This is a genomic window from Pseudomonas sp. S2_E01, from assembly GCF_054668365.1.
In genome coordinates this window covers 1260864-1374529 of sequence record NZ_CP162762.1, presented here as the reverse complement: position 1 = coordinate 1374529, position 113666 = coordinate 1260864, and the positions used below count along the sequence as shown (strand labels likewise).

The 113666-nt window shown below is 60.6% G+C and carries 102 protein-coding genes, 4 tRNA genes and 6 pseudogenes (2 of these 112 cut by a window edge); 54 read left to right on the top strand and 58 right to left on the bottom strand.

All coding sequences use genetic code 11. The features are described 5' to 3' along the window. The 7 genes and pseudogenes from AB4O36_RS06250 to AB4O36_RS06220 all read left to right on the top strand — a co-directional run. Positions 1 to 118 carry the 3' end of an amino acid ABC transporter permease gene (locus AB4O36_RS06250; RefSeq protein ID WP_460122532.1) on the top strand. It extends 548 nt beyond the left edge of the window, so 118 of the gene's 666 nt are visible here — the last part of the coding sequence; its start codon lies off the left edge, out of view; the stop codon is at positions 116 to 118. 10 nt (positions 119 to 128) lie between these two features. Further along, positions 129 to 779, top strand: a complete 651-nt coding sequence (locus AB4O36_RS06245; RefSeq protein WP_460122530.1) for an amino acid ABC transporter permease — start codon at positions 129 to 131, stop codon at positions 777 to 779. Next, the gene (locus tag AB4O36_RS06240) at positions 772 to 1494 is read left to right on the top strand and encodes an amino acid ABC transporter ATP-binding protein (protein WP_460122528.1); all 723 of its coding nucleotides are present in this window, start codon (positions 772 to 774) and stop codon (positions 1492 to 1494) included. The genes AB4O36_RS06245 and AB4O36_RS06240 overlap by 8 nt, the downstream gene beginning before the upstream one ends. A gap of 154 nt (positions 1495 to 1648) precedes the next feature. After that, positions 1649 to 2677, top strand: a complete 1029-nt coding sequence (locus tag AB4O36_RS06235) for a trans-3-hydroxy-L-proline dehydratase (protein ID WP_460122526.1) — start codon at positions 1649 to 1651, stop codon at positions 2675 to 2677. 127 nt (positions 2678 to 2804) lie between these two features. Continuing rightward, complete coding sequence (locus AB4O36_RS06230) at positions 2805 to 3722, top strand: dihydrodipicolinate synthase family protein (protein WP_460122524.1); 918 nt, start codon at positions 2805 to 2807, stop codon at positions 3720 to 3722. Between the two features lie 73 nt (positions 3723 to 3795). Then, on the top strand, positions 3796 to 5184 hold the full coding sequence (abaF, locus tag AB4O36_RS06225) for a fosfomycin efflux MFS transporter AbaF (RefSeq protein ID WP_460141258.1): 1389 nt from the start codon (positions 3796 to 3798) through the stop codon (positions 5182 to 5184). 69 nt (positions 5185 to 5253) lie between these two features. Beyond that, positions 5254 to 6833: pseudogene (locus tag AB4O36_RS06220) on the top strand (aldehyde dehydrogenase (NADP(+))). Between the two features lie 36 nt (positions 6834 to 6869). Here AB4O36_RS06220 and AB4O36_RS06215 read toward each other — a convergent pair. Together AB4O36_RS06215 and AB4O36_RS06210 are read right to left on the bottom strand one after the other, a co-directional pair. Then, positions 6870 to 7877 (bottom strand): Ldh family oxidoreductase, encoded by a 1008-nt coding sequence (locus AB4O36_RS06215; RefSeq protein ID WP_460126615.1) that lies wholly within the window; start codon positions 7875 to 7877, stop codon positions 6870 to 6872. Between the two features lie 273 nt (positions 7878 to 8150). Continuing rightward, entirely contained in the window at positions 8151 to 8471 is a 321-nt protein-coding gene (locus AB4O36_RS06210) for a DUF6124 family protein (protein ID WP_460122520.1), read from the bottom strand. A gap of 971 nt (positions 8472 to 9442) precedes the next feature. Between AB4O36_RS06210 and AB4O36_RS06205 the strand changes: the two genes are divergently transcribed. The 5 genes and pseudogenes from AB4O36_RS06205 to AB4O36_RS06185 all read left to right on the top strand — a co-directional run bounded on the left by AB4O36_RS06205 (position 9443) and on the right by AB4O36_RS06185 (position 16836). Beyond that, entirely contained in the window at positions 9443 to 10570 is a 1128-nt protein-coding gene (locus tag AB4O36_RS06205; RefSeq protein WP_460141257.1) for a carbon-nitrogen hydrolase family protein, read from the top strand. A 3-nt stretch (positions 10571 to 10573) separates the two neighbouring features. Then, complete coding sequence (locus AB4O36_RS06200; RefSeq protein ID WP_460122516.1) at positions 10574 to 11614, top strand: AraC family transcriptional regulator; 1041 nt, start codon at positions 10574 to 10576, stop codon at positions 11612 to 11614. A 597-nt stretch (positions 11615 to 12211) separates the two neighbouring features. Then, positions 12212 to 14668, top strand: a pseudogene (locus AB4O36_RS06195) (type VI secretion system Vgr family protein); the annotation flags it as partial. Between the two features lie 444 nt (positions 14669 to 15112). Continuing rightward, a complete protein-coding gene (locus AB4O36_RS06190; protein ID WP_460126613.1) occupies positions 15113 to 16201 on the top strand; it encodes a T6SS phospholipase effector Tle1-like catalytic domain-containing protein in 1089 nt (362 codons plus the stop codon). Next, complete coding sequence (locus AB4O36_RS06185) at positions 16198 to 16836, top strand: DUF2931 family protein (RefSeq protein ID WP_460122514.1); 639 nt, start codon at positions 16198 to 16200, stop codon at positions 16834 to 16836. The genes AB4O36_RS06190 and AB4O36_RS06185 overlap by 4 nt, the downstream gene beginning before the upstream one ends. Before the next feature lie 120 nt (positions 16837 to 16956). Here the strand turns inward: AB4O36_RS06185 and AB4O36_RS06180 are convergent, their stop codons facing one another. The 11 genes from AB4O36_RS06180 to AB4O36_RS06130 all read right to left on the bottom strand — a co-directional run bounded on the left by AB4O36_RS06180 (position 16957) and on the right by AB4O36_RS06130 (position 27368). Beyond that, positions 16957 to 17763 carry a DUF2242 domain-containing protein gene (locus AB4O36_RS06180; protein ID WP_460141256.1) on the bottom strand — a complete coding sequence of 269 codons (807 nt, stop codon included), beginning with the start codon at positions 17761 to 17763 and terminating at the stop codon, positions 16957 to 16959. 230 nt (positions 17764 to 17993) lie between these two features. Further along, positions 17994 to 19865 carry a SurA N-terminal domain-containing protein gene (locus AB4O36_RS06175; RefSeq protein ID WP_460141255.1) on the bottom strand — a complete coding sequence of 624 codons (1872 nt, stop codon included), beginning with the start codon at positions 19863 to 19865 and terminating at the stop codon, positions 17994 to 17996. Positions 19866 to 20100: 235 nt separating this feature from the next. Then, the gene (locus AB4O36_RS06170) at positions 20101 to 20373 is read right to left on the bottom strand and encodes an HU family DNA-binding protein (RefSeq protein WP_460122508.1); all 273 of its coding nucleotides are present in this window, start codon (positions 20371 to 20373) and stop codon (positions 20101 to 20103) included. 149 nt (positions 20374 to 20522) lie between these two features. Further along, complete coding sequence (gene lon / locus AB4O36_RS06165; protein WP_460122507.1) at positions 20523 to 22919, bottom strand: endopeptidase La; 2397 nt, start codon at positions 22917 to 22919, stop codon at positions 20523 to 20525. A gap of 161 nt (positions 22920 to 23080) precedes the next feature. Then, on the bottom strand, positions 23081 to 24364 hold the full coding sequence (gene clpX / locus AB4O36_RS06160) for an ATP-dependent Clp protease ATP-binding subunit ClpX (protein WP_460122505.1): 1284 nt from the start codon (positions 24362 to 24364) through the stop codon (positions 23081 to 23083). A 113-nt stretch (positions 24365 to 24477) separates the two neighbouring features. Continuing rightward, positions 24478 to 25113: an ATP-dependent Clp endopeptidase proteolytic subunit ClpP gene (gene clpP, locus AB4O36_RS06155; protein WP_460122503.1), complete on the bottom strand. Its 636-nt coding sequence runs from the start codon at positions 25111 to 25113 to the stop codon at positions 24478 to 24480. Between the two features lie 92 nt (positions 25114 to 25205). Beyond that, positions 25206 to 26516 carry a trigger factor gene (gene tig, locus AB4O36_RS06150; protein ID WP_460122501.1) on the bottom strand — a complete coding sequence of 437 codons (1311 nt, stop codon included), beginning with the start codon at positions 26514 to 26516 and terminating at the stop codon, positions 25206 to 25208. A 374-nt stretch (positions 26517 to 26890) separates the two neighbouring features. Beyond that, a tRNA-His gene (locus AB4O36_RS06145) sits at positions 26891 to 26966 on the bottom strand. 76 nt (positions 26967 to 27042) lie between these two features. Continuing rightward, positions 27043 to 27127: transfer RNA gene (locus AB4O36_RS06140), tRNA-Leu, on the bottom strand. A 56-nt stretch (positions 27128 to 27183) separates the two neighbouring features. After that, positions 27184 to 27259: transfer RNA gene (locus AB4O36_RS06135), tRNA-His, on the bottom strand. Positions 27260 to 27291: 32 nt separating this feature from the next. Further along, positions 27292 to 27368 (bottom strand) — tRNA-Arg (locus AB4O36_RS06130). A 275-nt stretch (positions 27369 to 27643) separates the two neighbouring features. On the opposite strand from AB4O36_RS06130, the gene folD reads away from it, so the two are divergent. Further along, entirely contained in the window at positions 27644 to 28498 is an 855-nt protein-coding gene (gene folD / locus AB4O36_RS06125) for a bifunctional methylenetetrahydrofolate dehydrogenase/methenyltetrahydrofolate cyclohydrolase FolD (RefSeq protein WP_460122499.1), read from the top strand. Between the two features lie 237 nt (positions 28499 to 28735). Then, the gene (pbpG, locus tag AB4O36_RS06120; protein ID WP_460122497.1) at positions 28736 to 29674 is read left to right on the top strand and encodes a D-alanyl-D-alanine endopeptidase; all 939 of its coding nucleotides are present in this window, start codon (positions 28736 to 28738) and stop codon (positions 29672 to 29674) included. 135 nt (positions 29675 to 29809) lie between these two features. Here the strand turns inward: pbpG and AB4O36_RS06115 are convergent, their stop codons facing one another. The 3 genes from AB4O36_RS06115 to AB4O36_RS06105 all read right to left on the bottom strand — a co-directional run bounded on the left by AB4O36_RS06115 (position 29810) and on the right by AB4O36_RS06105 (position 30996). Continuing rightward, the gene (locus tag AB4O36_RS06115; protein WP_460141254.1) at positions 29810 to 30007 is read right to left on the bottom strand and encodes a hypothetical protein; all 198 of its coding nucleotides are present in this window, start codon (positions 30005 to 30007) and stop codon (positions 29810 to 29812) included. An 18-nt stretch (positions 30008 to 30025) separates the two neighbouring features. Continuing rightward, on the bottom strand, positions 30026 to 30232 hold the full coding sequence (locus tag AB4O36_RS06110) for a DUF6021 family protein (protein ID WP_460122493.1): 207 nt from the start codon (positions 30230 to 30232) through the stop codon (positions 30026 to 30028). Positions 30233 to 30327: 95 nt separating this feature from the next. Next, positions 30328 to 30996, bottom strand: a complete 669-nt coding sequence (locus tag AB4O36_RS06105) for a peptidase C39 family protein (protein ID WP_460126611.1) — start codon at positions 30994 to 30996, stop codon at positions 30328 to 30330. 204 nt (positions 30997 to 31200) lie between these two features. Between AB4O36_RS06105 and AB4O36_RS06100 the strand changes: the two genes are divergently transcribed. Beyond that, positions 31201 to 31365 (top strand): hypothetical protein, encoded by a 165-nt coding sequence (locus tag AB4O36_RS06100; protein ID WP_460122491.1) that lies wholly within the window; start codon positions 31201 to 31203, stop codon positions 31363 to 31365. Between the two features lie 77 nt (positions 31366 to 31442). Here AB4O36_RS06100 and AB4O36_RS06095 read toward each other — a convergent pair whose 3' ends face one another. Further along, positions 31443 to 32192: a TerC family protein gene (locus AB4O36_RS06095; protein WP_460122489.1), complete on the bottom strand. Its 750-nt coding sequence runs from the start codon at positions 32190 to 32192 to the stop codon at positions 31443 to 31445. A gap of 28 nt (positions 32193 to 32220) precedes the next feature. Then, positions 32221 to 32460, bottom strand: a complete 240-nt coding sequence (locus tag AB4O36_RS06090) for a hypothetical protein (RefSeq protein ID WP_460141253.1) — start codon at positions 32458 to 32460, stop codon at positions 32221 to 32223. A 135-nt stretch (positions 32461 to 32595) separates the two neighbouring features. Between AB4O36_RS06090 and nhaR the strand changes: the two genes are divergently transcribed. Further along, positions 32596 to 33495, top strand: a complete 900-nt coding sequence (gene nhaR / locus AB4O36_RS06085) for a transcriptional activator NhaR (protein ID WP_460141252.1) — start codon at positions 32596 to 32598, stop codon at positions 33493 to 33495. 4 nt (positions 33496 to 33499) lie between these two features. Here the strand turns inward: nhaR and AB4O36_RS06080 are convergent, their stop codons facing one another. Beyond that, on the bottom strand, positions 33500 to 34654 hold the full coding sequence (locus AB4O36_RS06080; RefSeq protein ID WP_460122483.1) for an MFS transporter: 1155 nt from the start codon (positions 34652 to 34654) through the stop codon (positions 33500 to 33502). Positions 34655 to 34929: 275 nt separating this feature from the next. Here AB4O36_RS06080 and sstT point away from each other — a divergent pair, with 275 nt between their 5' ends. Continuing rightward, positions 34930 to 36150 carry a serine/threonine transporter SstT gene (gene sstT, locus AB4O36_RS06075; RefSeq protein ID WP_460122481.1) on the top strand — a complete coding sequence of 407 codons (1221 nt, stop codon included), beginning with the start codon at positions 34930 to 34932 and terminating at the stop codon, positions 36148 to 36150. Positions 36151 to 36328: 178 nt separating this feature from the next. Here sstT and AB4O36_RS06070 read toward each other — a convergent pair whose 3' ends face one another. Beyond that, positions 36329 to 36838, bottom strand: coding sequence for a DUF1993 domain-containing protein (locus AB4O36_RS06070; protein ID WP_460122479.1), 510 nt, complete (start codon positions 36836 to 36838; stop codon positions 36329 to 36331). 205 nt (positions 36839 to 37043) lie between these two features. Here AB4O36_RS06070 and AB4O36_RS06065 point away from each other — a divergent pair, with 205 nt between their 5' ends. Beyond that, positions 37044 to 37691 carry a YceH family protein gene (locus AB4O36_RS06065; protein WP_460142117.1) on the top strand — a complete coding sequence of 216 codons (648 nt, stop codon included), beginning with the start codon at positions 37044 to 37046 and terminating at the stop codon, positions 37689 to 37691. Between the two features lie 119 nt (positions 37692 to 37810). On the opposite strand, the gene AB4O36_RS06060 is transcribed toward AB4O36_RS06065, so the two are convergent. Beyond that, positions 37811 to 38629 carry a shikimate 5-dehydrogenase gene (locus tag AB4O36_RS06060; RefSeq protein WP_460122475.1) on the bottom strand — a complete coding sequence of 273 codons (819 nt, stop codon included), beginning with the start codon at positions 38627 to 38629 and terminating at the stop codon, positions 37811 to 37813. Positions 38630 to 38819: 190 nt separating this feature from the next. Between AB4O36_RS06060 and AB4O36_RS06055 the strand changes: the two genes are divergently transcribed. The 3 genes from AB4O36_RS06055 (at position 38820) to AB4O36_RS06045 (ending at position 39916) form a co-directional block, all read left to right on the top strand. Beyond that, on the top strand, positions 38820 to 39191 hold the full coding sequence (locus AB4O36_RS06055) for a hypothetical protein (RefSeq protein WP_460122473.1): 372 nt from the start codon (positions 38820 to 38822) through the stop codon (positions 39189 to 39191). 235 nt (positions 39192 to 39426) lie between these two features. Beyond that, a complete protein-coding gene (locus AB4O36_RS06050) occupies positions 39427 to 39621 on the top strand; it encodes a hypothetical protein (RefSeq protein WP_460122471.1) in 195 nt (64 codons plus the stop codon). 112 nt (positions 39622 to 39733) lie between these two features. Beyond that, positions 39734 to 39916: a hypothetical protein gene (locus tag AB4O36_RS06045; RefSeq protein ID WP_460122469.1), complete on the top strand. Its 183-nt coding sequence runs from the start codon at positions 39734 to 39736 to the stop codon at positions 39914 to 39916. On the opposite strand, the gene AB4O36_RS06040 is transcribed toward AB4O36_RS06045, so the two are convergent. Continuing rightward, positions 39913 to 40974, bottom strand: a complete 1062-nt coding sequence (locus tag AB4O36_RS06040) for an AI-2E family transporter (RefSeq protein ID WP_460122467.1) — start codon at positions 40972 to 40974, stop codon at positions 39913 to 39915. The genes AB4O36_RS06045 and AB4O36_RS06040 overlap by 4 nt on opposite strands. Positions 40975 to 41136: 162 nt before the next feature. Between AB4O36_RS06040 and trhP the strand changes: the two genes are divergently transcribed. Next, positions 41137 to 42462: a prephenate-dependent tRNA uridine(34) hydroxylase TrhP gene (gene trhP / locus AB4O36_RS06035; protein ID WP_460141251.1), complete on the top strand. Its 1326-nt coding sequence runs from the start codon at positions 41137 to 41139 to the stop codon at positions 42460 to 42462. Between the two features lie 10 nt (positions 42463 to 42472). On the opposite strand, the gene AB4O36_RS06030 is transcribed toward trhP, so the two are convergent. Then, complete coding sequence (locus AB4O36_RS06030; RefSeq protein WP_460122463.1) at positions 42473 to 43336, bottom strand: LysR family transcriptional regulator; 864 nt, start codon at positions 43334 to 43336, stop codon at positions 42473 to 42475. 96 nt (positions 43337 to 43432) lie between these two features. Here AB4O36_RS06030 and AB4O36_RS06025 point away from each other — a divergent pair, with 96 nt between their 5' ends. Next, the gene (locus tag AB4O36_RS06025) at positions 43433 to 44347 is read left to right on the top strand and encodes a DMT family transporter (RefSeq protein ID WP_460141250.1); all 915 of its coding nucleotides are present in this window, start codon (positions 43433 to 43435) and stop codon (positions 44345 to 44347) included. 182 nt (positions 44348 to 44529) lie between these two features. Further along, positions 44530 to 46491 carry a methyl-accepting chemotaxis protein gene (locus AB4O36_RS06020; RefSeq protein WP_460141249.1) on the top strand — a complete coding sequence of 654 codons (1962 nt, stop codon included), beginning with the start codon at positions 44530 to 44532 and terminating at the stop codon, positions 46489 to 46491. Between the two features lie 13 nt (positions 46492 to 46504). Here AB4O36_RS06020 and AB4O36_RS06015 read toward each other — a convergent pair whose 3' ends face one another. After that, positions 46505 to 47221, bottom strand: a complete 717-nt coding sequence (locus AB4O36_RS06015; protein ID WP_460141248.1) for a FadR/GntR family transcriptional regulator — start codon at positions 47219 to 47221, stop codon at positions 46505 to 46507. Between AB4O36_RS06015 and AB4O36_RS06010 the strand changes: the two genes are divergently transcribed. From AB4O36_RS06010 to gudD, 3 genes are read left to right on the top strand one after another with little or no spacing between them, the layout of a single operon-like run. Beyond that, complete coding sequence (locus AB4O36_RS06010) at positions 47220 to 47504, top strand: hypothetical protein (RefSeq protein ID WP_460141247.1); 285 nt, start codon at positions 47220 to 47222, stop codon at positions 47502 to 47504. The genes AB4O36_RS06015 and AB4O36_RS06010 overlap by 2 nt on opposite strands. A gap of 17 nt (positions 47505 to 47521) precedes the next feature. Then, on the top strand, positions 47522 to 48847 hold the full coding sequence (locus tag AB4O36_RS06005) for an MFS transporter (protein ID WP_460142116.1): 1326 nt from the start codon (positions 47522 to 47524) through the stop codon (positions 48845 to 48847). Between the two features lie 25 nt (positions 48848 to 48872). Beyond that, complete coding sequence (gudD, locus tag AB4O36_RS06000; protein WP_460141246.1) at positions 48873 to 50216, top strand: glucarate dehydratase; 1344 nt, start codon at positions 48873 to 48875, stop codon at positions 50214 to 50216. 57 nt (positions 50217 to 50273) lie between these two features. Here gudD and AB4O36_RS05995 read toward each other — a convergent pair whose 3' ends face one another. Then, positions 50274 to 51149 (bottom strand): LysR family transcriptional regulator, encoded by an 876-nt coding sequence (locus AB4O36_RS05995; RefSeq protein ID WP_460141245.1) that lies wholly within the window; start codon positions 51147 to 51149, stop codon positions 50274 to 50276. 160 nt (positions 51150 to 51309) lie between these two features. Between AB4O36_RS05995 and ampC the strand changes: the two genes are divergently transcribed. After that, positions 51310 to 52476, top strand: a complete 1167-nt coding sequence (ampC, locus tag AB4O36_RS05990; protein WP_460141244.1) for a class C beta-lactamase — start codon at positions 51310 to 51312, stop codon at positions 52474 to 52476. 93 nt (positions 52477 to 52569) lie between these two features. Here ampC and AB4O36_RS05985 read toward each other — a convergent pair whose 3' ends face one another. Continuing rightward, on the bottom strand, positions 52570 to 53133 hold the full coding sequence (locus tag AB4O36_RS05985; RefSeq protein ID WP_460122451.1) for a DUF4174 domain-containing protein: 564 nt from the start codon (positions 53131 to 53133) through the stop codon (positions 52570 to 52572). Between the two features lie 305 nt (positions 53134 to 53438). On the opposite strand from AB4O36_RS05985, the gene AB4O36_RS05980 reads away from it, so the two are divergent. From AB4O36_RS05980 to AB4O36_RS05960, 5 genes are all read left to right on the top strand, one after another. Further along, positions 53439 to 55046, top strand: coding sequence for an ABC-F family ATP-binding cassette domain-containing protein (locus tag AB4O36_RS05980; protein WP_460141243.1), 1608 nt, complete (start codon positions 53439 to 53441; stop codon positions 55044 to 55046). Between the two features lie 1291 nt (positions 55047 to 56337). Then, positions 56338 to 57087 carry a creatininase family protein gene (locus AB4O36_RS05975; RefSeq protein WP_460141242.1) on the top strand — a complete coding sequence of 250 codons (750 nt, stop codon included), beginning with the start codon at positions 56338 to 56340 and terminating at the stop codon, positions 57085 to 57087. 167 nt (positions 57088 to 57254) lie between these two features. Beyond that, positions 57255 to 57653, top strand: a complete 399-nt coding sequence (locus tag AB4O36_RS05970; protein ID WP_460122445.1) for a sigma factor — start codon at positions 57255 to 57257, stop codon at positions 57651 to 57653. A gap of 42 nt (positions 57654 to 57695) precedes the next feature. Further along, entirely contained in the window at positions 57696 to 58112 is a 417-nt protein-coding gene (locus AB4O36_RS05965; protein ID WP_460122443.1) for an organic hydroperoxide resistance protein, read from the top strand. A 130-nt stretch (positions 58113 to 58242) separates the two neighbouring features. Beyond that, positions 58243 to 61134, top strand: coding sequence for an ATP-binding protein (locus tag AB4O36_RS05960; protein ID WP_460141241.1), 2892 nt, complete (start codon positions 58243 to 58245; stop codon positions 61132 to 61134). 13 nt (positions 61135 to 61147) lie between these two features. On the opposite strand, the gene AB4O36_RS05955 is transcribed toward AB4O36_RS05960, so the two are convergent. From AB4O36_RS05955 to AB4O36_RS05945, 3 genes are read right to left on the bottom strand one after another with little or no spacing between them, the layout of a single operon-like run. After that, positions 61148 to 61798, bottom strand: coding sequence for a response regulator transcription factor (locus AB4O36_RS05955; RefSeq protein WP_460122439.1), 651 nt, complete (start codon positions 61796 to 61798; stop codon positions 61148 to 61150). Between the two features lie 29 nt (positions 61799 to 61827). Further along, a complete protein-coding gene (locus AB4O36_RS05950) occupies positions 61828 to 62199 on the bottom strand; it encodes a response regulator (RefSeq protein WP_460126606.1) in 372 nt (123 codons plus the stop codon). Then, positions 62199 to 65036: a PAS domain-containing protein gene (locus AB4O36_RS05945; RefSeq protein WP_460141240.1), complete on the bottom strand. Its 2838-nt coding sequence runs from the start codon at positions 65034 to 65036 to the stop codon at positions 62199 to 62201. The genes AB4O36_RS05950 and AB4O36_RS05945 overlap by 1 nt, the downstream gene beginning before the upstream one ends. Before the next feature lie 222 nt (positions 65037 to 65258). On the opposite strand from AB4O36_RS05945, the gene AB4O36_RS05940 reads away from it, so the two are divergent. Both AB4O36_RS05940 and AB4O36_RS05935 read left to right on the top strand, forming a co-directional pair. After that, positions 65259 to 65684, top strand: a complete 426-nt coding sequence (locus tag AB4O36_RS05940; protein ID WP_460141239.1) for an organic hydroperoxide resistance protein — start codon at positions 65259 to 65261, stop codon at positions 65682 to 65684. A gap of 75 nt (positions 65685 to 65759) precedes the next feature. Beyond that, on the top strand, positions 65760 to 67193 hold the full coding sequence (locus AB4O36_RS05935) for a catalase (RefSeq protein ID WP_460141238.1): 1434 nt from the start codon (positions 65760 to 65762) through the stop codon (positions 67191 to 67193). Positions 67194 to 67309: 116 nt separating this feature from the next. On the opposite strand, the gene AB4O36_RS05930 is transcribed toward AB4O36_RS05935, so the two are convergent. Continuing rightward, entirely contained in the window at positions 67310 to 68125 is an 816-nt protein-coding gene (locus AB4O36_RS05930; protein ID WP_460141237.1) for an AraC family transcriptional regulator, read from the bottom strand. 142 nt (positions 68126 to 68267) lie between these two features. On the opposite strand from AB4O36_RS05930, the gene AB4O36_RS05925 reads away from it, so the two are divergent. Further along, positions 68268 to 69482 (top strand): MFS transporter, encoded by a 1215-nt coding sequence (locus tag AB4O36_RS05925; protein ID WP_460141236.1) that lies wholly within the window; start codon positions 68268 to 68270, stop codon positions 69480 to 69482. A gap of 49 nt (positions 69483 to 69531) precedes the next feature. On the opposite strand, the gene AB4O36_RS05920 is transcribed toward AB4O36_RS05925, so the two are convergent. Genes AB4O36_RS05920 through AB4O36_RS05900 form a run of 5 tightly spaced genes read right to left on the bottom strand, consistent with a single transcriptional unit; the run spans position 69532 to position 74108 of the window. Then, positions 69532 to 70284 carry a 3-oxoacyl-ACP reductase family protein gene (locus AB4O36_RS05920; RefSeq protein WP_460141235.1) on the bottom strand — a complete coding sequence of 251 codons (753 nt, stop codon included), beginning with the start codon at positions 70282 to 70284 and terminating at the stop codon, positions 69532 to 69534. 30 nt (positions 70285 to 70314) lie between these two features. After that, positions 70315 to 71094, bottom strand: coding sequence for an alpha/beta fold hydrolase (locus AB4O36_RS05915; RefSeq protein WP_460141234.1), 780 nt, complete (start codon positions 71092 to 71094; stop codon positions 70315 to 70317). A gap of 18 nt (positions 71095 to 71112) precedes the next feature. Beyond that, positions 71113 to 71616 (bottom strand): cytochrome P460 family protein, encoded by a 504-nt coding sequence (locus AB4O36_RS05910; RefSeq protein WP_460122425.1) that lies wholly within the window; start codon positions 71614 to 71616, stop codon positions 71113 to 71115. A gap of 22 nt (positions 71617 to 71638) precedes the next feature. Beyond that, positions 71639 to 72709, bottom strand: a complete 1071-nt coding sequence (locus AB4O36_RS05905; RefSeq protein ID WP_460122423.1) for an alpha/beta fold hydrolase — start codon at positions 72707 to 72709, stop codon at positions 71639 to 71641. A gap of 49 nt (positions 72710 to 72758) precedes the next feature. Beyond that, the gene (locus AB4O36_RS05900; RefSeq protein ID WP_460141233.1) at positions 72759 to 74108 is read right to left on the bottom strand and encodes an epoxide hydrolase family protein; all 1350 of its coding nucleotides are present in this window, start codon (positions 74106 to 74108) and stop codon (positions 72759 to 72761) included. Positions 74109 to 74417: 309 nt separating this feature from the next. On the opposite strand from AB4O36_RS05900, the gene AB4O36_RS05895 reads away from it, so the two are divergent. Next, complete coding sequence (locus AB4O36_RS05895) at positions 74418 to 75632, top strand: MFS transporter (RefSeq protein WP_460141232.1); 1215 nt, start codon at positions 74418 to 74420, stop codon at positions 75630 to 75632. Here the strand turns inward: AB4O36_RS05895 and AB4O36_RS05890 are convergent. Together AB4O36_RS05890 and AB4O36_RS05885 are read right to left on the bottom strand one after the other, a co-directional pair. Further along, on the bottom strand, positions 75629 to 76414 hold the full coding sequence (locus tag AB4O36_RS05890; protein ID WP_460122417.1) for a sulfite exporter TauE/SafE family protein: 786 nt from the start codon (positions 76412 to 76414) through the stop codon (positions 75629 to 75631). The genes AB4O36_RS05895 and AB4O36_RS05890 overlap by 4 nt on opposite strands. A 132-nt stretch (positions 76415 to 76546) precedes the next feature. Then, positions 76547 to 77296 carry a hypothetical protein gene (locus AB4O36_RS05885; protein ID WP_460141231.1) on the bottom strand — a complete coding sequence of 250 codons (750 nt, stop codon included), beginning with the start codon at positions 77294 to 77296 and terminating at the stop codon, positions 76547 to 76549. Between the two features lie 238 nt (positions 77297 to 77534). Between AB4O36_RS05885 and AB4O36_RS05880 the strand changes: the two genes are divergently transcribed. From AB4O36_RS05880 to AB4O36_RS05870, 3 genes are all read left to right on the top strand, one after another. After that, on the top strand, positions 77535 to 78683 hold the full coding sequence (locus AB4O36_RS05880) for an aldose epimerase family protein (protein WP_460141230.1): 1149 nt from the start codon (positions 77535 to 77537) through the stop codon (positions 78681 to 78683). A gap of 102 nt (positions 78684 to 78785) precedes the next feature. After that, positions 78786 to 79607: an aldo/keto reductase gene (locus AB4O36_RS05875; RefSeq protein WP_460122411.1), complete on the top strand. Its 822-nt coding sequence runs from the start codon at positions 78786 to 78788 to the stop codon at positions 79605 to 79607. Between the two features lie 29 nt (positions 79608 to 79636). Next, positions 79637 to 80107 (top strand): DUF1810 domain-containing protein, encoded by a 471-nt coding sequence (locus AB4O36_RS05870; RefSeq protein WP_460141229.1) that lies wholly within the window; start codon positions 79637 to 79639, stop codon positions 80105 to 80107. Here AB4O36_RS05870 and AB4O36_RS05865 read toward each other — a convergent pair. Continuing rightward, positions 80072 to 82432: a DNA polymerase II gene (locus AB4O36_RS05865; RefSeq protein ID WP_460141228.1), complete on the bottom strand. Its 2361-nt coding sequence runs from the start codon at positions 82430 to 82432 to the stop codon at positions 80072 to 80074. The genes AB4O36_RS05870 and AB4O36_RS05865 overlap by 36 nt on opposite strands. A gap of 152 nt (positions 82433 to 82584) precedes the next feature. On the opposite strand from AB4O36_RS05865, the gene AB4O36_RS05860 reads away from it, so the two are divergent. Continuing rightward, the gene (locus AB4O36_RS05860; protein WP_460141227.1) at positions 82585 to 83025 is read left to right on the top strand and encodes a CBS domain-containing protein; all 441 of its coding nucleotides are present in this window, start codon (positions 82585 to 82587) and stop codon (positions 83023 to 83025) included. Positions 83026 to 83154: 129 nt separating this feature from the next. Here the strand turns inward: AB4O36_RS05860 and AB4O36_RS05855 are convergent, their stop codons facing one another. Next, a complete protein-coding gene (locus AB4O36_RS05855) occupies positions 83155 to 83775 on the bottom strand; it encodes a glutathione S-transferase (RefSeq protein WP_460122403.1) in 621 nt (206 codons plus the stop codon). A gap of 156 nt (positions 83776 to 83931) precedes the next feature. On the opposite strand from AB4O36_RS05855, the gene AB4O36_RS05850 reads away from it, so the two are divergent. The 3 genes from AB4O36_RS05850 to AB4O36_RS05840 all read left to right on the top strand — a co-directional run bounded on the left by AB4O36_RS05850 (position 83932) and on the right by AB4O36_RS05840 (position 85860). Next, complete coding sequence (locus tag AB4O36_RS05850; RefSeq protein WP_460122401.1) at positions 83932 to 84453, top strand: DUF3455 domain-containing protein; 522 nt, start codon at positions 83932 to 83934, stop codon at positions 84451 to 84453. 169 nt (positions 84454 to 84622) lie between these two features. Next, positions 84623 to 85150 (top strand): sigma-70 family RNA polymerase sigma factor, encoded by a 528-nt coding sequence (locus AB4O36_RS05845; protein WP_460126602.1) that lies wholly within the window; start codon positions 84623 to 84625, stop codon positions 85148 to 85150. Beyond that, positions 85147 to 85860: an anti-sigma factor gene (locus tag AB4O36_RS05840; protein ID WP_460122399.1), complete on the top strand. Its 714-nt coding sequence runs from the start codon at positions 85147 to 85149 to the stop codon at positions 85858 to 85860. Before AB4O36_RS05845 ends, AB4O36_RS05840 begins: the two co-directional genes overlap by 4 nt. A 23-nt stretch (positions 85861 to 85883) precedes the next feature. Here the strand turns inward: AB4O36_RS05840 and AB4O36_RS05835 are convergent, their stop codons facing one another. Beyond that, a complete protein-coding gene (locus AB4O36_RS05835; RefSeq protein WP_460122397.1) occupies positions 85884 to 86978 on the bottom strand; it encodes a DUF1615 domain-containing protein in 1095 nt (364 codons plus the stop codon). Between the two features lie 155 nt (positions 86979 to 87133). Between AB4O36_RS05835 and AB4O36_RS05830 the strand changes: the two genes are divergently transcribed. Further along, positions 87134 to 88669: an FAD-dependent monooxygenase gene (locus AB4O36_RS05830; protein WP_460141226.1), complete on the top strand. Its 1536-nt coding sequence runs from the start codon at positions 87134 to 87136 to the stop codon at positions 88667 to 88669. Positions 88670 to 88713: 44 nt separating this feature from the next. Here the strand turns inward: AB4O36_RS05830 and hemB are convergent, their stop codons facing one another. After that, entirely contained in the window at positions 88714 to 89688 is a 975-nt protein-coding gene (hemB, locus tag AB4O36_RS05825) for a porphobilinogen synthase (RefSeq protein WP_460141225.1), read from the bottom strand. Positions 89689 to 89872: 184 nt separating this feature from the next. Then, a complete protein-coding gene (locus AB4O36_RS05820; protein ID WP_460141224.1) occupies positions 89873 to 90580 on the bottom strand; it encodes a glutathione S-transferase family protein in 708 nt (235 codons plus the stop codon). A gap of 359 nt (positions 90581 to 90939) precedes the next feature. On the opposite strand from AB4O36_RS05820, the gene AB4O36_RS05815 reads away from it, so the two are divergent. Further along, a complete protein-coding gene (locus AB4O36_RS05815; RefSeq protein WP_460141223.1) occupies positions 90940 to 91614 on the top strand; it encodes a histidine phosphatase family protein in 675 nt (224 codons plus the stop codon). A gap of 62 nt (positions 91615 to 91676) precedes the next feature. Here the strand turns inward: AB4O36_RS05815 and AB4O36_RS05810 are convergent, their stop codons facing one another. From AB4O36_RS05810 to AB4O36_RS05800, 3 genes are all read right to left on the bottom strand, one after another. Beyond that, entirely contained in the window at positions 91677 to 92633 is a 957-nt protein-coding gene (locus tag AB4O36_RS05810; protein ID WP_460141222.1) for a quinone oxidoreductase family protein, read from the bottom strand. Positions 92634 to 92664: 31 nt separating this feature from the next. After that, the gene (locus AB4O36_RS05805; protein WP_460122387.1) at positions 92665 to 92838 is read right to left on the bottom strand and encodes a DUF1427 family protein; all 174 of its coding nucleotides are present in this window, start codon (positions 92836 to 92838) and stop codon (positions 92665 to 92667) included. A 206-nt stretch (positions 92839 to 93044) separates the two neighbouring features. Further along, entirely contained in the window at positions 93045 to 93830 is a 786-nt protein-coding gene (locus AB4O36_RS05800) for an AraC family transcriptional regulator (protein ID WP_460141221.1), read from the bottom strand. Positions 93831 to 93977: 147 nt separating this feature from the next. On the opposite strand from AB4O36_RS05800, the gene AB4O36_RS05795 reads away from it, so the two are divergent. Beyond that, entirely contained in the window at positions 93978 to 94205 is a 228-nt protein-coding gene (locus AB4O36_RS05795) for a DUF6555 family protein (RefSeq protein ID WP_460122383.1), read from the top strand. Positions 94206 to 94230: 25 nt separating this feature from the next. Continuing rightward, positions 94231 to 94509, top strand: coding sequence for a hypothetical protein (locus AB4O36_RS05790; RefSeq protein ID WP_460141220.1), 279 nt, complete (start codon positions 94231 to 94233; stop codon positions 94507 to 94509). A 24-nt stretch (positions 94510 to 94533) separates the two neighbouring features. Here the strand turns inward: AB4O36_RS05790 and AB4O36_RS05785 are convergent, their stop codons facing one another. From AB4O36_RS05785 to AB4O36_RS05775, 3 genes are all read right to left on the bottom strand, one after another. After that, positions 94534 to 94701, bottom strand: coding sequence for a metallothionein (locus AB4O36_RS05785; protein ID WP_460122379.1), 168 nt, complete (start codon positions 94699 to 94701; stop codon positions 94534 to 94536). Positions 94702 to 94785: 84 nt separating this feature from the next. Further along, a complete protein-coding gene (locus AB4O36_RS05780) occupies positions 94786 to 95238 on the bottom strand; it encodes a DMT family transporter (RefSeq protein WP_460122377.1) in 453 nt (150 codons plus the stop codon). 2 nt (positions 95239 to 95240) lie between these two features. After that, the gene (locus AB4O36_RS05775; RefSeq protein WP_460122375.1) at positions 95241 to 95729 is read right to left on the bottom strand and encodes a DMT family transporter; all 489 of its coding nucleotides are present in this window, start codon (positions 95727 to 95729) and stop codon (positions 95241 to 95243) included. A 224-nt stretch (positions 95730 to 95953) separates the two neighbouring features. Here AB4O36_RS05775 and AB4O36_RS05770 point away from each other — a divergent pair, with 224 nt between their 5' ends. Beyond that, a complete protein-coding gene (locus AB4O36_RS05770; RefSeq protein WP_460141219.1) occupies positions 95954 to 96889 on the top strand; it encodes a LysR family transcriptional regulator in 936 nt (311 codons plus the stop codon). Positions 96890 to 96933: 44 nt separating this feature from the next. Here the strand turns inward: AB4O36_RS05770 and AB4O36_RS05765 are convergent. The 3 genes and pseudogenes from AB4O36_RS05765 to AB4O36_RS05755 all read right to left on the bottom strand — a co-directional run. Then, a pseudogene (locus AB4O36_RS05765) lies at positions 96934 to 97524 on the bottom strand (methyl-accepting chemotaxis protein); the annotation flags it as partial. A 315-nt stretch (positions 97525 to 97839) separates the two neighbouring features. Beyond that, positions 97840 to 98610, bottom strand: a pseudogene (locus AB4O36_RS05760) (cache domain-containing protein); the annotation flags it as partial. A 215-nt stretch (positions 98611 to 98825) separates the two neighbouring features. Then, positions 98826 to 100142, bottom strand: a complete 1317-nt coding sequence (locus AB4O36_RS05755) for a Na+/H+ antiporter family protein (protein WP_460142115.1) — start codon at positions 100140 to 100142, stop codon at positions 98826 to 98828. Between AB4O36_RS05755 and AB4O36_RS05750 the strand changes: the two are divergent. Together AB4O36_RS05750 and AB4O36_RS05745 are read left to right on the top strand one after the other, a co-directional pair. Next, positions 100024 to 101685 (top strand): annotated as a pseudogene (locus AB4O36_RS05750) (methyl-accepting chemotaxis protein); the annotation flags it as partial. The gene AB4O36_RS05755 and the pseudogene AB4O36_RS05750 sit on opposite strands and share 119 nt — an antisense overlap. Before the next feature lie 102 nt (positions 101686 to 101787). Next, on the top strand, positions 101788 to 102543 hold the full coding sequence (locus AB4O36_RS05745; protein WP_460142114.1) for a methyl-accepting chemotaxis protein: 756 nt from the start codon (positions 101788 to 101790) through the stop codon (positions 102541 to 102543). A 129-nt stretch (positions 102544 to 102672) separates the two neighbouring features. On the opposite strand, the gene AB4O36_RS05740 is transcribed toward AB4O36_RS05745, so the two are convergent. From AB4O36_RS05740 to AB4O36_RS05725, 4 genes are read right to left on the bottom strand one after another with little or no spacing between them, the layout of a single operon-like run. Then, entirely contained in the window at positions 102673 to 103986 is a 1314-nt protein-coding gene (locus AB4O36_RS05740) for a sensor histidine kinase (RefSeq protein ID WP_460141218.1), read from the bottom strand. Further along, on the bottom strand, positions 103983 to 104651 hold the full coding sequence (locus AB4O36_RS05735) for a response regulator transcription factor (RefSeq protein WP_460122367.1): 669 nt from the start codon (positions 104649 to 104651) through the stop codon (positions 103983 to 103985). Before AB4O36_RS05735 ends, AB4O36_RS05740 begins: the two co-directional genes overlap by 4 nt. Positions 104652 to 104654: 3 nt before the next feature. Continuing rightward, positions 104655 to 104960, bottom strand: coding sequence for a PepSY domain-containing protein (locus AB4O36_RS05730; RefSeq protein ID WP_460122365.1), 306 nt, complete (start codon positions 104958 to 104960; stop codon positions 104655 to 104657). Next, entirely contained in the window at positions 104960 to 105268 is a 309-nt protein-coding gene (locus AB4O36_RS05725) for a PepSY domain-containing protein (RefSeq protein WP_460141217.1), read from the bottom strand. The genes AB4O36_RS05730 and AB4O36_RS05725 overlap by 1 nt, the downstream gene beginning before the upstream one ends. Positions 105269 to 105443: 175 nt before the next feature. Here AB4O36_RS05725 and AB4O36_RS05720 point away from each other — a divergent pair, with 175 nt between their 5' ends. Beyond that, positions 105444 to 106523 carry a patatin-like phospholipase family protein gene (locus tag AB4O36_RS05720; RefSeq protein ID WP_460141216.1) on the top strand — a complete coding sequence of 360 codons (1080 nt, stop codon included), beginning with the start codon at positions 105444 to 105446 and terminating at the stop codon, positions 106521 to 106523. 74 nt (positions 106524 to 106597) lie between these two features. Beyond that, positions 106598 to 106954 carry a 6-carboxytetrahydropterin synthase QueD gene (queD, locus tag AB4O36_RS05715; RefSeq protein WP_017339724.1) on the top strand — a complete coding sequence of 119 codons (357 nt, stop codon included), beginning with the start codon at positions 106598 to 106600 and terminating at the stop codon, positions 106952 to 106954. 200 nt (positions 106955 to 107154) lie between these two features. On the opposite strand, the gene AB4O36_RS05710 is transcribed toward queD, so the two are convergent. Further along, the gene (locus tag AB4O36_RS05710) at positions 107155 to 109695 is read right to left on the bottom strand and encodes an RHS repeat-associated core domain-containing protein (RefSeq protein ID WP_460141215.1); all 2541 of its coding nucleotides are present in this window, start codon (positions 109693 to 109695) and stop codon (positions 107155 to 107157) included. A 200-nt stretch (positions 109696 to 109895) separates the two neighbouring features. Here AB4O36_RS05710 and AB4O36_RS05705 point away from each other — a divergent pair. After that, positions 109896 to 110013: pseudogene (locus AB4O36_RS05705) on the top strand (6-carboxytetrahydropterin synthase); the annotation flags it as partial. 191 nt (positions 110014 to 110204) lie between these two features. Here AB4O36_RS05705 and AB4O36_RS05700 read toward each other — a convergent pair. Then, positions 110205 to 112823 (bottom strand): RHS repeat-associated core domain-containing protein, encoded by a 2619-nt coding sequence (locus AB4O36_RS05700; RefSeq protein WP_460141214.1) that lies wholly within the window; start codon positions 112821 to 112823, stop codon positions 110205 to 110207. Positions 112824 to 113048: 225 nt separating this feature from the next. Next, a protein-coding gene (locus AB4O36_RS05695) for an RHS repeat-associated core domain-containing protein (protein ID WP_460141213.1) crosses the window boundary here: on the bottom strand, positions 113049 to 113666 show its 3' end. It continues 2013 nt past the right edge of the window; 618 of the gene's 2631 nt are visible here — the last part of the coding sequence; the start codon falls outside the window, past its right edge; the stop codon is at positions 113049 to 113051.

Genomic DNA, 113666 nt, shown 5'->3' with positions numbered 1-113666 from the left:
CGTCAAGACGTTCCGCACCTTCGAATATTTCGCCATCGCGGCGGTGCTGTATTACCTGATCGCGAAGGCGATTGTCGCGACAGCCCGGCTGATGGCCTGGCGGTTGTTCCGTTACTGAGGACGTGACCATGCTATCAACCAGTTTTACCTGGAACGATCTGTTGTTCCTGCTCGACGGCGCCTGGGTCACGCTGCAACTGACCTGCTGGGCGATTTTGCTGGGCACGTTCGCAGGGCTTATTTTCGGTTTGCTGCGCGCCCTGCTGCCACGGGCCACCCTGCCTCTGGCCTGGGTGCTGGACGTGTTTCGCAGCGTGCCGTTGTTGATCCAGTTCGTGCTGTTCAACTCGCTCAAGAGCATCGCCGGCCTGAACATCAGCGCCTTCTCCGTGGGCTGCATCGTACTGGGTGTCTACGCGGCCGCGTACTTCACCGAGATCGTGCGCGGTGGCGTGCTGGCGGTGCCGCTGACCTTGCGCCGGGCCAGCCGTTCGCTGGGCATGAGTTTCTTCCAGGACCTGCGCTTTGTCGTGCTGCCGATTGCCACGCGGGTCGCCTTCCCTGGCTGGCTCAACCTGGTGCTGGGCGTGATGAAAGACACCGCGCTGGTGATGTGGATCGGCATCGTCGAATTGCTGCGCGCCTCCCAAACCATCGTGACCCGCATCCAGGAACCGCTGCTGGTGCTGTGCATCGCGGGCCTCATTTACTACGTCATGAGCCTGGTGGTCGCACGCCTCGGCGCTCGTCTGGAAACAAGGTGGCAAGAAAATGATTGAGATCGAAAACGTACACAAATCCTTTGGCGACCTCGACGTGGTCAAGGGGGTCAGCCTGACCGTCAACAAGGGCGAAGTGGTTTCGATCATCGGCGGCTCGGGCTCGGGCAAATCGACCCTGCTGATGTGCATCAACGGCCTGGAACCGATCCAGAAAGGCAGCATCCGCGTCGACGGCATCGAGGTTCACGACCGTGCCACCGACCTCAATCGACTGCGGCAGAAGATCGGTATCGTGTTCCAGCAGTGGAATGCCTTCCCGCACCTGACCGTCCTGGAAAACGTGATGCTGGCGCCGCGCAAGGTGCTGGGCAAGAGCAAGGCCGAAGCCGAGGCGCTGGCCGTACAGCAACTGACCCACGTGGGCCTGGGCGACAAGCTCAAGGTGTTCCCCGGCAAGCTGTCGGGCGGCCAGCAACAGCGCATGGCCATCGCCCGCGCCCTGGCCATGTCGCCGGACTACATGCTGTTCGACGAAGCCACCTCGGCCCTCGACCCGCAACTGGTGGGCGAAGTGCTGGACACCATGCGCATGCTCGCCGAGGACGGCATGACCATGGTGCTGGTGACGCACGAGATCCGCTTCGCCCGCGACGTGTCCGACCGCGTGGCGTTCTTCCGCAATGGCCTGGTGCATGAGATCGGCTCGCCGGACCAGGTGATCGGCAATCCGGTGCATGCCGAGACGGCGGCGTTTCTCAAGTCGGTGAAATAGCTGATGGCCCTATCGCGAGCAGGCTCGCTCCCACAGGGTTTTTCTGTGAATTAGAGATCCAAATCTCACCAGGGATCTTCTGTACAACAGAGGTCCCCTGTGGGAGCGGGCTTGCCCGCGATAGGGCCCGAAAGAACAACACAAGGAGCAACCCATGCGCTCATCAAAAGTCATCCACGTAGTCAGCTGCCACGCCGAAGGCGAAGTCGGCGACGTGATCGTCGGCGGCGTCGCCCCGCCACCCGGTGCGACGGTGTGGGAGCAATCCCGCTGGATCGCCCGGGATGAAACCCTGCGCAACTTCGTGCTCAACGAACCCCGTGGCGGCGTGTTTCGTCACGTCAACCTGCTGGTGCCAGCCAAGGATCCACGGGCGCAGATGGCCTGGATCATCATGGAACCGGCCGACACGCCGCCCATGTCCGGTTCCAATTCCCTGTGTGTGGCCACCGTGCTCCTCGACACCGGCATCCTGCCGATGACCGAACCGCAAACCCGGCTGGTGCTCGAAGCCCCCGGCGGCCTGATTGAAGCCGTGGCCGACTGCCGTGACGGCAAGGTCGAGCGTGTTGAGGTGAAGAATGTGCCGTCCTTCGCCGACCGCCTCGACGCGTGGATCGAAGTCGAAGGGCTGGGTTCGCTCAAGGTCGACACCGCCTATGGCGGCGACAGTTTCGTGATCGCCGATGCCCAGGGCCTGGGCTTTGCCATCCGCCCCGATGAGGCCGCCGACCTGGTGGCGGTCGGGCTGAAAATCACCCGCGCTGCCAATGAGCAACTGGGCTTCACTCATCCGTTGAACCCGGAGTGGTCGCACATTTCCTTCTGCCAGATTGCCGCCCCCGTCGTCATGGAAAACGGCATCGCCACCGGCGCCAATGCGGTGGTGATCCAACCGGGCAAGATCGACCGCTCGCCCACCGGCACCGGCTGCTCCGCACGCATGGCGGTATTGCAGGCCAAGGGCCTGATGCAGGTGGGCGAGCGCTTCATCGGTCGCTCGATCATCGGCTCCGAGTTCCACTGCCGCATCGACTCACTGACTGAAGTGGCCGGCCGCCCTGCTATCTACCCGTGTATTTCCGGGCGGGCCTGGGTCACGGGCACCCACCAACTGCTGCTCGATCCGAGCGATCCATGGCCACAAGGCTATCGACTGTCGGACACCTGGCCGGGCGCCTGACCGCGAGCGCGCTCGACACCCGGACCAACGGCGAAGAAAAAGCCTGCAAAAACAGAAATAGCACTAGCCGAGCATTGTCATTTTAAATATCGTATACGAAATACAATAAACAACCCCGGAGGCAACAATGAGCAAGCGCATTAACTGGAGTGGTGTTTTCCCCGCAGTGACCACCCAATTCAACGATGACTTCACCATCAACCTGGAAAAGACCCACGAAGTGATTTCCAACGTCATTCGTGACGGCGTGTCGGGCCTGGTGGTGTGTGGTTCGGTGGGCGAGAACACCTCGCTGACCGCCGAAGAAAAAATCGCCGTGACCGAAGTCGCGGTCGACGCCTCCCGTGGCCGTGTACCGGTCATCTGTGGCGTGGCCGAGTTCACCAGCGTGCAAGCGGCGAAAGTGGCCAACTCGGTGCGCAAGGTCGGCGTCGATGGCGTGATGCTGATGCCGGCGCTGGTCTACGGTTCCAAGCCGTTCGAGACCGCCGAGCACTACCGCTACGTGGCGAAAAACGCCGACGTGCCGTTGATGGTCTACAACAACCCGCCGATCTACAAAAACGACGTGACCCCGGACATCCTGATTTCCCTGGCCGACTGCGACAACGTGGTGTGCTTCAAGGATTCCTCGGGCGACACCCGCCGTTTCATCGACGTGCGCAATGAAGTGGGCGACCGTTTTGTGTTGTTCGCCGGCCTCGACGACGTGGTCCTGGAAAGCATTGCCGTGGGCGCCGAGGGCTGGGTCTCGGGCATGTCCAACGTATTCCCGAAAGAAGGCGAAACCATCTTCCGCCTGGCCAAGGCCGGTCGTTTTGCCGAAGCCATGCCGATCTACGAATGGCTGATGCCGATCCTGCACCTGGACGCCCGTGCCGACCTGGTCCAGTGCATCAAGCTGTGCGAAGCCATCGCCGGTCGCGGCAGCGCGCTGACCCGTCCACCGCGCCTGGCCCTGCCGGAAGCCGATCGTGTGTTCGTCGAGCAGATCATGGCCAAGGCCCTGGCCAACCGTCCGCACCTGCCCGACGTCGGCCTCTGAGTGATTGCCGGGCGGGTCCTCGCGGACCCGGCCCGGTTGCCTGTTTTTTTGCGCCACTACAGGAAACGCGAGCATGTCCAACACTCAACACGCAACCACACCGGCCGGCCTCAAGCGCGTCGTGGCCGCCGCCATGGCCGGCACCGTCGCCGAATGGTATGAATTCTTTCTGTATGGCACTGCCTCGGCGCTGGTCTTCGGCCAGTTGTTCTTCCGCCAGACCGGCAACGCCATCGACGGCATCATCGCCGCCTTCGCCCTCTATGCCGTCGGCTTTCTCGCCCGCCCATTGGGCGGCCTTGTGTTCGGTCACTATGGTGACAAATTCGGGCGCAAGCGCCTGCTGCAACTGAGCCTGGTGGTCGTCGGTATCACCACCTTCCTGATGGGTTGCCTGCCCGGCTTCAACGAAATCGGCTACGCCGCACCCGTGCTGCTGGTGCTGCTGCGCCTGATCCAGGGTTTCGCCTTCGGCGGCGAATGGGGCGGCGCAATCCTGCTGGTGTCCGAACACTGTCCGGACAATCGCCGGGGCTTCTGGGCCAGTTGGCCGCAGGCGGGTGTGCCGGCGGGCAACCTGCTGGCGACCGTTGCCTTGCTGGCGTTGTCGTCGAGTCTCTCGGAGGAACAATTCCTTGCCTGGGGCTGGCGTGTGGCGTTCTGGCTGTCGGCCGTGGTCGTGCTGATCGGCTACTGGATTCGCACCAGCGTCGATGACGCACCGATTTTCAAGGAGGCCCAGGCCAAACAGACACAGACCAAACAACAGCAACTGGGGGTGGTGGAAGTGCTGCACCATCACTGGCGCTCGGTGTTGGTCGGCATCGGCGCGCGATTCGCCGAGAACATTCTTTACTACACCGTCGTGACGTTCTCGATCACCTACCTGAAACTGGTGGTGCACAAGGACACCACGCAAATCCTGCTCCTGATGTTCGGCGCGCACCTGCTGCACTTCTTCCTGATTCCGCTGATGGGTTACCTGTCCGATCTGGTCGGGCGCAAACCGGTGTACCTGACCGGCGCGGTGCTCACGGCGTTCTGGGGTTTCGTCGGTTTCCCGATGATGGACACCGGCAACAACTGGCTGATCATGGCCGCCATCACCCTCGGCCTGGCCATCGAATCGATGACCTATGCGCCCTACTCGGCCTTGATGGCGGAGATGTTCCCGACCCACGTGCGCTACACCGCGTTGTCGCTGTGTTACCAGGTGGCGCCGATCTTCGCCGGCTCACTGGCCCCGCTGATCGCCATCACCCTGCTCAACAAGTACCAGAGTTCGACACCCATCGCGCTCTATCTGGTGGCCGCAGCGCTGATCTCCATCGTTGCCGTTGGCCTGACCCGGGAAACCCGTGGCAAGTCGCTGCACCTGGTCGACAGCGAGGCCGCCGCCCGTGTCGCCGCCACCGTGAAGGTCGAAGCGGCGGGCACCCGCCGCAGCGACTCGCTGGCCTGACGTGACGCCCCTGCCGGAGGCGCCTTCGCGTCTCCGGCAGGACACGCCACATTTCCAACAGGAGTTTTCATGTCCGAGATCATCGGCCACAACTACATCGGTGGCGCGCGCAGCGCTACCGGCACCATCACCGTGCACAGCCACGATGCCGTCACGGGTGAAGCGCTGCCCTTTACCTTCACTCAGGCGACTGCGGCAGAAGTCGATGCTGCAGCCCAAGCCGCCGCAACCGCTTACCCGACCTTTCGTGGCCTTTCGGCCAGCCGCCGTGCCGAATTCCTCGAAGCCATCGCCACGCAACTCGAAGCGTTGGACGACGACTTCGTCACGCTGGTGACCCGCGAGACCGCACTGCCCACCGCCCGCATCCAGGGCGAGCGCCTGCGCACCAGCAACCAGATGCGCCTGTTCGCTCAGGTACTGCGCCGTGGTGATTTTTACGCGGCGCGTATCGACCGCGCACTGCCCGAGCGCCAGCCGCTGCCACGTGTGGACCTGCGCCAATATCGGATCGGCGTCGGCCCGGTGGCGGTGTTCGGCGCCAGCAACTTCCCACTGGCCTTCTCCACCGCCGGCGGCGATACCGCTGCCGCACTGGCTGCCGGTTGCCCGGTGGTGTTCAAGGCCCACAGCGGGCACATGGCGACCGCCGAGCGGGTGGCGGACGCCATCCTCCGCGCCGCCGAGCAGACCGGCATGCCCAAGGGCGTGTTCAACATGATCTACGGCGCCGGCGTTGGTGAAGCACTGGTCAAGCATCCGGCGATCCAGGCGGTGGGTTTCACCGGGTCGCTCAAGGGGGGCGCGCATTGTGCGACATGGCCGCCGCACGAGCGCAACCCATCCCGGTGTTCGCGGAGATGAGCAGCATCAATCCGGTGGTGATCCTGCCCGACGCGTTGCAGGCAAGGGGCGAGAAAATTGCCAACGAACTGGCCGCCTCGGTGGTGCAAGGCTGTGGTCAGTTCTGTACCAACCCGGGCCTGGTGATCGGTATCCGTTCCCCGGCCTTCAGTGCATTTACCGCCTCGCTGACCCGGCTGATGGCTGGGCAGCCCGCGCAAACCATGCTCAACCACGGGACGCTGAACAGCTACGCCAAGGGCGTACAGGCCTTGCTCGCACAACCGGGCATCGAACATCTGGCCGGACGTGAACAACAAGGCAAGCAGGCACAACCACAACTGTTCAAGGCAGACGTCAGCCTGTTGCTCGAAGGCAACCCGTTGTTGCAGGAAGAAGTGTTCGGCTCGACGACGGTGCTGGTGGAGGTCGCTGACGATGCCCAGTTGCATCAGGCATTACGCAGCCTTAACGGGCAACTCACGGCCACCTTGATTGCCGAGGCCGGCGACCTGCAACAGCACGCCGCGTTGCTGCCGCTGCTGGAGCAAAAGGTCGGTCGGGTGCTGTTCAATGGCTACCCCACCGGCGTCGAAGTCTGCGACGCCATGGTGCATGGCGGGCCCTACCCGGCCACTTCCGATGCCCGTGGCACGTCAGTGGGCAGCCTGGCCATCGAACGTTTCCTGCGCCCGGTTTGCTACCAGAACTGCCCCGACGCGCTGCTGCCCGAGCCACTGAAAAACGCCAACCCGCTGGGCATCGCACGACTGGTGGACGGTGCAAGCACGCGCGACGCGCTGTAAAAAAAGCGCCACCGATGGTTCGGTGGCGCTTTGCCGTTATCCCAGCAGTGCCTTCAGATCGCTGTACAACCCCTCTGGAATCTGCACGCCCTCCTCCAGGCTGCGCGCCCGCGCTTCATAGCGTCGCTGCGACGGCAAGCGGGCGCCCTGCCCCTGAATGCTCTCGAACAGCACCTCGGCACGCGCCAGGTGCTGCTCGCTGGTGCCGCCGAGGAAACGTTGCGGATCGAAGGCGATGATCAGTTCACCATGGTAAGGCGACGACTTGCTGCCCGCGTCATAGACCAGGGACTCGGCGCTGGTGAGGTCACCAATCAGGGGACCTGCGATCAGCTCGACCATCGCCGCCAGCGCCGAGCCCTTATGCCCACCGAAAGTCAGCATCGCGCCGGCATCGAGCACCACGTTGGCATCGGTGCTCGGCTGGCCGTGCCCATCCACACCCCAGCCTTCAGGAATGGCCTTGCCCGCGCGGCGATGCAACTCGATGTCACCGCGAGCAATCGCACTGGTGGCGAAGTCGAACACAAAGGGATCCTTGCCCGGACGCGGCCAGCCGAATGCAATGGGGTTGGTGCCAAACACCGGTTGATGCCCACCCGCTGGCGCGACCCAGGCATGGCTGGGATTACAGGCCAGCGCCACGAGGCCGGCGGCGGTCAGTTGCTCGATCTCGACCCACAACGCCGAGAAGTGCACACAATGGTTGATCGCCAGAGCGGCAATGCCGTTGGCCCGGGTCTTCTCCATCAACGATGCAAGCCCTGCCTGAAACGCCAGTTGCGAAAAACCACCGGCGGCATCGACCCGCACAATCGAAGGCGCCTGATCGATCACCTGCGGCTCGGCATCGGCCGACACCTTTCCGGCCCTGAGCGAATTCACACAACCCAACACCCGGTACAAGCCATGGGAAGCGCAGCCATCACGCTCACCGGCAATCACCGTGGCGGTCACAGCCTGGGCGTGGGCCAGGTTGAAACCGTTATGCAACAAGATCGATTCGGCCAGCTCGCGAGCCTCGGCCAGGGTCAGTCGGATCATAATCCACTCCTTGAACAGACCGACCAGCCTGGCGCAGATGCACCGCAAAGGCTTGATCGGTTTAGCCAGGGGGAATGACGAATTCGGCACATCCGACATCCATGGCGATTGAACCACCGCATTCGCGAGCAAGCCCGCTCCCACAAAGGCCGCGGATGACCCTGTAGGAGCGAGCATGCTCGCGATGGTGGTCGGAACACCGCGGGGTGTCAGGCTGCCAGCGTTATCGTTGACGACCATCGCGAGCAAGCTCGCTCCTACAGGGGGATATGTTTAGCCTGCAGGGACGAGGTTATCCAGCGCCCGATTCACCGCCAGGTCCGCCAGCATGATGATCTGTTGGATGCCCAACAACATGCTGCGCTGCGGCCCGTCCACGAATACCGCGAGATCACCGGCCAGGATGCTCGCCGAGGCCAGGGATTCGCAAGCACTGGCCAGCAGGGTTTCGGTGTCGATGTCCGGGGCAATCTGGAACAGGGTGCTGGGGGTGTGGGGGGATGCGGATTTCAGCAGCGCTGGGTCGAAACCGAGGTCGTCTACAGGATCTGTGTGCGGGGATGATTCGGGGGGATTTGGGGTTGGTTTTGGCATGGAAGTCTCCTATGAATTTTCTTCGCCACCATGACCTATCGCTAAACAAGTAAGGGTGGCAGCTATGCGCGGGTTAGCGATCCGGGACATAGGAATCCCGGGTAGACCCGAAGGTCTCCCACGCACAGCCGCCATAACACGCCATCGCAGACACAAAAGTCTGTGAGTGTTAGGAGCGGTGTGATGCCTATGTGGAGTCGGATCGCTAAACCCGATCGCTGAATTGGCAGCGATACGCAGACATTAGGGACCGGAGCCAAGCCACACAAGCCGGCGGATTCTGGCGGAGTTGTAGGCAAAGGCGCAAGACAAGGCAAATTCGGAACGTTCTGACAGAACCGCCCCCTGTAGGAGCGAGCTTGCTCGCGATGGTGGTCGGAACACCGCGGGGTGTCAGGCTGCCAGCGTTATCGTTGACGACCATCGCGACGGTTCGACGCCTCGACATGCTCGCTCCTACAGGGACAGCGCCAGCCAAACCAAACCAAACCACGAGGTCGAGCGTTAGCTCGCCTCGCAGGCTTTTGATCCACCCGCCCCTTCGGCAGGCTGAGTGGAGGCATTCATCCGGGGAGTGGGCGCGTAGCGCCGTGCGGCGCAGCCGCACACATCGAGAGGAGGTGCAGCGAAGCAAACCGGAGGCGATGTCCCCGGAGGGATGCCGGAGCGAAGGAACCACGAGCCTCAGCGAGAGGCCGTACGCTGGGGCCAGCGTTTTTTTGCTTACTTTTTTTTGGCGCTTGTAAAAAAAGTGAGTCGCCGTAAGGGCGAAACCATAGGCGGCCGTTACCGCAGGAATGGATATGTACGCCGTAAGGCCGCCATCGCGAGCAAGCTCGCTCCTACAGAAAGACAACAAAAAAACCAAAAAAACACCGCCTTCATTTCCCCCTGCCCGTTGTTTTGCCGTAGCCTCGAACTCACACGGGTTCCAGACCCCAAACCTGCACAAGGCTGTCGACTGTTTTTCCATGCGCAAACTTCTGTACCTGACCTTCTCCACGGCGTTGATCGCCGCCCTGACCACCTACGCCATGTGGGCCGCCGATCGACCGGCGGGGCATTACCTGTCGGACCTGCGGATCAACCTCGCCGTCGACCAGGGCACGCCAGCCGATCGCGGCAACCTGTTGGGCATCCAGCCCGAGCTGTTCCCCACCGACTATCAAAGCCCCGACCGCCTGCGCCGCAAGCTGGCCGCCTATCTTCAAAATGCCCAGAACCAGGGCCTGGTCAACGAAAAGACCATCGTCGTACTGCCCGAGCACATCGGCACCTGGCTGATGATCAGCGGTGAAAAGGACGAGCTGTACCAAGCCAATACCATCAGGGAAGCCATGAACTGGCTGGCGGTAAGCAACCCCGTGCACTTCCTGCGCGCCCTGATAAGCGCCACCGGCGACAATCGCCTGGACGATGCGCACCTGCGCATGAAAGCCAAAGAGATGGCCAGGGACTACCAGACGCTGTTCGGTGGCCTGGCGAAAGAGTTTCGGGTGACGCTGGTCGCCGGCTCCATCGTGCTGCCCGAACCGAGCATCATCGACGGCATCCTGAAGGTCGGCCACGGTGCGCTGTACAACAGCAGCGTCGTGTTCGGTCGCGACGGCCTGCCGATTGGCCAGCCGCAGCGCCAGATGCACCCGGTCTTCAACCGGCAGGATGTATTACAGGCCAACGGCGGTGAGTCGCTCACCGTCGTCGACACCCCGGCCGGACGCCTCGGCGTGCTGATCGGCCGTGATAGCTGGTATCCGGACAACTATCGCCTGCTCGACGATCAGGGCGCGCAACTGGTGGCCGTCCCGGCATTCGTCAACGGTCGCAATACGTGGGACCAGCCTTGGCAAGGCTACAAGGGACAGACGCCCACGGTCGTCAGCCTCAAGGTCGGTGAAATCAGTGAAGGCCAAGCCTGGCAACACCTGACGCTGACAGCGCAACCACCCGCCAGCCAAGCCATCGCCGGCATCAGCGTTTTCCTGCGTGGCCAGTTCTGGGATCAGGGCAGCGCCGGACAAAGTTTCCTCACCCGTGACGGGCAGCATTTCGTCAGCGATCCGGTGCGTGGCGCCCGCTTGCTGAACCTGTGGTTGTAACCGATGAAACCCTCGCCGATGCGCCTGGGCGATCTGTCGGTGGGCTTTGTTCACAGCCTGGCCGATGCGGTACGCAGCCATGGCATTGACCCGCAGCCCTTGCTCGAACAATACGGCCTCGACTCGGCCCGACTGGGTGAGGCCTGCGGTCGCTTGTCGATCCCACGCTATATGCGCCTGGGACACAGCGCGATTCAACTGACAGACAACCCCGCGCTGGGTTTGCGCATGGGCCAGCTCAGCCGCCTGAACCAGGTCGGCCTGGCCGGGGTTACCGCCGCGCAGGCGCCGACAGTGCGGGAAGCGGCGCGCTGCCTGACGCGCTTCGAAGCCCTGTACGGCTCCAACTATCGTGGCCAGTCGAGCTTTCATGAAGACGCCCAGGGCGCCTGGCTGCGGTTTTACTCCATCAGCCCGTACAACGCCTACAACCGCTTCGTGGTGGATTCGATCATCGCTGGCTGGCTGCAGCAATTGTCCAGCGTCAGCGCAACCTCACTGCGTGCCGAGCGCATCGACATCGAGTTCGAGGCACCGGCCTATCGTGAAGCCTATGGGGAAATGGGCGACTGCCCGATTCAGTTCGCAGCCGAGCACAACCAACTTCGCCTGAGCCTGGCCAGCCTCGCCCTGCGCAACCCGGTGCATTGCCCGAGCACGTGGCGGCACCTGCTGCAACTGTGCGAGCGTGAACTGGAACAACTGACACGCACCCGCAGCCTGCGTGAACGCATCATTGCGTTGCTGGGACCGTTGCTCAATGGTGGCCGGGAACCCGACCTGGAAGAAGTGGCGGCACGCCTGAAACTGCCGACCTGGACCTTGCGCCGCCGCTTGGCCGAGGAAGGTACGCAATTTCGCGCAATCCTCAACGACACCCGTCGCGACCTGGCCATGACTTACATACGCGATACCGAACTGGCGTTCGGTGAAATTGCCTACCTGCTGGGCTTTGCCTCAGCCGAGGCCTTTCAACGCGCATTCAAACGCTGGAGCGGTCAGACACCCGGCGAATTTCGCCGCAGCCGCAGAGGGACAGTTTGAAGCTGCGAGCCTCAGGCTTACAGCTCGGTAGCGTCTTCCGCAGGCTCAACGGGGTCGAGTTCAAAGGCCTGGAACTCGAGCAACTCTTCCTGATATTCGTCCATGGTGCTTCCTCTTCTTAAGTGGTCTGGATAACTGACCTGCCACTTGAGCCTAAAGTGCCAACGTGAAAGAAAAATGACGCACCCACGACAGCTCGTCGCTACTGAATAAAACGTAGCAGCGGGTCAGGAATTTATCAGGGGATTTTATTGCCTCTTTGCGCACGCTCCCCTGTAGGAGCGAGTTTGCTCCGGGCGGCGTTCCGACGATGGTCGTCAACGATGACGTTGGGCAACTGACACCCCGCGGTGTCTGAGCGTCCATCGCAAGCATTCGAGCATCGACCGGCTGCGCCTACAAAAAGCTTGTTTTCCGGGACTCACAGCAGCTTGGAAACATCCTACAGATCCCGCGCCATAACATTTGGACGCATCCTACGCGCCCATCAGAACCGTCCTATTTCCACAATTTTCAGCTTCTAGAACACTGACCCGCATCCAACGCGGGTGGATAAAAACCTCCCCGCCACTCCATCCAGGCCAGGGAGGCTTGACCATGAGTTCACTGCCGATTTTCTTCGACCACAGCCGCCACAAACTCTGGGTGCGCGACCTTGAACCCACCCTCGACGTGCTGGCCTTCCACGGCGAAGAACGCCTGAGCCAACCCTTTTGCTACCACATCGAATTCACCAGCACCGAGCAGGACCTGGCCGCCCAGCAACTGCTCGGCCAGGACGCCGGCTTCAGCCTGCACGCCATACCGGTGGCGGTGATGCCCTGGGAAACGCTGACCATCGAACCGCTGCGCACCCTGCAAGGAGTGATCACCGGTTTCCAGCGCCTGTCCGCCTCCAAGGACGAAGCGCGCTACGAAATCACCCTGCAACCGCGCCTGCAACTGCTCGGCCTCGGCCGGCAATACCGCATCTACCAGCAGCAGTCGGTTCCGGAAATCGTCGAGAGCATCCTGCGCAGCCGACACGACATGCGTGGCCATGAGTTCTTGTTTCGCCTCAAACGCGAATACCCCCGGCGCGAGCAGGTCATGCAATACGGCGAGAGCGACCTGGCATTCATCAACCGCCTGCTGGCGGAGGTCGGCATCTGGTACCGCTTTGTCAGCAACGAGCGTCTGCGCTTCGATGTGGTGGAGTTCTGCGATAACCAGTGCGGTTACCAGTTCGACGTGCAGTTGCCGCACCGCCCGCCAGCGGGCTTGGGCAGCGACGAGGTCGGCGTGTGGGCCCTGCAAAACCGCCACCGGGTGGTGGAACAACACGTCAACGTGCGCACCTATCAGCACCGCGACGCCAAGGCCCGGCTCGATGCCGAGGTCGATCATACCCGTGGCGCGCCGGGCACTTACGGCGAGGCCTACCACTACGCCGAACCCTATCGGGCGCTGGGCGATCCTTACGAGCGCCACGAAAAACAGCTCGGTGAAAGCGGCTACTTCTTCGCCCGCCTGCGCCACGAGCGATACCTCAACGACCAGACGCACCTGAGTGGCACCAGCAACAGCCCGACCCTGGCGCCAGGCCAGGTGCTGGCCATCAGCGACGGCGCCCCACTAGCCTTCAACCCGAGCTGCGCGGTCATCGCCGTCAGCATCCGCGCCAGCCGCGATGGCGCGTTCATCTGCCAGTTCCAGGCCATGCCCTACAGCGAAGAGCTGTGTTTCCGCCCGCCGTTGTTACCCAAACCGCAGATCGCCGGCACCGTGCCCGCCCGCGTCACCAGCGGCCTGGCCCACGACCGCTACGCCGAAATCGACAAGGAAGGCCGCTACAAGGTCAACTTCCTGTTCGACCGCGACACCTGGCCACTCGGCCGCGAAAGCGCCTGGCTACGGCTGGCCCGGCCCTACGCCGGCGACACCCACGGCCTGCACCTGCCGCTGATCTGTGGCACCGAAGTGGCCATCGCCTTCGAACAGGGCGACCCCGACCGCCCCTACATCGCCCACGCCCTGCACGACAGCGAACACCCCGACCACGTCACCCTCAACGCCCGCAACTACAAGCGCAACGTGCTGCGCACCCCGGCCAACAACAAACTGCGTATGGACGACTCGCGGGGCCAGGAGCACGTCAAGCTAAGCACCGAGTATGGCGGCAAGAGCCAGCTGAACCTGGGGCATCTGGTGGACGCGCAGCAGAAAAAGCGCGGCGAAGGGTTTGAGCTGCGCACGGATGATTGGGGCAGTGTTCGGGCGGGTAAGGGGGTGTTTATCAGTGCTGATGCGCAGGGCAAGGCCCAAGGCCCGGTCCTCGACATGAGCGCTGCGGTGAACCGCCTGCAACAGGCCGGTAAACAACTGCAAAAACTCTCCACCGACGCCCAGGCCGCCCACGCTGAACCTGCGGATGTGGCGGCGCAATTGCACCTGCTGCGCCAGGACCTGGAACAACTGAAATCCTCGGTGCTGCTGCTCAGCGCTCCCCAGGGCATCGCCCTCACCAGCGGCCAGCACCTGCAACTGGCCGCGCAGGACAACCTGATGCTCAACGCCGGCGGCGAAGCGGACGTCAGCGTGGTCAAGCGCCTGTTCATCGGCGTGGGCCAGGGCTTGAGTCTGTTCGTGCGCAAGTTGGGCATCAAGCTGATCGCCAACCAGGGCGCGGTGAGCATTCAGGCGCAGAACGACAAGTTGCAACTGCTGGCCCGGCATGGTTTGGACATCACCAGTACCGAAGATGAAGTGCGCATTACGGCCAAAAAGAAAATCATCCTGAATGCCGGTGGCAGTTACCTGACCCTGGAAAAGTGTGGGATCGAGTCCGGCACCGCGGGGGACTACAAGGTCAAGTCGGCCTATTACGGATACACCCAAACCAAGGCCACCCAGCCGATGCGCCAATCCTGGTTGCCGGCAAAGATCGACCCGCCGCTGGAGTTCGACGAGCAGTTCCGGATATTCACCGCCGATGACCAGCCCTGGGCTAACACGCGGTACAAGATCACCGCCGCCTCCGGCCAGACCTGGAAAGGCACCACCGACAGTCAGGGGTTTACCGAGCGCGTCTACACACAGACGCCGCAAGCGCTGTCGTTGAGTTATGACCTGGAGGAAGAGGAAGAAGAGGAAGAGCAGGAGGGGATCACGCTGCGGATCGGGCTGTTCTTTGATGGGACCGGGAATAACCTGGGTAACTCAGCGCATACCGCAGATTGCCGTCTTGAGAATGTCGGGCATAGCCAGCGGGAGATCGAGAGCATCCTCAAGCAGTGCATTGAAAGCGGATTTGGCGATTTTGACGGTGAAGCGTTTGGCAGTGCCCCGGATAACAGTTATGGGAATGCGCCGAGTAATGTGGCGCATCTGCATGGTTTGTATCCGGACCATGCCAGTGATGCCTTGCTAGAGGGAAGTGAGATTGGTTATGTGAAGGTCTATTTGGATGGGATCGGCACCACCAGTGAAAAAGCTGATTCGGTCTACATTGGGCAAGGCATGGGGCTTGGGGAGACCGGGGTAGTGGCGCGGGTCATGCAGGCGCCGACTCTCATTGAAAGGCAGTTGGAGCGCCTTCACAAAGCTAATCCCGAGACATGCATTCGACGTGTCGAGTTCGACATCTTGGGCTTCAGCCGCGGCGCAGCCGCTGCTCGACATTGCGCCAACGAGCTGCTCAAGCCTGGGTTTGGGGTATTCAAGGAATTGCTAAAGCCAGGTCACTTCGGCTTGTTGAAGAGTTTCGATCCGGGCATGGATGTCTGCATCAACTTCATCGGCCTATTCGACACTGTCGCCGCCATCTTCGACCTCCCCGAGCTTCTCGATGGTGACTTGGGTGTGCACAACGACAACAACCCCGGTGTGAACCTGTACCTGCCGCCCAACTGTGCGCGCAAGGTTATTCAGCTACAGGCGCGGGACGAGCGCCGCCAAAACTTTGCGCTGAACAGCGTGCTGGAAGATCACCAGCAAATCATTCTGCCCGGGGTGCACTCGGACATTGGCGGCGGCTACTTGCCCAAGGCTCGCGAGCGGGTGTGGCTGACCAAACCACGGCGTTTCACCGTACCGGCCAATCGCCCAGTGGACGCACAGCTTGCGTGGGCAGAAGCGCGCTTCAAGAAGGTTCAGTTGGAGGGCACCGGTGTCGCGGTTGACGGCCAACTCAACATCAAGGCCTGGCCGATCGCCCAGGCACCTCGGGGGCCACAGGAACCGCAAAACGAAGACTATTTCCTGATCATCGAACTGGACCGGCCGGTGCGTGGTGAGCTTTCGTTGATTCCATTGCGGGTGATGCGTGAGTTGGCGGTGCGGTATGGGGTTCCGTTCAAAACCGTAGAGGGTCGAACGGACCTGAAACTACCTGAAGAGTTGAAGCCGATCGCCGAGCGCATTCTGGATCAGGTGCTGGGTGAACTTGAGGTCAGCCTTCATCGCGACCAGGAAAGTTTGCTGCGTCGTCGCTACATCCACCAGTCTGCGCATTGGGTGCCCAGTGGACCTTTTCTCGTAAGCAAACCGACAGAAAACGGGCAGCGCAACGTTTACCCCAACCTGCCGCAGAAGGGGTATCCACAATGATGCGTCTCGTCTTGCTCATGGGACTGTTGGTCAGTTTGAGTGCATGTGCCAGTGGGCCAAAAGTGCCCCCTCGCCCCCAGTTGCCTTACGACAGTTGGTACGTCGCTTTGGCTGCTCCACGTTTTATGGAAGTGTGGGTCGAAGGCGTGGATGTACTCGATCAGCGCCGGCTGGCGTTCTACCGCGTGACTGGTGGCGTGGCCAGCTACACCCGCCAGCCAGAAGGCTGGCACAAGGGTGGAGGTGGGGGTATGCCAATGAACAATGTCGACTTGCCAGTGGAGCTTTTCCTGCGCTGGCAATCACTGGTGGAACCGCAGACCTACAAGATCGGCATCAAGATCCCGCAGAGGGTGCGCGATGAGATGGTCCGACCGGAGCGGGTATTTTGCCAAGGCTCAAGAAAATGGAAGCATGATTATCGCGACACCATCACCCTCGGCATGGCCCCCGGCGGCATCGTCAAGGTCTGGTTCGGTGGGCCTTGCCTGGATTTTAGGGAAGTCGGTCGCTTTCAGGCCGAGATCGAGCCGCTGGGACCTTACCGAGGTGGTAGCGAAGGTCAGTACGTCACCATCGAACCCGAAAACAAAGCTTACGTCGAAAAACACGGGATTCCTTATGGGAGTTGGTAACGAGTGATCGGTGCTTAGCGAGTTGTCGTTGATCCCGTTGCGCGCGCGGTCATGACGCGCATCAAGACCAGAGGCATCCGGGGGCGCAGGGCTGGCAGCGGTCCCCGGAACGCAGGTGACTTACAGCGCCGGAATCGGCTCGCTCGGCGGTGGCAGGTCCGACGCTGGCGGTGGCGTGATGGTCTCGGTCTGCGGTGCCGGTTCGGCACTTGGCGTCGGGGCCACAGGGGCAGGCTCAGGCGGCGCAGCCACCGGTTGCGAGGCGGCAGGCTCGGGGGTGGGGGTCGGCTCGGCAGCAGGCGCAGGTTGCGGCGTTGCCGGCGCGGCTGGCGGCACCGGGGCCTCAGGCACGCCCAGGTCGGTTTTTGGTTTCTCTTCGATGTGCGCCGCTTTCTTCGCTTCCGGCGGCAGGAACAGCTCGACCAGGGCAAAGAAACGTTCGTAGAACTTGGCCGATGAGACCGTCTCACTGGCCACCTTGACCATGGAGTCATCCGAGGAGCCAATCGGCATCGATACGGAGCCCAGCACGCCCACGCCGACACTGGCGGAGTTGCTGCTCTTCTTCAGCGCATAACTGTCCTGAAGCGCGTTGGCGAACACGGTCGCATGATGCCCTTCGCTGCCGTCATCGGCGCAAACCACACTGAAGCTGATCTCCATGTGCGTCTCGCCGGTCTGCTGGAAGCTCTTGTGACCGGAAATCAGTTTTGGATCGCTGCTGGTGATGATGTAACCCTGGCTGAGCAACGCACGACGGGCGGCTTCACAGCTTTGTTTGTCGGTCACCGGGTAATTGCGCGAAAAGGTTCCGGAGTCGTCAAAGTTCTCATGCTCATAGATCGCGGCTTTCTTCGACGAGCAACCGGCTGCGGCGGCCAGCACCAACGCCAGCCCGACAACCCGTGCGGGAGATGATTTAAACATTGAGCATCCTGATGAAAACGGTTCGGCGCGTATTGTGCAACATAACGTTGCTTAGCGTGGCATCGATTAGTGTCTTGAAACATTTACAAGTGTACTGACTGCGATTTACCGGAAAAAGTCGTTCGACGAATATTTCAGGTGACGGACAGCATCAGTGAATTTTCGAGCGCCCATAAAAAACCCCGACCTTTCGGTCGGGGTTTTCATACCGCGCGAAACTCAACCAGGCGTCAGTAGCGCTGGATGTCCGCTTCAGCTTCCAGTTGCTTGCGATACGCCGCGAAGTCCTGCTGACCGATGCGCGAAGCAAGGAAGCGACGGTATTGCGTCTTCTCTTCCTCGCTAGGCGCGGCGGCTTCATTGACACCGTTCAGACGCACGATCACCAGGCTGCCATCCGCCAGGGTCACGCTGGTGAACGTCGGCTTGTCCTTGCTGGCCGGTTTCGGCATGCGGAACAACGCTTGCAACACCGTCGGGTCAACCCCTTCCTGAGCCCGAGTGGCTGCGGCCGTCACTTTCCAGCTCTGGCCGTCGATAGCCTTGTCCAGTGGCGCCTTGCCGTCGCGCAGATCGGCGATCAGCTTTTCAGCCTTGGTCTTGGCGGCAGCGCTGGCGTGCTCTTTGGTCAACTGGCTGCGGATCGCAGCAGACACGCTTTCCAGAGGCAATTGCGACGGTTTCAGGTGTTCCTTGGCGCGCAACACGATCACGGTTTCCGGATCGAGTTCGATGGCGGTGCTGTTGGCACCCTCATCCAGCACTTCAGGACTGAAAGCAGCCGTCAACACGGCACGGTTGGCGGCAATACCTTCGCCCCCTTCCCGGCCAAATGGCTTGGAGGTGTGTACGGTCAGTTTCAGGTCCTGCGCCGGCTGGGCGAGGTCTGAGGACTCGAACGACGAATCTTCCAGCTGCTTGGTCGCCTCGACGAAACGCTGTTCGACCTGTTGGGTTTTCAGCTCACGGGTCAGCTTGTCTTTCAGGCTGGCGAAGGTCGGTACTTCCGGTGCTTCGACACCCAGCAGCTTGATCAGGTGAAAACCGAAGTCGGTGCGCACCGGCGCGGACACCTGGTCCTTGGCCAGCGCATACAGCGCGGTTTCGAACGCTGGATCGTAAACGCCCGGGCCGGCAAAGCCGAGGTCGCCGCCGTTGTTGGCCGAGCCTGGGTCCTGGGAAAATTCCTTGGCCAGGGCTTCGAACTTCTCGCCTTTGGCCAGGCGTGCCTGGATGTCTTCGATCTTGGCCTTGGCTTGCGCCTCGGTCATTTTGTCGTTCACTTCGATCAGAATGTGCGCAGCCCGACGTTGCTCGGACAGGTTGGCAATTTCTTTCTGATACGCCGCTTGCAGGTCTTCGTCCTTGACGGCGACCTGATCGAAGAAGGACGACTTCTTCAATTCGATGTAATCGATGACCACCTGATCCGGGGTCATGAATTCCTTGGCGTGCTCGTCGTAGTAAGCCTTGACCTCATCATCGGTCAGCTTCACGGCAGCCGGATCAGCCTTGACGTCCAGGGAAGCGAAGTCGCGGGTCTGCTTTTCCAGGCGGGCGAAAGCCAACACCTGGGCGTCGGTAACAAAACCGCTGCCTGCCAGGCCTGCACGCAGCTGGCCGATCAGCATTTCCTGGGCCAGCATCTGGCGGAACTGCATGCGGCTGTAGCCGAGTTGACGGATGACCTGGTCGAAACGCTCAGGGCTGAACTTGCCGTCCACCTGGAATTCAGGTGTCTGCAGAATCACTTGGTCCAACGCGCCTTCGGAGAAAGCGAACTTGGATTTTTCTGCGCCTTGCAGCAGCAACTTGCGATCGATCAGGCCTTTGAGGGCCGATTCGCGCAGCATTTTTTCGTCGAGCAAGGACGCATCGAAATCCTTGCCCAGCTGTTGCATGAGCTGACGGCGTTGCATATCGACCGCCTGGCTCAGCTCGTTCTGGCTGATTTCGTCGCCGTTGACCTTGGCCGCATCATTCTTGTGCGTCGTAGCCTGAAAAATCGCGTCGAAACCGGTCAGGGCCATCAGTACAACGATGACCCCGATAATGGTCTTGGCAATCCAGCCTTGTGAATTGTCCCTGATATTTTGCAGCATGCGTCCCCCAGAAACGGTTGAACTTCAAAAATTTAGGCAACCGTGGAGTGTGGGTAGAATCCGGATAGAAGAAAGGCGCATCCGAGGATGCGCCTTCTCGTAACTGGCGGAGCGGACCAAGAATTCGAATTTGCGACCCTTGGTGTCTCGGACCGGCAATTTGCCGGTTGGCCTACCGCCCCGCTACCAGATCAGGCATGACCCCGACCCGGACAGGTAAAAACCTGAATCAAACTTAGTTGACAGCTTCTTTCAGCGCTTTACCGGCTTTGAAACCTGGCTTTTTAGCGGCTGCGATTTGCAGTTGCTTGCCGGTCTGTGGGTTACGACCCACGCGAGCTGGACGATCAGTCACGGAGAAAGTACCGAAGCCAACCAGAACAACGGAGTCGCCAGCCTTGAGAGCGCCAGTGACGGATTCGATTACAGCGTCCAGCGCACGGCCAGCAGCAGCTTTCGGGATATCAGCGGATGCAGCGATAGCATCAATCAGTTCCGACTTGTTCACTCTAAAGTCCCCTTATATCTATTTGAGTATGATTCTAAGTTTTTTGGTGAAAGCAAAAACGAGTGCTGAATGGCCTACAGACACTATAAGAGCCGCTTTATAACAAGGGCTCTAAAAAGCTGTCAACAAGCCCCCCAGGCAAATGCGTATTAATGCGTGCTAATTCTTTCCTTAGAGTCAGACTCGCGTTTTTCGTCCTTCGCGACTATCTCCGGAGCTACATCGGGCAAGGGCTCCGGCGCGTATTGCAGCGCAATTTGCAGGACCTCGTCAATCCATTTAACCGGTTTAATCTGCAGATCCTGCTTGATATTGTCCGGAATTTCCTTGAGATCACGCACATTCTCTTCAGGAATGATCACGGTCTTGATACCACCACGGTGAGCCGCAAGCAGCTTTTCTTTCAGACCGCCAATCGCCAATACCTGACCCCGCAAAGTAATTTCGCCGGTCATTGCGACATCTGCGCGCACCGGAATGCCGGTCAACGCCGAGACAAGGGCCGTGCACATGCCCACACCGGCGCTTGGGCCGTCCTTCGGGGTTGCCCCTTCCGGCATGTGGATATGCGTGTCGCGCTTCTCGTGGAAGTCCAGGGGGATCCCCAGGCTCTTCGCACGGCTGCGGACAACGGTCTGGGCTGCAGTGATCGATTCGACCATCACGTCACCCAACGAACCAGTCTTGATCAGTTGGCCTTTGCCTGGAACGACGGCGGCCTCGATGGTCAGCAATTCGCCGCCCACCTGGGTCCATGCCAGCCCGGTCACCTGACCGATCTGGTCCTGGGATTCAGCCAGGCCATAGCGGAATTTGCGCACGCCCAGGAAGTCTTCGAGCATCGACGCGGCCACCTTCACCGAGAAGCGTTTTTCCAGTGCATGCTCTTTGACCGCCTTGCGGCAGACCTTGGCAATCTGGCGCTCCAGTCCACGTACACCGGCTTCGCGGGTGTAGTAGCGAATGATGTCACGGATCGCCTCTTCCTCGAATTCCAGCTCGCCTTTTTTCAGGCCGTTAGCCGCGATCTGCTTGGGCGAAAGGTATTTGACGGCAATGTTGATTTTCTCGTCTTCGGTGTAGCCCGGCAGACGAATGACTTCCATCCGGTCGAGCAGCGCCGGTGGAATGTTCATGGAGTTGGAGGTGCACAGGAACATCACATCCGACAGGTCGTAGTCGACTTCCAGATAGTGATCGTTGAAGTTGTGGTTCTGCTCGGGGTCGAGCACTTCCAGCAACGCCGACGCCGGATCGCCGCGCATGTCGCTGCCCATTTTGTCGATTTCATCGAGCAGAAACAGCGGGTTGCGCACACCCACTTTTGTCATCTTTTGAATCAATCTTCCTGGCATCGAACCGATGTACGTGCGGCGATGACCACGGATTTCAGCCTCATCACGCACACCACCCAAGGCCATGCGCACAAACTTGCGGTTGGTAGCGTGTGCAATCGACTCGGCCAGGGACGTTTTACCCACCCCAGGAGGACCGACCAGGCACAACACCGGACCACGAATCTTCTTCACGCGTTTCTGCACGGCGAGGTATTCAAGGATGCGTTCCTTGACCTCTTCCAGGCCGTAGTGATCGGCGTCGAGGATGTCCTCTGCACGCGCCAGGTCAAGGCGCACCTTGCTCTGGGCCTTCCACGGCACCTGCACCAGCCAGTCGATGTACGAACGCACCACGGTGGCTTCTGCGGACATCGGGGACATCTGCTTGAGCTTGTTCAGCTCACCCTGGGCCTTGGCCAGCGCGTCTTTGGGCAGGCCAGCCGCATCGATGCGCTTTTTCAGGTCTTCGATTTCATTGTGACCTTCGTCACTGTCGCCCAGCTCTTTCTGAATGGCCTTCATCTGCTCATTCAGGTAGTACTCGCGCTGGCTGCGCTCCATTTGTTTCTTGACGCGACCACGAATGCGTTTTTCGACTTGCAGCAGGTCGATCTCGGCATCCAGCAGCGCCAGGACGTGCTCGACCCGCGCCGACAAATCGATGATCTCGAGGATTTCCTGCTTCTGCTCGATCTTCAGGGCCATGTGGGCGGCCATGGTGTCGACCAGGCGACCGGGCTCATCGATGCTGTTGAGCGACGACAGGACTTCAGCCGGGACTTTCTTGCCCAACTGCACATACTGCTCGAATTGAGACAGCAAGCTGCGCACGAACACTTCCGACTCACGCTCAGGTGCGTCGACTTCTTCGATCAACGAGACTTCGGCGCGGCAGTGGCCGTCAACTTCGCTGAAGCGCTCCACGGTGCCACGCTGCTCACCCTCAACCAGAACCTTGACGGTGCCATCTGGCAGCTTCAGCAGTTGCAGGACGGTGGCAATGGTACCTACGCGATAAAGTGCATCTTCACCCGGATCGTCGTCAGCAGGGTTTCTCTGGGCCAGCAGAAGGATCTGCTTGTCACCCGTCATCGCCGCTTCAAGGGCTTCAATTGACTTCTCGCGCCCCACGAACAGCGGGATAACCATGTGCGGATAAACCACGACATCACGCAATGGCAAGAGAGGCAATTCGATGGTCGTCTTCATGATTTCGCCTCGACGGCGGCCACAAGGCCGTAAACAGATGGAATTGAGCTTGAAACCAAGATGGGGGCTGCCTGCAAAAAAAACAAGCGCAAAGAGATGGTTAAAACGCGGAAAAAGCAAAGGGGCCCGAAGGCCCCTTCCCTGTTCCAGCTGCGAGACGCTTAAGCGTCTGGCGCGGCCTTGGCAGTCGGCTCACTGTTTTCGTAGATATACAGTGGCTTGGACTTGCCTTCTATGACGCTTTCATCGATCACCACTTTACTCACCTCGGACTGCGAGGGGATTTCATACATGGTGTCGAGCAATACACCTTCAAGAATCGATCGCAGGCCACGGGCACCGGTCTTGCGTTCCAGGGCGCGCTTGGCAACCGATTTCAGTGCGTCGGCCCGGAATTCCAGGTCCACGCCTTCCATCTCGAACAGCTTGGCGTACTGCTTGGTCAGAGCGTTTTTCGGCTCGGTGAGGATCTGCATCAATGCAGCCTCGTCAAGCTCGTCCAGCGTGGCGAGAACCGGCAGACGACCAACGAATTCCGGGATCAGACCGAACTTGACCAGATCGTCAGGCTCGACTTCACGCAGGGCTTCGCCCACCTTCTTGCCTTCTTCCTTGCTGCGAACTTCTGCGTTAAAGCCAATGCCACCTTTGGTGGAACGGTTTTGGATGACTTTCTCGAGGCCCGAGAATGCACCACCGCAGATGAACAGGATGTTACGGGTGTCGACCTGAAGGAATTCCTGCTGCGGATGCTTGCGACCACCCTGGGGCGGAACGGAAGCGACCGTACCTTCGATCAACTTGAGCAGGGCCTGCTGCACGCCTTCACCGGAAACGTCCCGGGTGATCGACGGGTTGTCGGACTTGCGCGAGATCTTGTCGATCTCGTCGATGTAGACAATGCCCATCTGGGCCTTTTCCACGTCGTAGTCGCACTTCTGCAGCAGCTTCTGAATGATGTTCTCGACATCCTCACCCACGTAACCCGCCTCGGTGAGGGTGGTTGCATCGGCGATGGTGAACGGAACGTTCAGCAAGCGGGCCAGTGTTTCGGCAAGCAGGGTTTTACCCGAGCCTGTCGGGCCGATCAGCAAGATGTTGCTCTTGCCGAGTTCGACGTCGTCATTCTTTTTGTCACGCTGATTGAGGCGCTTGTAGTGGTTGTATACCGCTACGGCCAGAATCTTCTTCGCGCGTTCCTGACCAATGACATATTGATCAAGAATGCCGCTGATTTCTTTAGGCGAAGGCAATTTATGCGCGCTGCTTTCGGCCTGTGCTTCCTGCACCTCCTCACGGATGATGTCATTGCACAGGTCGACGCACTCGTCGCAGATAAAGACCGAGGGGCCGGCAATCAACTTGCGTACTTCATGCTGGCTTTTGCCACAGAAGGAGCAATAGAGCAGCTTGCCGTTGTCCTCGCCGTTGCGGGTGTCAGTCATTCGTTCGATCCAAATCCGATAGGCTTGCAACACAAGATGAAGGCTATTGCGGGCTTTTTCAAGCCCGCCGATGATCGAACACGCCGACCACGCCCTGTTTTGTGCCGCTTATTTTACGCTGGGCGTTGGGTGATCACTTCATCGATCAGACCGTATTCACGCGCTGCTTCTGCACTCATGAAGTTGTCGCGGTTGGTGTCGCGCTCGATTTCTTCGAGGGTACGCCCGCTGTGCTGAGCCATCAGCTTGTTCAAACGCTCGCGAATGAACAGGATTTCCTTGGCATGGATCTCGATGTCCGAGGCCTGACCCTGGAAACCGCCCAGTGGCTGGTGAATCATCACGCGCGAGTTCGGCAGGCAGTAACGCTTGCCTGGAGCACCTGCGGTCAGCAGGAATGCGCCCATGCTGCACGCCTGGCCGATGCAGGTGGTGGAGACGTTGGGTTTGATGAATTGCATGGTGTCGTAGATCGACATGCCCGCTGTCACCGAACCGCCCGGCGAGTTGATATACAGATGGATGTCCTTGTCCGGGTTTTCCGCTTCAAGGAACAGCAATTGCGCACAGATCAGGTTGGCCATGTAGTCCTCTACAGGACCTACCAGAAAGATCACGCGCTCCTTGAGAAGACGCGAATAAATATCATAGGCGCGCTCGCCACGAGCAGATTGCTCGACAACCATCGGGACCAGGCCGCCTGCGGCCTGGACATCAGAGTTCTGCTGAATATAAGAATTACGGAACATGCTCTGCAGTCACTCCCAAAATAGTTATGTCTTGAAAACGCATAAGCCAGCACGAATGCTGGCTTATGGTGTACGTCTTAACGCAGGAACAATCAGTCGGCTTGTGGAGCTTCTACCGGCTTGACTGCTTCTTCGTAAGAGACCGATTTATCGGTCACGCTAGCTTTCTGCAGAACAGTATCCACAACTTGCTCTTCCAGCACAACAGAACGGACTTCGTTCAGTTGCTGGTCGTTCTTGTAGTACCAGGACACCACTTGCTCAGGCTCCTGATAGGCCGAAGCCATTTCCTGAATCATGTCGCGAACGCGTGCTTCGTCAGGCTTGAGCTCGTACTGCTTGACCACTTCGGCCACGATCAGACCCAGGACAACGCGACGCTTGGCTTGCTCTTCGAACAGCTCGGCCGGCAGTTGGTCAGGCTTGATGTTGCCACCGAACTGCTGGACAGCCTGCACGCGCAGACGGTCAACTTCGTTGGACAGCAGGGCCTTTGGCACTTCGATCGGGTTGGTGGCCAGCAGACCATCCATGACCTGGTTCTTGACCTTCGACTTGATGGCCTGACGCAGTTCACGCTCCATGTTCTTGCGAACTTCGGCACGGAAGCCTTCCAGACCCGTTTCCTTGATGCCGAATTGAGCGAAGAACTCTTCGTTCAGCTCTGGCAGGGTTGGCGCGGAAACGGTGTTCACGGTAACGGTGAACTCGGCAGTCTTGCCGGCCAGGTCGAGGTTCTGGTAGTCCTCAGGGAAGGTCAGGTTCAGGACGCGCTCTTCGCCGGCTTTAGCGCCAACCAGACCGTCTTCGAAACCCGGGATCATGCGGCCGGAACCCAGCACCAGCTGAGTACCCTTGGCGGAACCGCCAGCGAACACTTCACCGTCGACCTTGCCAACGAAATCGATGTTGAGCTGGTCATCGTTCTGGGCGGCGCGATCGGCCACTTCGAAACGGGTGTTCTGCTTGCGCAGCACGTCCAGCATCTTGTCCAGGTCGGCGTCAGCCACGTCAGCGCTCAGGCGCTCGACGGCGATACCTTCGAAACCGGCAACGGTAAACTCAGGGAACACTTCGAATACGGCAACGTATTCCAGGTCCTTGCCTGCTTCCAGGGATTTTGGCTCGATCGACGGCGAACCAGCCGGGTTCAGCTTCTGCTCAACCACGGCTTCGTAGAAGGAAGCCTGGATCACGTCACCCACAGCTTCCTGACGCGCATCAGCACCGAAACGGCGCTTGATTTCGCTCATTGGCACTTTGCCTGGACGGAAGCCGGCAATCTTGGCCTTTTGGGCAGTCTGCTGCAGACGCTTGTTGACCTGAGTCTCGATGCGCTCAGCCGGCACGGTGATGCTCATGCGGCGCTCAAGAGCAGAAGTATTTTCAACAGAAACTTGCATGGATATTCCTCGTTGCACAGACGTTAGCCGGCCGTTACCGACCCAAGAATCAAGGGCATGCATTCTAGAGGGTCAAACTCAAGAAGTCACCCTACTGAAAAGGGGTAAAAAAACGGCAGGCATTTTAGAGGAGCGAAGGCACCCATGCGCCCCGCTCCGACAGCCAATACAGTCGATCACGCCAAGGCTCTGCATCAACCCTTCTATATATAGAAGAGCTCGCGACCCTACACCCCGGCGGCCGCTGCGCAAACAGCAGCGGCGAGCAGTGCGGCATCATCGGGTAACATTTATACGACGAAACGCCCTGCGCTTTTCAGACCGCCAAAACTAAAAAAGGCGCCAGACTGTTAGATCTGGCGCCTCTCGAAATATGGGGTGGACGATGGGGATCGAACCCACGACAACGGGAGTCACAATCCCGTGCTCTACCAACTGAGCTACGCCCACCATATTGCAGCGCAAAAAAACCAAACGGCCTCTTTGCTTGACTCCAGCCCGGCCTGCGACCGGAATGAAGCTTGTTTGGTGCGGATGAAGAGACTCGAACTCTTACGCCTCGCGGCGCTGGAACCTAAATCCAGTGTGTCTACCAATTCCACCACATCCGCGGATGAAGCTGTTAAAGCAAAGGCGCCAGACTGTTAATCTGGCGCCTTTCGAAATATGGGGTGGACGATGGGGATCGAACCCACGACAACGGGAGTCACAATCCCGTGCTCTACCAACTGAGCTACGCCCACCATATCGCGCTACTTGTGCCAATGCTGCCTAATGGCGCACCCGGCAGGACTCGAACCTGCGACCATCCGCTTAGAAGGCGGATGCTCTATCCAGCTGAGCTACGGGCGCCTTATTAATCTGTACTCTTGGAGGACTACAAACTAAGTGCTTTTCAGTCTCGCAAAACCGTAATTTCGCTCGACCTTCTTAACCAGTGCTAGGCTGTGCCCGACAAGTGCGACGAATAGTATAGAGCGCCCCCAAGGTCGTCAAATCCTTTTTATAAAAAATTCATTTAATTAAAGGGCTTAGGGGAATTTGCAGACCAAGCGCCTTTGCCCTCACCGCATGACATGCGAGAATGCATTCTCTTTTTTCCCCCTCTCGATGGTTAATCACGCGCAATGACTGCACAACTAATCGACGGCAAATCGATCGCCGCCAGCCTGCGCCAGCAGATCGCCCAACGCGTCAGCGAGCGCCGCCAGCAAGGCCTGCGCACTCCTGGCCTCGCGGTGATCCTGGTCGGCAGCGATCCAGCCTCTCAGGTTTATGTCTCGCACAAGCGTAAAGACTGTGAAGAGGTCGGCTTCATCTCCCAAGCCTACGACCTGCCTGCGCAAACCACTCAGCAAGCGCTGACCGATCTGATCGATCGCCTCAACGAAGACCCGGCAATCGACGGCGTCCTGCTGCAGTTGCCGCTGCCTGAACACCTGGACGCCTCCAAACTGCTGGAGCGTATCCGCCCGGACAAGGACGTCGACGGCTTCCACCCTTACAACGTCGGTCGCCTGGCCCAGCGAATTCCATTGCTGCGCCCCTGCACACCGAAAGGGATCATGGCGCTGCTGGAAAGCACCGGCGCGGACCTCTACGGAATGGATGCGGTCGTCGTCGGCGCGTCGAACATCGTCGGCCGCCCAATGGCCATGGAACTGCTGCTCGCCGGCTGTACCGTGACCGTTACCCACCGCTTCACCAAGGATTTGGCCGGCCATGTCGGCCGGGCCGACCTGGTGGTGGTGGCTGCCGGCAAGCCGGGCCTGGTCAAGGGTGAGTGGGTCAAGGAAGGCGCGATCGTGATCGACGTCGGGATCAACCGCCAGGACGACGGCAAGCTGGTCGGCGATGTTGTCTATGAAACCGCCCTGCCCCGCGCCGGCTGGATCACGCCCGTGCCGGGTGGCGTAGGCCCCATGACACGTGCCTGCCTGCTGGAAAACACCCTGTACGCCGCGGAAACCCTGCACGGCTGAGTGTTGCCATGCCTGCACCGACGCGTAAAGGAACCCCGCCCATGGCGGGGTTCTTTTTATTTGCAGGAACGACATGACCATTCGCCGGAAACCTGCTGTTTTGTGGGGCTTTTCAAGGAGTTTCACCTGTCAATCGAACAACCATCGACAGTTCTTCAGCCATACTCCTAAAATGCCTCGGTTTTAAGAAACAGCCCGTTACAAAACGGCTAATCCACATCTTATGAGTCTGCCAGCGTGAAAATCCGTCTTTCCATCCTGAGTCTGTTTTTCGCATTTACTACAGGGACGTTCCTCACGCCATTGGTCGATGCTGCGGAAATCGCAGCTCCGCGCGACACCAAACAACTGAAAATCGCTTCCGGCAGCGCCTTGCTGATGGATCTGCAGACCAACAAAGTCATTTACGCCAGCAACCCAGACGTCGTGGTTCCGATTGCCTCGGTCAGTAAATTGATGACAGCGCTGGTCGTCGTCGAAGCCCGCCAGAACATGGATGAGTACATTTCCATCGATATCAGCGACACGCCGGAAATGAAAGGTGTGTTTTCACGGGTCAAGCTCAAGAGCGAAATGCCCCGTCGGGAAATGCTGCTGATCGCCTTGATGTCCTCCGAAAACCGCGCAGCCGCCAGCCTCGCGCACCACTATCCGGGCGGTTACGCCGCCTTCATCGCCGCAATGAACGCCAAGGCAAAGGCATTGGGCATGACCAGCACGCACTATGTCGAACCGACTGGCCTGTCGCCGCGTAACGTCTCCACGGCAAGGGACCTGAGCAAACTGCTGGTCGCGGCGCACAAATACCCGATCCTCACGGAACTGAGCACCACCAAGGAAAAAACCGTGTCGTTCCGCAAGCCCAATTACAGCTTGGGCTTTCGTAACACCGACCACCTGGTGGGCAAGCCGAACTGGGACATTTCCCTGACCAAGACGGGCTTCACCAACGAAGCCGGCCACTGTCTGGTGCTGGTGACACGCATGGGTAATCGTCCGGTGGCGCTGGTGATTCTGGACGCCTTTGGCAAGTACACCCACTTTGCGGATGCAAGCCGCATTCGCAACTGGGTCGAGACCGGCAAGAGCGCCGATGTGCCTTCGGTGGCGTTGCAGTACAAGTCAGAGAAGAACCTGAAACAGCGTCAGGGTGGGGTGGCTGAGGCTTCCAAATAAGCTGAATCCCCGCTTTCTGCTTCGGTGGGAGCGGGCTTGCTCGCGATAGCGGTGTGTCAGCCAGACTTATGTAACTGACACACCGCTATCGCGAGCAAGCCCGCTCCCACAGGGGGGTTGTGACACGCTCCACCCTCAATCATTCGGCAACGGCATCTGATCATCATCCGGGATACCGTCTCCCGCACTGGGCTCCTTCGGCGCCACCGCCGGCCGGGCCAGCGGGTCGCGCAGCGGACTGTCCGGATCCAACACCGGATCAACGTTTTTTTCCGGAGTGGTGGGAACACTGTCCGGATGTTTTTTGTCATCGAAACTCGAATCAGTCGACATACACACCTCACTTGAACGTCAGGGTTTCAGGTCAGCCAGCGGGTCGTACGGTTTGGCGGGGGCCTTGTTGTCCTCTTCCGGATCCACGTCCAGTGGCGCCTTGGCAGGACCGACAGGATCGACCTGCGGATCGTCGAGGTCCGGCGAGTCGGGATCGAATCCAAGCTCTTTGTCAGAAGAGTGCTCGGATGAATGCGGGCCCGAAGGATGTTTGGAATCTGCCATGGTTGCCTCCTTGGTGTGGCCCGCACAATACGGGCACTTACACCTCTGAGGACAATCGCACAGTGCCGTGCGACGCAGATGACGAACGGAGGGTGTTACGGAGCAAGCGCCTTCTTCGCGCGAGCCGCAGCCTGCTCCTGACCAGCCTGGGCGAGGTCATTGGCGGCGTTCAACCAGCGCTGCCGATCAACGTTGGCCGGAATCTGATTTGGCTTCTGGATCAGCACCGCCCACCCGCCGGCACTCGTGAACGCCGATTCGAACGAACCGAAACTCATCAACTCCCGGCGATCCATCCCGGCTCGCAACAATACGGTCTGCTTCTGACGGTCGTACCCGGCCAGGATGGCGTAACGCTGCTCGGCCCAGAACGCCGAGCCTTCGGTGAAGCGCACCATCACCGGATACCCAGCAGCGACCTGAGTCAGCAAGGCCGGCAGGTTGTTGTCCAGCGGGTAGACGACCATGCCGTACTCGCGCGCCAGGTTTTGCATGTTCTTTTGCAACTGCGCTTCGGCTCCAGGCAGATGCAAGGGCTTTTCCAGCAGGCCAGGGGTGATGACCACACCCAATTGAGACAACAGGCTCGCCAGCACCTGCGGCCCGCTTTGATAACTCACACCTCGGTAAAACGTGCCGCTGAGCTCCACCCGCTGCGGCAGACGCTGCACCTCAGGCGCCACGCTGCCGGCGCACCCGGCAAGCCCCGCCACACACCCTGCAATCAATGCCGCCACTCGAATCCGCGAAATAAGCCGAACCATCATCTCTCTCTGCCTGTCCCTGTTAATACTGGCGATCATAGGACGCCCACCGGCAGCGGTATAGCCTTTACCCGCAGTTAGGCACTTTCGATAGAGCGAACTGGTTGGTGACAGGCGACCTTTGGTCAATAGCTTGAAACACGGCAGCGACTAGACTGTGAATTGTAAAGGGTATGCCCGCCGCAGGGCGAAGAGGAGGCACTGATGAGCCTGACAATGACCATCGTGATGTTGATTTCCGGCTGGCTGGCCGTTGCCACCGCCATGTTGTGGGGGGTCCTGCGCATTGCACGCCGGCACCATCACCACCCTGCCCCAGCGGCGCGGGTGGTCAAAGATCCGACCGTACGCCACGCCACTGCACACTGACGCTCATTGAAGGATGGATGTAACACGGCCGCCTGGGCTCTTTCGAGCGCAGGCGGCCGTTTCATTTACGTTGTGGTTCAAGCCTCGGCGCTGACGCGCTTCTGCTTGGCCCGCCGGGACATCATGTTCAACACCTCGATCGCTGCCGAGAACGCCATGGCCGCATAGACGTAGCCTTTGGGTACATGGGCGCCAAAGCCTTCGGCAATGAGCGTCATGCCGATCATGATCAAGAAGCCCAGCGCCAGCATCACCACCGTCGGGTTGTCGTTGATGAACTTGGCCAGCGGGTCAGCGGCCAACAACATCACCAGTACCGAAGCCACGACCGCAATGATCATGATCGGCAAATGCTCGGTCATGCCGACTGCGGTAATGATGCTGTCGATGGAGAACACCATATCCAGCATCAGGATCTGCCCGATAGCCGCAGCGAAACCCAGGGTGACGGTCGAGGTGGCGCTTTTCGGGTCCTCTGGCGCCGGGTCCATGCTGTGGTGGATCTCGGTGGTTGCCTTCCACAACAGGAACAGACCACCGGCGATCAGGATCATGTCCTTCCAGGAGAACGCGTGGCCAAGTATCTCGATGACAGGCGCCGTCAACTGCACGATGAACGCGATGGTGCTCAACAACGCCAGGCGCATGATCAATGCCATGCCGATACCCAGACGCCGCGCTTTCTGGCGATATTGCTCCGGCAGTTTATTGGTCAGGATCGAGATGAAGATCAGGTTGTCGATGCCGAGCACGATCTCCATCACCACCAGCGTGGCCAGGGCGACCCAGGCGGTGGGGCTTGCAGCAAGTTCTAAGAGGTATTCCATGGGTCAGTCCTGACTCGATTAAGACGGTTTAGATTTCCTGGGAAGATTCGGTTTTTTCGTTATCTTCGCCTGATGACTCTTTCTTGCTGATGAGCCCGCCGGTGGCGTCGCTGAGCGCCTGCTCGGCTGCTTTGTGCGTGTCGTCGATGGCCTGCTTGGCACTTTCGGCTGCCTTGCCCATCAGTTGCTGGGCGCTTTTTTCGGCCTGGTCGCAACCGGCCAGTATCAGTAAAGGCGCGATCAACAATGCCGTGGATTTAAGCTTCATGATCCTTTTCCTCGATAGAACAGATCGGGCCGAAACCTGGCCCGCTGATAGCGAGGCATTCTAGGGAGATGAACACTTCAGTAAAATTCGTATTTTTAGCGGCTATACTTCGATTTTTACGAACTGTAGGGCACCATGATCAACTATCGCCAATTGCATTACTTTTGGGTGGTGGCCAAGACCGGCAGCATCGTACGTGCCTGTGAGCAACTGAACCTGACGCCACAGACCATCAGCGGACAGATTTCACTGCTCGAACAGACCTACGGCATCGAATTGTTTCGCCGGGTCGGTCGGCAACTGGAACTCACCGAGGCCGGGCGCCAGGCATTGCCCTATGCCGAACAGATGTTTCAGATCGGGGGTGAGCTGGAATTGATGTTGCGGGCACAACCCAATGAGCAGCAGATCCTGTTTCGGGTCGGCGTGGCCGATGTCGTGCCCAAGTCCATCGTGTATCGACTGATCGCCCCGACCATGGAGTTGCACGAACCCCTGCGCATCACCTGTCGCGAGGACAAACTCGAACGCTTGCTCGCCGACCTGGCGATCCAGCGGCTGGACCTGGTGATTTCCGACAGCCCGATGCCCTCGCATCTGGACATCAAGGGCTACAGCCAGAAGCTGGGTGAATGCGGCATCAGTTTTTTCGCCACGACAGAACTGGCGGGGCAATACGGCCAGGATTTTCCCCGTAGCCTGCACGGTGCCCCACTGTTGATTCCGGGCCCGGAAACCGTCGTGCGCAGCCGTTTGCAGCGCTGGTTCGCCGAACAGCAGATTCAACCCCGGATTGTCGGCGAATTCGATGACAGCGCCTTGATGCAGGCGTTCGGGCAATCGGGGAGTGGGATCTTCATCGGCCCGAGCGTGATTGCCGATGAAGTAAAGCGCCAGTACGGCGTGGAGCTGCTGGGCCAGACGGATGCGGTGACCGAGTCGTTCTATGCCATTTCGGTGGAACGCAAGGTCAAGCACCCCGGCATCGTTGCAATTACCGAAGGTGCCCGACGCGAGCTGTTTACTGCGCTCTGACGCCTCAGGCGCAGACGTGCCGGGGCTTGAAGGTCATCAGCGCCATGGCCAGCAGAATCGACATCAGGATCAGCCCCGCCGCCGCGAACCCCAGGCCTTGCAGGCCGACGCTGTCGATCACCCGGCCACCGATCATCGCCCCCAGCCCAATGCCGAGATTGGCCCCGGCGATGTTCAGCGACGCGGCAAACGCCGGTGCCTCGGGCGCGGCCTTCATCAAGCGCACATGGCTGACCAGGAACAACGCCGCCTGGGTCACCCCCCAAATGCCCATCGCCGCGGCCAGGCCCAGCGGCGAGTGAATGTTCGGCACCAGCGTCACCATGCCGGCAATCATGAACGCACAAAACGTCATCGAGGCGATCAACGGATGACGATCCACCGCGCGCCCACCCAGCGAGTTGCCGATCAATCCCACCGCACCGAAGCCCATCAGGCACCAGCCGACCACCGTGCCGTTGAAACCGGCGAGGCGTTCCAGAATGTCCGCCAGGTAGGTGTAGGCGGTGAACATGCCACTGAACACGATGATCGACAGCAGCACGTGGCCCATCATCAAGGGGCTGCGCAAGATCTTGAACTGCGAACGCAGACTCACCTGATGCTGATGCAGGCTGGTTTTGGGCAGGTACACAAACAGCAGCAAAGCCTTGGCGAAGGCGATCACCGCAAGGATGCCGAAAGCACTGCGCCATCCAAAGGCGTCGGAAATCAGCGTGCCGACCGGAATGCCGAACACCGTTGCGCAGACGATGCCAAAACCAATCTTGGCGATGGCGCGCCCAGCGTAATCCGGCCCGACGATGTCCACCGCCGTCTCACTGGCCAGGGCCCAGAACACCGGCAGCCCCAGGGCGGGAATCAGCCGCGCGAACGCCATGACCCAGATGTTCGACGCGAATGCCGCCAGGGTATTGGCCAGGCCGAACATGATCAGCACCGAAATGAACAGCTTGCGCCGCTCGAAGCGGGCGAAGTACGCCGTCAGAAAAGGCCCGAACGCCGCCACAGTGAAGGCGAACAACGTCACCAGCAAACCAGCCTGGGGAATCGTGACCTCAAGGTCCCGAGCGATGGCCGGCAACAGGCCGACGATGACAAATTCCGTGGTCAGCACCGTAAAACCGGCGGCGGACAACAGAAGAATGGGCAACAGCATGCAGAACTCCAGAAAAACGACAGCACCAGCGATAGCCCGAAGGCCCACTGGCAGAGATGAAAATGAGGATGGCCAATGTTAACAGAGTGTGTCCGAAAGCGGTTGCACCAACCTGCAAATCAGGTGCTCATCGGGTGACAGTTGGTCACGGGCCTGATGGAAGACCACGACTGGCGCTGTGATAAAATCCGCGCCCTGCGATTTCCACCCCCTGCTCATCAGCTCGCGATCGGCCTCGATGTCGCGACCACCTGAACATTCAGAGATGTTGTTTTATGACTGCTTCGTCCCCTTCACTGTTGCAACGCTTGAAAGGCTTGAGCCTGGTTTCACAAATCATCATCGGCCTGATCGCTGGTATTGCCCTGGCCCTGCTGGCGCCAGAGGTGGCAAAGTCCACGGCATTCATCGGAAAGGTATTCGTTTCGGCGCTCAAAGCCGTCGCGCCGATCCTGGTGTTCGTCCTGGTGATGGCGTCGATCGCCAATCACAAACACGGCCAGGAAACCCACATCCGGCCGATCCTCTTCCTTTATCTGCTGGGCACCTTTGGCGCGGCGGTCGTAGCGGTTGTCGCCAGCATGATGTTCCCGTCGAGCCTGGTGCTCAGCACCCAGGATGTCGCCGTGACCGCGCCGGGTGGCATCAGCGAAGTGTTGCAGAGTCTGCTGTTGAGCGTGGTGGACAACCCGGTCAGTGCGCTGATGAATGCCAACTTCATCGGAATCCTGGCCTGGGCTATCGGCATGGGCATCGCGATTCGCCACGCGGGCGACACCACACGCGAGGTCCTTGATGACCTTTCCAACGGTGTGACGTTGATCGTGCGCCTGGTGATCCGTTTTGCACCGCTCGGGATTTTCGGCCTGGTGGCCTCGACCCTGGCGACTTCAGGTTTCGGCGCGCTGATCGGCTATGTGCACCTGCTGGCCGTGCTGCTGGGCTGCATGGTGTTCGTGGCACTGGTCATGAACCCACTGATTGTGTTCTGGAAACTGCGTCGCAACCCCTTCCCGCTGGTGATCATGTGCCTGCGCGAAAGCGGGATCACCGCGTTCTTCACCCGCAGTTCGGCGGCGAACATTCCGGTCAACCTGGAGCTGAGCAAGCGCCTCGGCCTGCACGAAGACACCTATTCGGTGTCGATCCCACTGGGCGCGACCATCAACATGGCGGGCGCGGCGATTACCATCACCGTCCTGACCCTGGCGGCGGTGCACACTCTGGGCATCGCCGTGGACATTCCCACCGCCATTTTGCTGAGTGTCGTCGCCGCCATCTGCGCCTGCGGCGCATCGGGCGTGGCGGGCGGTTCGCTGCTGTTGATTCCCCTGGCGTGCAGCCTGTTCGGGATCCCCAGCGAAATCGCGATGCAGGTGGTGGCGGTCGGCTTCATCATCGGTGTGTTGCAGGACTCGGCAGAGACTGCGCTGAACTCGTCCACTGATGTGTTGTTCACGGCGGCGGCTTGCCTGGGTGAAGAGCAGAAGGCTTAGATTGCACGGATGAAAAAAAACCGCAGCCAATTGGCTGCGGTTTTTTTTGGCTTTCTGCTTTCTGTAGGAGCGAGCTTGCTCGCGATGGTGGTTCAGACACCGCAGGGTGTCAGTTTCCTTGCGTTATCGTTAACCACCATCGCGAGCAAGCTCGCTCCTACAGAGCAATGGGTGTGCGTCAGAACGCGCCCATATAGTCCCGCTTGCCCACTTCCACGCCATTGTGACGCAGCAGCGCGTAGGCGGTGGTGACGTGGAAGAAGAACTGCGGCAAGCCATAGCTCAGCAGGTAAGCCTGGCCGCTGAAGCGCTTCTCTTTTGGCGTGCCCGGACGCGTCACGATCTCGATGCCTTCCTTGCCATTGATCTGCGCAGGCTTGATCTCGTCGATGTAGGCCAGAACCTTGGTCAACAGCGCTTGCAGCTCGGCGAAAGTGGTTTCGGTGTCGTCGTACTTCGGCACTTCAACCTCGGCCAGGCGGGAGGAAACGCCCTTGGCAAAATCCACCGCGATCTGCACCTGACGCACCAGCGGGAACATGTCCGGGAACAGACGCGCTTGCAGGAAAGCATTGGCGTCGATGTTTTTGGCGGTGGCGTGGGCTTCGGCCTTGTGCAGGACGTCGCTCAGGGCGGTGAGCATTTGCTTGAAAACCGGAATGGATGCGTCGTACAGGGAAATGGTCATGGCAGTCTCGTGTGATGACAGGAGTGAAACGTGGGAGCGATTATAGCGAGCTGCGAATCCTGCGGCGTCTGCCCGCAGATAAAAATAACGGCATGAAACAATGGCGTTTTGATGACTGTTTGCTGCGAATTCAGTTGCCATTGGCGCGCGCCGGCCTAAAGTGCATGCCAGCAGGATCAGATTATGAATCGCGTAAGGACGCAGCATCATGAGTGAGCAAGAAACCACGTTCGAAGAGCCACGGCTCAACAGCACGGAAATCCGCATTCTGGGCTCGTTGATAGAGAAGCAGGCCACCAGCCCGGAAACCTATCCGCTGACGCTCAATGCGCTGGTCATTGCCTGCAATCAGAAAACCAGTCGTGAACCGGTGATGAACCTGACTCAAGGTCAGGTCGGCCAGAGCCTGCGCGCTCTCGAAGGTCGAGGCTTTGCCAAATTGGTCATGGGCAGCCGTGCCGACCGCTGGGAACACAAAGTCGATAAGGCGCTGGAACTGGTGCCAGCCCAGGTGATTCTCACCGGATTGATGTTTCTGCGCGGACCGCAGACTGTCAACGAGCTGTTGACCCGCAGTGGGCGCATGCATGATTTCGAAGATGCCGAACAGGTGGTGCACCAACTGGAACGCCTGATCGCCCGAGGTCTGGCCGTACTGATCCCGCGCCAGGCCGGGCAGCGCGAAGATCGTTATACCCACGCTCTGGGCGATCCGGCGGACATCGAAGCGATCCTCGCCGCCCGCCAGAACCCGACCGAGCGCAGCGCTGGCGGTGGTGTTTCGTTGGAGCGGATCGAAGAACTGGAAGCGCGGATTGCGGCGCTGGAAGAACGGTTGGCGCGGCTGGAATAACCTGATGTTCTGATGTTGACTGTCCCGGCCCCATCGCGAGCAGGCTCTCTCCCACAGGGATCACCGATAGCCTGCTCGCGATGGGGCCGGTACAGCCACCGCATCACTACCAGACAGAATCACCCCCGAGCAAACGCCACGGCCTTTTCAAACTGCTCAACCGTCGGGCGCACCCCGGTGTACAGCACAAACTGCTCGAGCGCCTGGATCGCAATGACTTCCAGGCCAGTGATCACCCGCTTGCCTTCGGCGCGCGCCCGCACGATCAACGGTGTTTCGCTAGGAACAGCCACCACATCGAAGACCGTCTGTGCGGCTGCAATCGTCTCGGCGTCGAAGGCCAGTTGATCGGCCTCGGGTCCCCCAGCCATGCCGATCGGGGTGACATTGATCAGCATTTGCGGGTTGCGCGCCCCCAGTTCGGCTTGCCACTCGTAACCCAGCGATTGCGCCAGCGCGCGCCCGGCGCTTTCGTTTCGGGCGACGATCAAGCCGTTCTTGTACCCGCCATCGCGCAGCGCACTGGCTACGGCCTTGGCCATACCGCCGCTGCCACGCAGGGCAAAGGTTGAGTCCTTGGGCACCCGATGGGTGTCCAGCAGTTGCGCGACAGCGATGTAATCGGTGTTGTAGGCCTTGAGGTGGCCGTTGGTATTGACGATGGTATTGATCGATTGGATGGCTGCGGCGGAGGCGTCCAACTCGTCAACCAGTGCAATGCACGCTTCCTTGAACGGCATCGACACCCCGCACCCGCGAATGCCCAGTGCGCGGATGCCAGCCACCGCGCCGGTCAGGTCCTGGCTGCTGAAGGCCTTGTAATAGAAATTCAAGCCCAACTGCTCGTACAGATGGTTGTGGAATCGCAGGCCGAAGTTGCCAGGGCGCCCAGACAGGGACATGCACAGTTGGGTGTCTTTGTTGGGGTTCATCTGCATGAGACATCTCCTTCATGGGTACGCGCCTGCGCCGGGCAGTGCGATGTAAAAAAACCGGTACAGACCTTACACAAAATTTACCCAACGGCTGTGCAGAATTTCGAAGAAGCGCTGTCTTATAGGTATCCCCGCGACAATCCCTGGGTCTATCGCAGACACCGGCGCCGGGCTGAAGAATCGAGGAACTATCATGATCCGTAAAATCCCCGCAGTGGCCCTGCTGATCGGCGCTCTGGCTGTCGCAGGACAGGCTCAAGCGCATGGCGGTGGCGGCTGGCAAGGTCCGGCGGTATTTGGCGCGATCGTCGGGTCGGCCATCGTCGGCTCGGCCATTATCAACAGCAACCGCCCGGTCTATGTCGCTCCGCAACCTGTCTATGCAGAGCCGGCGCCGGTGTATTACGCACCACCGCCGCCACCGGTTTATTACCAGCCAGCGCCGGTGTACGTACAACAACCCATTTATTACCGCCCGGCTCCGGTCTACTACGGGCCGCCGCGTGGTTATTACGGCCCGCCCCGTGGCTATTATGGCCCGCCACATGGATACGGCCGCTGGTAACAACCTCAATTAAAGCCCTGCCTCAAGCAGGGCTTTTTTAGGCCTGTGGATCCGTATTGGATGGACTCGCCGCTTCGACTTTTCGCAACCATTCATCGCCAAGGTCTGAATACCTTTCGTCGAGGTCGCTGTCGGGACAGTGCCGGTTGGGCAAGGCGTTCATATTTTTGTCATGACAGGTCCGCAAGCTGGTTCTGTCCGCCCACAATTGCTTGATAACAACAAGGACGAGCCCATGCCCACGCAAAACCCCCATCGCGATACCAGCTTGTGCACTTGCGACAAGGTGTACAGCGCCCTGACCGAACTCAAGCAGCTCGAGGGTCATCGCAACGCCAAGTTCCTTTCGCTGATGGCTGAAAACCTGGTACGCAAGGGCCTGCTCAACGAGCAGGAAGTGATGCACCTGCTGGATCTTGTAGTGGATTGACCGACAGACGGTCGCTTGGCCTCACTTGCATCAATGACCACTATTGAAAGCGTTGATTTCTCGTCCAGGCACCAGGCTCGTAATGTAGCTCCATAGATTGATGGAGGTACTTATGTCCCAGGTTAAAATCATGTCCGTTATCGGCAGCGCCGTTCCCGCCTCGCTCAGGGAGGTCGGCTTGCTCGCCTGCTGGTATTTGATGCAGGACGGCGAACCGATCAGCGGTCCGCTCACCTCGCTCAATGCCGCCCAGGCCTTGTCTCGACGCCTCGACACCGAGCGATTCAGCGCTTAAGGCAACTGCACCCGCGGTTGCGTTTCGATGAAAATCGCCCAGCTCGACATGAACAGTGCCGCGATGAGGGGCCCGATCACAAAGCCGTTGAGGCCGAAAATGGCCAGGCCACCCAACGTCGAGATGAGAATCAGGTAATCCGGCATCTTGGTGTCCTTGCCCACGAGTATCGGGCGCAACACATTGTCCACCAGGCCGATCACGAACACACCGAACAGCCCGAGCACCACGCCCTGCCAAATCGCCCCGCTGAACAGGAAAAACGCCGCCACCGGCGCCCAGACAATCCCCGCTCCGACGGCCGGTAGCAACGACAGAAACGCCATGAGCACCGCCCAGAGCAACGCGCTGGGAATATCGAGAAACCAGAAAATCAGCCCGCCCAGCGCACCTTGCGTCATGGCCACCACCAGGTTGCCCTTGACTGTGGCCCGCACCACCCGATTGAACTTGAGCTGCAAACGGCGCTTCTGGTGTTCTTCCAGCGGTATGGCGGTGCGCATTTTGCGCGCCAGTTCGGCACCGTCGCGCAGAAAAAAGAACAGCAGGTAGAGCATGATGAAGAAGCTCACCAGGAAATCGAATGTGCCCTGGCCGAAGCTGAACGCCTGACTGGTGATGAATTCATTGCCGCTCACGGCACTCTTGATGATTTTCTCGCGCAGTCCCTCCAGCTCACCGACCCCGGCCCGATCGAGCAAATGCTGGAAGTACGCCGGCAGGCTGTGCTTGAAATGCGTGACATAACCGGCGATGTCCAGCTCGCCGCTTTCGATGCGCTTGTACACCGTAGCGCCTTCCTGGACCAACAACATGCCGAGAATGATCATCGGCAAAATGGCGATCACCAGGCAGATGCCCAAGGTCAGCGCTGACGTAAAGTTGCGCTGCCATCCCAGCTTCAACTGCAGCCGCCGCTGCATGGGCGCAAACAGGATGCCAAGGATCACCGCCCAGAACACCGCGCCGTAGAACGGCAGCAGAATCCAGATAAAAGCCGCCGTAACCAGTCCAAGCAGGACCACCAGCGACTTGTTGTGTACCGTCTGTTCGTTCATGTCCGATCCATGTCAGTCCAAGGCGACGCAGGTCGCGTCCTGTTGCTTAGTCCACCACGGTTCGCGCGAGTGCCATCGGTTTGTTCACCAAGCATAGATCCAGATCAATGAAACCCGCAGGCAAGGCCGTTACCCTGCCCGGCTTTTGCGATCGACACGCCCATGACCCTCGCCAAGCCCGAACTGCTCGCCCCCGCCGGCACCCTGAAAAACATGCGCTATGCCTTCGCCTATGGCGCCGACGCCGTGTACGCCGGCCAGCCGCGCTACAGCCTGCGAGTGCGCAATAACGAATTCGACCACGCCAACCTCGCACTCGGCATCCGCGAGGCACAGGGCCAGGGCAAGCGGTTCTACGTGGTGGTCAACATCGCGCCGCACAACGCCAAGCTCAAGACATTCCTCAAGGATCTGGAGCCGGTGATTGCCATGGCGCCGGATGCGCTGATCATGTCCGACCCCGGCCTGATCATGCTGGTACGCCGGCATTTCCCACAGATGCCGATTCACCTCTCGGTGCAGGCCAACACGGTCAACTGGGCAAGCGTCGAGTTCTGGCAGTCGCAAGGGGTGAGCCGGATCATTCTGTCGCGGGAGCTGTCGCTGGAGGAAATCGAGGAAATTCGCCAACAAGTGCCAGCCATGGAACTGGAAGTGTTTGTCCACGGCGCCTTGTGCATGGCCTACTCCGGACGCTGCCTGCTGTCGGGTTACATGAACAAGCGCGATGCCAACCAAGGCACCTGCACCAACGCCTGCCGCTGGAAATACTCGGCGCAGGAGGCGGCAGAAAACGTCGTCGGCGATATCGTCCAGACCTTCGAGCCCGAACCCACGCTGGGCATCGGCGCGCCGACCGACCAGGTGTTCCTGTTGCAGGAAGCCAATCGCCCCGACGAATTGATGCCCGCCTTCGAGGACGAACACGGTACCTACATCATGAACGCCAAGGATCTGCGCGCCGTGCAGCACGTCGAACGCCTGACCCGCATGGGCGTGCACTCGCTGAAAATCGAAGGCCGCACCAAATCCCATTTCTATTGCGCGCGCACCACCCAGGTTTACCGGCAGGCCATCGATGATGCCGTGGCCGGGCGTGAATTCGATCGCAACCTGATGACCCACCTGGAATCCCTCGCTCAGCGCGGTTACACCGAAGGCTTCCTGCGCCGCCACGTCCATGACGAGTACCAGAATTATCAGAACGGCAGTTCGGTGTCGGAGCGCCAGCAGTTCGTCGGCGAACTGACCGGTTCAAGGCGTGAGGGGTTGGCGGAGGTGAAAGTGAAAAACCGCTTCGCCCTCGGTGATCACATGGAATTGATGACCCCCAACGGCAACGTCCATTTCGACCTGCACCAGTTGCACAACCTCAAGGGCGAATCCATCGACGTCGCGCCGGGTGATGGCCACACGGTGTACCTGCCGATCCCGGAAACGGTGGATTTGGCGTTTGGATTGTTGATGCGAGATGTGGCGAAGCCCTGACCCCACATCATCACGCAAACTCTTCACGCAACATTGCCACAAACGCCTCTCGCGCCGGGTGGACCCCGGCGTTTTCGTGCCAGTAAAACAGGTTGTCGATGGCCGTCAGGTCGGGAAATTCGTACCCCGCGCAACCGGCGCCCTTGGCGTACTGATCGAACACGCCCTTGGGCACCAACGCAACGCCTGCCCCCGCGCTCACGCAACCGACAATCGCGCCGTAACTGGCCAGGCTGACAATCGGCAGTGCATGGCCCTGGCGCAATAGCCAGTGTTCCAACGCCGCGCGATAAGGGCAGCCCTGGGGCCACATGAACACGGTTTTGTCCCGCAGGTCGTTGATGTCACGCACCGGCCCCATCGATGTCGAGGCGATCAACAGCAAGTCCTCGCGGTACATCGGCGTGCGCTTGAGGTGCGAGCGCTCGACATCCACCGCGACTATCGCTCCGTCGAGCCGATGTCCAACCGTGTCATCGAGCAGTTGCCCCCAACTGCCAGTCGTCAGCTCCAACGCCACCGCCGGATAACGCTTGTGGAACTTGGCCAGCAGACGCGGCAAGCGACCCGTCGCGGACGATTCTATTGCCCCGATGCGCAACGGGCCGGACGGCTCGGCGGCGGGGTCCAATGCCCGCTTGGCTTCGGCGGTGAGCGCAAGGATCTTCGAGGCGTAAGCCAGAAACGTCTGCCCTGACGCACTGATGCGCAGCCCCCTGCCCTCGCGCAAAAACAACGCGACGCCCAACTCTGCCTCCAGTGCCTTGATCCGCGCCGTAACGTTCGACGGCACACAATGCAGCAACTCAGCCGCGCGGGCGATGCTGCCCACGTCGGCAACGGTCTTGAACATACGAATCTGGGCCAGCTCCATACATCACCTAGAGTGAACGTTTTGAGCAGTATAAGTCAGTTGTGGCGAATGGTTCGCCTTACGATACTCCAGGCATCTGCCAACCGGTGCCCGACCATGTCAACGCTCGCCACTGCTTCCCCCCTCAAAATCACCCTGGCCATGGCCTTTGTCGTGGCGTGCTGGGGGTATTCTCCCAGCGGCATTCACATCGGCCTGCAAGCTTACGACCCCGGACACCTGGCGCTGCTGCGGTTTGTGCTGGCCTCTGCGCTCATGGCCCTGATCGCCTTGATCAAGGGCATCAGCCTGCCATGCCTGCGCGATGTGCCGCTGCTGTTCGGCCTCGGCTTTTTTGCCGTGAGCCTGCATCACGTGGCGATCAACTTCGGCCAGCAAGGCGTGAGAGCCGGGGCATCAAGTGTCCTGGCGCAAACGACCCCCCTGTTCAGCACGTTGCTGGCACGGTTTGTCTTCAAAGATCAGGTGAGCGCCTGGCGCTGGGGCTGTGTATTGCTCGGGCTGATCGGCGTGATGATCGTGGTCGCAGGTGACCGTGGTTTGGGCAGCCTCGACGCCCATGGTCTGTTGATCCTGCTCGCCGCGCTGTCCTGGAGTCTTTACTTTGCCTTGCAGAAACTTCATTGCGCGCGTTACAGCGGGCTGACACTCGTGTGTTACACGGTGTGGTCCGGAACTGTGTTGCTGCTGGTGTACCTGCCAGGGCTGGCGGCGCAAGTGGCCACCGCACCCGCCCGTGTGCAACTGGCTGTACTGGCGCTGGGCGTGTTTCCCAGTGCGCTCGCCTATCTTGCCTGGGCATTCGTGCTCGCGCACGTTGACCTGAGTCGGGCGACGATGACCCTGTACCTGGTGACACCGACAGCGATGGTGATGGCGTCTTTCGCCTTGGGCGAGCGCCCCAGCCTGATGATCGTCGTTGGCGCCCTGGTCGTGCTGATCAGCGTGCTGGCGCTGAACCTGGAGCGCAAGACTCTGATCATCGACTCATCGACTACCTGTGATAAATGACACTTTTTTGATCCATATCAAAGCAATCGGACATTGACCCCCCAGGCAAACTATTGGCGCCAGATTCAAGGCGATAGCACTTAGCCATTGCCGTAACATCGAGCACAGGTGTGCGCGGATAAAAATAGCGGTACGACAACTTAGCGCCTCAATGAATTTAATTGGAATGAGGGTTAAGGGCCATGCTGAAAAATGCCCCGCTACGTTTGAAACTGCTATTGATCCTGGCACTGCCCCTTCTCGGGTTTCTATTGCTGTCGGGCCTGTTTGTGTCGAGCAACTACGCAACGCTGCACGACATGAATGAGACGGTGACCGCCAGCGCCACCGCGCAGAAATTGAGTCGATTGATTACCACACTCCAACGCGAACGCGGCGCCAGTGGTGTATTCCTCGGCAGCGGCGGCAAGTCCATGGCGCAGCAGCTGACGCAAATGCGCAACGGTTCCAATGTTTCGATCGAGGCCGTGCGGGGGCTGTCTGCCCAGGGCGATGCACAACTGGTGGATGCCATTCGTGCACTGGATGAGCTGCCAGCCCTTCGTGCGCAGGTGGATAAGTTGAGTATCAGCGGGACCGAGTCGGGTGAGCGTTATACCCGGCTGATCAAGACGCTCATCGGCTTTACCCACTCCCTGGAAGCGAACGTCAATAACGCCGGGGTGATTCACGCGCTCAGCGCGCTCAACCAGTTCATCGAAATGAAAGAACGGGCCGGACGCGATCGGGTACTGCTCGGCCTGGTGTTCAATCAGGGCTACTTCGACGAAACCCTGCTGTCGCGCTTCAGCAGCAACCTGGGCGAGTTCTCTGCCTACTCCGATGCGTTCCGCCGCAAGGCCCCGCCCGCTTCGCTGAAACAGTTCGAGGAACAAATGCGAAGCCCAGTCGCCCTCGAAGTCGACAGATTGCAACGACTGGCGTTTGAAATTCCATTGGGCCAACCGCTGAACATCAAACCCGAAATGTGGTTCCAAACCTCCACCCAGCGCATCGACCTGATGGGCCAGGTAGAAGAAGCCCTGAGCCAGAGCGTGAGCAACCTGGCCATGCATGAACGCGACATCGCCAGCCGTGCGCTATGGCTGACGATTGGCGCGATGGTCGTATCGTTACTGGTAGTCGCACTGCTTTCATACATCATCATCCGCACCATCAATCTGGCGGTGAGCGACGTCAACCGGGTACTCGACGGCCTCGCCCAACGCGACCTTACCGCCCGAGCCACCTACAAGAGCAAGGACGAGTTCGGCCAGATCTCCCTCAATCTCAATCGCATGGCCGAAGAAATCAGGGGGATTATCGAGGAAATCGGCAACGCCACGGCGCAAGTGGCCACGGCGGCGGAGGAGTCCTCTGCGGTGACGATCCAGACCAGCCAGAGCGTTGACCAGCAGCGCCAGGGCACCGAACAGGTCGCTACCGCGATCAATGAAATGAGCGCCACGGTGCGTGAAGTCGCGCAAAGCACCAACGACGCTGCGCAGATGTCGCGGCAGATCAACCTCAGCACCGAGCAAGGTCGCGCCGAGATCGAAAGCACCATCAGCCTGATCCGCCAATTGTCAGGCCAGGCCGAGGACACCGCGCAGATCATCGGCAATCTCAAGGATGAAAGCCACGCGATTTCCTCGGTGCTCGACGTTATTCGCGGCATCGCCGAACAGACCAATCTGCTGGCACTGAACGCAGCAATCGAAGCGGCCCGGGCTGGAGAGTTCGGTCGCGGTTTTGCCGTGGTCGCCTCCGAAGTGCGCACCCTGGCGCAGAAAACCCAGGAATCCACAGGCAACATCCAGCAGATGATCAGCAACCTGCAAGCCGGGTCGGATCACGCGGTCATTTCCATGCAGGAAACGCTCGACAAGGCGCAGGACGGCGCAAGCAAAGTTGAACGCGCAGGTGAATTGCTGGTGGAGATCGCCGACGGCGTCGCCCGTATCAACGACCGCAACATTCAGATCGCCTCGGCTGCCGAAGAGCAGAGTGCGGTGTCGGAGGACATCAACCGCAACGTGAACGAGATCAATGACCTGGTGATTCAGGTCAGTGCCGGCGCCGAGCAGACGGCGATCACCAGCCAGGAGCTGGCCCGCCTGGCCGAATACCAGCAACAACTGGTCAACCGGTTCAAGATGGCCTAGCCGTCAGTGCACGTCAGTCGCGAGCGGCGAGAAACCGGTCGCGACTATAGGTCAGGTGCAGCCACATCGCGGCCCGCGCCGCATCGGCGTCCTGGCGCTTGATGGCATTGAGAATGGCCTCATGCTCCAGGTTGGCAAGCTGTCCCAACTTGCTCAGATCCGTGGCGCCGCGTTCGACGGCGTTGACCCGGGTGCGGGGAATCATGGCGCTGCCCAGGTGCTGCATGATTTCACTGAAACAGGCGTTGCCGGTGGCCTCTGCAATCAACAAATGAAAGCGCCGGTCGGCCTCGACGCAACTGTCGTTGTTGGCCAGCAAACGTTGATAATCGTCCAAGGCCTGGCGCATTTGGACCAGTTGCGAATCGGTTCGCCGCGTGGCTGCCAGCGCTGCGGCCTGGGTTTCCAGGCCCAGACGCAATTCCAGGATGCTGCGCACTCCCAGTGCGGTGTCGACATTCAGCCGCAACCCCTGCTCCGGCGCACGTTCGATGACGAAGGTGCCGATGCCGTGCCGCGTCTCCACCAACCCCGACGCCTGCAACTTCGAGATGGCCTCGCGCACCACCGTGCGACTGACGCCGTGCTCGGCAACGATGCTGTTTTCCGATGGCAGCTTGTCCCCCGGCAGCATCTGGCCGAGCAGGATGCTCTGGGTCAGCTTGCTCACCAGGTCATGAGCCAGGTTGTGAGTGCGCTTGCGGGCAGGCGCGTCGAGTTCTTCTTGCATGGGCTCATCCGAAGGCGCAATTGACGCCATCGTAGCACTGCGGATGAGCGGAAGCCGGAATAAACACGCACCAACTTGTATGACAACACTCAACAAACTCGCCGTAAGCCGCCAAAAAACACTGAAAACAAAACCACAAAAAGACAGGGCATCCCGACAAAACCCAAGATTACTGGGATGCAACCCCTTGCAGAACAAAAAAACGCAGTTGTATGATGTCTCTCAACAAGCAGCACCCAGCAATACCCCGCATAAAAATAATCAGTGGGAGACAATCAAGTGAACACACCCCTTACCGGGATGCACGACGGCGTCAATCCGGTCCTGCAATCCGCCATCGCGAAAGTGAAACGCCACGTTCTGCCCCTGTTCGTCATCATGTTCATCGTCAACTACATCGATCGCGTGAACATCGGTTTCGTCCGCACTCACATGGAACACGACCTGGGTATCGGCGCTGCCGCCTACGGATTCGGTGCCGGTCTGTTCTTCATCGGTTATGCATTGTTCGAAGTCCCCTCCAACCTGCTTTTGCAAAAAGTCGGTGCCCGAGTCTGGCTGACTCGCATCATGCTGACCTGGGGCCTGGTCGCCGCCAGCATGGCCTTCATCCAGAACGAAACCCACTTCTACATCCTGCGTTTTCTGCTGGGCGTGGCGGAAGCCGGTTTCTTTCCGGGGGTGATCTACTACTTCACTCGCTGGCTGCCCGGCGCCGAGCGTGGCAAGGCCATCGCGATTTTCCTGAGTGGGTCGGCCGTGGCATCGCTGATCTCCGGCCCACTGTCTGGGCTGCTCTTGCAAATCAACGGGCTTGGGATGCACGGTTGGCAATGGATGTATTTCATTGAAGGCATGTTCTCGGTAGGCCTGTGCGTGTTCGTGTGGTTCTGGCTGGATTCAAAGCCCCATGACGCCAAATGGCTGAACCGCCAAGAACAGGACGCGCTGGTTCAGGCCATCGACGCCGAACAACTGGCCCGCGAAGCCGCCTCACCGGTCAAACCCTCCCTGGGGACGCTGCTCAAGGATCGCCAGATCATTCTGTTCTGCCTGATCTATTTCTTCATCCAGTTGACCATCTACGCCGCGACGTTCTGGCTGCCGAGCATCATCAAGAAAATGGGCGACCTCAGCGACATTCAGGTCGGCCTGTTCAACTCGATCCCGTGGTTGCTGTCGATCGTCGGCATGTACGCCTTTGCCTCCCTGTCGACGAAATGGAAACACCAGCAAGCCTGGGTGGCTGCGGCACTGCTGATCGCCGCAGCCGGGATGTTCATGTCCACAACGGGCGGGCCGATCTTCGCGTTCGTGGCCATCTGTTTCGCGGCGCTGGGTTTCAAGTCCGCGTCTTCGCTGTTCTGGCCGATTCCCCAGGCCTACCTGGATGCGCGAATCGCCGCCGGGGTGATTGCGCTGATCAACTCGGTGGGCAACCTCGGCGGCTTCGTCGCGCCGACCACTTTTGGCCTTTTGGAACAACACACCGGCTCGATCCAGGGCGGGTTGTACGGATTGGCCGCCACTTCGATTATCGCCGCAATCATCGTTTTCGCGGCCCGCAATACACCCAAAACCGCACCACCGGTGGCTGCTGACAAACCTGCGCCACAGCACGCCTGACATGGCCTCTGATAAGGACAACAACATGACCGCACATGACACCGCCAAAGCCCCGATCATCACCAGCATGCAGGTGGTCCCAGTAGCCGGCCACGACGGCATGCTGCTCAACCTGAGCGGCGCCCACGGCCCCTTCTTTACTCGCAACGTGGTGATCCTCAAGGACAACGCCGGCCACACCGGCGTCGGCGAAGTGCCGGGCGGCGAGCGAATTCGCCAGACCCTGGAAGATGCCCGCTCGCTGGTGGTGGGCAGTCCGATCGGCAGTTATCAGAAGATTCTTAATCAGGTGCGCCAGACCTTCGCCGACCGTGATGCCGGCGGTCGCGGCCTGCAGACATTCGACCTGCGCATCACCATCCACGCCGTCACCGGCCTGGAAGCCGCACTCCTGGATTTGCTCGGCCAGTACCTGGACGTTCCGGTGGCCGCCCTGCTCGGCGAAGGCCAGCAGCGTGACGAAGTGAAGATGCTCGGTTACCTGTTTTATGTCGGCGACCGGGAACAGACCAATCTGGACTATCGCAGCGAAGCGGACGCTGACAACGATTGGTTTCGCCTGCGTCACGAAAAGGCCATGACCGCCGAGGCAGTGGTGCGTCTGGCACAAGCCGCTCACGCGCGGTATGGCTTCCAGGACTTCAAGCTCAAAGGTGGCGTACTGAGCGGCGATGCCGAGATCGAAGCCGTGACTGCGCTGGCCGAAACCTTCCCGCAGGCGCGCATCACCCTCGACCCGAACGGTGCATGGTCACTCAAGGAAGCGATTCGCTTGTGCCGCGATCAGCATCAAGTGCTGGCCTACGCCGAGGATCCTTGTGGCGCGGAAAGCGGCTACTCGGGACGCGAAGTCATGGCTGAGTTCCGCCGTGCCACCGGCCTTAAAACCGCCACCAACATGATCGCCACCGACTGGCGGGAAATGGGGCACGCCATCCAGTTGCAATCGGTGGACATCCCGCTGGCCGATCCGCACTTCTGGACCATGCAGGGCTCGGTTCGGGTCGCGCAGATGTGCCATGAGTGGGGCCTGACCTGGGGCTCGCATTCCAACAACCACTTCGACATTTCCCTGGCCATGTTCACCCACGTCGCCGCCGCAGCACCGGGCGACATCACCGCCATCGACACGCACTGGATCTGGCAGGACGGTCAGCGCCTGACCCGCGAACCGCTGCAAATCGTCGGTGGTTGCGTACAGGTGCCGAACAAACCTGGGCTGGGCGTCGAGCTGGACATGGATCAGTTGGCCAAGGCCCACGAGCTGTACAAGGGAATGGGGCTCGGCGCGCGAGATGACAGCTTGGCGATGCAGTTCCTGATACCGGGGTGGAAGTTTGATAACAAGCGGCCGTGTCTGGTGCGTTGAGACACACCTCAGCGAGCCTGTCGACGCCTCGACAAGCTCGCTCCTACGGGAATTGGGTCAAGACAGGGCAGCCTGCAATAACCACCCTTTGAACGCCGCCATCGCCGAGGTTTCGGGCCGAGACTGCAAACGTGTCAGCCAGTAGCTGCCGGTGGTGATGCCAATGGCGAACGGTTGCTCAATGGCCCCGACCGTCAATTGCCGGGCGAACATCAGCGGGGGTGCCAACGCCACCCCCGCGCCTTGCAGCGCCGCTTCCATCATCGCCAGTGACGAGTCGAAGACGATACTGCGCGGCGGCGCGACATGAGGTGCAAGACCGGTGGCCTGAAACCACTGCGGCCACTCGTCCGTGCGGTAGGAACGCAATAACGTTTGCTGCAACAGATCGTCCGGAGTCTGCAATTGCCGGGCTATCTGCGGCACGCACAACACCGACAACGGCGCCTCGATCAGGCGCACCGCCTCGATGCCGTGCCAGGCCCCGGCACCGAAGCGAATCGCATAGTCCAAACCTTCGGCGGCAACATCCACACGATTGTTATGGGTCGACAGGCGGAGATCTATGAAGGGATATTTCGCCTGGAAGTCCGCCAGCCTCGGCATCAGCCACCCCACCGCGAACGTCCCCACTGCCCCCACCGTCAACACTTCACGAAAATGCCCGCCCTCGAAACGTTCCAGTGTGGCGGCGATGCGGTCGAAAGACTCACGCAGCACCGGCAACAGGGTTTCCCCTTCACTGGTCAGCATCAGCCCCCGGGGCAAGCGTTTAAACAGTGTCACCTTGAGCTGGGCTTCCAGGCTCTTGACGTGATGACTGACCGCCGCCTGCGTCACACACAGTTCGACCGCCGCTCGGGTGAAGCTCAGATGCCGGGCCGATGCCTCGAAGGCGCGAAGCGCATTGAGTGGCAATTGCGGGCGAATCATGCTGACTCCCAAATTTTTCTAATGACCAGGCCCAAATAACATCGTTTGTCCCAGGGCGGAAAAGTGAATAGATTTTCGCCACACTCATCGGCGGCCCCCTGGGAATCGCTCGCTCCGAACGGGCACACATGACAAAAACCTCATGAACAGCAGCGTACACATGCACAACTTAAAGCTCAGCAAGGCCTTATCCTACAGCGCTTTCGGACTTCTCCTCAGCACAGGGTACGGCATGACCGCGAATGCAACGGACTCGCAGATTGAAGCGACAGTCAACAGCATCGTCAGACCACTCATGCAGCAGCAAGGCATCCCTGGCTTGGCAGTCGCCGTCACCGTGAACGGCAAGCCACATTACTTTAATTACGGCGTTGCCTCGAAGGAAACAAGCGAAAAGGTCAGCGAAAACACACTGTTCGAGATTGGTTCGGTCAGCAAGACCTTCACTGCGACCCTCGCCGCATACGCCCAGGCCAGTGGCAAACTGTCCTTGACCGACAAGGCCAGCCAGGTCTGGCCCGCCCTGCGGGGCAGTGCGTTCGATAACATCAGCGTGCTGCAACTGGGCACCTATTCCGGCGGTGGGTTGCCGTTGCAGTTTCCCGCCGAGGCGGACACGCCGGACGGAATGCTCGGCTATTTCAAACACTGGAAACCGGTGTACGCCCCGGGCAGCCATCGCCAGTACTCCAACCCGAGTCTTGGACTGTTCGGTTACCTGGCCGCGCAACGTCTTGGCTTGCCGTTCGATGAGGCGGTGGAAAAGACCCTGCTGCCCAAACTCGGTTTGAAACACACCTTCCTCAGGGTCCCGCAGGATCAACTGGGGCTTTACGCCCAGGGCTACAACAAGGATGACAAGCCGGTACGGGTCGGCCCGGGAGCGCTGGACTCGGAAGCTTATGGGGTGAAGACCAGCGCGGCGGACCTGATCCGCTACGTGCAGGCGAACATGCAACCGGCGCTACTGGAAAAGCCCTTGCAACAGGCCATCGCCCTCACCCACACCGGCTACTACCAGGTAGGCGACACGACTCAGGGGCTGGGCTGGGAGTTCTATCCCTATCCGGTCAAGCTCGACACCTTGCTGGCGGGCAATTCAGCGCAGATGGCCTATGAAGCCAACCCGGTGCGATGGCTCAATCCTCCCCAACCTCCTCGTCAGGATGCGCTGTTCAACAAGACCGGCTCAACCAGCGGATTTGGCGCCTATGTCGCGTATGTTCCCGCGAAGCAGATTGGGATTGTGATGTTGGCCAACCGCAATTATCCAAATGCCGAGCGAATCAAAATCGCCCATGCGGTATTGGAGGCATTGGGTTATTGATTTCAGGAATGGACGGGCTGAGCCCAGATACCCCCTGCCCCTCAACCTGCAGGAGGTTCACGAATCGACGAATAGGTCGGGACTCACGCCCGCTCAATCATCCGGCTGCTCGGGCGGCTTGGACGGTTTCGCCGGCTTGGCGGGTTTTGCATTCTTCGCACCTTTGGCCGGGACCGGTTCGGCAGCGGGAGGAGGTGGCGCGGCGGCTGCGGCTTCCTTCTCGGCCATGGGCATGGCGTCGATGGTATCGAAGATTTTCTTCAAGTCCGTAGATTTGGCTTCTTCACCTGAGCTCTCGAACTTCTTCTCGCCGTCCTTACCGATCAATATCACTTTGGGCAACGCCCCCGCCCCCAGTTTCAACGCACGAATCAGCGCCATGGTGTCCTGCTGGCCGATGTCCTTGCCATCAAGCTGGCCGGACATGTTCAGCACGCTGTACACCTTGATGTTGCGATCAGCGATCCCCTGCTTGTTGGCCGGGTCTTCCAGGGATTTTTTCAGGTTGACCCAGACAGGGTCCACCGTGCTTTGGGCGATGACGATCAGCGGTCGGGACAGGCCTTTCTGGACATCCAACGGCGAATCACCATCAGCAGCGAGCAAGGGACCGGCGAAGGCCAGCAAGGTTGTCAGGGTCAGTGACCTGATGAGCATGCGCATCTCCTTTTGATATCCACGCTCTAGTGATTGCGCATCGCGGCGTTCGTTCCGGGTGAGCACCGCAATTGTGTTTCGCCATGTCCCAAGCTTAGGTCAGGGCAGTCAATGCGCAACCAGTGCCGATGCTGACAATCGGTGGTTGCCCTTCCCGGTCAGGCCCTTCCATAATCGACGCTCTTTGGCTCCTGTGAGGTGTTCGTCCGATGCGCAATTGATGCCGCCGTCCTGTTTGACGGTCCCGACTTCATGTTTTCCCATTCTGTGGGGAAGTGATCGCTGGCATCCATTGAGAAACACCCATGCCCCATTCCCGCCTGACGCTGGACAGCGTTTCCTTGACCTTGCCCGATGGCCGGGTTGTTTTTTCCGATCTTTGCATTGAATTTGATCAACACGCCACTGGCCTGGTAGGCCGCAATGGTGTGGGCAAGAGTTTGCTCGCGCGAATACTGGCCGGCCAGATGGAGCCCAGCAGTGGCCGATGCGTGCGCGATGGCTCTGTGCACTACCTGACGCAACAGGTCGATACAACCCGAAGTGTTGCCGATCTGATGGGTGTCGAGCCAGTGCTGGCGGCCCTGCAACGTATCGAAGCCGGCAGTGTCGAGCCTGCGGATTTCGACATCGTCGCGGATCGCTGGGATATCCGCAGGCTTGTGCAGACCGAGTTGCAGGCTCAGGGCCTGGGCCACCTTTCGCTTGAGCAACCTGCCGGGAAGCTCAGTGGTGGCCAGGCCATGCGCGTGGCGCTGGTGGGAGCCTGGGTCGCCAACCCTGACTGGCTGATACTCGATGAGCCGACCAATCACCTTGATCGTGCCAGCCGCCTGGCGTTCATGGACCAACTGGATCAGTGGCCCAAGGGTTTGCTGGTGATCAGCCATGACCGGCAATTGTTGCGGCGCATGTCGCGCATCGTCGAACTGTCGTCTCTGGGCCTGCAAAGCTATGGTGGCGACTACGATTTTTATCAGCAGACCAAGTCCCTGGAACGCGAAAACGCCGCGCGGCTATTGCAGCAGCGCAAGCATGAACGCAAGCGTGGCGAGCAGGTGCTGGCCCAACAGCGCGAGCGTCAGGAACGCCGAAACGCCCAGGGCAACCGCAGTGCACGCGAGGCTAATCAGGCGCCGATTCTGCTGGGGCGCCGCAAGGAGCAGAGTGAGAACAGTCTGGGTAAATCAAGAGCCCAGGAAGCCGCCGCTCGCGAACAGATGAACCGACAGGTGCGCGAGGCAGCGCAACAGGTCGAGCAAGATGCGTTGATTCGTTTGTATTCGCCTCAGGATTCATCGACCCATCGCCGTCAGATCGCCAGGCTTGAGGCATTGCGACTGCCGTTCAGGCCTGAGAGCGCCTGCGCAATCGACCTGAGCATTGGCGGCGGGCAGCGCATTGGTGTGATGGGCGATAACGGCGTGGGCAAATCAACATTGTTGAAGGTACTGGCGGGGCAACTACAGCCGCAGTCGGGGGAATGTTCGGTGCAGGCGCCGATGGCCTGGCTCGATCAACAGACAAGTAACCTGGACCCGCAAAAGTCGGTGCTCGAACAGTTGCTGCAAGTGAACCGCCGCAGCAGCGAGGGCGAGTTGCGTACGCGCCTGGCCCACCTGGACCTGGATGCCGGGAAACTGCTGCAACCCAGCGGGTCGCTCAGTGGCGGCGAACGCCTCAAGGCCGCCATGGCCTGCGTACTCTACGCAGACGAACCTGCGCATTTGTTGTTGCTGGACGAACCGGGTAACCACCTGGACCTGGCGTCGCTACAGGCGCTGGAAACCATGTTGAGCCAATACCAGGGCGCCTTGATGATCGCCTCCCACGACGAAGACCTCCTCTCGCGCTTGCAACTCACCCACCTCCTGCACCTGCACAGCCACACCTGGGAAATACAAATCCTGTAGGCGCGAGCATGCTCCGATGGTAGCCCGGCCACCGCGGGCATTCAGACTGCCAGCGTCATCGTTGACGACCATCGCGAGCGTGCTCGCTCCTACAGAAGATCTAGATCAAAAGCGAAACACGCCCCCTGTAGGAGCGAGCTTGCTCGCGATGGTGGCCCAGCCACCGCGGGCATCCAGACAGCCCGCGTCATCGTTAACGACCATCGCGAGCAAGCTCGCTCCTACAGAAGATCAAGATCAAAAGCCGAGCACGATCCCCTGTAGGAGCGAGCATGCTCGCGATGGTGGCCCAGGCACCGCGGGCCTTCAGGAAGCCCGCGTCATCGTTAACGACCATCGCGAGCGTGCTCGCTCCTACAGAAGATCTAGATCAAAAGCGAAACACGATTCCTGTAGGAGCGAGCATGCTCGCGATGGTAGACCAGGCGCCGCGGGCATCCAGACAGCCCGCGTCATCGTTAACGACCATCGCGAGCGTGCTCGCTCCTACAGAAGATCAAGATCAAAAGCCGAGCACGATCCCCTGTAGGAGCGAGCTTGCTCGCGATGGTGGCTCAGCCACCGCGGGCCTCCAGACAGCCAGCGTCATCGTTGACGACCATCGCGAGCGTGCTCGCTCCTACAGAAGATCTAGATCAAAAGCGAAACACGACCCCTGTAGGAGCGAGCATGCTCGCGATGGTGGCCCAGCCACCGCGGGCATCCAGACAGCCCGCGTCATCGTTAACGACCATCGCGAGCAAGCTCGCTCCTACAGAAGATCAAGATCAAAAGCCGAGCACGATCCCCTGTAGGAGCGAGCATGCTCGCGATGGTGGCCCAGGCACCGCGGGCCTTCAGGAAGCCCGCGTCATCGTTAACGACCATCGCGAGCGTGCTCGCTCCTACAGAAGATCAAGATCAAAAGCCGAGCACGATCCCCTGTAGGAGCGAGCTTGCTCGCGATGGTAGACCAGGCACCGCGGGCATCCAGGCAGCCCGCGTCATCGTTAACGACCATCGCGAGCGTGCTCGCTCCTACAGAAGATCAAGATCAAAAGCCGAGCACGATCCCCTGTAGGAGCGAGCTTGCTCGCGATGTCAGCCCAGCCACCGCGGGCATCCAGACAGCCAGCGTCATCGTTGACGACCATCGCGACGGTTCGACAAGCCCATCGACACCATCGTGTAATGTCCTGCGTGCATCCCCCGTGCTGTCATGGCTGTGCGGGCAATCGGGATCTGCACCCGACATTGTCACGCCCCAAGATGTCCCACGCTCCGCCAGGAGCCGTCGATTAGCGAGGCTGAAATGTTACTACCCCTGTCTACCTGGTCCGAGATCGAGCAATTTCTCGAGCGCTCGCGCACCATCGTCATTCCCATTGGCTCCAACGAGCAGCATGGCCCGATCGGTCTGCTGGGCACCGACTGGATGTGCCCGGAGATCATCGCCCACGAAGCACAGAAAACCGCGGATATCCTGATCGCTCCGACCTTCAACATCGGCATGGCCCAGCATCACCTTGGGTTCCCCGGTACCATCACCCTGCGCCCCTCGACCTTCATCGCCGCCATCGGCAACTGGGTGCGCTCGCTGGCGGCCCATGGTTTCGAGAAGATCTTTTTCCTCAACGGTCACGGCGGCAACATCGCCTCGATCGAGGCGGCGTTCTCCGAGCTTTATGCCGAAGCCAGCTTTGCCCGCCGTTCGGCAGGGTTCTCGTTGAAACTGTGCAACTGGTGGGACCTGGAAGGCGTCACCGCGTTGGCCAACCAGCAGTTCCCGACCGGCCACGGCATTCATGCCACGCCTTCGGAAATTGCCGTGACCCAGTGGGCCTACCCGGACTCGATCAAGTCGGCGCCCTATTCGCCGCCTATCGCCAACTGGGGCCCGATCCGCGAAGCCCATGACTTTCGCGCCCGCCACCCCGACGGCCGCATGGGTTCTGACCCGGCCCAGGCATCGCCGGAAAAAGGCCACCAGTTGGTGATGCTGGCCGCGCAGGGCCTGATCCGCGAACTGGATCTGTTCAGCAGCGAGCAAGCGCCGCGCTAGAACGTCGTATCAGCCATGTGCCACAGCTAACAAGCGCTAACAGCACATAACTGGTGATCCTGGCCCTGCGGTATCACTCTTGAGTCTGACCACTGCTGGCATGCCGACCCCGATAATCGGGCGTCCGGCATGCCCAGTCGAACTGATGGCTCAAGAGGGATCCGATCATGGCCGAACGTTATTGCGGTAGCTGCCTCGACAGAGTCCACCGTCCCGCCAACGCCGAACTGTGCGCGTTGATGGACGATGTCCTGGAACACGACACACCCGCCTCATTGCAACTGATCGCCACGGTCACCCCGCTGCTGCTGGCGTTTTTCGAAGGCCAGGTCCAGGCCGAACGGGTCGAGCGCGACAGCGTCGACACCCTGGTGCAACAGGCGTTCATGACATTGTATCGGCGCCGCGCCGATTACGATGTGAACACTCCGTTTCGCGCGTGGTTGATCGACACGGCCCGCGACACCCTGCTCGAGCATTTGCGCAGCCAGCGTGGCGCGCAGATCGTTACTCCGGTGGCCAGCAACCTCCTGTTGAACGGCCATCAATCCCCGCGGGCCATTTGAAAGTCCATCGCGAATCTCGTTGGCGCCTATCAGGAAGTCTCCATGATCAATGTCGAAAAAGTCCTTTACACCGGCCATACCCACACCACCGGGGGGCGGGAAGGGACGGGACGCAGCCAGGACGGCCGACTGGACCTCACACTCTCCGCCCCCGGTGCGCCGGGCCAGGGCACCAACCCCGAGCAATTGTTCGCGGTCTGTTGGTCGGCGTGTTTCCTGGGATCTCTGCGTCACGCCTGCAACGCTCGCAAAATCGGCTTTCCGATGGACGCCGCAGTCGATGCCCAGATCGATCTGATGCATGGTGAACAGGGCTTTTTCCTGCAAGCCCGGCTCGCCGTTTCACTGCCAGAGATTGCCCCGGACATTGCCCGGCAACTGATCGAGGCGGCGCACCAGAACTGCCCCTACTCCAAGGCGACTCGCCGCAACATCGACGTCGACCTCCGCCTGGTCTGATCGATTGCGGTGCCGCTCTCCCGGCACCCTCGCAGCACTTGAACGTTGAACCAAAACCCCTATGATGCAGACTAGCGCGCAACTTTCGCCTTACGCGAACACACAGCCCACTTTTCAGAGAGCCTTCCCTGTGGAGTCTGCCCCGGACGATTTGCATGAATCCCTGAACCTGCAACTCGCCTTCGGTCCTTTCTGCGTCACGCCGGGCAAGCGCCTGCTCACCCGACGCGGCCACGCCGTGGAGATCGGCGGACGGGCCCTGGACCTGCTGATCACCTTGCTGGAACGTCCCGGTCGTGTACTGTCCAAACACGAGCTGATCAAGCTGGTCTGGCCCAACATCGTGGTGTCCGAAGGCAGCCTGCGTTTTCACATGACCGGCCTGCGAAAGATCCTCCGGGATGGCGAAGACGGCGCGCGGTACATCTCCACGCAAGTAGGCGTGGGTTACGCCTTCGTCGCCCCCATTGAACGCTTGCAGGTCAGCCAGCATCCGTCGATTGCAGCCATGCCCTCGATCACAGGCGAACAACGACTTGGCAGCGTCGGTAACCTGCCGCCAAGGGCTCGACTCGTGGGGCGCGACGACGACGCGCAAATGCTCGTCGAGCGAGCGCTGGAACCCAGGCTCTTTACCATCGTCGGCCCGGGCGGGGTCGGCAAGACCAGCCTGGCAATCGAGGTCGGGCACCGCATTGGCGCCGGCCAACCCGAACGCGTGCGCTTCGTCGACCTGGCCCAGGTCGAGGACGCCACGCTGGTGACGTCCTCCCTGGCAGCGGCACTGGGCATTCCCGTACAGGCCGAAGACCCGCTGCAGGTACTGCTGGCGCATCTGCGGACACAGCGGCTGCTGCTGATCATCGACAACTGCGAGCACCTCATCGACGCCGTGTCGGCGATCGTCGAACAGATCCGCGAGGCAGCCCCTGATGTGGCGCTGCTGGCCACCAGCCGCGAACCACTGCGCGCCCTTGGCGAACACATTCACTGGCTCAGTCCATTAGGTTTTCCTGGGGAGACGCAGACCCTGAGCGTCGAAGAACTGCTGGCGTTTCCGGCCGTGAACCTGTTCGTCGAGCGCGCGTCGTCAGGCAATGCGGCCCTGCTGCTGCAAGCCGGCGATGCGCAGTTGATCGCCGACATGTGCAGACGCCTGGAAGGCATGGCCTTGCCCATCGAACTGGCCGCCATGCGCGTGGCGAGCCACGGCGTGCAAGCCACCCACGCCCTGCTCGGCGAGCGTTTCTCCCTTGGTTGGTCCGGGCGGCGCACCGCATTGCCGCGCCACCAGACCCTGCGCGCGATGCTCGACTGGAGCTACGCCCTGCTCTGCCCCCAGGAACAGTTGGTGTTTGATCGCTTGGCGATTTTCGTCGGACCGTTCTCGCTGGAAGCCGCGTCGCACATTCTCGCGGACGGACAAATCGATTCGATCACTGCCGCAGCGGCGCTGGATGAACTGGCTGCCAAGGGCCTGGTCACCGTCGATCACGGCAGTTCCCTGGCCACCTATCGTCTGCTGGAAATGACCCGCGCCTATGCCCGGGAAAAACTCGTGGTGCGCGGGGAAATCGAGGCCCATGCGCTGTCTTTCAGGCACGCCGCCTATTTCACTGCACTGCTCGATCATTTGGGGGCAACGCCCGGCGACATCTATGACAGTTGCTCACGCCTTGCCTGCCAGCTCGGCAACATCAGGAGCGCGCTGGAATGGAGCTTCGGCCCCCAGGGCGATCCCGGGCTCGCGCTACCCTTGGCGGCGGCCAGCGCGCCGTTGTTCCTGCATTTTTCATTGATGGTCGAGTGCCGCGCCTGGTGTTCACGCGCCACCGAGTTGCTGGAGCTGGGTTATTTCGGCACACCCACCGAAATGGAGTTGCAGGCGGCTCTGGGGTTGGTGCTGATGTTTACCCGTGGCAACAGCGACGCGGCGCACAAGGCATTGCTCAGGGCGCTGGACATCGCACAGGCGCTCGGCGATCACTGGTCGCAACTGCGCTTGTTGGGTCGCTTGCAGATTTTTTCCGAACGTATCGGCGACTTCCCTTCATCGCTGGCCTGGGCTGAACAAGCCGTGGCAGTCGGTCATGTGATCGGTAAACCCGAGGCCATTGCCGTGGCCGCCTCGTTGGCCGGCATCTCCCACCACTTGCTCGGCAATCAGCAGCTGGCGCGCAAGGAACTGGAAAAGTCCCTGCGCTACAGCTTGCCGTCCGAACGCAGCAGCACCGTTCATTACGGTTTCGACCACCGCAACCGCACCGGGCTGGCACTCGCGCGCACCCTCTGGTTGCTGGGCTTTCCCGATCAGGCCAGGCGCTGGGCCGAGCAGGTCGAGGCCGAGGCTGCGGCGCTGGACCATTCAGTGACCTATTGCATCGCCCTCGTCTGGACACTGTGTATCCACATCTGGACCGGCGATCTGGACAAGGCCTCGGCTGGCCTGGAGACCTTCAGCAAGATCGCCGAGGCCAATGCCCTGGCGCCCTACATCGCGGCGACGCTGGGCGTGCAAGGGGCGATTGCGATTCGTGCCGGACAGCCGGGCAACGCCGTGGCCCTGCTCGAGGAAAGCCTGGCCCGCCTGCAAGGCATGCGCTATGAACTGCTGACCACCTCGTTCGAAACGTCGCTGACCGAAGGCCTGGTGTTGAATGGTCAGTATGAAAAAGCCTTGTGTCAGGTCGAGTCCACGATCAGCCACTGCCGTCACAGCGGCGATGCCTACGCCCTGCCCGAGCTGTTGCGGATCAAGGCAAATATTCTCAAGATCCTAGCGCCTGCTACCCCCGGTGTCGTCCATGACCTGCTCGATGAATCGATCACGCTGAGTCGCCAGCAAGGCGCCCGCTCATGGGAACTGCGTACCTCGATGGACCTCGCGCGTCTTTGGCTGGAACAGGGCAAGCCGGCTGATGCCAGGGAACTGCTGACGGCCTGTCGTGAGCGGATGACGGAGGGCTACGATAGCCTCGACCTGCGTCAACTGGAACGTCTCTGGCAAAGCCTGCCGGGCTGAGCGGCAGGCCGATTCAGTCGGACCGAGGTGAAAGCTGCCCGACTTTTTTCACCAGATCGGCCAGGGACCGGGCCTTCATCTTGCGCATGACCTTGCCACGATGGGCTTTGACCGTGATCTCGCTGATGCCCAGGTCCGAGGCAATGACCTTGTTCATTCGCCCGGCCACCACCATGTCCAGTACCTCGTGCTCGCGGGGCGTCAGGGTGGCATGGTTGTCGCGCAATACGCGCAGGTCCCCCTCGCGATCGAGCGCCGCACGACTGCTTTGCAGCGCATCGGCGATGGCCGAGAGCAACACTTCATCGTCGAATGGCTTGGTCAAAAACTCCACGGCCCCGGCTTTCATTGCCCGCACCGAGCGCGGCACATCGCCGTAGCCGGTGATGAAAATGATCGGCATGTCGGGTCGCTCGCCTGCAATTGCATTCTGCAAATCCAGCCCATTGAGGTCCGGCAGATTGATGTCGAGCACCAGGCAACTGGGCACCAATGGACGCGGATGGTCGAGGAATGCCTGCGCTGATTCAAACAGCTTCGGCCGCCACTGCGCCTGGCCGATCAGCAGCTCCAGCGACTCTCGCACGGAAATATCGTCATCGACCACAAACACGATCGGCGTGTTGTTCGCAGGCTTGGGGGCGGGCTCGTGATTGGCGTTCACCACACATTTCCTCAAAAGTTGATCGACGTTCAGCTGACCGGTAGCGCGGCGCTGAGCGCCTTGAGCAGCTCCGCCTCGCTGAACGGCTTGAGCAGGCAATCCACCGCACCCTGACTGATCAGAAACGGGCGCTGTCCGACATCGCCCAGCGCCGTGATAAAGATGATCGGAATCGCGTAGTGCTGCGATGTGAGCCGCTTTTGCAGTTCGGGGCCGGACATGCCCGGCATGGCGACATCCAGAATCAAACAGCGCGTCTGTTCGAGGTAATCGGAGGCCAGAAAGGCCTGCGCTGAAGAAAAGGCCTGCACCGCAAAGCCGAATTCCCTGAGCAGATCCGGTAACGCTTCACGCACGGACTCATCGTCGTCAACCACCGATATGAGTAAAGGCTTGTCCATCAAAAACCCTCTCTGGTGTGATCGCGGCCGCTTCCCGCGTCCGGCCTGGGGGCGTCATCCCTACCGGTCGGCTGATCATGGTCAGACGAGTACGGAAGCGAAAAACGAAAGATTGCACCGGGCCCGATATCGTTCACGCAGGCCCACAACCGGCCGTCATGACTGTCGATAATCGAATGGCTGACCGACAAACCAATGCCCATGCCCGATTGTTTGGTGGTGAAGAACGCGTTGAACAGGCGCTCGGCGTCTTTCGGGTCGAAACCGGTGCCGTTGTCCCTGACCTCCAGATACACCTGCTGATCCTGTACCCCGGTGCTGACCTGCAGGTGCCGAGACCGGTCGGTAACGCTGCTCATCGCCTCCTTGGCATTGAGGATCAAGTTGAGAATGACCTGTTGCAACTGCACGCGATCGCCCTTGACCAGCGGCAGGCCGTCGGCGAACACAGGATTGACGATGACCCGGCCCCGCTGCAGTTCGCCCAGTAACAGGGCGATCACCTCGCGCGCCGCTTCGTTGAGGTTAACGTCTTCCAGGGCGATGCTGTCTTTGGAAAACAACACCCGCAGACGCTTGATGACATCCGCGGCACGATTGCCGTCACGAATGGTGCGGCGAGCCGTTTCGAGTGCGCCCGCGACGTTTGGCGGACTGGCGCCGAGCATGCGCAGGCAAGTGCTGGCATTGGTGATGATCCCGGCCAGCGGCTGATTGACTTCGTGGGCAATGGACGCGGTCAACGCGCCCAGGCTGGCGACCCGCGCCAAATGGGCCAGCTCCGAGCGAACCTCGCCCAGGACGGTCTCGGAATGGCGGCGCTGTGTGACATCCTGCAAGGCGGCAATGTACTCCAGGCCACCGCCTTCATCCGGCATCGCATGGGCCACCAGGTGAACATGCTTGACCGTACCGTCGAGCAGTTGCAGGCGATGTTCGTGTTCGAAGTCGCCACCTTTCTTGCGCTGGCAACGAATCATCTCCTTGTAGCTGGAGAGATCCTCCGGATGGATACGTGTGTAGAGCAAGTCGAAGGTGGGTCTGATGCCGGGGTCCAGGTCGAGTATGCGGTAAGTCTCCTCGGACCAGATGATGTCGTTCGAACCGGCGTGCCAGGAAAACGTGCCGGTGGAACTCAGACGCTGCGCCTTGGCCAGGAACGCCTCACTCTGGCGCAGCGCCGCTTCGCCGCGCGCGCGGTCAATGGCGATGCTGGCGAGGTGGGTAAACTGGGCGATCAGATTCTGCTGGGTGGCATCGGGCCTGCCCGCCTCTCTGAACAGCAGCGAGAGCACGCCGATCACCGTGCCATTGATGGAGGTGACTGGCGTCGACCAATTGGTCCGCAGGCCATGACTCAATACGCTGGCACACCAGCGGGGCCAACGCTGCTCACGAGCCAGGTCCGGGCAAATCACCTGCTGGTTGCGAATGGCGACCAGGGCGGCCGGACAACCGGCTGCATCCACCGGACGCCCGTCAGCGGCGATGGTCAGGTCGGGCGGCAGGTTCGGCGCGGCGCCCGGCACTATGCGTGGGACGGCCTTGGGCACCCGATACGAGCCATTGGGATCGATCTGCACGATGCTGCACACACCGCCGTCGATGCTCGCTTCGACCAGCTCGCACAGGGCTTCGAGAATGAGCCTGAGCGGTGTACCGCCGGCGATCAGGCCGAGCAGATGTTTTTCGCCCTCAAGCAGCATCTCGGCGCGCTTGCGATCTTCGATGTCGGTATTTTCCCCGTACCAGCGCACCACTCGCCCCCGCTCGTCGCGCTCCGGCACGGCACGCACCAGGAACCAGCGAAAGACGCCGTCGACGCGCCGCAACCGCGCCTCGAATTCGCCGGGTTGCTCCGACGCCAGTATTCGCCGATAGGACGCCAGCGTGTCCTGATCGTCCGGGTGCACCGAGGCCGTCCAGCCATCGCCGCACGCCTCTTGCAGCGCGATTCCGGTGTAATCGCACCAGCGCTGGTTGAGGAAACTGACGTAGCCATTTGGCGCCGCACTCCAGACGAAACCAGGGACCGCGTTGATCAGGCTGCGAAACCGTGCTTCCGATGCACTGATCTCCACCAGCGCCTGGGCGATCAGTGCCTTGTCGCGCTTGTGCTCATCGATGTCCACGGTAATGACCCACCAGCGGGTGATGTGACCGCAGTCGTCGCGCATCGGTATGCCATTGGCCACGAACCAGTGGTAGGCACCGTCGGCACGGCGGATACGTTGCTCCGCGCGAAACGGCTCGCCTGTGGTGACCGAGTGCGTCCAGCTTTCCAGGATCTGGGGCTTGTCCTCGGGGTGGATGATGTCGCTGGTGCTCCAGCCCTTGAGCGCTTCAAGGGTGGTGCCCATGTATTGGAGGTTATGGCTGTTCACGTACTCCAGCTCGCCGTTGGGGCCCATCAGCGAAACCAGCGCAGGAATGTTGTCGATGAGGGTGCGCAGATCGGGCTCGATCGCGAGGGGTGGCGCGGCCACCTCACAGTGATCCTCGATGTCGGTGCCAATCCCGCACCACTTGTGAAGGTCGCCAGCGGCGTCCGGCAATGGGCTGACGCGCAGCAGGAAACGACGGTACGTACCATCGGCGCGGCGCAGCCGCGCGCTGATGTCGCGAGGTTCGCCAGTTCCCAGGATCGTCTGCCAGGCCTGCGACACGTGCGTACGATCATCGGGATGGATGGACAACTGCCAACCGTCATCCATGGCCTCACAGCAGCCACGGCCGGTGTAGCGGCACCAGTATTGATTGACGTAATCGACACGACCATCGGCGAGCGCGGTCCATGCCACACATGGCAGCACGTCGATGATGCTCTGGTTGTCCATACCGATCCTGTATGTGCGGTCGCCGTTTGGCGAGGATGACCCTGCTGGCGGGGCAAAGCCAATCATACCTTGGTGTCGCATGCCGGCATCAGTCTAGACGCGGGTGTACACGTTCGCGGCCCCCCCATTGCGAGGCGCACTAACACCTAGGTGCAATTGAGCGCGCGTTGGGGGATTTGGTGAGATGAAGTTTCATCAAACATCCATAAAAAGGAAAACGCCATGCCTGCTCCGACCGCACCCGAGAACGTGCTCTACACCGCCAACGTCCACACCACCGGTGGACGTGACGGTCATGCTCGCAGCAATGACGGGCGCCTCGAGATCAATCTTTCCAGCCCTGGCTCGTCGGGTGCCGGCACCAACCCGGAGCAACTGTTCGCCGCCGGCTGGTCCGCGTGCTTCGAAGGTGCGCTGCGCCTGGCGGCACGGCGCATGAGCATCAATCTGCCACAGCCCGTGGCCATCGATGCGCAGGTCGACCTGTGCTCCGCCGAGGGCAGCTACTTCCTGCAAGCGCGCCTGAACGTCAGCGTGCCGGGTGTGGAGCGCGAATCGGCCCTGGCCCTGGTGAATGCCGCGCATGAGACCTGCCCGTACTCAAAACTGTCGCGCAATAACATTGCCGTTCAGATCAGCCTGGTCTGAGTGCTTCGAAGCCGTTCGAACCGGGCCGCCTGAACCAGGGGTCCGGTTCCGCCCCATAACCGTGAGGAGCTGATGATGAACAAGCTGACAACCGCCGCCGGCGCACCGGTAGTCGATAACAACAATGTGCAGACGGCGGGCCCCAGAGGCCCTATGTTGTTGCAGGACGTGTGGCTGCTGGAAAAGCTCGCGCACTTTGACCGAGAGGTCATTCCCGAGCGACGCATGCACGCCAAGGGATCGGGCGCCCACGGCACCTTTACGGTGACCCATGACATCACCCGCTACACCAAGGCCAAACTGTTTTCCCAGGTCGGCAAGACCACAGACATTTTCATACGGTTTTCCACCGTCGCTGGCGAGCGTGGCGCGGCCGATGCCGAGCGGGACATTCGCGGGTTTGCCATCAAGTTCTACACCGAACAGGGCAACTGGGACCTGGTGGGCAACAACACGCCAGTGTTCTTCCTGCGCGACCCGTTGAAATTCCCGGACCTCAACCACGCGGTCAAGCGTGATCCCCGCACGAACATGCGCAGCGCCAACAACAACTGGGATTTCTGGACCTTGCTGCCAGAAGCCCTGCATCAAGTCACCATCGTCATGAGCGACCGAGGCCTGCCCCAATCCTACCGGCACATGCACGGGTTCGGCAGCCACACGTTCAGTTTCATCAGCCCGGACAACCAGCGCTCCTGGGTCAAATTCACCTGGAAGACCGAACAAGGCATCGCCAACCTCACCGACGCCGAAGCCGGCGCCGTGATCGCCGCCGACCGCGAGAGCGCACAGCGCGACCTGTATGACAGCATCGAGAAAGGCGACTTTCCGCGCTGGAAACTGTTCGTGCAGGTGATGCCCGAGCTGGATGCGGCCACCTACCCGATCAATCCGTTCGACCTGACCAAAGTCTGGCCCCATGCCGATTACCCGCTGATCGAAGTGGGCGTACTGGAGCTCAACCGCAATCCCGAGAACTATTTCGCCGACGTTGAACAGGCGGCGTTCAACCCGGCCAACGTGGTGCCGGGCATCAGCTTTTCGCCGGACAAAATGTTGCAGGCGCGGTTGTTTTCCTACGGCGACGCCCAGCGTTACCGAGTGGGGGTCAACCATCACCAGATCCCGGTGAACGCGGCTCGCTGCCCCGTGAACAGCTACCACCGCGACGGGCAGATGCGCATCAACGCCAATGCCGGCAGCACGCTTGGTTACGAGCCCAACAGTTATGGCGAGTGGGCTGAACAACCGGACTTTCGCGAGCCGCCACTGGCGCTGCACGGTAGCGCCGACCACTGGAACCACCGCGAGGACGATGACTATTTCTCGCAGCCCGCAGCCCTGTTCCGCCTGATGAGTCCGGCCCAGCAACAGGTGCTGTTCGACAATACCGCCCGCGCCATCCAGGGCGCATCGGCCCAGGTGAAACAGCGTCATATCGAGAACTGCACCCAAGCCGACCCGGCGTATGGCGCAGGTGTAGCGCAGGCGATTGAAGCCTTGGGTTGATCAAAACCTGGCCACACAAAACCCCTGTAGGAGCGAGCTTGCTCGCGATGGCGTTGGGTCAGTCGCCCTTGTCTCGCCTGACATGGCGCAATCGCGAGCAAGCTCGCTCCTACCGATCAACTGCGGGCCATGAACTCTCTTGGGGATTCGCCCATCAGGCGCTTGAACATGGCGCTGAAGGCACTTTGGCTGTCGTAGCCCAGGGCGTGGGCGATGTGGCCGATGGGGTGGCCCCGGTCGAGCCGGTCGATGGCGGTGGCCAGGCGGACCTGCTGTACCCAGTGGCGGAAATTCAATCCGGTTTCATGCTGGAAAAGTCGGATCAATGTCCTTGAACTGGCACCGACCCGGTCCGCCCAGTAATCGACCGAATGGGCCTGTTCGGGATTCTCCAGGATGGCGGTGCACACCGTCACCAGCCGTCGATCCCGAGGCCAGGGGATCTGCAATGGCAACGTCCGCGCACGCTCGAGCTCACTGAGAATCAGCGCCACCACATGAGCATTGCGCCCTTCCTGAGGGTATTCGATCGACTGTGCCGCCAGCGCCAGAATCAACTCGCGCAACAACGACGAGATCTCCACCACCTTGCAGCTGTCGCCGAAACGCGCTGCGGCCTCTGGCTCGATGTAGACCGAGCGCATCTGCACCGGGCTGAGCATGCGCTGGTCATGGACGATCTGCGGTGGAATCCACAACGCCCGCCTGGGCGGCAAAACCCACAACCCGGTCGGCGTCGCCACTCGCATCACGCCACTGGCGGCGTACAGCAATTGCCCGTGCCGATGGCTGTGCGGTTCGTTGTACTGGCCGGTGTCCTGGTCGCGCACCAGCACAGTCATCAGCCGTGGCACGTCCTGGTAATCCAGGTAATCCTCGCTGCGAAGGACGCGGTGTGCTCGCTCGGCAACGGTTCGGTCTGCTCGTTTCACTGGCCAAGAGCCCCAAGTCGTGTGTCGTAAACCATCAAAACATGGTCGATCACCAATTGTCACTTTTGCGACAAAAGATGGCATATGCCGCCTTCCAGCCATTGTTAGCCTTGTCCTCGTTCATCCCAACGAGGCCGCCCACATGCCAAACACGCAAAACCATCCAGACTCCAGACACAGCATCTGTGCCGTGATCGGCCTGCTGGTGCTGTCCATAGCACTGCGGCCCGCGATCATCTCGGTGGGGCCGATCCTGTTGCTGATCCAGCAGCACTTCCACTTGAGCTACACCCAGGCCGCGCTGCTCACCTCTATCCCCGATGTGTGCATGGGCGTTTTCGCCCTGATGGTGCCGAATCTGGCACGGCGCTTCGGCATCGACCGCTGCGTGGTGGTGGCCTTGCTGCTGCTCGGCGTTGCTACGCTGCTGCGGGCAGTGTCGCCCAACGCGTTTTTCCTGCTGGCCAGCACCTTTGCCGCGAGTGTCGGCATCGCCATCGCCGGGGCGATGACCGGGGGCTGGATCAAGACCCACTTCCCGCACCGCGCCGCGTTGTTCATGGGCATCTACGCCGCCGGCCTCAGCGTCGGCGCCACCCTCGCCGCCCTGTTCAGCGCCCCGCTGGCCGAACTGACACAGAGCTGGCGCATCAGCGCCGGCGCCTGGAGCGTGCTGTGCCTGACCGCCGTAGCCAGCTGGATCTGGATGACCCGGACCTTCGCCACCCCCGCCACCGCCGCTCAAGCACGCCCGGCCCTGAGCACTCGCCTGCCCTGGCGCACCCCGCAGGCCTGGTGGGTGGCGCTGAACTTCGGCGCCGGGCAGTTCGTGGTCTACGCACTGTTTGCCTGGATGGCACCGGCCGCTACCGAAGCCGCCTTGTCGACCTGGTCGGCTGGCACCTTGCTCGGCACCTTCACCGCGGTGTTCGCTGTGGCCAGCGTCTGCGCCGGCCTGATTCCCGGCAAGGCGCATGATCGCCGCGGCCTGCTGGGCGGCTCGACTGTGCTGGCGACACTGGCCGTTGGCGGCATGGCTTTCTTCCCCCATGCCTGGCCGATTCTGTATGTGGTACTGGCCGCCATCGGCCTGGGCATGGGCTTCACCGTGGCGATGACCTTGCCATTGGATAACGCCGCCAACGCCGAGCAAGCCGGTTTGTGGACGGTATTCATGTTGTTCATCGGTTATTTGGTGGCAGCGCTCGGCCCGTTGCTGTTTGGCGCCTTGCGCGACTACAGCGGCCATTTCGGCCCGGCCTACACGATGCTGTTTGCAGTATTGCTGGTAATGCTATGCATCACGCCGCTGCTCAAACCGGCGACGGAGCAGTCACCGCAGGTGTCGGTGGCCTGAAACGCCCGACGCCGTTGAGCACTGGCACAACGGCGTCGGGCAGGCCCGGTCAGGCCAGGTACCCCCCATCGACCGTCAGGCTCGAACCGGTGACGAACGAGGCATCGTCACTGGCCAGGTACGCCGCCATACCGGCAATTTCATCGGCACGGCCCAGGCGCCCCAGCGGCACACGACTGATGACGTGTTCCAGATACGGTGCATCGGCCGGGTTCATGTCAGTCGCCGTCGGACCAGGCTGGATGTTGTTGACCGTAATACCCCGCGGGGCGAAGTCCTGGGCCAGGCCCCGGACCAGGCCGATCATCGCGGCCTTGCTCATGCAATAGCCGCTGGAGCCGGGAAAGCCGCTCCGTTCGCCGGCCACGCTGCCGATGGTGATGATTCGGTCGCCGCGCTGCATGACCTTGGCACAGGCCCGGGCAGCAATGTACGCCGCTCGCACGTTCACCGCGTACAACTCGTCCAGCGCCTCGACAGTGAAGTCATCGACCGTGCCCAGCGCGAGGATGCCGGCGTTGTTCACCAGAATGTTCAACGCACCGAACTTCTGCACGGTGAAGCTGACCGCGTGCTCGATGTCGTCGGCGAACTTGCTGTTGGCCTTGATGGCGAGGGCGGTACCACCCTCGCCTTCGACGCTGTGCACCAATGCCTCGGCCTTCTCATCGGAGGCTGAGTAGGTGAAGGCGACCCTTGCGCCTTCCCTGGCCAGACGGCGGACGATGGCCGCACCGATGCCCCGCGAGCCCCCGGTCACTAATGCGGTCTTGCCAGTGAAACGTTGTAGATGGGTGGACATATGCAATACCTGCTCTGAAAGGGATACGAATTACCGGGAAGCGGAGGCGGCCTTTTCAATCAACCGGGCAACCGGTTCGGGGTTGGAAACCATCACCACGTGGGACGCCCCACTCACCACTTCTACCCCTTTGGCGCCGGCACGCTTGGCCATGAACGCCATGGCTTGCGGCGGTATGTTCTTGTCCTGGTCGCCGTAGATGAACCACGAAGGCACTTTCTTCCAGGCGGGCGTACCCGCCTTCTCGTTCAACGCCGCATCGGTGACCGGACGTTGGGTGGCAGCCATCAGAGCCGCCTCCGGTGACGGAACGTCTGCGGCAAACTGGTCGTGAAACTTGTCTTGCTGGATGTACAGATCCTTGCCTCCATCGGCCAGGGCAACCGGCGCGGCCAGGGTCGGGCCCAGCGTGCTTCCGGGGAATTTGCCCGCCAGACCGGCAACGGTTTCGCCCGTTTCGGGCGCAAAGGCACTGACATAGACCAGCGCCTTGACGCCCGGATGGTCATTCGCCGCCGCGCTGATCACATTGCCGCCGTAGGAATGGCCGACCAGTACCACAGGTGTCTTGATGCTCGACAGCAACGCCGACACCGACGCGCCATCGCTTTTCACGCTGCGCAACGGGTTGGCGGCAGCGACCACCGTGTAACCATCCTGCTCGAGAATTTTCACCACGCCGTTCCAGCTCGACGCATCGGCAAAGGCACCGTGCACCAGTACTACCGTGGTTTTTTCAGGCTGGGCAAACGCGCTGCCGCAGGCCATCAGGCTGGCGGTGATCGCCAGCGCCGTCATGACTTTTTTCATAGGGTGACTCCTTCAGGTTCAAAAGGCGTATCGGGTGAAGACATAGTCGTGGTTCTGTACACGCGCCTGATGGCAGGCGAAGCAGGTCTGGTGCTGGGCCTCATCGGCCGGTTTGCCGTTGATGAAGCGACCGAATCCCCAGCCGCCGGTGGATGCATATTTCTTCGAGTCCTTGACCATCACCTGAACAGTGGTCGCCGCACCGGGGATGGCAGCGGGCTCGAACTCCGGCGACTGCACGCGTTTCCAGGCCAACTTGACCAGCACCGTGCCGTCAGGAAACGGCAGCGTCGAAGCCTGGTAGGCCTTGATCGCCTTTTCATTGCCGACCACCACGCGCAGCTCATCCAGCGGTGGGGCTTCCAGCGCCGGGGCAATGAACTGCCATTGGCGATAACCGTCGGGCAGCTTCACGCCGTAGATCGGAGACGCATCACCGCTGTCGCCCAGGGCAACGCCGGTGGCTACCAGTGCCGCCGAGGCAATCGCCGCGGACAGCACGGCCATGTGAGTCAGTTTCATCTCGGTTCTCCTGTGCGGCCGATCAAAGATGATCAGCGTCGATCACCGCCTGGGCGAAGGCCTGTGGCGCTTCCTGCGGCAGGTTGTGGCCGACGCCGCCGTCGATCAGGCGATGCTCGTATTGGCCGGTGAAGCGTTTGGCATAAGCCTCGGCGGGTGGATGCGGAGCACCATTGGCGTCGCCTTCCAGGGTGATGGTGGGCACGCTGATGGACGGGGATTGCGCCAGTTTTTTCTCCAGCGCGTCATAGCGGGCCTCGCCCTTGATCAGGCCCAGACGCCAGCGGTAATTGAAAATGGAGACGGCGACGTGATCGGGGTTTTGCAGGGCGGCGGCGCTGCGATCGTAGGTCGCGTCGTCGAAGTCCCATTTCGGTGAGGCCAGTTTCCAGATCAGCTTGGCGAAGTCGTGGGTGTTTTTCTCGTAGCCCAGACGGCCGCGCTCGGTCGCAAAGTAAAACTGGTACCACCACTGCAACTCGGCCGCCGGTGGCAGCGGTGCTTTGCCAGCGTCCTGGCTGCCGATGAGGTAACCGCTGACCGCCACCAATGCCTTCACCCGCTCCGGCCACAGGGCGGCGACGATATCCGCCGTGCGCGCGCCCCAGTCATACCCGCCAAAGACCGCCTGCTTGATGTGCAGCGCGTCCATGAAATCGATCACGTCCTTGGCCAACGCGGCGGGCTGGCCATTGCGCACGGTTTTGGCCGACAGGAATTGTGTATCGCCATAACCCCGCGCATAGGGGACCAACACCCGGTAGCCCTTCTCGGCCAAGGCAGGCGCCACGTCAGCGTAGCTGTGTATGTCGTAGGGCCAGCCATGCAACAGAATCACCACGGGCCCGTCAGCTGGGCCGAGCTCGGCGTAGGCGACATCCAGCAGGCCGGCTTTGACATGTTTCAGTGCCCCCAGAGACGTATGCCCGCCCGGTGTCAGCGTGCCGATGGTGCCGGCAGGGACAGCAGCGGCATTGGCGTGTGACGAAGCCATGCCCAACGCCCCGACTTGCAGGAAAGCCACTGCCAGCGCCGTGCAGGCGAAAAAACGCAGATGACGCGAAACCGCTTGAGGATCGATCGAGATGTTCATGCAGAGTCTCCCGTGCGGTGACCACCGGGCCACCGCGTGATGGAATGGATTAAGGAGCCGTCTTCGCCACGGTTTTGTTGACCTCGGCGCGCAGCGGTCGGAACGCGGCGCGCAGCTCTTCGCTGAACAGTTGTGGCTGTTCCCAGGAGGCAAAGTGGCCGCCCTTGCTCACTTCGTTGAAGTAGAAAAGCGTCGGATAAGCTTTCTGCGCCCAGCTTCTGGGTGCGCGATAGATCTCGCCAGGGAACACGGTGATCGCCACCGGTATCTTGATCGAGGCGGTCTTCTGCGCCTCGGCACTGAAGTTATTGTTGTTGTTCTCCCAGTAGAAACGGGAGGACGACGCGCCGGAGTTGGTCAGCCAGTACAGGCTGATGTCGTCAAGCATTTCATCGCGGCTCAGCACGCGCTCCGGCTTGCCGTCGCTGTCGGTCCAGGCGGCGAACTTCTCGTACATCCAGGCCGCCGTACCCGCTGGCGAATCGGCCAACAGGTAACCGATGGTTTGCGGACGGGTGACCATCATTGCGCCGTAGGCGGCATTGCGCCCGAAGAAGGTGCTCAGCGAGTTGAAGGCGTTACGCTCCGGCACGGTCAGCCCGGCCGGGGCCGGATCGCCGCCGAAGATCGGCTTCACCAGCTCCGGTGGGATGGTCGCCGGCATATTGAGGTGGATCCCCAGCAATCCCGGCGGCGCGAGGCGGCCCAGCGCATCGGACACCACCGAACCATGGTCGCCGCCCTGGGACACGTAATGGCTGTAGCCCAGGCGCTTCATCAGCACGTCCCAGGCCTTGGCCACTCGGTCAGGGTTCCAACCCAGTTCAGTGGGTTTTCCGGAAAAACCGTGGCCGGGAATCGACGGGATCACCACGTCAAAGGAGTCTTCAATACGCCCGCCGTACGCAACGGGGTCGGTCAATGGGCCGATGGTCTTGAGGAACTCGAATTGCGAACCTGGCCAACCGTGGGTGAGGATCAGCGGCATGGCATTGGGGTTGCGCGAACGGACGTGAATGAACTGGATGTCGACGCCGTCAATGGTGGTAATGAACTCGGGCAAGGCATTGAGTTTCGCCTCCGCCTTGCGCCAGTCGTAATCGGTGCCCCAGTACTTCACCAACGCTTGCACCGGGCCCAGTTGCACGCCCTGGCTGACGTCCTTGACGAGCTCCTTGTCGGGCCAGCGGGTGTCGGCGATGCGTTTGCGCAGGTCAATCAGTTGCGACTCATCGACATGGATGCGATACGGACGAATGGCCTCCGAAGCAGCGCTGGCCGAAGGGGCGGCAGCCCATGCACCACTACTGCCGGCCAGCAGGGCAAGACCGAGCACATGGAGTCTGGCGGATGACGCCAGGCATCGGTGCCAGGTGAGAACGGACGAAACTGCAAGCATGATCAATCTCCTTTGAGTAAGTGGCCTACAGGCGCAGTGCGAGTTGCCGGATCGAATGACGCGCGCAGGCTCAAGGCCGCGGTTGTTGCGTCAGTCCAGCCCTCGCCAGGCTTGATAAGACCACCCTGATCCCCTTGGGACGATTGCACGTAGGTGTCGGTCGATACCTAAGTATCACTTGCCAGCACGGGCCTTGAATGTTGTCGTCAGCAGCGCGGGAGGCAGGCATTGCCTGCTCGCATGACAATAAGATTCGATGGATGGCGGATGAGTGTGACAACGCTTGCAGAGGGTATGAAGGACACGACCATGGCGCCCACTCGCTGGGCGGTGGTGGGGCTGTGCATGCTGTTCAACCTGGTCGATGGCCTTGACGTCATGGCCATGGCGTTCACCGGTGCCAGCGTGTTGGCGCAGTGGGGTTTGAATGCGATCGAGCTGGGCCTGCTGCTCAGCGCCAGTCTGGTGGGGATGGCAGGCGGTTCAGTGCTCGCCGGGCCCTTCGCTGACCGGCATGGGCGTCGCCCCCTGCTGCTGGTCGCGCTGTCGCTGAGCAGCCTGTGCATGCTGCTGTCGTTCTGGAGTCCGGGCCTGTACCCATTGATGCTGCTGCGCACCCTGACCGGTGTCGGCCTGGGCGCGGTACTGGTGGGCGCCAACGTACTGACCCATGAGCATGCAAGCCTGCACCGGCGAGGCCTGGCCATCGCTCTGCAATCGCTGGCGTTCGCCCTCGGCGTAAGCCTGGGTGGTGGGTTGGCGCATGTGTTCAATGAAGGCCTGGGTTGGCGTTATGTCTTTCTCACGGGGGGACTGTTCACGCTCGCCGCCACCCTCGCCGGCGTACTGTGGCTGCACGAATCCCCCGAGTTCCTGGCGCTGCGCCAGGTGGGGCGCCCCCCGCCACCGTCATCAGCGTGTCTGCCAGCATTCCAGGCCGGTATGCCCTATCGGCAGTTGTTCGTGGCGGGTCAGTGGCGGCAGACGCTGGCCCTGGCATTGGCTTTTTTCCTCGTCATGTTCTGCTTTTACTTCGTGACCAGTTGGACCCCGACGCTGCTGGTGCAGAACGGTTTTTCGCAGAAGGAAGGTGCCGCGGGCGGAATGTTGCTTGGCCTCGGCGGAATGCTCGGTGCCTTGCTGATGGGGCTTGGGGCGCATCGCTTTGGCTGCAGGCGCTTGTTGCTGGGGTTCGTGCTGCTCAACGCCGGGCTGATGGCGTTGATGGTGCCGGCAACGAGCTCGCGGGGCCTGGCGGTGGTCGTCAGTTTCAGTACCGGGCTGTTGCTGTATGGCGCAATCGCCGCGCTGTTCATCCTGGCACCTCAAGCATTTGCCACGTCCGTGCGCACCCAAGGCGTGGGCCTGGTGCTGGCATTGGGGCGTCTTGGCGCGATTCTGTCGCCGGCCGTCGCGGGCGTGCTGTTGGAGGCCCGGTGGAGCCCGCTGGGCCTGTTCGGTTTTTTTGCCGCCAGTCAGTTGCTGGCCGCGTGGCTGATCTGGCGTGGCGCGCGGGTGGCTTAAAACGCCAGCTTGTAGCCGATCAGCAACAGCATACTGGCCAGGCAAGGGCGCAGCCAATCGTCGGAAATGCGCCCGGTCAGGTGGCTGCCCAGGTAAATCCCCGGCAGTGAACCGACCAGCAGAAAGCCCAGCACTCCCCAGTCCATGTTGCCCATGCTCGCATGGCCAAGGCCGGCCACCAGGGTCAGCGGCACGGCGTGGGCAATTTCGGTCCCCACCAGGCGGCGTGTTGGCAGCAGCGGATAGAGGATAAACAACGCCACCGTGCCCAAGGCACCGGCACCGATGGAGGTCAGCGCGACCATGGTGCCGAGGATCAGGCCGGTGACCACGGTCAGCACGTTCAGGCGTTTGCCGCTGGGGTTGTAATGACCACCCGCACGGTTGTGCGCGAAGTCGAGCAAGCGCTTCTTGAAGAAAATCGCCAGTGCGGTAGCGAACAGCACAAAACCCAACGCCTGCTTGATGATCGCGTTCATCGCATCGGGTGAAGTTTGCAGGGTGCTCAGGAACCACAACGTCAGCGCCACCGCCGGCACACTGCCCAGGGTCAGCCAGCCGGTGATGGCCCAGTCGATATTCTTGTTCTTGCGGTGCACCAGCACGCCGCTGGATTTGGTAATCGCCGCGTACAGCAGGTCAGTACCCACGGCGGTCGCCGGATTGACGCCGAACCACAGCAGGATGGGGGTCATCAACGAACCACCCCCGACGCCGGTCATGCCGACGATGAAGCCCACTACCAGACCTGCCACGACCAGGCCGAAATCACCGAATTCCATCAACACGCCCACACCGCAGGAAAAATCTGGCCCGCAGGATAGCGATTTTTCTTATAACCACTTATATCGATGCGATCTATCTTTATTCCACTGTTTGATATCAGCCTGGTTTGCTCTGTGGGAGTGGCGTGTTTATTGGACAGGCAGGAAATTGAGGAACAGCAGGCTCTGTGCGTAATTCAATCCGATCCTGCGATAGCGCTCGTCGAGCATCTGGGTCATCAGGTCCAGGCGGGCGACCATCTTGCCGAACTCGGTGGCGAAACTCAGGTTGCTGCCCTCCTCCGAGATTTCATTTGAGAACAACATGGGCTGGCCGTCGGCAGTCTGCCGCTGGCTGAGAATCCAGGTGGCCTTTTCGATGTTGCGCGCGGCGTTGTTGACGAAGGTCGGGTTGATCGAATCGGTCATATAGAACTCCAGCCGGTTGCCATGGGCCGTCACCAGCATGCTGCCGATGGCGTAGATGAACGCCCCGACCCGATCGCCCAGAAACTCCGGGCTCATGGCGAAACTCAGCGCCGCCAGGTCCTTGCGGCCGCCCAGAGCCGGCAATGGCTGTTGCTGCTCGATGGCCATGCGCACCTGTTTAACCGCCGTGCGCGAATCGAGAAAACCGGACTTCTTCAACTCCTGGGGATTGCGCAGGTACAGCTTGCCCATCAGCAGGTAGAGGCTGTCGAGGTTGTCGCGCATGGCCAGGGTCGCCATGCGGTCGACGCTGGTCTGCAGGAACTCCTGGGGCCGGCCCTCGCGAAACTGGCTGATGATGTCTTTTCCATCCTGATGGCTGCAGCCGCTGGTAAACAGCATCGACAGCACGGCGAGCAGCAGGCCAAGACGGCGGGTGGACACAACAGTTGAAGGTGAAACTCGAGCCATGGGTGCTTGGACTTGGGCATGGGCCGGCGGTGGGGATCGCCGCAGGCTGGCCAAGGATAGAGCCGAGAATTTCGAAAAAGTGCAGTGCCGACCATCCTGGCAATGACACTCAAAACTTAATAGTCATACTTTATTAGCGCAAACCTCTCAAAACCAGCTATAAAACCCTGCAAGTCGTTTTAAAAATCGACTTCTAGTATGACTACTTATCCAAAAACAACAAAAAGGAAGGTTGACCATGCTTCAATCCCGCTATTCCCTGTGCCTCCTTGGACTGTCCATGATGATCGCCACCCTCCCCACTCAGGCCGCCGGGCTGTCCAGCGACATGAAAACATTCGGCAAGACCGCAGATGGTACGGCCGTTGAGCAATATGTATTGCGCAACAGCCACGGCATGCAGGCCAGCGTCATCACCTACGGAGCCACCCTTCAAGCGCTTGAAGTGCCGGACAAGAACGGCAAAGTCGCGGACGTGGTGCTCGGCTTCGACGATGTGCAGGGCTATCAGAACGGCAAGGCTTACTTCGGCGCCACCATTGGCCGTTTCGGCAATCGCCTGGCCAACGGTGCCTTCGAGCTCGACGGCAAACGCTATCAGGTGCCGCAAAACGACGGTTCCAACTCACTGCATGGCGGCCCGCTGGGTTTCGACAAGCGTGTCTGGAAAGCCGAGCCGGTAAAAACCGGGGACAGCGTGGGTGTCACGCTGACGTACCTGTCGGCGGACGGCGAGATGGGCTTCCCCGGCAATCTCAAAACCGAGGTTACCTACAGCCTCAATGATCGCAACGAACTGCGCATCGACTACAAGGCCTCCACCGATAAACCCACGGTGCTGAACCTGACCAACCACAGCTACTTCAACCTGGCTGGAGCGGGGAACGGCGACATACTGCAACAATTGGCGACGTTACACGCCAGTCACTACACGCCAGTGAATGCAAAGCTGATCCCCACCGGCGAGCTGGCACCGGTGGCCGGCACGCCAATGGATTTCACCCAGCCCACCGCCATCGGCAAACATATCAAGGCTGATCACCCGCAACTGAAGTTCGCCGAACCCAAGCAAGGCGGGTTTGATTTCAACTGGGTACTGGACAGCAAGGGCGACGTAGGCAAACTCGCCGCGCAAGTCAGCGACCCGCAGTCCGGACGGCAGTTGCAGCTCTACACCAGCGAACCTGGCGTGCAGTTCTACACCAGCAACTTCCTCGACGGAACGGTCAAGGGCAAGGCAGGCAAGACCTACAACCATTGGAGCGCGTTTACCCTTGAAACTCAGCACTATCCTGACGCGCCCAATCAGCCGAACTTCCCATCTACACGCCTGGATCCAGGCAAGACCTACACCCAGAGTACTGTCCTGAAGTTCTCTGCCCACTAAGCCCTTTGCCTGTAGTCGCCGCCACGCCGGCGACTACAGGCAAGGGAACCGCTGAGCTATTCTGGTGCCAACTGGATAACCCATTGTTCACCGGAGGTATTCATGCGGTCTCTCGAACTGGCTGGCGTCCAGGTCCCAGTCATTGGCCAGGGCACCTGGCGAATGGGCGAGGATCACGCCCGTCACGCTGAAGAAGTCGCTGCCCTGCGCCAGGGCATCGAGCTGGGCATGACCCTGATCGACACCGCCGAGATGTACGCTGAAGGGGGCGCCGAAGAGGTGGTCGGCGAAGCGATTGCCGGCCGACGCGATCAGGTTTTCCTGGTCAGCAAGGTCTACCCGCACAACGCCAGCCGCCAAGGTATCCCCCAGGCTTGTGAACGCAGCCTGCGCCGTTTGAATACCGATTACATCGACCTGTACTTGCTGCACTGGCGCGGCCAGTATCCGCTAGCAGAGACCGTCGACGCCTTCGAACGCCTGCGCGAGGAAGGCAAGATCGGCCGTTGGGGCGTGTCCAACTTCGACGTCGATGACTTGGCGCAATTGGCCTCGCCGGCCTGTGCCACCAACCAGGTGCTGTACAACCTGGAGGAACGAGGCATCGAATTCGACTTGCTGCCCTGGTGCCAGCAGCACCGGCTGCCCCTGATGGCGTACTGCCCGATCGGCCAGGGCGGCCAAATGCTCGCCCATCCGACGCTCAAGCAGGTGGCCGCTCGTCATGCCGCCACCCCCGCACAGGTAGCGCTGGCGTGGATTGTGCGACACGATGGCGTGATTGCCATCCCCAAGGCGGTTCGCCCTGAACACGTGCGCCTGAACGCACAAGCCGCGCAATTGCAACTTGAAGCCGGGGATCTCGAGGCGCTGGACCACGCGTTTCGCGCGCCACAACGCAAACAGCGACTGGCCATGGTCTGAGCCATCGCGGTTCTGTCGGAGGGCTTCGGATGAGAAGCACCGATCAGCTCGACGCCTTCAACCTGCAGCGCTTTGTCCTGGCGCAGGACCCGGTGATCGAGCGCGTAAAAAACGAACTCGGCGCCGGCCTCAAGCGCAGTCACTGGATGTGGTTCGTCTTTCCGCAACTCTCGGGGCTGGGAGACAGTGAAATGTCCCGGCGCTTTGCCATTCGCTCCGGCGCAGAAGCGTCGGCCTACCTGCAACATGACCTGCTGGGCCCACGCCTGCGCACGTGCACGCAACTGGTGCTGGATATCCCGCAACGCTCGATTGCCCAGGTATTTGGTCATCCGGATAACCTGAAATTCCATTCTTCCATGACCCTGTTCGCCCAGTTTGCCCCGCCGGGAAGCCTGTACCATCAAGCGCTGGAGCGATACTTCCACGGCATCCCGGACGGATGGACGCTGAGCCTGCTGGATTCAAAACAGGCCCAGTTGCCCCCCAATCAGGGTTGAGAAATCGTCGTCGACAAACGGCAGGATCGCATCGGCCACTGGCTGCAGCTGACGTGTGACGTAGTGGTCGTAGTCGATGGGCGTGCTGCGCACTTCCAGCGGCTCGGGCCCTGCGACGCTGATCACGTAGCTGATCCAGCCACCGTTCTGGTACTGGCGCGGGCGGCCTTGCTGATCATTGTATTCGTCGGCAATGCGCGCCGCGCGAACATGCGGCGGTACGTTGCGTTCGTAATCGTCGAGAGTGCGACGCAGACGCTTGCGGTAGACGAGCCGATCATCGAACTCGCCCGACAGGGTCTTGCGCACGTACTCACGCACGTAGTCCTGATAGGGCTTGTGGTGAAAGATCAGCGAATAAAGCTCCTGCTGAAACTGGCGGGCCAGGAGCGACCAGTCGGTGCGCACGCTTTCCAGCCCCTTGTAGACCATTTCGTCGCTGCCATCGGCGCGCGTCACCAGCCCGGCATAGCGTTTTTTGCTGCCCTCCTCGGCCCCGCGGATGGTCGGCATCAAAAAGCGCTTGTAGTGGGTTTCGAACTGCAATTCCAGCGCGCTTTGCAACCCGTACTCCTGCTGCACGTGCTCGCGCCACCACTGGTTGACGTGATCGACCAGAGCCTGGCCGATCTGCGCCGCTTCCTGCTGGCCGTGGGCACGGCGCAGCCAGACGAACGTCGAATCGGTGTCGCCGTAGATCACGGTATGGCCCTGGGCTTCGATCAATTGCCGCGTGCGCAACATGATTTCGTGGCCCCGCAGGGTGATCGACGAGGCCAGCCGCGTATCGAAAAAGCGGCAGCCGCTTGAGCCGAGCACGCCGTAGAAGGCATTCATGATGATCTTGAGTGCCTGGGACAGCGGCGCGTTGTGCTCGCGCTTGGCGGTTTCGCGGCCCTCGGCGACCCGCGCGACGATGGCCGGCAGGCAATGCCGGGTCCTCGAGAAACGTGCACCGCGAAAACCTGGCACCGATGCACTGTCTTCCGGGTGGCGCAAACCTTCGATCAACCCCACGGGGTCGATGAGAAAGGTACGAATGATCGACGGATACAGGCTTTTGTAGTCGAGCACCAGCACGGACTCGTACAGGCCCGGTTGCGAGTCCATGACAAATCCGCCGGGGCTGGCCTGCGCCGGCTTGCTGCCCACATTCGGCGCGACGAAACCCTGGCGGTGCATCAGCGGCATGTAAAGGTGCGTGAACGCCGCCACCGAGCCGCCGCTGCGATCCGCTGGCAGGCCGGTGACACTGGCCCGCTCCAGGAGAAACGTGAGCAACTGGGTCTTGGCGAAAATCCGCGTGACCAGTTCGCAGTCCTTGAGGTTGTAGGTGGCCAGGGCCGGCTTGTCCTCGGCGAACATGCGGTTGATTTCGTCCATGCGCTGGTACGGCGTGCTGATCGCCTTGCCTTCGCCGAGCAGGGTTTGCGCGACGTTTTCCAGGCTGAACGAAGGGAAGCTCCAGGTGGCCGAGCGCAGGGATTCGATGCCATCGATGATCAACCTTCCGGCGGCCGAGGCGAAGTAATGGTTGCGGCTGCCATGTTCGCGCCACTGCATCTCTTCACCGCCACGCCCCAGCCTCAAAGGCACCGCCAGCCGTCGAGCGTGTTCGTGCAGCACGCGCAGGTCGAACTGCACGACATTCCAACCGATGATCGCGTCCGGGTCGTGGCGGGCAAACCATTCATTGAGCTTTTTCAACAAGGCGGGGCGCGAATCGCAGTACTCGAGCTGGAAATCCACCCCACTGTCGTCGCCATTGGGCGGGCCAAGCATGTACACCTGCCGTTCGCCGCAGCCTTCCAGGGCGATGGAGTACAGCTCGCCTTGCGCGGTGGTCTCGATGTCCAGTGACACCAGCCGCAGGTTTGGGCGGTAATCGGGGTCGGGCTTCATCTGCGCATCGAGCAGCAGGCCGTCGGCATCGGGGGTGCCACCGAAGATGACGGGCGCGGTGATGAACCGCTCCATCATGTAGCGTTCGGGGGGACGCACATCACCCTCGAACATCTCGACGCCCGACTTGCGCAGCGTGGTTTCCAGGCGCATCAATTGCGCGTGCTGCTGGCAGTAGAGGCCGAGCACTGGGCGGTGATCGAAATCCAGCAGGGCCAGGGGTCTGAGCTTGACGTTTTTTTCGTCATGCAGCAGCCGCTCCACCTGCTCACGCTGCTCGGCCGCGATAAACGCCACCGACGGCTGATGAGACAGGCGAATGCGCCGGGGCCCGCCGTCGGTCGCCAGCCAGAATTCGACTTCGGTGCCGGTCGGGGTATCGCGCCAATGTCGGGTCAGGACGAAGCCCCGCTGTAAATCCACCACTGCAACCTCAGATTTGATTTCCGTGGGCAATTCTACGAAAAAAACCGTCGGATGACGTTTTTTGCGCGTTATCTGCCGCTTTACGTCTTGCTCTCAGCGCTCGGGTCTACGATTCTTCAGGAACAACGCCAATCCCCTGGACAGCCATCATGAAAACCGTCGCCCAACTGCTCAAGTTGAAAGATCAGAAAAACCAGGAAGTTCACCAGATCAAGCCGGACCACATGGTGCTCGAAGCCCTGATGAAGATGGCCGAGAAAAACGTCGGAGCCTTGCTGGTGGTGGAAAACGATGAAGTACTGGGCATCATCAGCGAGCGCGACTACGCGCGCAAACTGGTGTTGCATGGCCGCTCGTCGGTGGGCACGCCGGTGCGCGACATCATGGTCTCGCCCGTCATCACAGTGGACACCAAACAAACCGTAGACACGTGTCTTGGCATCATGTCCGACAAGCGCCTGCGCCACTTGCCCGTGGTGGAAAACGGCAAGCTGATCGGCCTGCTGTCGATCGGCGACCTGGTCAAGGAAGCCATCGCCGAACAGGCTGACCTGATCAAGCAGTTGGAGCAGTACATTCGCGGGGAGTAACTCTCCCTCGTCCCCCCGTAGGAGCGAGCATGTCGAGGCGTCGAACCGTCGCGATGGCGGTGTTTCAGTTGGAAAATGTTTGGCTGACACACCGCTATCGCGAGCAAGCTCGCTCCTACAAGGGCACGGTCAACTCCAATGCCGCGCAAACACCGGCGCCAGCGTCGGGTGTCGGTCGATCCGCTCAAGCCAGGCATGAAAGCCCGGCCGGGCGGCGCGCAGATGTTCTCGCGTCCCGGCCCACCGTGTGACGACCGCGGCCAGGACGTCCAACGCACCGGGCGTCTCCTCCCCCAGGTATAACTCACCGGAAAACTGGTCGGCGAACACCTCCCAGCACCAGTGCAGGCGTTGACGCGCACCGGCCACGAGGTTTTCCCGGCTGGAGTGATCCGACGCAATCAACCAGCGCTCCGGGTAATCGATGATGCCGATGGCCGGGTAGCAATTACTGACGATGAACACCAGGCCCCGCAGCGCTTGGTCGCGTTCAGCAGTCACTTTGGGCAGCAGGCTCGACTCGGGAAAGCTCAACCCCAAATGGATCAGGATGGCCGCGCTCTCGGTGAGAATGCTGCCGTCGGGCAATTGCAGGGTCGGAATCTGCTTGAGCGGGTTGAGCTTCTGCAGTTCCAGGGCTGCCTCCATGGACAGCTCGACGTCGATGAACCGATAAGCCACCTCGCACAGCTCCAGGGCGGCCTCGATGGCAGCGGCACCCGAGTTCTTGTGTCCGTAGAGTTGGTACATAAACACCTCCCTTTTGGTGTTCTCTTTGTAGCAGCTGACTACGGCCGTGCCGTGAAAATTCTTTTTTTGTCCTGCATCCAAAACCCTTTCCGACGGGTAGTACCTGTAGCAGCCCCAATGACTGCATAGCGAATCACTCATGACGGAGAGAATTTCATGAATCCCAAACAGCTGATATGCCTTGCCGGTTTGCTCCTTGCCACGCCTGCGGCGTTCGCACAAAGCGCTCTACCTGACAGCATCAAGGTGCCGGACGGCCACAAAGTGGCAATGGAAACTACCGGCGTGGGTGAAATCACCTACGAATGCCGCGACAAGGCCAATGCCGTCGGGCAAACCGAATGGTTCTTCGTCGGCCCCAAGGCAGTCCTCAATGATCGCAGCGGCAAACAGGTCGGCACCTACTTCGGCCCACCCGCCACCTGGCAAGCGCAGGATGGCTCGAAGGTCACCGGCACCCAGTTGGCCGTCGCGCCATCCAGCTCCGGCAACCTTCCCTATCAACTGGTCAAGGCCAACCCCGCCGAAGGAAAAGGCGCGATGAGCGGCGTCAGCTACATCCAGCGCGTGGCGCTCAAGGGTGGCGTCCCACCCAGCGCCGAATGCACGGCTGCCAACAAGGGCAAGCAGGAAGTGGTGAAGTACCAGGCGGATTATATTTTCTGGTCGGCGAGCTGAAAGCGCTTTCTGTAGGAGCGAGCTCGCTCGCGATGGTAGTCCAGACACCGCGGGCAATCAGACAGCCAGCGTTATCGTTGACGACCATCGCGACGGTTCGACATGCTCGCTCCTACAGGGTCCTCTGCTAGATTCATGGCATCCGGATTTATTTTGACGGTTGAGCACATTGTCATTGCCCGAACCTATTTTCGACTACGAAGCCCACCTCGCCGCCTGTGCCCGGGGCGAGCGCCAGGCCCTGCGGGCCTTGTATGTGCAGGAAAGCCCGCGTTTGCTCGGCGTGGCCCGCAGGCTGGTGCACGACACGGCGCTGGCCGAGGACATCGTGCATGATGCGTTCCTGAAGATCTGGGCCGGCGCCGCGCGTTTCGACCCGTCGCGCGGGACAGCAAGAGGCTGGATGTTCAGCGTGACGCGACATCTGGCGCTCAATTTCATCCGCGACAACCCGCGTGAAATCCAGGGCGATATCGACACGCACCCCAGCGTTGAAATAGTCGATGCCGAAGTCCACTCATCGCGCATTCATCTGTGCCTGGAACAGCTGGAACCGGCACGGCGCACATGCATCCTGCACGCCTACGTCGACGGTTATTCCCATGCGCAGATTTCACACAAGCTCGGCACACCGCTGGGCACCGTCAAAGCCTGGATCAAACGCAGCCTGATGGCCTTGCGGGAGTGCATGGGATGACCACCCGACCTGTGGATGAAACCCCCGAGGAACTTGACGAGCTCGCCAGTGAATACGTACTGGGTACACTTTCGGCAGAGCAGCGCACCGAGGTCCGGCGACGCCTGCGCGACGAAACCCGATTGCGCACGGCGGTCGATGGTTGGGAGCGTCGTTTGCTGGGCCTGACTGATCTTGCCGAACCCGAAACACCATCGCCCCATCTGTGGCACCGCATCGAACGCAGCCTCAACGCGTCGAACGTGAAACCGGTCGCGTCCCCAGCGTCCTCCTGGTGGGATCGGCTGGCGCTATGGCGAGGTCTCGCGGGGGCCGGGCTGGCAGCAACACTCGTACTCGGCGCGTTGCTGCTGACGCAAACCACGGTCAAACCGACCTATCTGGTGGTGTTGGTCGCGCCGCAGGACAACGCCCCCGGCTGGGTGATCCAGGCCAGCAATCCCAGGGAGATCCAGCTGATTCCGTTGGGGGTTGCGCAGGTTCCAGAGGACAAGGCGCTGGAGTTCTGGACCAAGGGCGAGGGTTGGCAAGGGCCAGTGTCCCTGGGCCTGGTGAAACCGGGGCAAACCCTGTCGGTGCCGCTGGACAAACTGCCGCCGCTGGAGGCAAACCAGTTGTTCGAGCTAACCCTGGAAAACCGCACGGGCTCGCCGATTGGCAAACCGACAGGGCCGATCCAGGCCATTGGGCGTGCGGTGAAGGTGATTTGACCCACTCGTATCCCACCGCGTAATCATTTGCCCGCTTGTTTCATGCATCGCTGATACCGCTCATCAACCCGCTTGGCGAACCACGCCGTGGTGAGTTTGCGGGTGATTTTCGGGCTTTGCAGTACGATGCCCGGCAACACCGCCCGGGGTAACTGACGACCGTCGGCCTTTTCCGCCAGGTCGAACACCCGCTGATACAGCTCGGTCTCTTCAAAATCCAGGCTCTTGCCCTTCTCCAGTTGATCCCTGATGACCGGGTTGCGCATACCCAGGCGTTTACCCAGGCTTCGTGCGGCCAGTTCGGTGCTGCCGGGCATGATCGAGCCGTAGCGCACCAGGTCGCCATCCAGCGCCAGGGGGATGCCCGAAGCGCGACTCAACGCATTCTGAAAGGCCGCGTTGCGGCTCGCGTACCAGCCGGCGTTGAAATCGGCAAAGCGGTACAGCGGCTGGGTGTAGTTCACCGGATAACCGAGCAAGTGGGCGATGCCAAAGTACATGCCGCCGCGACGGCTGAACACTTCACGGCGAATGGTGCCGTCCACCGGGTACGGATAATTGCGGGCCTGCTGTTCGGCAAACTCGATGCTGACCTGCATCGGCCCGCCGGTGTGCACCGGGTTGAAGCTGCCGAACAGCGTGCGCCCCATGGGCACCATGCCAATGAAATCATCGAAAATCGCACTCAACTCTTTTTCGCTGCGCGCGCTACTCAATCGGTCGCTGTAGCTTTTGCCGTTGCTGGAGCGCACTTGCAACGCAGCACTCACCAAAAGGCCAGGCACGTGGGCCTTGGCGGCGCGACGGTCGATCTCGTCCCGGGCGATCTTGCCCAGGCCCGGCACGGGCGGATCCACCTGGAAGGTGGATTCCTGCTCGGTGACCGCGAGCACCGAACACAGGTTTTGCGTTGAGGTCTCGATGCCCTGGGCAGCGAACGCGGCGTAGATGTCCGTGGCCCAACCCTGGCGATCCACGGTTTTGGCCGGCAGCAGGCGCACAATCTCTGCCCTGACTTCGGCAGGCGGCCGGGGCGCTGTCTGCTGGGGACGCTGCGTGCCGCAACCGGCCAGCACCAGCAGCGCGATGCTACTCAGGATCACTCGATAGACTTGCATGCGGCTCCATCCAATGCGTTGAACCTTGCTCACCATACGATCAATGGCATGGCGCAAGCTATGACTGCAAGTGGTGACCGGCGTTCACGGCCCGGGAAAAACACCCCACCGTGCGCTTTAATGGAGACAGGGGCGTGAAAACGAGGGACCCAGGTATGAACCGCTGCGACGTGCTGGTCGTCGGCGCCGGCCCCACCGGGCTGGTGCTCGCGCTGTGGCTCAGCAAGTTGAAGATTCGCGTAAGGATCATTGACAGGACTTTCACCCCTGGCACCACATCGCGGGCACTGGCCGTGCAGGCGCGAACGCTGGAGCTGTACCGGCAACTGGACCTGAGCCACGCGGTGATCAAAGGCGGCCATCGCGTGGCGGCGGCCAACTTCTGGGTCAGGGGCGAACCGGTCACACGCCTGCCGTTGAGTACGGTGGGTGAAGGACTGACGCCCTATGCCTTCCTCGAGATTTTCCCCCAGGACGAGCACGAGAAGCTGCTGATCGAGCGCCTGGAGACGTTCGGTGTGCACGTCGAGCGCAATACCTCGCTTGAGCATTTCGAGGAAACCGGCGACACCCTGACCGCCCGCCTGCGCCTGGCCGACGGTCAGGAGGAAATCTGCCAGGCATGCTATCTCGCCGGTTGTGACGGCGCCCGTTCGATTGTGCGCAAGACCCTGGACACCGGGTTTCCCGGGGGTACTTACCAACAGATCTTCTACGTGGCCGATGTGCAGGCCAAAGGACCGGCCCTCAATGGCGAGTTGCACCTGGACCTGGATGAAGCGGACTTTCTCGCGGTGTTCCCCTTGGCCGGCGAAGGTCGCGCGCGGCTGATCGGCACAGTACGCGATGACCGCGCCGAACACGCCGACACCCTGCAGTTCGAGGACGTCAGCAGCCGGGCCATCGAACATTTGAAAGTGCAGATCGAACGGGTCAACTGGTTTTCCACCTATCGCGTTCACCATCGCGTGGCTGAGCACTTTCGTCGCGGCCGCGCCTTTCTGCTCGGCGATGCTGCCCATGTACACAGTCCGGCGGGCGGCCAGGGCATGAACACCGGGATTGGCGATGCCATTAACCTGGCGTGGAAACTGGCTGCCGTCCTCAATGGCAGCGCCACGCCAGCGCTGCTCGACACCTACGAAACCGAGCGCATCGCGTTCGCACGCAAACTGGTCGCCACCACCGACCGGGTGTTCAGCTTCGTCACCGCCGAAGGGCGTATGGCCGATCTGCTGCGCACGCGCCTGGCGCCGTTTCTGCTGCCCAAAGCGGCCTCTTTCGCTGCCTCCCGCGAGTTCCTGTTTCGGACCGTGTCACAGATCACCGTGAATTATCGCGGCATGCCCTTGAGCACCGGCACCGCCGGACAGGTGCACGGCGGCGACCGGTTGCCCTGGGCGCATGACGGTGAAGGAGATAACTATGAAGCGCTGAAGTGTCTGAACTGGCAGGTGCATGTGTATGGCGACACCAGCGACGAAATGATCGCCTGGTGCAACGAACACCATGTGCCCTTGCACGTGTTCGATTGGCGGCCGGCGTTTGATGCGGCAGGGCTTGGGCGCAATGGCTTTTACCTGCTGCGCCCGGACACCTATGTGGCGATTGCCGAGACCTGTTCGGACCCGAAAGTCATCGAACGGTACTTTCGGCAGCACGGGATCCGCCCCTATTTTGCAGATCACTGACACCCTGCATTCCCCGCTCCCACAGGGAGGAATGCGTGTGTGTTTCAGATCCCCGCCAACGCCAGGTCCATCGCGAAGTAAGTGAAGATCAGGTCCGCCCCTGCCCGCTTGATCGCGCCAAGGCTTTCGCGCACCACGCGATCTTCGTCGATGGCCCCGGCCTGGGCGCCGAACTTGATCATCGCGTACTCGCCGCTGACCTGATACGCCGACAGCGGCAGGTTCGACGCCTCGCGGATGTCGCGGATGATGTCCAGGTAGGCGCCGGCCGGTTTGACCATCAGTGCGTCGGCGCCTTCCTGCTCGTCCAGCAGCGATTCACGCAGAGCTTCGCGGCGGTTCATCGGGTTCATCTGGTAGCTTTTGCGGTCACCCTTGAGGGCGCTGCCACCGGCTTCACGAAACGGGCCGTAGAGCGCCGAGGCGAATTTGGTCGAGTAGGCCATGATCGCGGTCTGGGTAAAACCGGCGGCGTCCAGGGCCCGGCGGATCGCCTGCACCTGGCCGTCCATGGCGGCCGACGGGGCAATCACATCCGCCCCGGCACGCGCGGCGGCCACGGCTTGTTTGCCGAGGTTGACCAGGGTCTGGTCGTTGTCCACTTCATGGTTATGCATCACGCCGCAATGCCCGTGATCGGTGTATTCACAAAAGCAGGTGTCGGACATGACGATCATCTCCGGCACAGCGTCCTTGGCAATGCGCGACATGCGCGACACCAGTCCGTTCTCGCTCCAGGTGTCGCTGCCGTTGCTGTCCAGATGATGGGATACGCCGAAGGTCATCACCGACTTGATCCCGGCCCGGGCATAACGCTCGATCTCGCCGGCCAGTTTTGATTCCGGAATGCGCATCACACCGGGCATGCTCTTGATTGGCACGAAGTCGTCGATCTCTTCTTCAACGAAAATCGGCAACACCAGGTCATTGAGGCTGAACTCGGTTTCCTGGAACAGACTGCGCAGGCTCGCATTGCGACGCAGACGGCGTGGACGTGCTTCGGGGAACTGGCTGGACATGAACCTTCCTGAGGACAAGACGAAAGTCGTAGGGGGCAAAAGCTTATGCCTGTGGCACCCGGTGGTACAAACCCGTCAGGAGGAAAAACCGTTACTGCTTTGGCAATAATCCACGTTAGCCACGGTATGGAATGGCTCTTTGTGGGAGCGAGCAAGCCCGCTCCCACAAGGGATGGTGTGCATTTCAAGAGACGGGTTTAGGGATCTCCAGCCCGCGTACCACCGCTGGCCGTGCCAGGAAGCGCTCGAGCACCCGCGTCACGTTGGGGAAGTTGTGAATGCCCACCAGCTCGCCGGCTTCATAAAACCCGAGCAGGTTGCGCACCCACGGGAAGATGGCGATGTCGGCGATGGTGTAGCGCTCACCCATGATCCAGTCGCGCCCTTGCAGACGGGTGTCGAGGACTTTGAGCAGGCGTTTGCTTTCTTCGACGTAGCGGACACGTGGACGCTTGTCTTCGTAGTCCTTGCCGGCAAACTTGTTGAAGAAACCGAGCTGGCCGAACATCGGGCCAATGCCCCCCATCTGGAACATCAGCCACTGGATCGTTTCGTAACGCGCGGCGGCATCCTGGGGCAGCAGTTGCCCGCTTTTGTCGGCGAGGTAGATGAGGATCGCCCCGGACTCGAACAGCGCCAGCGGTTTTTCGCCCGGGCCGTGGGGGTCGAGGATCGCAGGGATCTTGTTATTGGGGCTCAGCGAAAGAAACTCGGGAGAAAACTGATCGTTGCTCTCGAAACCCACGCGATGCGGCTCGTAAGGCAAGCCGATCTCCTCGAGCATGATCGACACCTTGACGCCATTGGGGGTTGGCAGCGAGTAGAGCTGAATCCACTCAGGGTATTGGGCCGGCCACTTGCGGGTGATGGGGAACGCAGACAGATCAGTCATCACGGGGATCCACGAAAAGATTGAGAGGGACGATCATAGTGGCAACCGCGCCATTTGACGCATCAATAATGCTGATAGGCAAGATCAGCACAATGCAGGTTTCATCAGCCCCTGCCCCGAGTACCGTGTCCACAATTTCGCAACATCCTGTCGATAACCTCTGCAGCAAGACGTTTGAGGTTGTCGGTACATTGCTGCGCACGCAACCGGCATCGAACCAAATGAGCGTCAGTGGACTCTGAGTCTTACCTTTTTTTGGAAACGGACCAGTTGCACGACATGGAAACCACCTGACGCCGGGAGCGCGGGTGCAAAGGTTTGTCAGCCTTAACCGAATGCGCTGAAGAATCACTCATTCCATGATGAACCCGATCAAATACCTGCAATGCCTCAAGCCTCGTGCCTGGCTCTTGCTACCCTCCCTGCTGGCAGTCAGTGGGCTGTTCCTGTCGCTCGAATCCAGCGAAAGCCGCGCTCAACCGAAGAACGGCACCCAGACGCTGGTGTTCCTGCGCCACGCCGAAAAACCCGAGGGTGGCCTCGGCCAGCTCAACTGCCAGGGCCTGAACCGGGCCATCGACCTGGCGACGCTGCTGCCCGAAAAATTCGGCAAGGCCAATTACGTATTCGCCGCGAACCCGACGCGCAATGTCGAGGAAGGCGAACTGGACAATTCCTACAGCTACATCCGCCCCCTGATGACCATCAGCCCCAGCGCAATCAAGCTCGGCCTGCCGGTGAACATCGATTATTCCGCCAACGACACCAATGACCTGGCCAACGAACTGCTGAGCAACAAGTACCACAACTCGGTGATCTACACGGCCTGGTCCCATGGTTACCTGCCCGAACTGATCAACAAGGTCGCGGGCAAGGCCGTGGGCAAAAAGCAGAACATCACCGATGACTGGGAATCCGGCGACTTCGATTCGCTGTATGTGCTGACCCTGACCTGGCATAACGGTAAAGCCAGCTTGCAGAGTCATAGCTACAAACAGGGGTTGGATAATGGACAGCAAACTTGTCCGACTTGAGGTATCGGGTGCGGATCGGGCCCCATCGCTGGCGAGCCCTTTCCTGCAAGGGACATGATTGATCAGGGCACCAGGATGACCTTGTCACTGCTGCCCTGATTGACCTCGGCATAGCGCGCGAGCCCTTCGGCCAACGGCGCTTCCACCAACCCCTGGGGCAGCGGCAACAGTCCCTCATCGAAGAACTTGCCGAACTGATCGAGCATCGCCGCACAGGCCTGCACGCCGTAGAGCAACGAGTTGATACCCACCACGGAACCGCCCTTGCGGTACAGCGCCAGCGCCGGCATTTGCACCATGCCATCCACCGGTGCGGCGATGATGGCGATTCGGCCGAAGGTAGCCAATGCCGGGACGGAAGCCGGCAGCCAGAAGCCGGTGGTGTCGAAGATCACCTCGGCGCCGCCGCTGAACACCTCATTAACCTGGGCGCCGAGCGCCTCTGGCTGTGCAAGTTGCAGCGTCTGATAACCTTGTTCCTGCAAGGCCTTGACCTGCTCCGGTCGGCGCGCCGCGGCCAGCAGTTTCGCGCCACGCACTTTCGCCAGGGCCAGCGCCGCTGTGGCAACTGCTCCCCCACCGATCACCAGCAACCTGGTGTCCGCCTTTACCAGGCTGCGCTCCAGAGCATCCCAGGCGGTGGTGTAAGGCACGCCGAGGCTGGCGGCCTGGGCGAAACTCAGGTGCGAGGGTTTGAGCGCAACGCCGTTGGCCGGCAGTTTGACGAATTGCGCATGGGCGCCGTCAGCGAAAAAGCCCAGTTCACGGCCGGTGCCCCATACTTCCTGACCGACCAACGCCTGCGGGCCCTGCACCACGATGCCGGCAAAATCACGGCCGGGAATGCGCGGCAGCGTTGTGTAAGGGAAACGCCCCAGTACGTTCTTCACATCACTGGGGTTGAGGCCCGCAGCCTTGATCTGTACCAGCACTTCATCGGCGCCGCAAACAGGCGTGGGGACTTCGGCCAGGCGCAGGGCCGAGAGGTCACCGGTTTTATCGAACTGCAATGCTTTCATGAACGTATCCATTGAACAGGAGGAAGGAAATTCAGGAGATCCAGCCAGCGACCAGTTGCCGGCCCATCGGCCACAACTTTTCGCCGGCCAGCATGCCCAGCAGGCCGATCAACGCGATGGCTGGCGGCGCGGGGGAACGAAAATCCAGCGCGCCATAGATCAGGCCGACGCCCAGGCCGATGGCCAGCGAAACGAGGTAACTCATGACAGACTCCGCAGGATGTGAGGTATGCGCAGAGTCTAGGGAGAAGCGGCGAATGGCATCGGACAGGTGCTTCTGAATTTCGGACAAAACCACCCCGGACACACCGCCCCCTGTAGGAGCGAGCTTGCTCGCGATGGTGGCTCAGTCACCGCGGGGTGTCAGGTTGACAGCGTCATCGTTGACGCCCATCGCGAGCGTGCTCGCTCCTACAGGGTTGAGGCGTGGGGATTGAGGGCAAACTGCGAAGGCGCCATGCCCAGTTCGCGGCGGAACATGTCGCTGAAGCTGCTCGGCGAATAACCCAGCTCCCGGGCAATGCGGCTGACAGCCACGCCCTGGATCAGCTCGGCCGCCGCCATCGCCAATTGCACCTGACGCCGCCATTCGGCGAAGCCCATGCCCAGGCCCTCCTTGAACAGTCGCGCCAGGGTGCGCACGCTCGCCCCGGCATTCTCCGCGTGTTGCTCGAAAGGGATGTCCAACGACGGCGCGGCCATGACGGCCTGGCACAGATTCATCAGGCGTTGGTCGGAATCGTCCGGCAAAGGCACCTTCAATTGCGAGCGCCGGGCTCGTTGCAGCTCCAGCAGCGCGAGGCCCACCAACGCCTCGTAATACTCCGGTGGCCCGTCCTCGCCTTGCGCCACGAGGCCGACGATCAACTCGCGCAGCAACCCACCCACTTCGATCACCTGCACCGTAGCGTCCAGCGTCGCCGCCAATGACGGGCGCAGGTAGATATTGCGCATCTGCAAATCCGACACCACGCGGATCCCGTGGGGCACGCCCGGCGGCAACCACACCGCCCGCTGCGGCGGCACCACCAGGGCTTCATGCGGCGTCTCGACCCACATCACCCCGCTCATCGCATACAACAACTGGCCCCAGGCATGCTCGTGCGGCTCGATGAACAGTCCACGCGGGTAAGTACGCGCCAGCGGTTGCACGGGCACATCGGTATCACTCAGGTCAGGCGGTGCGGCAAGGGCCATGATCAGCAATCACTGGAGGGGTGGCGGACAGCGCATGGTAACCAGCCGCCGGCCCGCTCGCCACCGATGACGGCCGTCTGACAATCCGACTGAATTTTCCGCAACAGCGGCGATCCCTCTATTACCACAGGGAGGAATACGGGCTTTATGAACAACGCAAAACTTTTCGTCATTGAATACACCCTTCATGGGGCCCCCAAGTCATTCATCATCCGCCAGGAAAAGATGGATAACGCCGAGGCCTGGCATTGGGCGAGCTGCGACGCCGGCGTGGGTCGAATCCCGCGTTTTGGCCGGGAAAAAGTGCAAAAGACCAGTAAACCGATGGCGGAAAAATTCGGCGTGGAGAACGTCACGTGGCGCCCGGCAAGTTGATCGGATTCATTGGGGAGATTGGCAGATGAACACTAAGCAACCCACCAGCACGGCGCATATCGACTACGGCCTGGACACGCTGTTCGGCCGTATCACCAAAAGCGCGGAATGCCAGGTCGGCCTGGAGCAGATCGAGGATGACCCGAGCCGTTTTGCCCTGCGCGTGCACGCCCCACTGCCGGAGGATCTGGACCAGGCGAAAACCTTATTGGTGGTCGTGCAGGGACGGCGGCTCAATGGCGTCATCCGCTGTACCCAGCGCTTCGATGATCAAAGCCTGAAACTGGAAGTGGAGCCCGAATAGGCTCCACTCTTTTCAAACACTCGCCTATCCGCCATGGGCGCACTTGCAGCCCTTGCTTGAGCACGCTTCACCGTGTTCGTGGTGCTTGGCGCACGCGTCGCAACAGTAGTGCTTGCCGTGACGGGCAATCGGATGCTCTCCCAGCTTGCAGTTGCATTTTGGGCAGTCGCAGGTACTTTCGCTATCGATCATGAGTCTGACTCCAGTGGTGTGGTCGTCCGGTCTCGCGAGTACGATCCGTCTTCCTAATGTAGGAGTCGTCTCCCCCAGCGGAGTTCAAGCGCCTCGCGTGCTGCTGCGATACATGAACACCAGCGCCAGGGCGAGCAACACCATCGCCAGGATCCGGCTGCCGGACAACTCGATCGCCGGGTTGCCCAGCCATCCGAAGTTATCGATCAACATGCCCATGCCCAGTTGCCCGACGATCACGGCCACCGTTGCCACGGCTGTACCAACCCTGGGCACCGCGCCCACCATGACCATCATGTAGATCACGCCGAACAGCGCGCCGCAGAGTTGCCATTTCGGCACATTCAGCAGACTCACAGCATGGGCAGGTTCGAAAAACAGGATCAACAATCCTGTAACCACCGCGCCGACCACGAAGGTCAGCAGGCTGCTGCGCAATACGCCGACTGTCTCGCCCAGGCGCCCATTGATGGCTGCCTGCACGCTCAACACCGCACCGGCGGCCACCACCACTCCCAACAGCACAATCAGATTCATCTTCAACCCCGAGCGATCAGAACGAGTGCAGCGACAATCAACAGCAAGGCCAGCCAGCGCTCGCCATTGACCTTCTTGCGGGTGGTGCCGAACCAGCCGAAATGGTCGATCAGCACGCTTTTGCCGACCTGCCCGGAGAGGATCGCGATCATGGTCATGGCGATGCCGATATGCGGCGTGGCCAGGGTGAGAACCACCACATACATCGGCCCGAGAAAGCCACCGATCAATTGCCAGCGTGGCAGTTCGCTGAGCGCCGGGCCTCGTTGTGGACCACTGAACAGCAAAAGCAGGAACAGAACCGCCGAGCCGACGCCAAAGATGCTCAAGGTCGCCCACAGATGCCCCACCTGCCCGCCCAACGGCCCGAGCAACCCGGCTTCAACGGACAGGCCCATGCCGGCGAGGATGACCAGGGGAAGCAGTAACAGGCGCAAGCCGGGTTGGAGTGCCGGCGTGGCGACTTCGCCGGTTTGTTCGATGGATTGCATTTACAAGGTACCTTCACAAATAAGCGGCAGATCCCCTGTAGGAGCGAGCTTGCTCGCGATGGCACAGTGTCAGTCGACATTATTGTCAACTGATACACCGCCATCGCGAGCAAGCTCGCTCCTACACGTCATCATTGAGCAGTGAATTATCCAGTGGCCAAGCTGTGCAATAAACGGGATCATCCTGACAACACTTTTGCGCATTACGCACAGCAAGGTCCACTATGCACGGCCTCAATGAACTCGGCTTCAAGGCACTCCGGCTATTTGTCGCGGTGCTGGACCATGGCAGTTTTTCCGAAGTCGCCCGTCGAGAGGGCTTGGCTCCGTCGTCGATTTCCCGGCAGATCCAGTTGATGGAACAGGCCCTGAACCAGCAATTGCTCTACCGTCACACCCGCGCGGTCACCCCTACCGAAGCCGGGCGCCTGCTCGGGCACCACGCGCGGCTGGTGCTGGTGCAATTGGAGGAAGCCGAGCAAGCGTTGCACGAACAGCGCAGCGAGCCCACTGGGCTGGTCCGTATCAACGCTCCGGTGGTGTTCGGACAACGGCACCTGACACCCTGGCTCGGGCAGTTGTGCGAGCGGTATCCGAAGCTGCAACTGGACATCCAGCAGACCGACAGCTACGTCGACCCGTTGCAGGAAGGCGCCGATCTGTTGTTTCGCATTGGCCCGCTGCACGACTCGAGCATGCAGGCGCGCATTATCGCGCCCCACCGCTTCCAGGTTGCCGCCAGCCCCGCCTACCTCGCACGCCACGGCACGCCGCAGCGCCCTGCCGACCTGGCGGCGCACCAATGCCTGGCCTACAAGGGCGTGGCCGGCCAGCAGCGCTGGTTTTTCCGCCAGGGCCACGAGGATTGGACGCCGTATTCGGTGAGAGGGCCAATCACCGGCAACCACGCCGACACGCTCACCCAGGCCGCCATACAAGGCCTGGGACTGGTGATGTTTCCGTCATGGCTGATTGGCGAAGCGGTGCGAGACGGCACGTTGGTGCCGGTCCTTGCGGACTATCAGGTATCCAACAGCCTCCAACCGCAGCAGATCGCGGTGCTTTGGCCGGGAAGCCGACGGCTGTCGGTGAAGGTGCGCACGGTCATCGACTTTTTTGTCGAGTGTTTTGGCGAGGTGCCGTATTGGGACAGGGTTTAGCTGACACCCACAGTGTGGGTGTCTCTACCCAGTGATTGCAGCCATCAAATCCTGAACTGCCCCACCAACCCGCCCAACCGCTGCCCCAGGTCCGCCAGGCTGCGGGAGGTTTGGGCGCCGAGCTGGGTTTCGTCCGCCACGTTATCCACGGCTTCGGCGATCTGATGCACGCTGCGGTTGATCTCTTCGGCCACCGCTGTCTGCTCTTCGGCGGCGCTCGCGATCTGCGCGTTCATCGAGTTGATGGTGGCGATCAATTGCGCCATGGTGTCCAGCGACGCCCCCGCCTCGTTGGCTTGCGCGGAGGTGCCGTCGCCGGCCTCGCTGGAGCGACGCATCGCTTCCACCGCTGACTGGGTGCCGGCCTGCAAGCGGTCGATCATGCCCTGGATTTCCTGGGTGCTGATCTGCGTACGACTGGCCAGCGCACGCACTTCATCGGCTACCACCGCAAAACCACGCCCTGCCTCACCAGCCCGGGCCGCTTCGATGGCGGCGTTGAGCGCCAGCAAATTGGTCTGCTCGGCAATCGAACGAATCACCCCCAGCACGCTGACAATCGACGCCACGTCTTTCTGCAAACTGTCGAGGGACACGCCGCTGCTGCGGATATCGTCGACCAGCGCGTGGATTTTTTCGATGCTGCCGGCCACCACCCGCTTGGCGGTCTGGCCTTCTTCGTCGGTCTGCTGGGCAGCCACGGCGGCGTTCTGCGCACTCTTGGCCACTTCCTGGGCGGCGGCAGACATTTCATTGATGGCGGTGGCGACCTGATCGGTCTCGTGACGCTGACGCTCCATCGCCTGATCCGAGCGATGGGCCTGGTCCGATACCTGGTGCACCAGCCCGGTCAATTGCGAGGTCATTTCGGTGATCTGGCGCACCAGGCCGTGGATCTTGTCGACAAACCGGTTGAACGAACCGGCCAGTTCACCCAGCTCATCCTGGCTGGAAATGGTAAGACGGCGGGTCAGGTCGCCCTCGCCCGCCGCGATGTCATCGAGGTTGGCTTTCATCAGGTGCAGCGGACGCAGGATGGTGTTGGCCAGCACCATGCCGGCAGCGGCGATCACCAGCAGCACGACGGCGGCGATACCGGCGATGCTCAGCAATACGCCTTCCATGCGCTCCTTGACCTTGGCTTCGACAACGGCCACCTGCGCCTCGATGCCGTCGAGGTTGACCGAGGTGCCGACCGCCATGTCCCACTTGGCCAGGTATTCGGTGTAGCCGAGTTTCGGCACCAGCACTTGGGTATTGCTGGGCAAAGGCGAGCTGTATTGCAGATAGTGGGTGCCGTCCTTGGCGACTTGAACCAGGTCGCGGTTGACGTAGACGCCGTTCGGGTCGCGGTTGTCCTTGAAACTCTTGCCCACGCCGTCGGGGCTGTTGGCTTTGAACAGGCGCACGGTGTTGGAGTCGTAGCCGAAGAAGTAGCCTTCCTTGTCGTAGCTGATGTTCGACAGCAACTTGATCACTTGCGCGCGCGCCGCGTCATCGCCAGGCGCGGCGGCGTCGTAAAGCGGCTTGATCGCGGTCATGGCCACGGCCACGTAGCTTTTGAGCGTGTCCTTGGCGTTAGTGAGCAGGCGCTCGCGGGTCTCTTCGACTTCCTTGCGCGCCTGTTCCTGCAGCACGAAAAACGTGGTCAGACTGATCACCAGCGCGAAGATCAGCACCGGGAGAACGGCGAGGGACAGGACTTTGGCCTTCAGGCTCATGCGCATGACGGTTCACTCTTTTGATTTTATTAACGTGGTCAAAGGCTATAACGGCACGTAAAAGCAAAAGTTGAGACAGGTCACTACAGTGAAACGTATGAAGGCCCTGTGGGAGCGGGCTTGCTCGCGATGGCGGAGTGTCAGTCGACACTTTCATCGACTGATGCATTGCAATCGCGAGCAAGCTCGCTCCTACAGAGGGGGCATGGCAAAATCTAAAGCACCATCGCCGCCACCCAGCCGAACGCCAGCAGTGGCAGATTGTAGTGCAGGAAGGTGGGCACCACGGTGTCCCAGATGTGGTGGTGCTGGCCGTCGATGTTCAGGCCGGACGTCGGGCCCAGTGTCGAGTCCGAGGCCGGTGAACCGGCGTCACCCAGGGCACCTGCGGTGCCGACGATGCAGACGATGGCGATCGGGCTGAAGCCCAATTGCACGCACAGCGGCACGAAGATCGCCGCGAGGATCGGCACCGTGGAAAACGACGAGCCGATGCCCATGGTCACCAGCAGGCCCACCAGCAACATCAACAGTGCGCCGATGCCCTGGCTGTGACCGATCCACGCCGCCGACGCCTCGACCAGTGTCTGCACCTGACCGGTGGCCTTCATCACTTCGGCAAACCCCGAGGCGGCGATCATGATGAAACCGATCATCGCCATCATCTTCATGCCTTCGGTGAAGAGGTCGTCGGTGTCGCGCCACTTGACGATGCCCGATACCGAGAAGATCAAAAAGCCCACCAGTGCGCCGATGATCATCGAATCCAGCAGCAACTGAATGATGAACGCCGCTGCAATGGCCACGCCGGCTACCATCAGGCTCAGCGGGTTGTACTGCACCGCCACCTGCTCGACTTGTTCGATCTTCGCGAGGTCGTAGACACGTTTCTTGCGATAGCTGATGAACGCCACGGCCAGCCCCACCAACATGCCCAGCGCCGGAATGCCCATGGCATGGGTCACGTTGATGCCGCTGATGTCGACGCCGCTGCGCGCCACGTTGGCCAGCAGGATCTCATTGAGGAAGATGTTGCCGAAACCCACGGGCAGGAACATGTAGGGCGTGATCAGGCCAAACGTCATGACGCAGGCGATCAGACGACGATCAAGCTGCAGCTTGGTCAGCACAAACAACAGGGGTGGCACCAGCAACGGAATAAAGGCGATATGTATCGGCAGAATATTCTGTGAAGCGATGGCCACGACCCACAGCAAACCAATCAACAACCACTTGACCTGTCGACCACCCGTAGCGTGCTGCCGGTCGACCATGGCCAGCGCCTTGTCCGCCAATGCATGGGCCAGGCCGGACTTGGCAATCGCCACCGCGAACGCGCCGAGCAACGCGTAGGACAATGCCACGGTGGCTCCGCCGCCCAGTCCGTTGTTGAACGCCTTCAGCGTGGCGTCGATGCCCAGGCCACCGCTCAGGCCACCCACCAACGCACCGACAATCAGCGCGATCACAACGTGCACGCGGGACAGGCTGAGTATCAGCATGACGCCGACCGCGGCAATTACAGCATTAATCATCATTACCTCAGGGCAAGCGAAAACGGTCCGGCCGGCGGTCTGCACAGGCCGCCAGCGGATTCGGGAATGGGTTTTATTAGAGGGCGGGCACTGTGCCGCAGCACCGCCACCTTGTCAAAGTGAACGCGACCACCTGAGCAGCAGCCCCCCGGGAAATTTGTTTCGCGGTATTGACGTTCGACATAAAGAAAGCGCATTCGCCGCCGTTAACCTGCAAAGACGCAGATTTTTATCGAACAAGGACATCTCCATGCTGCTCCGACACCTTTCCATTCAGTGGAAGATCACCCTCCTCGCCGGCCTGTGCCTGGCGGGTATCGTGACTTTGCTGGTCGGCCTTTCGCTGTATCGCATGGAGCACAGTTCAGCGCTGGTGAAAGCGTCGAGCATGGAAATGCTGACCGAATCGGCCCAGGCGCGCATCGAATCCCAGGGTGAAATCCAGGCGCTGCGCATTCGCCGGCAATTCATGGATGCTTATCAATATGGCCACGGCTTCTCGCGTCAGGTGCTGTTCCTGCGCGATCAGGCGGAAAAACGCTTTCTCGATGCCTTCGACCTGCGAGAGGACCTGACCCGACAGGTCAAGTCGGCGCTGCAAGCCAACCCGGAGCTGCTGGGCCTCTCGCTGGTGTTTGAACCCAATGCCCTGGACGGCAAGGACGAGCTGTTCGCCGAGCAGGCAGAGCTGGGCAGTAACGACAAGGGCCGTTTCGCGCTGTACTGGTCGCAACCGACACCTGGCAAGCTGACCTCGATGGCGCTGGCGGAAAGTGACATCGCCGACACTCGCACCGGCCCCAGCGGCGAGGCCGCCAATGCCTGGTTCACCTGCCCGCGCACCTCGCTCAAACCCTGCGTGATCGAACCGTACTTCTTTGTGATCGACGGCCAGAACGTGCTGATGACCAGCATTGTGTTCCCGCTGATGGTCAACGGAAAAGTCATCGCTTCGCTGTCCGTGGACCTCAACCTCAACAGCCTGCAGGCGGTCAGCCAGGACGTCAGTAAAAACCTGTACGACGGCCAGACCAGCGTCAGCATCATCAGCCCCGCCGGTTTGCTCGCCGGGTACAGCGCGGACGCCAGCAAACTCAGCCAGCGCCTGGACGCCGTGGACAAGAGTACCGGCGCCGAACTGACCCGCCTGCTGACGGGCAGCGGCAAAACCGCGAGCCTGCACCGCTCCGATCAGTTGAAAGTGCTGTCGCCGTTCCAGCCCATCCCGGATGGCAAGCCATGGGGCGTGCTGCTCGACGTGCCGGAAAAGGTCCTGATCGGCCCGGCCGAAGCGCTGAAAAAGCAACTCGACGAAACCAACACCACCGGCAGCCTGATCGAATTGGGCCTGGGCATTCTGGCGGCGCTGATCGGCCTGCTCCTGGTGTGGCTGATGGCGCGCAGCGTGACCCGTCCGATCCTGGGCGTGGCGCGCATGCTCGAAGACATCGCCAGCGGCGAAGGCGACCTCACCCGCCGGCTGGCCTACGACAAGCAGGACGAACTCGGCCAGTTGGCCGGTTGGTTCAACCGCTTCCTCGACAAACTGCAACCGGTGATCGCCGAGGTCAAGCGCTCGGTGCAGGACGCCCGCAGCACTGCAGATCAATCCTCCTCCATCGCCACGCAAACCAGCGCCGGCATGGAGCAGCAGTACCGCCAGGTCGATCAGGTGGCCACGGCCTCCCACGAAATGAGCGCCACCGCCCAGGACGTCGCCCGCAGCGCGGCGCAAGCGGCACAGGCGGCCCGGGAAGCGGATCAGGCGACCCGCCGTGGCTTGACGGTGATCGACCAGACCACCAGCAGCATTGAACATCTGGCCGCCGACATGAGCGCAGCCATGGTCCAGGTAGAAGGCCTGGCGGCCAATAGCGGCAAGATCGGCTCAGTGCTGGAAGTGATCCGCGCCATCGCCGAACAGACCAACCTGCTCGCCCTCAACGCCGCCATCGAAGCCGCCCGCGCCGGCGAGGCCGGACGTGGTTTTGCCGTGGTCGCCGACGAAGTGCGCAACCTCGCGCAGCGCACCCAGGAATCGGTGGAAGAAACCCGCCTGGTGATCGAGCAGTTGCAGAGCGGCACCCAGGAAGTGGTGGGGTCGATGAGCAACAGCCATCGCCAGGCCCAGGACAGCGTCGGGCAAGTCAGCCAGGCCGTCACGGCGTTGCGCCAGATCGGCGACGCGGTGACGGTGATCAGCGACATGAACCTGCAGATCGCCAGCGCCGCCGAAGAGCAAAGCGCGGTGGCGGAGGAGATCACCAGCAACGTGGCGACGATTCGCGACGTGACCGAATCGCTGTCGGGGCAAGCCAATGAATCGGCGCGGGTCAGCCAGGCGCTCAATAGCCTGGCGAATCAGCAGCAGGGGTTGATGGATCAGTTCAGGGTTTAGGACTGGACACTGATCACTGTAGGAGCGAGCTTGCTCGCGATGAGGGTGTGTCTGTCACATCGATGCCGCCTGACACAACCTCATCGCGAGCAAGCTCGCTCCTACAGTACGGACCCTTAGCCATCAAGTTCAGCGCTTGGGCAGTTCAATCACCACCTTCAACCCACCCCACTCGCTCGTCTCCAGCTGCAACACCCCGCCCCAGGTATCGACGATGTCGCGCACGATGCCCAGGCCCAGGCCATGCCCATGGGTCTGTTCATCAAGTCGCGCGCCCCGGCTGAACACTTGATCACGCCGTTCCTCGGGAATTCCGGGGCCGTCGTCTTCCACGCTCAATACAAATCCTTCAACCGCCTCGACCACACTCAAGCGCACCTCGGCATCCGCCCATTTGCAGGCGTTGTCCAGCAGATTGCCCAGCAGCTCCAGCAAATCCTCACGATCCCACGGCAAGTGCAAACCCGCAGGCGCGCTATAGCTCAGGGCGAGGTGTTCGCCGTGAATCATGTTCAGCGTGGCAAGCAAGCCAGGCAGCTCGGCATCGCAATCGAACAATGCGCCGGGCAACGCATCGCCGGACAGCCGAGCCCGGTTAAGTTCACGATTGAGGCGTTGCTGCACCTGTTCCAGTTGCTCGGTGAGCACTTTGCGCAACTGCGGGTGACCCTCGAGTTTTTCGCTGGAGGCCACGCTGAGCAGCACCGCCAGCGGGGTTTTCAAGGCGTGACCGAGGTTGCCCAGGGCATTGCGCGAGCGCTTGAGGCTGTCTTCGGTGTGGGCGAGCAAATGGTTGATTTGCGCCACCAGCGGCTCAAGCTCCACCGGCACCTGCTCATCCAGTTGCGAACGCTGCCCCTGTTGCAACTGGGCAATCTGCTCCCGTGCCCGCTCCAGGGGCCGCAAGGCACGGCGCACGGTGACGCGTTGCAAGATCAGAATCAGCAACAGTGCCAGCAGGCCAAGGCCCAGCCCGACCCGTTGCATCAGTCTGAAACTGTCGCGCACCGGCGTGTAATCCTGGGCGACGCTGATGGAGATCGACTGGCCAAGACGGCGGTAGTCCGAGCGCAGCACCAACAGTTGCTGGCCTTCCGGCCCCAGTTGCAGATTGCTGTGCAGGCCCGGGTTGTCCAGGCGCGGCAGTTCCTGATCCCACAACGAGCGCGATCGCCAATGGCTGTCGGCAAAATCGATGCGAAAGTAATGCCCGGAAAACGGTCGCTGGTAAGCCGGCGACAACCGTCGTTCATCCAGTTGCAAGCCTTGCGGCCCGCGCACCAGGGCGACCAGCAGGTTTTCGCTGTCGTTACGCAGCCCGGCTTCGAGGTAGCGCTGCAAACCGACTTCGAACAGCCACAGGCTGGTTTGCGCCAACACCAGGCCGACAATCACCAGCACACTGACCAGGCCCAGGCTCAAGCGGCGCTGGATCGACCTCACTGCGCTTGACCGCCAAACAGATAGCCCTGGCCGCGTCGGGTTTCGATGACGCTGCGTCCCAACTTGCGCCGCAGGTGATTGACGTGCACTTCGAGCACGTTGGAATCGCGCTCCGTTTCGCCGTCGTAGAGATGTTCGGCGAGATGGCTCTTGGACAGGATCTGTTCGGGGTGCAGCATGAAGTAACGCAGCAGGCGGAACTCAGCGGCAGTCAGTTGAATGTCGGCACCGTCGCGGGTCACGCACTGGCGGCCTTCATCCAGATGCAGACCTGCGGACTGCAAGGTCGGCTGATTGACCTGGCCATGGGATCGGCGCAACAACGCCTGGATGCGCAGGTGCAGCTCTTCCGGATGAAAGGGTTTGCTCATGTAGTCGTCGGCACCGGCCTTGAGACCTTCGATCCGCTCGGCCCAGGAACCGCGAGCAGTCAGGATCAACACAGGCGTGGCCAGCCCACCCGCGCGCCATTGCGCCAGCACCTCGAGTCCCGGTACGCCGGGCAAGCCGAGGTCGAGGATGATCAGGTCATAGGGTTCGCTGCTGCCCTGATACACCGCATCCCGACCATCGGCCAGCCAGTCAACGGCATAACCCTGCCGGTTGAGGCCGGCCAGCAACTCGTCGGCCAGCGGCACGTGGTCTTCCACCAAAAGCAAACGCATCGGTCAATCTTCCTCGTCTTTGAGCAACTCGCCCGTGCTGGCATTCACGTCCAGTTCACGCACGACGCCTTCGGTGGTCAACAGCTCGACTTCATAAATATAGACGTCGTGTTTCTCTTCAAGCTCGGCCTCAAGCAGCTTCGACCCCGGATACCGGTCCATGGCCTGTTGCAACAAGTGCTCGAGCGGCAAAATCACGCCCTGTTGACGCAGGCGCAAGGCCTCGTCCTGATCGAGGTCACGGGCCAGCACCACTGAACAGAACGTCAGCAGCACCAGCGCCATGCGTGAAACTGAACACACCTTCATTACGTATCCTGATGATCCTTGAGCACCTGGCCGCTCACCGCGTCTAATTCCAGGTCCCATTCAATGCCCTGTGGGTCGCGCAGCTCCACCTGATAGATGTACTTGCCGTACTCTTCTTCCAGCTCGGTTTCGGTGATGGTCGAGCCGGGGTGCTTGGCCAATGCCGTGGCGTTGAGCTTCTCGAAAGATACGATAGTACCAGCGTCGCGCAGTCGCAGGGCTTCGTCCGGGCCAAGGTCGCGGGCGTGGGCGGTGCTCGCGCCCAGGCCGATGAGTGCGGCGGTGAACAGGGCAGTCAGGATTTTCATGGGTGTCTCCGTATTCTTTTAATGGTGCGTACCCGGCTACCTTAACGAGGCGAACTTAATTGAAACTGAATGGCCATCATTGCCGGTCCCTGCATTCTCTCCTGTGGGAGCGGCGGTACTCCCCCAGAACCCCATCAAGCCTATAATCCTCCGCCAGCCCAACCCCGAGCCGCCCATGACCGCCATCCACATCAAGTTTCCCTCCCTCACCCTCAAGGCCGGCCCTCGCGCATTGGCGCGCATCCGTGAAAATGGCTTGAGCGCGGCTGACGTCGGCACCTTGCCGGGGGCGGCCGGAGGGCCGAAGGCGCTGGGAATCCAGGGCCTGGACCTGGCATTGTTCGGTGAATGGCTGCCCGCCGCGCCGCGCGAACGCTCGCTGATCGGTGCTTCCGTCGGCTCCTGGCGCTTCGCCAGCGCCTGCTTGCCGGACGCCGCCGAAGGCATCCGTCGCCTGGGCCGGTTGTACACCGAGCAGAATTTCAACAAGGGCGTGACCATGGCGCAGATCAGCCAGAGCTCGCGACAAATGCTCGATGACCTGCTGGACGGGCGCGACGCGACGATCCTGGACAACGCCCATTACCGCCTGAATATCATGGTTGTCAAAAGCCACGGCCTGCTCGCCGACGATCATCGCGGGCGCCTGGGTCTGGGGCTCTCCTCGGTCATCGCCGACAACCTGCGCGGGCGCGCACGGTTGTCGCGGCACTTCGAACGGCTGATCCTCCACGACCCGCGCCTGGCACCGCCGGTGAACGCGCTGAACGATTTCCCCTCGCGCTTCGTCGCACTGAACACCGCCAACCTGCGCCAGGCCCTGCTGGCCTCCGGCTCCATTCCGATGGTCATGCAGGGCGTGCGCGATTTGCCTGGCGCAGGTGCCGGAACCTTCCGCGATGGCGGCCTGCTGGATTATCACCTCGACCTGCCCTACAGCGGCGACGACATCGTGCTCTACCCGCATTTCACCGACCGGATCATCCCCGGCTGGTTCGACAAAACCCTGCCCTGGCGCCGCGCCTGCCCGGCCCGCCTGCAAAACGCGCTGCTACTCGCGCCGTCCAGGGAATACCTGGCACGCCTGCCCTTCGGCAAACTGCCGGACCGCAACGACTTCAAGCGCTTCATGGGTGACGCGCCGAGCCGACAGAAATACTGGCGCGCGGCAATGGACGAAAGCCGGCGCATGGGCGACGAATTCCTTGAACTGGCCGCCAACGGTCGCTTGGGCGAACGCTTGCTGACCCTTTAGTCAGGACAAGCTGGTAAACTCGCCGCCTGCCCAAATCGCCCCGGCGATCGCCACCTGACAGAGCTGAAAACACTGTGGAAATCTTCAAGGAATTTACGTTCGAATCCGCCCACCGCCTGCCCCACGTGCCGGAAGGCCACAAGTGCGGCCGCCTGCACGGCCACTCCTTCAAAGTGGCGATCCACCTGAGCGGCGACCTCGATCCCCACACCGGCTGGATTCGCGACTTCTCCGAGATCAAGGCGATCTTCAAGCCGCTGTACGAACGCCTGGACCACAACTATTTGAACGACATTCCGGGGTTGGAAAATCCGACCAGTGAAGTGTTGGCCAAGTGGATCTGGGGTGAGTTGAAGCCGCTATTGCCGGAGTTGAGTGCGATTCGGATTCATGAGACGTGTACGAGTGGGTGTATTTATCGCGGGGAATGAAAACGCATTATAAAAAGCCAGCGGATATGCTGGCTTTTTTGTGTTCGTTATTTTCACTTAAATTTTGCACTTATATGTCTTTCAATCAAATTATGTTGGCACACGCGAATGAATCCAAATCCTTCTAATGTGTTCCAGCATATTTTTATTTCTGGTGAATCGTCTTACGCAGTGCGGACAGGGTGAATCCAGCGAGCTGATTAATGTATTTTCATGTGTATATCCAAGCCCCGTTTCTGCTTAAAGGACTTGCCGCAGTGTTCACAGACAAAATTCCTCTGATCGGAGTGTGTTTGCATATGCCTAGTTAAAGCCTCTTTATCAACGCAGCCGAGCCCGCACTTTTCACATAAAAGAGGCTTAATTCCAGCGTGAAGCATCATATGCTTATTAAGGTTGCCTTTTTGCGAAAAATCCGCAGCACACAAAGTGCACTGATAAGGCTTCTCGCCGTTATGACGTCTAACATGAAGATTGGTCAGACTAGGCCTTGAGAAAATTTTCTGGCAATAAGGGCAGATTTTTGGATCGGGTGGTACATTCGGAATTGCAGACGAAGGGCCGGGAACTGCCTCACGTTGAGGTGTTGCTTGTGGATCAGGAGATGCAGGACCATCATTCGTCGGGGTGCCGATGGGGGGCAAAGGTGTCAACACTATCTCGTCCAAACTGGCAGGAGGGTGTAAATTTTCAACCAAGCCCAAAAAAGACGTTATTTCGCTCACAGAGCCAATTGAACTCACACTGGAGAGCTGCGAGTCCAAATCTCCTTCAAGTAGTGCCTCATTAACAGTTGGATTCGGAGCCGGTGGCACCACCGGCGCAATATACTCAGTTTGTTGCATCCTGGATGCCACATTGCGGTCACCTTGGAGTGCCGCTTTCGTGCGTATTTTAACGCCTGCGTCCTCAGCATCCTCGCGTGCGCGCTTCACCCGCCCATCCAGATCCACATACCCCACCGGCGAATTGTCGACAAACCGATAAAAATTCACCCCATCCACCGCCCCCGCCGGGTCCGGGTTGATCCAGCGACTCAACCATGGCGCGTAGTAGCGGAACCCGTAGTAATAAAGCCCCGTCGCATCGCGTTCCTTGCCTGAATATCGAATAGTCTTGTAGGCCCCAGTCTGGTCGCGATGGTCTTCACTCGCCGTGCCGCCAAAGGGGTAATAGTCTTCACGGCTTTGTACGTTGCCCTGTTCATCCACTTCCACAGTGCCGGACCCCAGGTGATCGGTCAGGTGATAACGCAGGGGATGCGCCGGTGCATCGGCCCCGTGAATCCACGTGACCCTATTACGTCCAGCGTCGAGGTCGAGCACTTGGTATTGCTCGCCAGTCGGACGCCGATGCAGTTCCAGCCCGGGCAGGTAACGAACTTCGGCAAACACGGCGGTCGCGTTGGTCAGCGCGGTACGCACCTTGCGTAGCCGTTTACCGCCACCGCCGTAGATGTAGCGCTCGATGTCGTCCGCTTCGTTTTCGCGCACCACCGGCGATACGCTGGCCAACTGGTTGCGCAAGTCCCAGCTCATCTCCTGACCCCGCTTCAGGTATTGGAGGTTGCCGTTGGCGTCGAAATGGCTGGGGAAATCGACGGGCTGGTCGTCGTCGATCAGGCTGCGGTTGCTGTCCGGGGCCACTAGCCAACGCCGAGTAAAATCCTGTGCGCCCACATGCCGCAACTCGGTCATGTTGCCGCCCGCGTCATAGCCATACGCTTCACGATAATTGAGAATCGCACCGGGACTGGCAGCTTCCCAACCGGTGGCGCTGATGAGCTGGCTTAACGTGTCGTAGGTATAAACGCGCTGCGGGTCGATGCGTTGATTTTTGAAGTACCGAATCGGCAAGGCGTGATCATCGATTTGCACGATGTTACCCACCGGATCTACGGAGTAACGCAGGTCCTGCAACGGCTCGGCGTTGGGCAACCCGGCAGACAAACGCTCCAGCCGACCGTCACTGAGGGCGTACTCGGCCAAGTTGACCACACCATTTCCGGCGGTCTCCCGCTCGACCTTGCCCGCCGGGTTATAGCGGATGTCCCGCACCAGACATTGGCCCGGCGCTGGCGTGTTAGCCGGTTGCAACCAGCCCTGGCTAAGTTGCCCGCCTACCGAGTAGAGGAAATGGCGAAAGTGGCCATGGGCGTCGGTCAGGCTCAACAGATCCCCCAACGGTGAATACGCCCAGCGACTGGCCAGCCCCGGCTCACCCTCCAGCAAAGCATCACGAGCAGCAACGTCCAGTGGCCAGTCGGGTGAATCAAGCGTTTGCAGAAAATGGCTGACCTCACACTGCGACCGCCCCAGCAGATCGTATTCCGTCATGTGCCGGGTGCCGGCCGGATCGTCATGACGAACTACCCGCCCGCATTGATTGGTATCACTCGATTCAACGCCGCCATACTCGAAACGCTCCACCACCCGCCCTTGCTCGCTCACCGCCACCGTGCGCAACGAGGTGTCATATTCAATATCAGCCCGATGACCCCGCCCATTCCAGCCCGCCAGCACCTGATCCGCTTCGCCATACAGCGATAACCGCCAGCCGGCATCGACGCTGTCACTGGCCAGGACCTTGCCAGACAAACTGGCGCACTGCCCCAATGCCGGCACACTCAACCGCGCATCCCATTGCTCCGCTAGGCGCCCCACACCATCGAACACCTGGCGCGTCGCCCGCGCCGCCACCGCCTGGTCAACTTCTTCGCGCCAGTACAGCACATTACGCACATCTATCCCTCGCGGATCAGCGGCCCCTAGAGTGGGAGTCGTGTGATGAAGCCCGAATATGTCCATCGAGATAAACTGCACCTAACGGTACAGAGTGTCTACTGACACAAATGACAGTCTGAACACATCCGGTTCTCGAAACGCCATACAGATGCATGAGTCGCACTGTGATCCAATCGACACGCCCGCATGGGCACTCAACAAGTGAGGTGATGGCCAAGTAGATCTGGGGCGAGTTGAAGCCGTTTTTTTCCGGAGCTGAGTGCGGTCCGGATTCATGAGATTTGCACCAGCGGTTGCATCTACCGCGGCGAGTGAAAACGCACTATAAAAAGCCAGCCAACATGCTGGTTTTTTGTGCTCGTTATTTTCACTTAAAACTTTGCACTTAGATATCTCAATCAGATTATGTTGGCGCACGCGAATGAATCCTTTTAATGTGTGCCAGTAAATTTTCATTTCTGGTGTACCGTCTTGCGCAGTGCTGACAGTTGAATCCAGCAAGCGGATCATGTGTTTTCATGTGTTTTCATGTGTGAATCCAAGCCCCGCTTCTGCTTAAAGGAACTGTTGCAAAGTTCACAGTGAAAGTTCCTCTGCGTGGAGTGTGTTTGCATATGTCTTGTAAGAGCGGTTTTATCAACGCAGCCGAGCCCGCAATTTTTACATGAAAAAAGCTTAATGCCATCGTGATTCATCAGATGCTTTTTAAGGTTGCCTTTTTGCGAAAAACCTGCAGAACACAAAGTGCACTTGTAAGGTTTCTCGCCGGTATGACTTCTTTCATGGATCTTGGTCAGACTAGGCCTTGGAAAAGTTCTCTGGCAATAAGGGCAGATTTTTGGATCGGGTGGTACATTCGGAATTGCAGACGAAGGGCCGGGAACTGCCTCACGTTGAGGTGTTGCTTGTGGATCAGTAGATACAGGACCATCATTCGTCGGGGTGCCGATGGGGGGCAAAGGCGCCAACTCTATTTCTTCAACCGCTATTGGTGGCGACTGATCACCTGCCAACTCCAGAAAAGCCTTCTCCTCTCGGACCGTCGCTCGGGCCTGTCGTGCTCGTGCCTGCGACCGTTTGCGCGCCTGTCCATGTACTCGAGCCAGCACTTGTGCCTCCGCTTGCGCTTGCAACTCCGCTTGCTCGAGCTCTCTTGCCTCGATTATGGATGCTGTCTCCCGATCCCTCTCGTGCTGACCTCTGGAGCGCAGTTCTCCACCTGCTTCGAAAAACTCCCCACGCGTTTGTTTGATCAGCCCATCTGCGTCCACGTGACCAATGGGTGAATTGTCAACAAACCCATAAAAATTCAACCCATCCACCGCCCCCGCCGGATCCGGGTTGATCCAGCGACTCAACCATGGCGCGTAGTAGCGAAACCCGTAGTAATACAACCCTGTCGCATCACGCTCCTTGCCTGAATATCGAATGGTCTTGTAAGCGCCCGCCTGATCGCTGTGGTCTTCCCACGCCGTGCCACCAAAGGGGTAATAGGCTTCGCGGCTTTGTACGTTGGTGTGTTCATCCAATTCCAGGGTGCCGGAACCCAGGTGGTCGGTCAGGTGATAACGCAGGGGATGCGCCGGTGCATCAGGCCCGTGAATCCACGTGACCCTATTACGTCCTGCGTCGAGGTCGAGCACTTGGTATTGTTCACCAGTCGGACGCCGATGCAGTTCCAGCCCGGGCAGGTAACGAACTTCGGCAAACACGGCGGTCGCGTTGGTCAGCGCGGTACGCACCTTGCGCAACCGCTTGCCGCCCCCACCGTAGATATAGCGTTCGGTGTCGTCGTCCTCTTCCTCCCTCACCACCGGCGAAACGCTGGCCAACTGATTGCGCAGGTCCCAGCTCATGGTCTGACCGCGCTGGAGGAATTGCAGGTTGCCGTTGGCGTCGAACTGGCTGGGGAAATCCACTGACTGGTCGTCATCAATCAGACTGCGGTTACTGTCGGGCGCCACGGCCCAGAGGCGGGTGAAGGATTGGGCACCGACATGCCGCAGTTCAGTCATGTTACCGCCCGCGTCATAGCCATACGCTTCACGATAATTGAGAATCGCACCGGGACTGGCAGCTTCCCAACCGGTGGCGCTGATGAGCTGGCCCAAGGTGTCGTAGACGTATAAGCGCTGCGGGTCGATGCGTTGATTTTTGAAGTAGCGGATCGGCAAGGCGTGATCATCGATCTGTACGATGCTGCCCACCGGGTCGACCGTGTAACGCAGGTCCTGCAACGGCTCGGCATTGGGCAACCCGGCAGACAGGCGCTCCAGCCGACCGTCACTGAGGGCGTAATCGGCGACGGTGACAACACCGTTTCCGGCGGTCTCCCGCTCGACCTTGCCGTTGGGGTTGTAGCGGATGTCCCGCACCAGACATTGGCCGGGCGCTGGCGTGTTAGCCGGTTGCAGCCAGCCCTGGCTAAGTTGCCCGCCTACCGAGTAGATGAAATGGCGACAGTGGCCGTGGGCATCGGTCAGGCTCAACAAATCCCCCAACGGTGAATACGCCCAGCGACTGGCCAGCCCCGGCTCACCCTCCAGCAAAGCATCACGAGCAGCAACGTCCAGTGGCCAGTCGGGTGAATCAAGCGTTTGCAGAAAATGGCTGACCTCGCACTGCGACCGCCCCAGCAGATCGTATTCACTCATGTGTCGCGTACCGGCCGGGTCATCGTGACGCACCACACGCCCGCATTGATTGGCATCACTCGATTCAACGCCGCCGTACTCGAAGCGCTCCACCACCCGCCCTTGCTCGCTCACCGCCACCGTGCGCAACGAGGTGTCATATTCAATATCAGCCCGATGACCCCGCCCATTCCAGCCCGCCAGCACCTGATCCGCTTCGCCATACTGCGATACACGCCAGCCGGCATCGACGCTATCACTGGCCAAAACCTTTCCAGACAAGCTCGAATACTGCCCCAGCGCCGCGACAGTCAACCGCGCATCCCATTGCTCCGCCAACCGCCCTGCCCCATCAAACACCTGCCGCGTCGACCGCGCCGCCGCAGCCTGTCCGACTTCCTCCCGCCAGTACGCCACTCCGCGCACGCCCAGCCCCCGGGGGTCGATGACCGACAGGCTGGGTGTGTGCTGATGCAACTCGACCGTGTTCATCAAGTCTCAATACCACTCTGTGCCGAATAGCGTCTACTGACACAAATGATAGGTATGCAGGGGAAGTGAAACCGTTGCTGCCAGAATTAGTGCTAGTTCGAATTATTGATGTGAAAGCGTGGTGGCGTCTGCTGTTGTGAGTGGCCACCGGAGAGCAGAAACCATCTTACGAGCAGGTGTAATGCTCTCGCGTTACGTCTGAAACGCAAAAAATCACTATGCCAGTCAAGAGTGAAATTTTTTGACGTGTACCTCCAGGTTAACTTCAGTACTAAATGATGCATGACAATCGCCCGTGGTGCACCAGAGGGGTACTCCATGAGAGTAGGCATGCCTATCTCGTTCGGGCTTTCTCAAAAATGTTTTTGGGCATTTTGGGCATTCATACGGTTTTTCTCCGGAGTGAGTCTTCAAATGTTGACGTAATCGGGAATTCAATTTGAACGAAAGTTCACACATGCCACACTTGTACGGTCTCTCATCTGAATGCACCGATTTGTGAGCATTGAGGTTTCCACGAACTGAAAACGCCCAGCCACATATCTCGCACTCATATGGCTTCTCACCGGTATGAGTTTTCAAATGAACATCAAGACTTTGTCTAAACGCATAACGCTTGTCACACGAACCGCATTTAAAAGGTTTCTCTCCGGTATGCGTGCGTACATGAGCCGTCAGGTTTTCACGCCGCTTGAATACTCTTTGACATGTCTCACACTTCAAGATCGATGCCGATCGACGTGAAGCATTCGATGTCCCTGGCTCCGGAGGAACGTCAGACGGCTGCGGTGTGGAATCAGGTGTGTTTAATTCAGATTCTCGCGAGTTGCCGGACGCCATATT

What these genes read in the sequence shown, in the direction of transcription:
- AB4O36_RS05900 (WP_460141233.1), bottom strand. Translation starts at nt 74,108, where the DNA reads ATGCTTGCAGTTTCGTCCGTTCTCACCTGGCACCGATGCCTGGCGTCA.
- AB4O36_RS05995 (WP_460141245.1), bottom strand. Translation starts at nt 51,149, where the DNA reads ATGATTCGCCCGCAATTGCCACTCAATGCGCTTCGCGCCTTCGAGGCA.
- AB4O36_RS05985 (WP_460122451.1), bottom strand. Translation starts at nt 53,133, where the DNA reads ATGCTCATCAGGTCACTGACCCTGACAACCTTGCTGGCCTTCGCCGGT.
- hemB (WP_460141225.1), bottom strand. Translation starts at nt 89,688, where the DNA reads ATGTCCAGCCAGTTCCCCGAAGCACGTCCACGCCGTCTGCGTCGCAAT.
- AB4O36_RS06190 (WP_460126613.1), top strand. Translation starts at nt 15,113, where the DNA reads ATGGGGCTTGGGGAGACCGGGGTAGTGGCGCGGGTCATGCAGGCGCCG.
- tig (WP_460122501.1), bottom strand. Translation starts at nt 26,516, where the DNA reads ATGCAAGTTTCTGTTGAAAATACTTCTGCTCTTGAGCGCCGCATGAGC.
- lon (WP_460122507.1), bottom strand. Translation starts at nt 22,919, where the DNA reads ATGAAGACGACCATCGAATTGCCTCTCTTGCCATTGCGTGATGTCGTG.
- AB4O36_RS05965 (WP_460122443.1), top strand. Translation starts at nt 57,696, where the DNA reads ATGATCAATGTCGAAAAAGTCCTTTACACCGGCCATACCCACACCACC.
- AB4O36_RS05935 (WP_460141238.1), top strand. Translation starts at nt 65,760, where the DNA reads ATGAACAAGCTGACAACCGCCGCCGGCGCACCGGTAGTCGATAACAAC.
- AB4O36_RS05770 (WP_460141219.1), top strand. Translation starts at nt 95,954, where the DNA reads ATGCACGGCCTCAATGAACTCGGCTTCAAGGCACTCCGGCTATTTGTC.
- AB4O36_RS06175 (WP_460141255.1), bottom strand. Translation starts at nt 19,865, where the DNA reads ATGCTGCAAAATATCAGGGACAATTCACAAGGCTGGATTGCCAAGACC.
- AB4O36_RS05920 (WP_460141235.1), bottom strand. Translation starts at nt 70,284, where the DNA reads ATGTCCACCCATCTACAACGTTTCACTGGCAAGACCGCATTAGTGACC.
- AB4O36_RS06090 (WP_460141253.1), bottom strand. Translation starts at nt 32,460, where the DNA reads ATGAAGCTTAAATCCACGGCATTGTTGATCGCGCCTTTACTGATACTG.
- nhaR (WP_460141252.1), top strand. Translation starts at nt 32,596, where the DNA reads ATGATCAACTATCGCCAATTGCATTACTTTTGGGTGGTGGCCAAGACC.
- AB4O36_RS06215 (WP_460126615.1), bottom strand. Translation starts at nt 7,877, where the DNA reads ATGATCCGACTGACCCTGGCCGAGGCTCGCGAGCTGGCCGAATCGATC.
- AB4O36_RS05790 (WP_460141220.1), top strand. Translation starts at nt 94,231, where the DNA reads ATGAACACTAAGCAACCCACCAGCACGGCGCATATCGACTACGGCCTG.
- AB4O36_RS05885 (WP_460141231.1), bottom strand. Translation starts at nt 77,296, where the DNA reads ATGGCTCGAGTTTCACCTTCAACTGTTGTGTCCACCCGCCGTCTTGGC.
- AB4O36_RS06070 (WP_460122479.1), bottom strand. Translation starts at nt 36,838, where the DNA reads ATGACCATTTCCCTGTACGACGCATCCATTCCGGTTTTCAAGCAAATG.
- AB4O36_RS06010 (WP_460141247.1), top strand. Translation starts at nt 47,220, where the DNA reads ATGGGCTCATCCGAAGGCGCAATTGACGCCATCGTAGCACTGCGGATG.
- AB4O36_RS05910 (WP_460122425.1), bottom strand. Translation starts at nt 71,616, where the DNA reads ATGAAACTGACTCACATGGCCGTGCTGTCCGCGGCGATTGCCTCGGCG.
- AB4O36_RS06100 (WP_460122491.1), top strand. Translation starts at nt 31,201, where the DNA reads ATGAGCCTGACAATGACCATCGTGATGTTGATTTCCGGCTGGCTGGCC.
- gudD (WP_460141246.1), top strand. Translation starts at nt 48,873, where the DNA reads ATGACCGCACATGACACCGCCAAAGCCCCGATCATCACCAGCATGCAG.
- AB4O36_RS05805 (WP_460122387.1), bottom strand. Translation starts at nt 92,838, where the DNA reads ATGAGTTACCTCGTTTCGCTGGCCATCGGCCTGGGCGTCGGCCTGATC.
- AB4O36_RS05800 (WP_460141221.1), bottom strand. Translation starts at nt 93,830, where the DNA reads ATGGCCCTTGCCGCACCGCCTGACCTGAGTGATACCGATGTGCCCGTG.
- AB4O36_RS05815 (WP_460141223.1), top strand. Translation starts at nt 90,940, where the DNA reads ATGATGAACCCGATCAAATACCTGCAATGCCTCAAGCCTCGTGCCTGG.
- AB4O36_RS06020 (WP_460141249.1), top strand. Translation starts at nt 44,530, where the DNA reads ATGCTGAAAAATGCCCCGCTACGTTTGAAACTGCTATTGATCCTGGCA.
- AB4O36_RS06060 (WP_460122475.1), bottom strand. Translation starts at nt 38,629, where the DNA reads ATGCAGATGAACCCCAACAAAGACACCCAACTGTGCATGTCCCTGTCT.
- AB4O36_RS05735 (WP_460122367.1), bottom strand. Translation starts at nt 104,651, where the DNA reads ATGCGTTTGCTTTTGGTGGAAGACCACGTGCCGCTGGCCGACGAGTTG.
- AB4O36_RS06055 (WP_460122473.1), top strand. Translation starts at nt 38,820, where the DNA reads ATGATCCGTAAAATCCCCGCAGTGGCCCTGCTGATCGGCGCTCTGGCT.
- AB4O36_RS05745 (WP_460142114.1), top strand. Translation starts at nt 101,788, where the DNA reads ATGGAGCAGCAGTACCGCCAGGTCGATCAGGTGGCCACGGCCTCCCAC.
- AB4O36_RS06040 (WP_460122467.1), bottom strand. Translation starts at nt 40,974, where the DNA reads ATGAACGAACAGACGGTACACAACAAGTCGCTGGTGGTCCTGCTTGGA.
- AB4O36_RS05950 (WP_460126606.1), bottom strand. Translation starts at nt 62,199, where the DNA reads ATGGACAAGCCTTTACTCATATCGGTGGTTGACGACGATGAGTCCGTG.
- AB4O36_RS05830 (WP_460141226.1), top strand. Translation starts at nt 87,134, where the DNA reads ATGAACCGCTGCGACGTGCTGGTCGTCGGCGCCGGCCCCACCGGGCTG.
- AB4O36_RS05970 (WP_460122445.1), top strand. Translation starts at nt 57,255, where the DNA reads ATGGCCGAACGTTATTGCGGTAGCTGCCTCGACAGAGTCCACCGTCCC.
- AB4O36_RS06240 (WP_460122528.1), top strand. Translation starts at nt 772, where the DNA reads ATGATTGAGATCGAAAACGTACACAAATCCTTTGGCGACCTCGACGTG.
- AB4O36_RS05940 (WP_460141239.1), top strand. Translation starts at nt 65,259, where the DNA reads ATGCCTGCTCCGACCGCACCCGAGAACGTGCTCTACACCGCCAACGTC.
- AB4O36_RS05875 (WP_460122411.1), top strand. Translation starts at nt 78,786, where the DNA reads ATGCGGTCTCTCGAACTGGCTGGCGTCCAGGTCCCAGTCATTGGCCAG.
- sstT (WP_460122481.1), top strand. Translation starts at nt 34,930, where the DNA reads ATGACTGCTTCGTCCCCTTCACTGTTGCAACGCTTGAAAGGCTTGAGC.
- AB4O36_RS05870 (WP_460141229.1), top strand. Translation starts at nt 79,637, where the DNA reads ATGAGAAGCACCGATCAGCTCGACGCCTTCAACCTGCAGCGCTTTGTC.
- AB4O36_RS06080 (WP_460122483.1), bottom strand. Translation starts at nt 34,654, where the DNA reads ATGCTGTTGCCCATTCTTCTGTTGTCCGCCGCCGGTTTTACGGTGCTG.
- AB4O36_RS05855 (WP_460122403.1), bottom strand. Translation starts at nt 83,775, where the DNA reads ATGTACCAACTCTACGGACACAAGAACTCGGGTGCCGCTGCCATCGAG.
- AB4O36_RS05700 (WP_460141214.1), bottom strand. Translation starts at nt 112,823, where the DNA reads ATGAACACGGTCGAGTTGCATCAGCACACACCCAGCCTGTCGGTCATC.
- clpX (WP_460122505.1), bottom strand. Translation starts at nt 24,364, where the DNA reads ATGACTGACACCCGCAACGGCGAGGACAACGGCAAGCTGCTCTATTGC.
- AB4O36_RS05780 (WP_460122377.1), bottom strand. Translation starts at nt 95,238, where the DNA reads ATGAATCTGATTGTGCTGTTGGGAGTGGTGGTGGCCGCCGGTGCGGTG.
- AB4O36_RS06095 (WP_460122489.1), bottom strand. Translation starts at nt 32,192, where the DNA reads ATGGAATACCTCTTAGAACTTGCTGCAAGCCCCACCGCCTGGGTCGCC.
- AB4O36_RS06180 (WP_460141256.1), bottom strand. Translation starts at nt 17,763, where the DNA reads ATGTTTAAATCATCTCCCGCACGGGTTGTCGGGCTGGCGTTGGTGCTG.
- AB4O36_RS05810 (WP_460141222.1), bottom strand. Translation starts at nt 92,633, where the DNA reads ATGAAAGCATTGCAGTTCGATAAAACCGGTGACCTCTCGGCCCTGCGC.
- AB4O36_RS06105 (WP_460126611.1), bottom strand. Translation starts at nt 30,996, where the DNA reads ATGGTTCGGCTTATTTCGCGGATTCGAGTGGCGGCATTGATTGCAGGG.
- AB4O36_RS06115 (WP_460141254.1), bottom strand. Translation starts at nt 30,007, where the DNA reads ATGTCGACTGATTCGAGTTTCGATGACAAAAAACATCCGGACAGTGTT.
- AB4O36_RS05850 (WP_460122401.1), top strand. Translation starts at nt 83,932, where the DNA reads ATGAATCCCAAACAGCTGATATGCCTTGCCGGTTTGCTCCTTGCCACG.
- AB4O36_RS06185 (WP_460122514.1), top strand. Translation starts at nt 16,198, where the DNA reads ATGATGCGTCTCGTCTTGCTCATGGGACTGTTGGTCAGTTTGAGTGCA.
- AB4O36_RS06025 (WP_460141250.1), top strand. Translation starts at nt 43,433, where the DNA reads ATGTCAACGCTCGCCACTGCTTCCCCCCTCAAAATCACCCTGGCCATG.
- AB4O36_RS06045 (WP_460122469.1), top strand. Translation starts at nt 39,734, where the DNA reads ATGTCCCAGGTTAAAATCATGTCCGTTATCGGCAGCGCCGTTCCCGCC.
- AB4O36_RS05835 (WP_460122397.1), bottom strand. Translation starts at nt 86,978, where the DNA reads ATGCAAGTCTATCGAGTGATCCTGAGTAGCATCGCGCTGCTGGTGCTG.
- AB4O36_RS05730 (WP_460122365.1), bottom strand. Translation starts at nt 104,960, where the DNA reads ATGAAGGTGTGTTCAGTTTCACGCATGGCGCTGGTGCTGCTGACGTTC.
- AB4O36_RS05840 (WP_460122399.1), top strand. Translation starts at nt 85,147, where the DNA reads ATGACCACCCGACCTGTGGATGAAACCCCCGAGGAACTTGACGAGCTC.
- clpP (WP_460122503.1), bottom strand. Translation starts at nt 25,113, where the DNA reads ATGTTCCGTAATTCTTATATTCAGCAGAACTCTGATGTCCAGGCCGCA.
- AB4O36_RS05785 (WP_460122379.1), bottom strand. Translation starts at nt 94,701, where the DNA reads ATGATCGATAGCGAAAGTACCTGCGACTGCCCAAAATGCAACTGCAAG.
- AB4O36_RS06200 (WP_460122516.1), top strand. Translation starts at nt 10,574, where the DNA reads ATGAAACCCTCGCCGATGCGCCTGGGCGATCTGTCGGTGGGCTTTGTT.
- AB4O36_RS06110 (WP_460122493.1), bottom strand. Translation starts at nt 30,232, where the DNA reads ATGGCAGATTCCAAACATCCTTCGGGCCCGCATTCATCCGAGCACTCT.
- AB4O36_RS05895 (WP_460141232.1), top strand. Translation starts at nt 74,418, where the DNA reads ATGGCGCCCACTCGCTGGGCGGTGGTGGGGCTGTGCATGCTGTTCAAC.
- AB4O36_RS05905 (WP_460122423.1), bottom strand. Translation starts at nt 72,709, where the DNA reads ATGAACATCTCGATCGATCCTCAAGCGGTTTCGCGTCATCTGCGTTTT.
- AB4O36_RS05775 (WP_460122375.1), bottom strand. Translation starts at nt 95,729, where the DNA reads ATGCAATCCATCGAACAAACCGGCGAAGTCGCCACGCCGGCACTCCAA.
- AB4O36_RS06205 (WP_460141257.1), top strand. Translation starts at nt 9,443, where the DNA reads ATGCGCAAACTTCTGTACCTGACCTTCTCCACGGCGTTGATCGCCGCC.
- trhP (WP_460141251.1), top strand. Translation starts at nt 41,137, where the DNA reads ATGACCCTCGCCAAGCCCGAACTGCTCGCCCCCGCCGGCACCCTGAAA.
- folD (WP_460122499.1), top strand. Translation starts at nt 27,644, where the DNA reads ATGACTGCACAACTAATCGACGGCAAATCGATCGCCGCCAGCCTGCGC.
- AB4O36_RS05945 (WP_460141240.1), bottom strand. Translation starts at nt 65,036, where the DNA reads ATGGACAACCAGAGCATCATCGACGTGCTGCCATGTGTGGCATGGACC.
- AB4O36_RS06030 (WP_460122463.1), bottom strand. Translation starts at nt 43,336, where the DNA reads ATGGAGCTGGCCCAGATTCGTATGTTCAAGACCGTTGCCGACGTGGGC.
- AB4O36_RS05820 (WP_460141224.1), bottom strand. Translation starts at nt 90,580, where the DNA reads ATGACTGATCTGTCTGCGTTCCCCATCACCCGCAAGTGGCCGGCCCAA.
- AB4O36_RS06245 (WP_460122530.1), top strand. Translation starts at nt 129, where the DNA reads ATGCTATCAACCAGTTTTACCTGGAACGATCTGTTGTTCCTGCTCGAC.
- AB4O36_RS06235 (WP_460122526.1), top strand. Translation starts at nt 1,649, where the DNA reads ATGCGCTCATCAAAAGTCATCCACGTAGTCAGCTGCCACGCCGAAGGC.
- AB4O36_RS05880 (WP_460141230.1), top strand. Translation starts at nt 77,535, where the DNA reads ATGCTTCAATCCCGCTATTCCCTGTGCCTCCTTGGACTGTCCATGATG.
- AB4O36_RS05725 (WP_460141217.1), bottom strand. Translation starts at nt 105,268, where the DNA reads ATGAAAATCCTGACTGCCCTGTTCACCGCCGCACTCATCGGCCTGGGC.
- ampC (WP_460141244.1), top strand. Translation starts at nt 51,310, where the DNA reads ATGCACAACTTAAAGCTCAGCAAGGCCTTATCCTACAGCGCTTTCGGA.
- AB4O36_RS06005 (WP_460142116.1), top strand. Translation starts at nt 47,522, where the DNA reads ATGCACGACGGCGTCAATCCGGTCCTGCAATCCGCCATCGCGAAAGTG.
- AB4O36_RS05975 (WP_460141242.1), top strand. Translation starts at nt 56,338, where the DNA reads ATGTTACTACCCCTGTCTACCTGGTCCGAGATCGAGCAATTTCTCGAG.
- AB4O36_RS06230 (WP_460122524.1), top strand. Translation starts at nt 2,805, where the DNA reads ATGAGCAAGCGCATTAACTGGAGTGGTGTTTTCCCCGCAGTGACCACC.
- AB4O36_RS05980 (WP_460141243.1), top strand. Translation starts at nt 53,439, where the DNA reads ATGCCCCATTCCCGCCTGACGCTGGACAGCGTTTCCTTGACCTTGCCC.
- AB4O36_RS05925 (WP_460141236.1), top strand. Translation starts at nt 68,268, where the DNA reads ATGCCAAACACGCAAAACCATCCAGACTCCAGACACAGCATCTGTGCC.
- AB4O36_RS05795 (WP_460122383.1), top strand. Translation starts at nt 93,978, where the DNA reads ATGAACAACGCAAAACTTTTCGTCATTGAATACACCCTTCATGGGGCC.
- abaF (WP_460141258.1), top strand. Translation starts at nt 3,796, where the DNA reads ATGTCCAACACTCAACACGCAACCACACCGGCCGGCCTCAAGCGCGTC.
- AB4O36_RS05890 (WP_460122417.1), bottom strand. Translation starts at nt 76,414, where the DNA reads ATGGAATTCGGTGATTTCGGCCTGGTCGTGGCAGGTCTGGTAGTGGGC.
- AB4O36_RS06210 (WP_460122520.1), bottom strand. Translation starts at nt 8,471, where the DNA reads ATGCCAAAACCAACCCCAAATCCCCCCGAATCATCCCCGCACACAGAT.
- AB4O36_RS05860 (WP_460141227.1), top strand. Translation starts at nt 82,585, where the DNA reads ATGAAAACCGTCGCCCAACTGCTCAAGTTGAAAGATCAGAAAAACCAG.
- AB4O36_RS05915 (WP_460141234.1), bottom strand. Translation starts at nt 71,094, where the DNA reads ATGAAAAAAGTCATGACGGCGCTGGCGATCACCGCCAGCCTGATGGCC.
- AB4O36_RS06015 (WP_460141248.1), bottom strand. Translation starts at nt 47,221, where the DNA reads ATGCAAGAAGAACTCGACGCGCCTGCCCGCAAGCGCACTCACAACCTG.
- AB4O36_RS06050 (WP_460122471.1), top strand. Translation starts at nt 39,427, where the DNA reads ATGCCCACGCAAAACCCCCATCGCGATACCAGCTTGTGCACTTGCGAC.
- AB4O36_RS05720 (WP_460141216.1), top strand. Translation starts at nt 105,444, where the DNA reads ATGACCGCCATCCACATCAAGTTTCCCTCCCTCACCCTCAAGGCCGGC.